The sequence below is a fragment of the Bacillus sp. FJAT-44742 genome (genome assembly GCF_002797315.1).
In the GTDB taxonomy this organism is placed as follows: domain Bacteria; phylum Bacillota; class Bacilli; order Bacillales; family Marinococcaceae; genus Thalassorhabdus; species Thalassorhabdus alkalitolerans.
Genome location: NZ_KZ454937.1, coordinates 200,453 through 315,795 on the forward strand (window position 1 = coordinate 200,453; position 115,343 = coordinate 315,795).

Genomic DNA, 115,343 nt, shown 5'->3' on the forward strand with positions numbered 1-115,343 from the left:
CGGTATTGAGTAACCTTCCCCTACGTAATTGTCCATGCACCTAATTATGTCTTTAGTGACAGGTTGATCTAATTCAAGATAAGTAGATAGCTTTTTTACAAGATTATATATTAATTCTTCTTGTTCCTTTTTTCCTCTGCTAACATTTATACCAGTGATAGGAATATTTGCATTCCTTCCATAAAATCCAGTAAGCAACCCCGCATGGGTTCCTCCACTTCCGCTTGCCGTAACTATATGATCAATGTTTAAACCCATTTGAAAAGTTTGATTTAATAACTCTTGAGCACAAGCCACATAGCCCATAGCTCCTATCTCATTCGATCCCCCTCCAGGAATTACATATCCTTTTCTACCTTCTTCTTCCAAGAGTGAGGACACTTTCATCATTTCCTTATGCATGTCAGTCCCAACGGGTACGACATCTATATTTTCAGCTCCTAGTAATTTAAAAAGAAAATTGTTCCCACTTGCATCAGGATCATAGGTGTTAGGAACACGTTCTTCTAAAACTAACCTACATTTTAATCCTTCTTTAACAGCAGCCGCTAAAGTCAATCGACAATGATTCGATTGAATGGCTCCACAAGTTATTAAGGTATCTGCTCCCTTTTCTAAGGCATCTGCTACTAAAAATTCAAGTTTTCTAGTTTTATTACCTCCCAGCGTTAATCCCAGTAAGTCATCTCTTTTTACAAATATATTGGGTCCGCCTAAAAATTTTGTTACATGAGGAAGATATTCTATTGCTGTCGGGTGCTCGGTATACTTTCTTCGAGCAATCTTGTTAATATTCATTGTGTCCCCCCGCTCTTAAGATTTTTCTTTATAAACCTTACTTATGAATGTGTAATTTATTTCCTGATTGGACTTTAGTATCAAACTTCATGATTATTCTCCAAAGATTTTATACTTCATTATATATAGGCTTATTAGAGTTATATTGTAAGATCAATGCTTGTGCACGCACAAAAACAATCATAAAACAGTTTTGGTTGGACGGTTGGTTAAAATGCTAAATAAAATCCCCTTTTTCTAGACTAGGTATTTCTACGTTGAGTGTATCAGGATATTTTATTCCAGTTCCCGTATTTAAAGCTACTACTGTCTCCTCTTCAGTGATCCATTCACTTTCTCTTAATTCACGAACAGCTGCAAATGTTGCTGCTCCCTCAGGACAAACAAAGGAACCTTCTAAATTTGCGACTTTTACCTGTTCTTCTACCATTTTCTGGTCACTAATTGCAATTGCACACCCATCGGTTTTATAGATGGCGTCTAACACCAAAAAGTCTCCTAAGGCTTTTGGTACGTTAATACCAAAAGCTAAAGTGTCTGAGTTTTCCCAAAAATCAGACACTTTCTGTTTTTCTTCCCATGCTTTTACTATCGGAGAGCAACCTTCTGCCTGAACAGCGACCAATCTAGGCAATTGGCCTTTAACCCATCCTAGGGACCTTAACTCATTAAGAGCTTTATAGATGCCAATGAGCCCTACTCCGCCACCCGTTGGGTATAAAACAACATCAGGCATTTCCCACCCCATCTGTTCGGCTATTTCTAATCCCATTGTTTTTTTACCTTCAATACGATAGGGTTCTTTCAACGTAGAAGCATCAAACAAGTTATAGTCTTTCACAGCCTGCCCTACAATTCTCCCCGCATCACTAATTACACCATTCACTAGGTAAACATCTGCGCCTGATACGGCACATTCATTTCTTGTTATTTTAGGAGCGTCTTGCGGCAGAACGACTGTTGATTTCATGCCAGCTCTTGCTCCGTATAATGCCCAAGCTGCACCAGCGTTCCCATTCGTTGGCATAGAGAAATTGTTTACACCTAGTTCTTTGGCTTTAGAAATTCCAACCGCTGCCCCTCTAGCTTTGAAGGTGCCCGTCGGAAGTAAACCCTCATCTTTCATAAAGAGGTGTTTCACTTCCATGTTTTTACCAAGCTCAGGCATGGAAAGAAAGGGGGTCATTCCTTCTCCTAACGTCACAATATTCTGTTCGTTTTCTACTGGTAATAGTTCATGGTACCTCCATAAGGTAGGTTTTCTTTTTGACAAATCTTCACGGTTCAAAGATTGCTTTATTTGTTCCAAGTCGTACTCTACCAGCAAAGGAGACCCGCATGCACAAACTTGGTGGACTTCTTGTGTGCTATACGTATTCCCACATTTAGGACAGTAGAGATGAGAAACATAACTAAACTTCACAAAGAAATCTCCCTTCTCATAGGTAATAGTTATCTCTAAATAAGCTCAGTAAGATAAAAAACAGTCGCTAAATGGCCCTATAATAACTAACGATTTCCTTTTTCAATTAGTAAACATCCTCTTTCTATGGGATCTCCATTAGAAACATAAACATTCTTTACCTCTCCATATATAGGATAGTAGTTTTCACCTTAGTGATTAGATTTTTAATAACCCTTCCAGGCATGCAAGCCCCTATTTGTGTCAATTTGCTATTTTCTACTTTAGGGTGAAAAGTATTGCTGGCATTTATACTTTATCTTTTATTACAATTTCACGAGTTTGACCGTTCAAAATTAATAGTGATAGGCGTCAATTGGTTTTTTACCTTCTCCGACAAGGTAGATTTCGTCTGCTTTGTAACGATGCAGGGCCCCACTATTTTCTTTTGAGTAAATAGCTAGAGTTTCAATTTTACTCTGTAGAGGCCCAAAATATTCTAATTTCAACCTCTCCGCGGTTTGCTATTAACACTCTCTTTATTTTTAGTTTTTTTTTACTTCTCTCATTAATTATTCCTCAGTTTTTCTATTATCTAAATATACTGTAAATTTATTATGCACTTCTAAAATAAAACTCCATCTGGGATAGGGACGTTTAGAAAGACATCAAATGCCGCATATATCACCAAGGTGGTGCAAAACGCCATGACAATAGGAACAAAAAATGCACTAATTTTTTTTCTAGCCCCTCCTAAATACCAGCTAAAAAGAATTAAAAACACTAAGCTGGTCACATAAAACCCTAACACAGGAATCAGGTATACCAACACAAATAGCGTGATAACTCCTAACCATTTTCGGCCTCCGCCTATAACTTTTTCAGGATGACCTTCTTCTTCTCTTTCTTTCTGGTAGGCCTTCTTAATGAATAGCGATTTAAGGAACAGTAATACCCCTAAAAAAATCAAAATGGTAATCACCAATCTTGGAAAAATGTCAGAAGGGGGGCTCAAATCTAAAGTTAATATATAAAAAACCACCCCTAAACCTATGACTATTAAGGAAACAAACACATCACGCAGTTGCTCTCTTAATACCATTTTTTTCTCTCCCCTCATGCATTAATGTTTTTGTCGTTCGATCCTGTAGTCCCCTTAGCTTTGTTTTGTTGATAGGCCACCCATAACGGGGTAAACAGGGACAGGACAGTCATGATAATCAAAATGATAGTAATGGGGCGGGTAAAAAACAATTCAAAAAGGTTTTGACCAGAATTAGCTTGAATCACGGATGAGACAAAACCTTGTTCAGCAATCACTCCTAAAATCAACCCCAAGACAATCGGACCAACGTGAATGCCTACTTTGATGGCAAAATAGCCTATTACCCCACAGGCAAGCATAATATACACATCTAAAAAACTGTTTCGGATAGCATAAGCTCCCATAATTGCAAGTACAGTAATAATAGGAACCAAGTAGTTAATAGGGACATTCAATGCTTTAACAAAAAACTTAGTTCCGAGGAGACCAATGATTAAAAGCAGTATATTAGCTACAATTAATCCAATCATAAAGGTATAGGCTATGTGACCAGAGCCGGTAAATAGTTCTGCACCTGGTCTCAGTCCATGAATGAGTAATCCCCCTAATAGAACAGCTGCAACCGGGCTTCCAGGAATTCCAAGAGTTAAAAGAGGAATTAATGAAGAACTTACCGTAGCATTGTTGGCGGATTCACTCGTTACAACGCCGTCTATGCTTCCTTTCCCATATTCTTTCGGGGTTTTAGAAAAACGTTTTGATTCGTTGTAAGCTACGAAGGAGGCAACATTTCCTCCCGCTCCCGGAAGCATTCCGATAAATGTGCCGATTAAAGAGCTTCTTATTAATGTTACAGGCTTTTTAAATACATTAAAGAAAGCTTCCTTGTATACACCTTTTCTCTTGTCAATCTTGGATACATATTTATCTCTGCTTTCAATTAAATGAATTATTTGAGGGATGGTAAAAAAACCTATCATTGCCGGAATGAGCTCAATGCCTTGATTTAGTTCACCAAAACCAAAAGTGAATCGTGAAGCACCAGAAACTGGATCAATTCCTATTAGAGCAAGTAATAGACCTATCCCTCCACCGATCATTCCTTTTAATACAGACCGCCCTGCTAAACTCCCTATGATGGTTAGACCGAAAACCGCAAGCCAAAAGTTTTCTGGGGGACCGAAGCGTAGCGCAAAGTTGGCAAGAAACTGAGCCAAAAATAATAAAAACAGGGTACCAATTATTCCTCCAATTACTGATGATGTTAAAGCAGTAACCAAAGCCCTGTCAGCCTGTCCCTTTTTAGTTAATGGGTACCCATCAAAAGTAGTGGCTACATTTGCAGGGGTCCCTGGTGTGTTTAATAAAATTGCAGAGTTGGCGCCGCCAAACATGGCAGCTGTATATAATGCTCCTAACATAAGAAGCCCAGTACCGGGGTCCATTCCAAAGGTTAATGGAACTAAAAGCGCCACTCCCATTGTTGCTGATAAGCCGGGAAGCGATCCTATAATAATTCCGCCTACGATAGCAAGGGACATGATCATAAGGTTTCCCGGTGAAACACTTGCCATCAATCCTTGTAAAACGTCAGCTCCCATAATTCTTCCTCCTCCTTTAAAAAGTCGACTATATGGGCGAATGGGTAAGTAGTTTGCTTGACATTTTTTAATTATTTATAAAATTCGTAAGTTAGTTTGATTCCTGTTTATAGCCGGCTTTCAGCTGTTTTTGCTTTTCTCTCACCAGGAATATTAATATCATTAAACCTAGCAGCTTTTGTCAAGCTTTTAATTTTGCTTATCATTAGGCTGATTCGCCTACAATACTCTTGCCTGTCCTCAATCGTCCTCATAAAGTTTTTTACATTGCAACCAATTGCTTAAGTCAGCAGTCCTGCCATTACTTCCAACAAAAAAGAGCTAATGCACTCCCTTCTGCTCCACCCACCAGTTGAATAGCACCCTGAACGGATTGCTGTGCATAGGTGGTTGGCTTCCCTTCTTTATCAATAGCCCAATTCTCTTATATTTCCCCTTTGTTTTTTGTAAGACCATGGCTGTCTATCCATGGATATTCGCATCAACCACTATGTCAGTTACAATGGATGAATCTTCTTTGGAGCACCCAGGTGCTTTAAATATCCGCTCGTTTTTTGCTTCTTTAATGGTTAAGATTATTTGTTAACCTCTTTTCTTTGTTCTTGGAACGCTGTTTTCAAAGTTTGTTCTACACTATTCAAATGATCTATCATAAATTGTTTAGCCTCATTTCCTTTTCTTGTATGCATAGCTTGGGCTATATATTGGTGCTCCTTTAAAGACATTAAGGACCGTCCAGGAATTTGAAGAGTGTGAGTCCTAACTTTCTTTAGTAATAGAATTAAGTTATTCATAATACCTGTATACACACTATTCTTGGCACAATCGGCCACCAGGCTGTGGAAGTCATGGTCAGCTTGTTCAAACATTGAAGCATCTACCTCACTACTCATGACTCTTTCATAAAAACCATTCACATTTTTCAATAATGTTTCCAATTGTTCGTCCGTAGCTCTTACTGCCCCCCAGTAAGCTGCCTCGGGCTCTAATGTTTTTCGAATTTCAAATAGTTCAAAAATTGAACTCTCCGTTTGAAAAAACGTAGTGGCAAACATATCCATTCTCTGCTTAGGGTTTTGCACGTACACCCCCTGTCCATGCTGAATTTTTATAAAACCCAAGGCAGATAATATCTTATATGCTTCTCTAATTGTCGGACGGCTGACATTCATCATTATTGCTAAGTCTCTTTCAGCAGGCAGTTTTGTTTCCGGTTTTAATTCGTTGTTTATAATCAATTGTTGAATATACTCTACGACTTTCGTGGAACTCGTAATTTTTTCGCTAACAAAATTGAACATCTGTGTCCTCCCCTTTTATGCCTGCTTTTACAATTTTTTTATGAAGGAAAGAAGATTGAAGTACAAATAACCACAAAAAGTAAGCGTTTTCAATTTTTAAAATAGCCTCTATCTATACTGTCTATAGGCACTGTGATTGTTTCTCAATTCTCTCCTACATTAAGTTGGACCATTTCTCGGCGCCCATATTTCTGAGTTAATTGCATACACTTTTTTTTGCATACTTTTCCTCCCTTGAATAAATAATTAAAACTTTAAGCGCCAATCAATAAGAGGTAATACCTCTAACCACTTTCTATAAAAATTATTTCATTCGTAAGCGCTTTCGTCAATATAGTTTTCAAAATTTTTACAAGATTCAATAATTTGAAAAAATAATAAATGCTATTTAGGTTTTCAATAACATTCTTTCTATCCCTATATAAACTGACTCACTAAAAAGCATCAACCACTAGTCAGCGGTTGATGCTTTGGGGTCCTCCCTTTTCAACTATTCTTCTTCTATCTCTCCTTCAAACTCGTCTAATAGATCTTCAGCTTCCTGTCTTTCCTGTTCGATTTCTTCTGCCCATTCTTCTCCAGGAAGGAACGCTGAAGGCAAACCGGCATTTTCCATTCTTTCCTCGTATTCCGGTTCACTTGTAATTTGCTCTAAAGCATGTAATAACTGCTCGTACACTTCTTCAGGGGTCCCCTCCGGCAGCCCCAGTCCTCGGTCAATCGCCGCTACAAGATCTACCCCCTGCTCTTGGAAGGTAGGAACATCAGGCAGCCATTCGTGGCGCTCTTCCGTCGCTATCGCCAACACGCGGACCCGGTCTTGCTCGGTAACCACGTCTCCTACGTTCCCCATGATGGCATCAACGTGACCGCCCAGCAGGTTGGACATGGAATCTGCTGCCCCTTGAAACGGACTCTCATTAACTTTTAGACCCGTTTCATCCATGAAGTTAAGAGTTGCTAAGTGATCCCCTGTCAAAGTGCCGACCATCCCAACGGTTAAACTGCCAGGGTTACTCTCTAGTGCCGCCATAAAGTCATCCAGGGTCTCAAACTCGCTGTCTTCTCTAACTACAAGGACCTGGGGATCGGATACAAGTCGGGCCAAATAGTCAAAACTATCTGTGTTGAAGTCTGTTTCTCGTCCCATGGGCTGTAAATAAATATGAGGAACATTTAAATTTCCAACGGTATATCCATCCGGTTCTGCGTTTGCCAGCTGAGAAAATCCTATTTCTCCTCCAGCCCCTTCCCGGTATTCAATCACAAGGTTTTCATCGAAGTGCTCTGACCAGAAACTTTCAACTAAGCGGGCGTTGACATCGGTTGTCCCACCCGCAGAAAAAGGAACAATCATCGTCACATTATCGGTCGGATAATCATCTACGGAAGACTCCGCTGTATTATTGCACGCACTAACAACCGCTAATATCCCAGTAAGTGTAACCGCTTTCAAATATGTTTTCAAAATAATCCCTCCTTAAAATTTTTATGCGGTCTTACCTCTTACCTCATACTATTATTACTACTAATAATAGTCAACAGAATATTTAGACTTTTTAGAAAAGTATCTATTTAATTTTCTTATAACAATTATAGTTTTTTCCTATACATTTAAAAAATTAAAAAAGATCATACACTACCTTTATACTAATTAGAAAAATAGAAAAAGCCGCTGTTCTTTTTAAGACCAATGAAGGAAGACGCTTTCCAATTCTCCCCCCGATCTGAGCTCCTATAACGCCACCAGCTACTAAAGCCACCCCCATTTCTATGGACACCGCTCCTGCCCCAAGTTTTGCCAAGAAGCTGCCAGCAGCTAACAAAAAACATGTTGCCAGGCTTGTACCAATGGCTTTTTTTACACTTAATCGGTATAGATAAATCATAACAGGTACAAAGATAAAGCCGGCACTTAACCCTACCATCCCTCCTATGACACCGATTAGTATCCCCCCTGCGCCGGACAATACATAGGAGATAGCTGTAAACTTAAAAGGTCCCTCTATGTTTGAGCGATTAGGAATAAACATTACCACAGCAGCTGTTGCTGCAAGAATGGCAAATACTACCCTTAAAGCAAAATCGGTTATACTGTGAGCAATCATTACTCCCAAAATGCCTCCAAAAAATGCAGGCACTCCTAAGTATAAAACTATTTCCAAGTCGATCAATTTTTCACGAATGTAATAAAAGGCACCTGATAAAGTAGCAAAGAATGCCTGCATTATTGAAAAAGCTGCTATAGTCTGCATAGGAAAATAAGATTGGAGAAGGATCGGCGGGAGAACGAGCAAAAAGAAAATTAAAATAATGCCTCCTCCAACAGACAAAAGCCCAGTAATAATCCCGCTTATTAGGCCAATAACAAGCATTAAAATGATCAATATTTTCACCCTCTTGGTCCACAGAGGAGAGCTTTATCTCCCCTGCTGTACCCTACTATTCCTTACCAGTCAGCTAGAGGTCCCTGTGGAATGGCACACTTTTGTTGTTTAACACTCTTTATTTGCTGGTTAATTCATTGCATCCCGCCCTACATGATCCTTTTAAACTATAAACAAACCTAAAACACAGGAATCAGAAACGGGATTACCGGGCTCTTCTTCTTGAGCAGAATAAATCTGATCTCCTATTTTTTGATTCTCTGCCTTGGGAATCCACAATTCACCATAGAGAAGATTGCAAAGAATATCGTTTATCAACTATAAAGGGACTTTTCTTTTAAAGCCAAAGAGTTAGAGGTTTTCCAACATCTTATTCAGGTTTTCTTTAGCCTCTTTTTTGATATCTTGATATTTATTATTTCCATGAGAATCAATAGAAACAATTAAAGGACCGAAATCTTTTACTCTAAACTTCCAAATAGCCTCAGGCATAAGATCTTCCCACCAAATATCCTCGATTTCTTCCACTTGGGTGGTTTCTAATGCAGCTGACCCGCCTAATATAGTAAAATAGCAACCCTTTAGATCCACCAAAGCTTGACTTCCTTCTTCTAAAAGACCTCCTTTTCCTATAATTACTTTCATCCCATAATCTTGCATTAGTCCTCGTGTAAAACGATCCATCCGATAGCTTGTCGTAGTCCCAATACTTACCTTTTCATAAGTTCCATCCTCTAACTTTCGGACGCCTGGAGCCGTATGAAGCCCAATGGCACCTTCCAACTGTGGAATAAGATCCGAAGGCAATTCTACTTTTTTATCAAACAGTCGAATTAAATTTGCATCCCGTATTCCAAATATAATGCCGTCTAAAGTAACTGTATCTCCTGCATACAATTGGTTTATATCTTCTTCTGTCAGCGGAGCCTGTAAGCGGTGATGGGCCATGTTGCACCCTCCTTTTTAATAAGTAATCTTTGTTTCTTCGTGTGGACTAAATGTTGCCCTCATTCTTCTAGCCGGCCAGCACATCATGTTAACGGCTACGGGGTTACACGTCATATGAGTGTCAGCCGCCTCAATATGGACAGCCAAAGCTGTTGTACTGCCACCTAATCCATGAGCACCGATTCCCATTTTATTAATAGCCGTATACAATTCTTCTTCAAGTTTCTGTACCTCAGGATCTGGGTTAGGAGAACCTACTTCACGTGCCGCTGCTTTCTTAGCAAGGGAAGCACACTTATCAGCCGATCCTCCAAGCCCGATCCCCACAATAGTAGGAGGACACGGGTTGGCTCCCGATTCGAAAACACATTCTAGAACGTATTTTTTAATACCAGCAATTCCCTCTGCCGGAGTTAGCATTTTTAGATAACTCATATTCTCCGAACCAGATCCTTTGGGTACTATCAATATTTCTATTTGATTGCCTTCTACAAATTCATAGTGAATTATTGGAACCTGATCCCCAGTGGATGTCCCATGATTTTTTCGAGAAAGCGTGTTTACAATACTGCTCCTTAAGGGGTGTTCTAAAGTAGCTCGCTCAGTCCCCTTTCGTATCGCTTGTTCTAACCGGAGTCCATCAAACCTTACTTGGTTTCCAACTTTTATAAAATAAACAGGGATACCAGTATCTTGACAAATCAAAAGCTTTTCGTTATCAGCGGTTGAAACAGTTTTAATAAGCGTAGACAGAATATCTTTGCCGCTTTCCAATTCTTCTTTTTCAAATGCTTTTTCTAAAGCCGTTCGAACATCAGGGGGTAAGTCCTTTAAAGACTCGATATACAATGTTTTACAGGCTTCTTCTACACTTTGGTAAAATTTCTCATCTGTATCCCACACTTGTTTATAAGGGGCAACATAATCCACGTTTGCCATTTTGTTCTCACCTCTTTTTTAGATTCAAGATGATAGACTCACAATTTTATAACCATCAATTTCGTTTAAATCAATGTGTGACTGGTTAACATGTTCTGTGCGATAATTCGGTACGCTACTGTTTCCTTTTGAAATATATATATTTTTTAACCAATCTTTGTCATTGCTTTCTGGATAATCTTCACGATAATGTGATCCTCTACTTTCAGTTCTCATAAGGGCACTTGAAGCAACCATCTTTGCAACCGTCACTAGATTTCGAACATTTAATTGTTCCTGCCAGGTAAGGTTATACTTCTTACCTCCTCTTACAGAGACCTGATTTACTCGCTTTTCTAATGTTATAAGTTGGTCCACCGCTTCTTCTAACGCTTGTTGGTTTCGAACTAGCCCTACCTTTTCCCACATTAAGTTCTTTAGATCATTGCGTATATAGAAAGGGTTTTCCCCTTTTTCTCTCCTAAACGGGGCAGTGACCTCTTCTACTACAGATTGGACCTGAGTTTCAGAAATCTCCTTATAACCACTTAAATTGCTTACAAATATAGCAGCAGCATCTCCTGCTCTGGCTCCAAAAACTGTCGAATCACACACGCCATTTCCGCCTAGACGATTGGCTCCGTGAACTCCACCAGCATCTTCTCCTGCAACAAATAAACCAGGAATATCGGTTTCACAGTTTTCTGTTACTTTTACACCCCCCATCTGAAAATGGGCCGCCGGAGATATTTCAACAGCTTCCGTACTAAGATCTTTTCCAACATCATGACACCGTTCCACCATACCAGGAAACATCTTTAACACATTCTCTCTACCTAGGTGAGAAACATCAATGTATACCCCATCTAAAGAAGTGCCCCGCCCTTCCATAATCTCCATGTATGCAGCCCTAGAAACCCGATCTCTTGTAGAACGTTCCATTCTCTCTGGATCATACTTTTCCATAAACCTTTCCCCCAGCGCATTTGTCAAATACCCACCTGCACCGCGCAGACCTTCTTCTAATACACCACCATTTAGGCGGGAGTTTTCAGCAAGAAGCCCTGTAGGGTGAAACTGCATCATTTCCATATCTAAAAACTCTGTTCCCGCTCGGTAACACATGGCCATTCCGTCTCCGGCCTTTTCTAGACTAGGTGTAGCTATCTTATACATCGTCGCAGCTCCTCCAGTTGCCACGATAACAGCTTTGCAATGAACCACCACAAACTCTCCAGTATTCATATTGAGCATTAGACATCCCGCCACAGAATTGTTCTCATCAACCAGTAATTCAATTGCCCGAACCTCATCCCATGCCAAAACATTTTGTTTCTTATATAGTTGATCCCTCATGCGGGAAATAATTTCAATTCCAGTTAGGTCTCCTTTATGGACAGTACGGTCAAATGATTGACCTGCAAACGGTTTTTGGTGCACAGTACCGTCTTCATTTCTATCAAAGAACACACCCATTTTCGTTTCAAGCTCACGAATTCGTCTTGGTGCATCGTTGACAAGTACCCATGACATTTCCTGATTATTGATTCCGCCTCCTCCTTTAATAGTATCTTTAAAATGTTTTTCTACTGAGTCATCAGGGTGAAGAACTACATTGTATCCACCTTGAACCATTCGAGTGCAACCGCTTTTTCCTATCATTCCTTTAGCTGATACAATAATTTTGAGGGCAGGATCTTTATCGGTTGCATGATGTGCAGCAAAGAGACCCGCTCCTCCGCTCCCCAGTATAAGAATATCTGCCTGAACACGCTCCAAATCTCTCACCTCTTTAACATTTTCTTAGGTAACGATGACAAAAAAAGCAGCAGCAAATAACACAGTGCCTATAATAGTGAAAAGTGTAAAAACACTTCGATTATCTTTTACCAAACCAATATCAATAAGAATGACTCGGAATCCATAAAGAGCATGGAAGATCACTGCAAAAAGAAGCAAAGAGTCAATGGTCGCATTGACATGTAGAGAAGATATAAAAGCTCCTCCAGGCAGTTCTCCTGTCATTGCATACCCGCTGTATATCTTTAAAGGAAGTAAAACTAGTAATATTAATGCCGTGACCCGTTGAATAACCCATGCAATATAACCTACAAACGGCCTTTGTTTTACCGGGATCTCTGGTATTTTTTCAACCGGTTTCTGCAAACCTGGAGTACCCATCTATGTTCAACTCCTTTACTAAATTCGACTTACCATTTCATCCCTATGGTTTTTTTTAATTTTTTTGTTTTTATATTTTGAATAGTTTCAATTGGATTAATACCTTTCGGACATACCTCTACGCACGCTCCGAAGGAGTGACATTCAAACACTCCATCCTCCCCAGTAACTAAGTCCAGTCTTTCAGCTCTGGCACCTTCTCTTTCATCAGCAATTAAGTTATGGGCTCTACTTAAAGCAGCAGGGCCAATAAAACCCTCACCTCTTATCGACACCGCATCGCAAGATTGATAACATAAACCACAGGTAATACAATCAGAGTTTTTATCAATGACCTTCCGTCTACCTGAGGAAGGTGGAATTACACTAAACTCATCTGTCTCCTCCTTAGGAACAAAATAAGGTTTAATTCTTTCCCAACTTTCAAAAAATGGATCCATATTGACTGCTATATCCTTGATTACAGGCATGTTTCTCATCGGTTGCACTAAAATCTCATCACCTAAGTGTTCTATTTTTGTGCGGCATGCTAATCGTCCACGACCGTTGACTAGCATCCCGCACGTACCGCACATTCCAAGTCTACAAGCGCACCGAAATGAAAGTGTTGGATCTTGATCTTCTACGATAAGAAAAAGACTATCTAGGACAGTCATATTTTTTTTGGCTTCAATTGTAAAAGAGTCATAGGAAGGTTCATGGTCTTGAGATGGGTCATAACGCATCACTGTAATTTTTACTTCTTTCACTTTTCTCCCCCCTTTTAGTAATCTTGTGAATGACAATTTAGGGGGCTGGGGCAACCAATTTACCTCTCCCCCCTAAATGCTCTTATATTTGTATAAGGGTAATTACACCCGACCAATAGACATCTGGCCGTTTAATTCTTTTATAATTTCTTCTGTTACCATAGTGGAAGTTCTCTGTTGTAATTGTTCGGTTAACCCGGATATATGAGGAGGTAATTTAATGTAGCGTTTTACTCTCTCATCTGAATTCCTTCCGCCCAGTTCATTTCACTTATCACTACTCTCGTGGCAAACAAACCTTCCTTAAAAAAGACTATCCCTTCTTCATGCACATCTCCCTTTATAGAAAGGACTAGAAATGTATCTGGGATAGTCTTGATTACTTCCAATTTATGTTAAATGCTGACTCCGGTTCGATGAATCGCAAATCCAGTATTCTCTTTTAAGATTTCTGACTTCGTCTGTTTACCATTACAAGTCTCTAATACTTCCTGATAGATTTGATCTCCCGCATCTTCCAGGCTGAGATTCTCATTAAATATGCCGCTTAAATCTAATTCCATCGTATCTTCCATCGCTTCATAGGAATTTACGTTGCTTGTAATTCGAATCGTCGGCATGATTGGGTGATTGATCACATGCCCCCCGCCCGTACTAAAGACCAATACTTGGGCCCCTGCTGCCGCGATGCCGGTAATGGACTCACTTCCGTGTCCCGGCGTATACATCACGTATAAGCCGGAATCTTTCCTCGGCTCTTCACTGTAGCCGATCAATCCATTGATGGTAGCGCTTCCGCTTTTCTGGTACGCTCCAAGCGATTTTTCCTCTATACTGCTCAGTCCTCCCATGATGTTGTCCCCTGTTGGCTGGGAGCCTCGTATATCTTCTCCGCTCGCCAGAGCCCGCTGTTCAAACTCCTCTATGGCATTGACAATGTCATCGCCTACTGCTGGAGTGAGCGCGCGGCGGCGGATGTGTTCTTCCGCTCCCATTAATTCTGTCACTTCTGCCAGGATAGAACGTCCGCCCTGTTCAATAATCCGGTCCGAACAGTGGCCTAATGCCGGGTTGGATCCTAATCCGGAAGTGGTGTCAGATGTCCCGCAATTAAGACCGAATAATAAGTTGGAGACCTCTGCCGGCTCCCGTGTCATCGCTGACAGCTGCCGTTTCATGTTCATCGCTTTTCTCATCGCCTGTGCTGTCGCTTCAATCGCACCGTTGGAATAGCGTATGTTCACCACTTCTACCGGCTTTCCGGTTTTGCTGATCTCATGAGCGATGTCTTCTGCCGTGCACCCTTCCTCCCGGAAGTGGTCAATGACAATTACCCCACCGACGTTAGGATTCTTCCCCGTTCCCACCAAAGTATGGAAAGTAGTTCGCAGGTCCGGCCTTACCTGGCACCGACCTAACGGGTGAGTGATGGCGACCGCCCCTTCAATGCTATTGGCCACTCTCTCAGCGGTGGAGTTTGCGTAAATGGTTCCTGATAAAATAAGCAGTGTGTTTCTAATTCCAACGCTTCCATCCGGTCTTAAGTATCCTTGAAATTTATCCATGACTGATCCCTCCTTTTTGTTCCGCTGCGACACGATCGCCTCGTCCCCGGTTGCTTTCCGTGTTATGCACATGGACGTGGTCCCCTATAGAGATATCTTCAATAGCCGAACCGATGCTTAACCCGTACTTTAAAATGGTGTCTCCCTTTTTGATGTCTCTCACTGCAATTTTGTGGCCATAGGGAATGTCTTTTTGCACCATGATCGTTTCTCCGTTCTCTCCCACTTTAAGTTCCGTGCCTTTTTTTACATTGGCCCGAATCACAGTGCCCGTATTGTCTTCAGGATTAATTACATACACTTCTTTTTGCATGTTCTTCCTCCTTATAAAAATTTTTAGAAGATAACAAAAATAACTTGAACTCTTTTATGTCTTGGTGTTGAATAAGAGGTAATACCTCTAACCACTTTCTGGTAAAATTATTTCATTCGTAAGCGCTTTCGTCAATATAGTTTTCTAAATTTTTTCAATATTTAGTTATTTAAAACTTCAATACTTATTATAAAAATAATAAATAAGGAAGGGCGATAAAATGAACTTAGAGCACTTAAAAACATTTATATCGGTAGCTGATAAAAAAAGCTTTTCGGCCACCGCAAGGGCTCTGCATTTGTCTCAGCCAACAGTAACTCAACAAATTAAGGCTTTGGAAAAACACTTAAATATTAATTTATTTGAGAGATCAACCAAACAGGTAGAATTAACTTCCCCGGCTAAAGTGTTATATCGGTATGCCAAAGAAATTGTAAAATTAAATGACATTGCAGAACACGAAATTATGAAAATGACTACTAATCTAAACGGAAGGCTAGAGGTAGCATGTAGTTTAACTATCGGTGACAATATCCTTCCAAAAGTACTAGGCACCTATAAAAAGCAATTTCCTCATGTTCTTATCAACATTGATATTACGAATACTTCTCACATTGTTGACCGCATAAAAGCAAAAGAAATAGATCTTGGTTTAATTGAAGCACCTGTTCATGAAAGTGAATTAATGGTATCTCCTTTTATGGAGGATGAACTCGTGCTTGTCTCTTCACCAAGTTTTTTTCCCCAGGATAAATCGGAAGTTTCTGTTTCAGAACTCCCTATGTTACCTTTCATCCTTAGAGAAAAAGGGTCAGGAACTCGTATTGTAATGGAAAAGCACTTGTATAATGCGGGGTTAAACCCTGATGACATTAATATAGCCTTTGAACTTGGAAGCACGGAAGCCATTAAAGCTTCGGTAGAAGCGGGGCTTGGTGTTTCCATCCTTTCTGAAACGGCTATTGAGAAGGAGCTGACCATCCAAACTTTAAAAAAACACCCTATCACCGGAATTTCCTTTACTCGTCACTTCTATTTAATCTATCACCGTGACACTTTCTTTAAAGAACCAGTTCAAGCTTTTGTAGATACTCTTCATGACTTTGTCTCCCTTATTACAGCGAAAAGCATCAACCACTAGTCAGCGGTTGATGCTTTTGAATCCTCCCTTTTCAACTATTCTTCTTCTATCTCTCCTTCAAACTCGTCTAATAGATCTTCAGCTTCCTGTCTTTCCTGTTCGATTTCTTCTGCCCATTCTTCTCCAGGAAGGAACGCTGAAGGTAAACCAGCATTCTCCATTCTTTCCTCGTATTCCGGTTCACTTGTAATTTGCTCTAAAGCATGTAATAACTGCTCGTACACTTCTTCAGGGGTCCCTTCCGGCAGCCCCAGTCCTCGGTCAATCGCCGCTACAAGATCTACCCCCTGCTCTTGGAAGGTAGGAACATCAGGCAGCCATTCGTGGCGCTCTTCCGTCGCTATCGCCAACACGCGGACCCGGTCTTGCTCGGTAACCACGTCTCCTACGTTCCCCATGATGGCATCAACGTGACCGCCCAGCAGGTTGGACATGGAATCTGCTGCCCCTTGAAACGGACTCTCATTAACTTTTAGACCCGTTTCATCCATGAAGTTAAGAGTCGCTAAGTGATCCCCTGTCAAAGTGCCGACCATCCCAACGGTTAAACTGCCAGGGTTACTCTCTAGTACCGCCATAAAGTCATCCAGGGTCTCAAACTCGCTGTCTTCTCTAACTACAAGGACCTGGGGATCGGATACAAGTCGGGCCAAATAGTCAAAACTATCTGTGTTGAAGTCTGTTTCTCGTCCCATGGGCTGTAAATAAATATGAGGAACATTTAAATTTCCAACGGTATATCCATCCGGTTCTGCGTTTGCCAGCTGAGAAAATCCTATTTCTCCTCCAGCCCCTTCCCGGTATTCAATCACAAGGTTTTCATCGAAGTGCTCTGACCAGAAACTTTCAACTAAGCGGGCGTTGACATCGGTTGTCCCACCCGCAGAAAAAGGAACAATCATCGTCACATTATCGGTCGGATAATCATCAGCCGAACTCGTTTCCGCACTATTACAGGCCATTAACATAATAAGAGCCCCCATTGAAGAAAGCGCTTGCATTAATATTTTCATTAAAAATCCTCCTGTTTTTTCGTCTTATATCAAATTATGCTTTTCGGTGCCCTCATCGTATAATCTGTCACTTTAATCGTCAACGAATTTTTTAAATATTTGAATTATTTTGTTATTTCTTATTTTTATAAGCTTCATTTGTTTTTTTCATAGCATCATATCCTTGTAAAAAAAAATGAGTTAAACCTTTTATATCTATATTTCCAGATGTTTATATTAAATTTATTATAAACCCTTATGATCCTGTTAAAAAAAGCAAATAACCATAATACACGGTTCTACCTTACACTATTTTTAAAGTCATCTGAAAAAGCAGAGGTGAGGGAAATGAGTGTGGGTCAAAGTAAGTGGATAAGAATATTGCCCGGTGTATTATTATGTCTGGGGATCATGGCACTAAGTTTGATAGCATCTCAGTGGTTAGGCATCTTTATTCTATACATGCAGGGGTTAGACACTTCTGGCTCTAGTCCTATCTCAAGTATTTTAGTAGCTATCGTTATCGGATTAATTATAAGAAATTTATTAGGCTTAAAAGAAATTTTCGCTGAAGGCGTGTCTTTTTCAATTAAAATCTTATTAAAACTTGGTATTATTTTGCTCGGTATTCGATTAAGTATTTTTGATGTATTAACCCTTGGAGCGTGGGGATTGCCAATTATTATTTTAAGTGTCCTGACAGGTTTAAGTGTGACTTTATGGATTACTAACAAAATGAGACAGCCACATCGCTTAGGAACATTAACGGCTGTAGGGACAGGGATATGTGGTGTTACCGCTATTGTAGGAACGTCACCCGGAATAAGAGCAAATGATTCAGAAGTAGCATACTCGATCGCAAATATTACGTTATTTGGAATCATTGCAATGTTTGCTTATCCATATCTTGCCTACTTATTATTTGAGAATGATCCTATTAGAGCGGGGTTGTTTTTAGGGACAGCCATACATGAAACTGCACAAGTAGCAGGAGCTTCTTTAATTTATGACCAAGTATATAACAATCCTACCGTTGTAGATGTTGCTACGATCACAAAACTAACAAGAAATGTCTTGCTGGTGGCAGTTGTACCGATTATGTCCTATTATTACTTAAAAAGCTCTCAACGTCAGGCTTCTTCTCAATCAAAAGTACCTAAGTGGTATAACCTAGTTCCTTTATTTGTATTAGGTTTCCTTGGAATGGCCGTTCTTCGTTCTGTAGGTGATGCGGGTGTTTCCTCCCAAGGAGAAGCATTTGGATTGTTATCTCCTGGGCAATGGGAATCAGTCTGGCAGTCTGTAAATACCTTCGGAGCCAGTTATATATTAGGGATAGCTATGGCTGCCGTTGGATTATCCACAAGCTTCAGTGTGTTTAAAGGATTTGGCATCAAGCCATTTTATATAGGGCTGGTAGCTGCTTTTTCCGTCACCGTAGTCAGCCTTTTGTTAGTCTATTTGTTGGGTGGTTTAATTCAATTTTAATATGCTTCTTCGTGTTTGTTCTCCTTTTTGGAACTACCGGTAATCTCCTCATTGTGATGGTAATAGATTTTATTAACAAACCCGGGTAAAAAAGCTTGATAAGCTTTTTTACCCGGGTTTTCATGCTAAAGTCTATTTAAGTGCAATACATTAATATTGTTTGATATTAGGGGCATCCAAGCTGCTACTTAATAAAGAGAGGAATGACATCTATGGTATGGGAATTGGTTTTAGTGTTTTTTATTGTGCTTCTTGGCGGGTTTATTCAGGGAGCGACCAGTTTTGGTTTAGGCCTTGTAGTTATGGGGTTTTTACCACTTTTCCTCACCATTAAAGAAAGTACGTTACTAGTTCTTTCTCTATTATTTGTAGCCTCTCTGCATATTCTGCTTAAATACCGTAGATATATTGATTTTAAAGGGTTAATCGTTATTCTATCAGCTGCATTTTTAGGACGCATCCTTGCTTTTTTAGTGCTCAGCACCTACGGAGATATGGACTTTTTAAAAAAGTGGCTGGGATTTTTTTTGATCGGTATGGTTGTTTACCTCTTACTAAATAAGAAAATAAGCCCTAAAGCAAAGAGTAATCCTGCTATACCTATATTTCTAGGGATGGTAGGAGGATTTGTAGGGGGAGTCTTTGCAGTCGGAGGTCCTTTTTTCGTTTTTTACTTTTTAATGTTGTACGAGAATAAGTATACTTTTAACGCAAACCTTCAGGCCTGTATAGTATTAACTAGTTTGTTTACTTTGATTTTACACGGGATAAATGGTGACTTTTATCCGGGGTTTTCTTTGTATCTATTAATTGGATTAATCAGCGTCTTTGCTGGGATCACGCTAGGGTTGAAATGTTTTGATAAGCTTCCTATTAACCAAATAAAAAATTGTGCCATCGGGCTTGTTGTCATAGCAGCCTTTAACTTAATCTTTTTCACATAACGACTGACTATAGAAAGAATCTGAGAACATCTGAAGGATATAGACAACCCCATTCTTATAATAAAAAAAGCTTATATGACCCGCCTATATTATATAGTTCACTTCAAAGGAAATTTCCAAAATGTCACCTTCAGTTTTCAACAGTTGACATGTAAAAGGTTTCTAAGTTAACCATAGCTGTCTCTAGAAATCAGGGTTAATTTAATATTTGTTCTTTCAGCGCTTCTAAAAATAAAATTCAAAAAAAGAGTGCAGAAAATTAATACTTTTTCTGACACTCGTTTAAAGAAAGTTAGAATGTGAATTACCTCATAAATCGGGATTTATATTAATTCTTTTTATCTCTCACCAACTTTTTCTTGTTTTTTTGGGGCTATTTTAAGGTCTGATGACTTTCCAGCATTTAAGAGGAAACTTTCTGCATGGTTTGGAAACATCCTTTGTAATTTTTTCGATACCTTAATTAATTTATCTAAGTCAATTCCGGTTTCAACTCCCATTTCCTCAAACCCATGGACCAGATCTTCTGTAGATATATTCCCGCTAGCATTAGGTGCATACGGACAACCACCCAATCCTGCTGCTGAACTATCAAAATCTATTATTCCTTCTTCTAATCCCGTCACTGCATTCGCAAATGCCATTCCTCTCGTATTGTGTAAATGCAAGGAAAAATGAAAATGGGGAAACCTTGATATTAATGCTTTTAGAATCTTACGCACATTCACTGGGTGTCCCATACCCGTTGTATCTGCTAAGGAAATATCTTTGATCCCAATTGAATCATAATACTCACAAATTTCAATATGTCGTTGAATAGGAACCTCCCCTTCATAGGGGCACCCAAATGCAACAGATATCGATCCAGAAACAGTGGTATCAGTTCCTTCTGCCATATTTACGATTGGTTTGAATTTTTCCATGGCAGCAAAAGTCTTAGCATTCGCATTATGAAGACTATGAGAATCCGTAGCTGAAAGCATCAGTTTTACTTTGTCTACCTTTGCCTCTAAAGCTCTTTCCATTCCCTTTTCATTAGGAATTAAAGCTCTTAACTTCACCCCTTCTTTCCTCTTAATGTTTTTTAATACCTCAGTTGCATCTTTTAATTGAGGCACAGCTTTAGGGTGAACAAAGGAGGATACCTCCATTTGCGAGAATCCACACAACATTAATTCGTTAATTATGTTGACCTTTTCTTCTGTTGGTATAAATGGAGCACTTTGGAACCCATCCCTTGGACATACTTCTGTAATGACAGCTTTAGTTGGTAATGACATTAAAATCGTCTCCCGTTATATGATTTCTTTTTCTCGTAATTGTTTTATTTCTTTCTCTTCAAGACCTGCCAGTTCTCTTAAAATACTTTCGCTATCCTCACCTAAATCTGGCCCTGCCTTACGTATTGAGCCAGGGGTTTCAGAAAACTTTGGTACGATTCCTGGCATTTTAACCTTTCCTAGACGAGGATGCTCTACCTCTACAATGTTCTCTCTCTCTTTAAAGTGCTCGTCTTCAAAAATATCTTTTATACTGTTAATTGGACTAATAGGTACTCCATATTCATCTAAGTGTTTTTGAAGGTCATCTCTGTTCTTGGTTTTCACCCAATCAGCTACGATTCCATTTGTTAATTCAAAATGTTCTAAACGAACTGAATTGGTATAAAACCGCTCATCTTCTAACATTTCTTCTTTCCCCATGGCTTTTGCTAAGCGGTTAAACGTGCGGTCGGAACTTGTTACAAGAACAATCCAATGACCATCTTTTGTTTTAAACGTACCTGCCGGGCTGGAATGACCACTTAATCCAGGAGATCTTTCTTTTATTTTTTGATTTTGGTCATAATCTGCTACTAAAAATTCCATCATGCGAAATACGGATTCATATAGACCCATGTCAACGTATTGCCCTTTCCCACCTTGTGCATCTCGATGGTAAAGAGCAGAAGCGGTAGCAAATGCCACATAAACACCTGTAATATAATCCAAAAGAGAAAATGAAGGACTAATAGGAGGTCGATCTTCATAACCATGGAGATAGGTAAAACCACTAAACGCTGTAGCTGGAGTACCAAATCCTGCTTTGGGAGAATAAGGTCCTGTCTGCCCATATCCAGTCACGCGGATCATGATGATATCTTTATTTACTTCTTTTAATTGGTCGTACCCGAGATTCCATTTTTCTAGAGTCCCCGGTCGGAAGTTTTCAATTACTACATCAGACTTCTCGACTAGCTTTTTTAAGATAGTTTGCCCTTCTTCTCCATGCAAATCGAGTGTTAAAGATTTTTTGTTTCGTGCTAATCCCGGCCACCGTAATGGCTCACCTTCTTTAAAGGGACCCATTCTTCGAAGGGAATCTCCCTTCTTAGGCATTTCTATTTTAATGACTTCTGCCCCAAAATCACCCAGCAGTGTTGCTCCATATGGGGCAGCAATCATGGTTGATAAGTCTAATATTCGTAACCCTTTTAACGGTCCTTGATTGTCACTTAAAACTTGATTCATATTATCACTTACCTCCTCGATAAAAATAGGATTCATACTAATAAATAGGTAATTACCGGTATGGTTGTAATAATTGTTACTATACGAAAAAGGTGTATGGTTGCTGTCACCGGTATATCCGCTCCATGTGATTCTGCTATTAGGAGCATCTCACTCATTCCAGCGGGAGCTAAGCTAGAAAAAGCTGTAGCTGCATCATAGTTTAAAAGTTTCATAGATAAAATAGCTAATAAAGTAGAGATTAGTATCGTTGAAACAGATAATATAATAGAAGAGAAAAGTAACTCTCCAAACAGTAAAAATGTATCTTCGGTAAAACTAAGCCCTATGCTTGACCCTATGAAAACTTGGATTAGACGTTTTGTTTTTAACTGTAAAGGATGAAAAGCCCCTGTAATCATATTAAAAGTCGCTATTGCAAAGAGAGTCCCTAAAAGCGCTCCTATAGGAAAACCTGTTACATACCCTACAAGTCCTCCTGCTATCCCAATCCCTATTAACTTGGCATTACCTTTCACTTTTTATCCTTTCCTCCCCCATTTCTTTACACCCCAGGAGATAATATAAGGAAACACCAACATTACAAGAAGCAAGCGAATAAAATGTAAAAATATAACCCCTGGGGCTTCAAGGTTCAAAGCTTCAGCCATAGTAGCCATTTCTACCATTCCCCCAGGTGCAGAGGAAAGTATAGCAATAGCTTTGTCGAGTCCGGTAAAGAAATAGACCATGAATGCCACTGAGCAAGTCATAAAAACAACTGCAATAATGATAAATAACAACCCTTTACCTGCACGCTTTAATTGGCCTTTATTTAACTGGTAAAAACTCAGCCCAATCATTATGCCTAAAGCAAGTTGGACTAAGAAAGTAACAACTTCACTGGGTTCCATTGTAATCCAGCCCATTACACGTCCGGTTCCTACAGCTAGCATAGCTCCAAGAATTGTTCCCATAGGGATTCTTAGAAGATAGCCAATTCCGCCTCCCAGTAAACCAAGTACAATAAAGAACCCAATGTTTATCATTATTGCCGCCCCGCTTCTACATACTGGTATCCTGTTTTACTTCGTTATTTTCTTTACGCTTATTTAAAACTGTTTGAATAGATGGTACTAAAAACAAAATAATCGTAACCACTAACATCCCGGTGAAAATTGGCCGTTGTAATAATGACCAATATTGACCTTCATACATTACCATCGTTCTTGTTAGCTCTCCATCAATGGTGCCTCCTAATATAAGTCCAAGGAGTAACGCGATGATAGGGTAATCTAGTTTCCTCATTATAAGGGCAATTAAAGCAAATCCTAAAGTAAGGATTACATCTAGATAAATACCACGTACAGAAAAGGCACCGAGAAAACAAAATATAGTAACTATAGGGATTAATAGGCGTGTCGGGACTAACACTACTTTACTGAAATACCATATAAACAAGACCCCAATCCCAATAAGTAGAATCCCTTGAAGAAAGTTTCCAATGATTACAGCATAAGTCATATCCATATGATCCCTGACTAAAAACGGTCCTGGTGAAAGGCCGTGAATCATAAAAGCTGCCATAAGCACAGCAGTTGCACTACCTCCGGGAATGCCAAAGGTTAACATGGTTGCCATTCCGCCGCTTTCTGAACCATTATTCGCTGTCTCTGCTGCAACTAACCCTGCTGGTTCTCCCTTGCCAAAATTACTTTTATTCTTAGAGAAAGTTTGAGCTTGAGAATAACTTACTAGAGATGCTACAGTGGAGCCTGCAGCGGGTAACAATCCTATGATCACTCCAATAAACGTTGAACGAATGACATTTAACTTTTGTTTAACGACAAGCTTCATCCCTTTTAATATGGGCGTGAAACTTTTTTGTACATTTCCAGTTCCTTCTCCGGTAATAAACTTACGTTGTATGAGAAAAAACAATTCTGAAATTGCAAGTAATCCCATCAAAGCTGGGACTAGTTGAATTCCTTCATAAAGTGCAGCTTCTCCAAAAGTTCCTCGGGCCCTTCCGAAGGCTGTAGCTCCTATGGAGCCTAAGAGCAATCCCAAAAACCCCACAATTAAAGTTTTACTTACACTTCCCTTAACTGTACTTATTATCGATAAAGCAAATACCGTAAGCATGAGCATTTCAGGTGCTTGGAAAGCTAAAACTAGGTTTCCTAGAGGTTCTAAAAAAATGAAAATTACCATGTACCCGATTAAACAACCTATGACCGATGACATAAGGCCTGCACCTAACGCTTCATTTTGCCTTCCATTTTTTGTCATCGGGTAGCCATCTAGCGTGGTTGCAACAGCCCCAGGAGCCCCAGGGATGTTTAACATGATTGCGGTCACTCCTCCTGAATAAACTGACCCGGTAAAAATAGCCGACAAAAACATAATGGCATCAATTGGCTGCATGTGATAAGTCAAGGGAAGCATTAATGCAATACCTAAAGTGCCAGAGACTCCTGGGATGGCACCTAATATTATTCCCACAAGGAGACCTATAAAAATAAAAAGGAGAACTTGCCATTGAAATAAGAGATCTAGTCCTTGGGACACAGCGGTTAAATCTATCACGAATTTGTCCTCCTTTTCCTTTAAAATAAGATCCCGTGTGGAAGATTAACTCCAAGAAACTCAATAAAAACAACGTAAATAATGAGCATGATACTCCCTGGAAGGATCGTAAATTCCCACCATTTCCGACTGTTTAACAAGAAGTTCAGCCCTATAAAAAACAAGATGGAAGAAACAAAAAATCCTACCTGGGGGATAGCAATGATATAAATAATAAATGATAAAACTAGTAAAGCCTGACGGCTTCTTAACCAATTTTTAATATCCTTAATAAAGGACGTATTGTCTTTGCGTAACACCAAGATTTTAATCAATGAACGTGTAGTTTCAAAGAGCAGTACGACAGCCAACCCCCAACTCACTAGTTCAACCAGTTGGCGTTCTTCCTGTTCGGGAAGCGTTTGAACATCCAAGTAATAATAGAGTCCAAACGCCGCTATAACGACTAAAAATAGGATATTTTTTATCTCTTGAGCCATATTCAGCCCGCCCTTAACCACTTATTGGAATAACTCTTCATATTCGTAAATAACATCAATTGTTTCACTAAGTTGATTACGAGTTTCGTCACTACCTGTCCAACTTAGGTACATATCTTGATCTTGTCCCCATTCTATGAATTCTTCATTAGTCACTGAAGCTTCCAAGGCCTCTTCTAATAATTCGTATCTTTCAGGATACTCTTCTTTAAATTCTGATTTTACTTGGATAAAGCGCATATTGGATACTCCTGGAAGGTCCGTATCGTGTCCCATATCCTCTAATTCTTGATTAATAAGTGGTATATCTTCAGCATGCTCGTACGGTTCATCAGAAAAGATAGCTAGTGGACGTAAATCTTCACCGGCACCTGCTAAAGTACCTTCAACATCTGAAGCAATAAAATCTACTTCTCCTCCCATCAACGCCGTCCGCATGTCTCCGCCACCATCGTAAGGAACGGCACGAACATCCAAACCGAGTTCATCCATAACCATCTTTACTGCAATATCTGACCAGGAGGCAGAAATCATTGCATAACTTAACCCGCCAGGATTATTTTCAACTTCTGTTAACAAATCGTCTAGTGTTTCATACTCTGAACTTTCATCCACCCAAATCGTAATAGGGGATTCATGAGTCAAGCCCAAATAATCAAAATCTTCGAATTCATAATCTGCTTCACGTACAATACTTGCTTCAAAATGCGGGTGAGATTGGTAGATAAAATAAGTGCCATCTGAAGGGTCGGATTGCTTATGAGAAGTTGTTCCAACTGCTCCACCTCCACCTTCTCTATTCTCTACAACTACAGAAGTATCTAGTTCTTCTCCAAGGTAAGTTGCTAATGCACGTGCCTGTCTGTCAGCAGAGCCACCAGCTCCAAAAGGCACAATCATAGTGAGTTCTTCATCGGGCCAACTGCTTGCACTTGTCTCTTCACTGCTTCCTTCTTGAGTTCCTCCACAAGCACTTAGTAAAAGGACTCCTGCTGTTAATAGCCCAGTAACTTTCGCCCAACATTTCCTTTCCATATTAAATGCCCCCTTTTTTTGATAACGCTTTCAAATGAATAGTTACGATGTTATTTGATAAGTTCCATGCTTCCTCAAATATGGTGTTAGTCCTCCTTCTTTTAAAATATTAATCATCACTTCAGGCATGGAAGTCCCATAGTAGGTTTCATTCTTTGAAACATTATGAACCTCTCCCTTGTACAGATTGACAATTATTTTGTCCCCTTGTTCTATACGGTGATCAGGGACTTCCATAACCGGCATTCCAACATTTATAGCATTTCTAAAGAAGATTCGAGCAAAAGATCGAGCAATTACAAGGGAGACTCCTGAAGACTTTATAGCAAGTGGAGCCTGTTCACGCGAGGAACCACAACCAAAATTAGTATCTGCAACCACAATATCTCCTTGTTTGACGTTGTTTTTAAATTGAGGATCTAAATCTTCAAAAACATGCTGAGCTAAATGAGACAAATCCAATGTCTTAGTGTACTTTCCAGGAATAATACGGTCAGTGTCTATGTTTTTTCCATAAGTATGAGTGTCACCTTCAAACCTCAAGTTTCTCACCCCCTTTAATAATTGCCCTTGTAATTCTTCCGTAAAGTGCAGAAGAAGCCACAACAGCAGGAGAACCTAGAAATACATTGGCATTTGGATTGCCCATACGACCTTTAAAGTTTCTATTCGTGGAAGAAATAATAGTTTCTTCATCACCGGGAATTCCCATATGCGTTCCTACGCAAGGCCCGCATCCAGAGGTAAGAAAAGTAGCTCCTGACGCCATAAGAGTTTGTACTGTCCCATCTTCCATCCCTTCTTTCATTACTCGTTTTGAAGCTGGAGCAATTAATAAACGGACGTTAGGATGAATTTTCTTTCCGTTTAGAACCTGTGCGGCTGCCTGTAAATCTTCTAATCGACCGTTTGTACAACTCCCTATAAAAGCCTGTTGGATAGGTGTTCCTTCAACTTCCGATATATTTCTTACATCATCCGGGGAATGAGGAATAGAAATTTGTGGTTCGATATGAGAAACGTCAACTTCATATACTTTAGAGTATGAAGCATCTTTATCTGGTGTTATAGCTTCAAACTCTTCCTCTAAAGTAAGACCTTTTGTGTCCACCAATCCAGCTTTTGCGCCCATTTCGATAGACATGTTTGCAAGGGTCATTCTACTTGCAAGAGTAAAAGATTCTAAGGCGTCTCCCGTATATTCAATTGCAGAATAAGTAGCTCCCTCAATTCCTAAAGTACCTACAAGATGAAGAACTACATCTTTGGCAGTCACTCCTGTTTGTAACTGTCCATTCAAACGAATTTGTATTGTTTCGGGAACTTTAACCCATGTTTTACCTGTTAACCAAACACCAGCCAGGTCTGTTGAACCTACTCCTGTTGAAAAAGCCCCTAGTGCTCCGTAAGTACAAGTGTGAGAATCAGCTCCTAGAACGAGATCTCCGGGTTTCACATGATTGTTTTCTACCATTAACTGATGGCAAATCCCTTCACCGATATCATAAAAGTAAACACCTTGTTTTTCAGAAAATCCCCTCATCATTTTATGAAGATTAGCAATTCTTTCATTAGGTGGGGGAGAAGCATGGTCAATTACAAGTACTACCTTGTCTTTATCCCACACCTTCTCCCCACCCATTTCTTCAAAAGCTTTGATGGTTAGAGGGGCTGTCGTATCTGAAGCCATAGTTGAGTCTACATTGACTATGGCTATATCTCCCGCACGAACCTCTTTATTTCCATGAGAAGAAATGATCTTTTCAATAACTGTTTTTCCCATTCTTTTCACTCCTTTTTAAAAGTTAGAGATTTGCTGAAATCCTAACTTACTTGAAATTTTGTTTGCTCCATCTTTTACTTGTTGAGTTAATTTTTTTTCTAACTCTTCGTTCATTCTTGCTCCTAATCCTGAAATCGAAAGTCCCGCTATCATTTGTCCAGAAGCATTAAAGATTGGCGCGGATATAGAGTAAGCTCCAAATACTCTATCACCTAGGCTTACCGCACAACCGTTTTCTTTAAAAGAAGTCAAGTCCTTGTAATAAGAACCCCTCTCAATTTCTTCTTCATTTTCTCTCTCCCATTCTTGAAGAATATTTTCGGTAAACGTTCTATCAGCAAAGGCTAAAAATATTCTTCCTGACGCCCCTCGAACAAGCGGATAGGGATATCCCAAACGGACAAACTGTCGTATATCTTCTGAACCGTCCACCTTTTCTACACATACACGATGGGTAGATTGTAAAATGTTTAAACTGGTTGTTTCATTTGTTTGGTTAGAAAGTTCTTTAAGTATTGGAAGTGCTTCTTTTCTAACATCCAGAGTCTCACTAACAATTTGACCAAAACCTACAAAAGGAAGGCCCAATCTGTACAAACCGTCGGTTTCATTTCTAATAATTAGCCCTTTTTCCTTCAAAGAAGTTAGTAATCTGAAAACTGTTGGTCTTTTTAAACCTGTTTGCTCTACAAATTCGTTTATTGATAATTCGGGCTTATTTAAGGAAAAGCAATACAAAAGATCAACAGCACGTTCTACTGCCTGAACTGTATCTACTTTTTTTGTCATTTTTACAACCACTCCATTATGTCCGTATTACGGACAACATATCCGTTATACGGTCGATTAAAAGCATTCTATTATGTAAGCACTTTCAAGTCAACAATATTCTGAATTTTTTTTAGTTCTTCTGGTTCTTAATCTTTTATCATCTACTTAAATTTTCAATGTACAATTACTCTTTGTGTTAACTCACTTAAAAAAATATAAAAATATTCGTTTATACGTATAAACGTTTCTTCGTAGGAATAAAAGAATATTTCTTTGTAAAGGTGATTCAAGAAGCTTGTATATATAAGGTTCATTGCATTACATAAAATCCATTAAAAAATTTATGTTGGAAGCAACAAACAATGGATTTGCAAAAAGCATACTTTATCCAGTATACATACGTCCTATTGGTGCTAATTCTAGAACAAACACAGTAAACTTAAAAAAATGTATTCAACAGTACCTTTCTTTGAAATGTTAGTAAAAATAATTCAAGGACTTAGTCGGCAGGGAACAAAAGGCCTCCTTGAACACTATTTACTAACCCCTCCTACTTCCATAGTGGCTCGGAATTTTCCACTCTATAAATTGCGCTATATCTCATCACCACAAAAAAACACCAGCTTAAAATACAACTGGCGTTTAGAGCGTTTTAGACAACGCTAATACCGATTCACTTACAGGGGAATAGATAGTTTATTTCTTTATTCATTAATTTTCAAATAATCTTCCAAAGCGTCTTCAATGATTTCATAAATGTTTCTCTCTTCTTGTATAGCCTGCATTTTCAATTTTTTATGCAATCGTGTGCTTAAGTCAAAAGAGACCCGTTTTCTTTCTATCTTTGTTTCTTCTTTTATTGTTTTCTTCGTATCTTCCTTTTTAGAAATGTTGTTTCCTTCTTGCCTTTGAATTGGTTCGTTTAAAGCTTGTGATGGTGACATTTTATTTTGAGTACGCTTTTTATTTTTAATTTCATCAATTTTGGACACGAGAAATCATCTCCTTATAAAAGGTTTTATATTGCTTTAACGCCTGATTTAATTCAGGGTTCTCTTCAAAGCCATAAAGGGAAAGACGCCCCGTAGGAGCTTTTCGAGTGATGATTGTTTCAAACACTAGCTGCGGATAATCTTCTTCCACTATTTCATTAAATGCCTTAGCATCATTTCTCCGAACATCGTTCATCGTTCGAAGGATCCCTAGAATTTCTAAGTTATGAGGACTGACCTCTTTAGCAACTTCGACCGAGTCAAGAAAGTTTGGAATAGCTGAATAACACCAATTCGAACACTCGTACATGACAACAACATAGTTACTTGCACATAATGCATTTGTTGTCTGCTCACTCAAGGAAGGCGGGGTATCCATTACGATATAATCATACTGTTGATCAATTGAATCCAATATTGTATTTAAGACTAAACTTGGACTTCCGGAGAATGGCAAGTGGTCTCCTTGATATGTGTATCCTGTGTATAACCATCGCGGAAAAGTAGCTAGAAAATTATTTGCTGGAAGCAAATCAAGGTTCTCAGCCACCTTACAGACATACGGAATGGCCTCTTGATGCTGCATTGCTTCAAGAATAGAATGTTCAACAAATTCATTGGCTGGTTGCTGAGATAACATCTCTGTTAAATTCCCTTGTGAGTCTAAGTCGATCGCAAGGACGCGTTTCCCATCTTGAGCCAACAAGTGAGCTAATACTCCTGTAGTTGTACTCTTTCCACACCCACCTTTTTGAATCCCCATCGTAATTCGAACAGCCATAACAACCCTTCTTTCTATGTATCAACGTTTCTTTCTTTTACACATCTCAAAACTTCTTAGAAAAGAAGATGAAAACGTTTCTTCGTTTCTTCTACACTTTTTTATGAAACTCCTGCCAAATATCATTAAAACCAAAAGTGTTGGGAAAAGAAGGAGCTATATAGAAAAGATTGTTACAACTAATCCAATATTTCTTTCTACCAACGTTTCTTCGTTTATTTAAACCTTCTCATAAGAAGCACCTATTATCTCATTATATTTTGTTGGTAATCAATTATATTAGAAAAGGGTTATTTTTCTCTGCCCTTACATTCATCTTTCCATCCTGGATTAAAGAAAAAATCATAAATCTCCCCTCTCCCCCATAAGATTCAATGAATCAAAGATTCAGAGAATCACTTTCAGATATTGAAGGGGGCGAATAATATGAGTCAAAATGGGCGAGGGTTAGGGGGAAAGAGATGTTCTCGACGGAGCATTTCACTCAGCAATTCTTACGATGATAAAGCAAAAAAATTAGCTATCGCTTGTTCAATGCCAACCGCAACACTATTGTCAGAAATTATTGAAGTAGCATTAGACAGCCCTCAATTGGTAAACATGTTCCAAGAACGGTATAACAAAGATCCAAAATATAAGGTTGTTGTTGTACGAGTGGGAGGAAAAATAGAGTATTCTTAGCAAAATAATTTTCTTTTGGCCACTCGTCCTAGATCTCGAGACACCCGCCAACATTTTGGACAATATCCCAATCTATTAGCCTTTTGATCTTTCTTTTTTATTTTGGTCGTACATTTAATACATTTCATTTTTATTTTCACCTCACCCCCTCATCATTGGCCAAGATGCTATATTTTATACCTAATCTCAAGGCATAGGAGGAAAAGGAGATCTATTTAGCTCATTTTAGTTTCATTTAAATAAAGATAAATACATTAATTTAGGCTAAACAGAATTAAATTGTCCGTTAAATTATTTAATTAAATAATCATGCTGTCCCCCAAAGATTGGGCCACATAATTGTGAGTAAAATATAAATAATAAAACGTAAGTATAGTTAAACGAAAGGAAGTACTCACTCCATGTTGAAATCAATTATCAATCATTTTTACTGGATAACAGCTGTGTTTAATTGGGGTAGACGAACACAGCAATTATTTGGGTCTAGACGCCACAATAGCGGCGGAATGGTTTTTTTAGTATTAGGCATAGGAATTGGGGCAATGGCTTACAATCTTATAAGAGATCCTAAAAGGTTGCAACAAGTGACTCAACCTATTACTAATTTCTTTAGAGACACCCAATTAAGTACGATAAAAAGATAAAAACAAGCCGTTTAGCAAGTTTTCAGAAGAATTAACAAGTTCACCAATGTAAAAGGCTAACAATATTGATTATGAAGACCTTTTTTAACTTGAAGTCCTTTTATCTACAATAGTCAGTCATAGAGGGTGAAGGGAGCCATAGAAAACAACCTTTATACCCCAATATCTTCCTTGCCCAGCTGCCCTTTTACCGAAAGGATAACCTGTTCCCTCATAAGAGTGAAATTATTGTAATTAGCGATATGTAACGATAGATAATTAATTTTAACTAACTTTAATTAATTAAACAGACCTAGCCTTTAAAAGGCGGACTACCTTTAAATTAAATAAAATTAAGTTGTTTTCATTTAAAATAAATGCAATTCATTCAATAGTGCACTCCTTTTTTGGTGATTTTCAATAGTTTTCATTTGATTCAAATTGTTTTAATTTTATTTATGCTAGTTCCTTTCAGATTAGCAATAAAGGGGTAATTACTTATATTATTGGTGGAAGGATGTATCTTACAAAAAGAGGTGACTGAAAAAGCTCTAGGGGAATAAAAAGTTATGGAAGAAGGAGTATTTAATGGAGTATTTTCAAGAGACAGACGGAGAAAGATTAGTCGACTATGGATATTATGTACAGACAGTAGTCGCTCAAGAAGCGGTTAACACTATATCCAAATTGATGGTATGAAAGGCCACAATTTATTAACGAAGACCAAACCTATTCACCGTTGTTAACCGTTCACTCAACCTAATTTTCACCCTGCTCAAATTCAGTAAATTAGATATGCATGTGAAGTCACCCCTTTATTAATCTTCCTCATTAATATAATAAGAAAAATCAATATTTTCCCAAAGCCATTCTTTAAATGCTTGGTTTAATGCTTCATCCATTTCGTCTTCATTCAAACCCTCTTCATTATTCTAACCACTCCTTTTTAATCATCTAACGTTATAGTAACTTTCCGAATAGATTTCGGCTTTCGATTGTAGCCATGAAACTTAAATTTCTTAGGTGAAACTAACTCGTTAAAAAACATTTCAGCTTCGTGGTGAGTATAGAAATATCCACAAGTAGGATAAATATAAGCGTGTACTTGAAATGTATTGTATCCATCGTCTTCCAGATAAGCAAACGCACCATCTTCAAATTGAATGATATATCTAGTGTAACTCTTCATAAGCATTACCTCCTGTTAATTATAGGGTTATTCACTAAAACATTTTAGAGCACTTTTGGTATCAATCCATCAACAGCTTAGAAAACAATCAATTCTTTAAGGCATGCAAACATCTTTTTTAAAATTCAGTTAAATTTGTTTGTGTAAATGTATTCGTTCATCTCCTGTTGAGGAGAGAACAACCAAAATATTGGGGTGTGAAATTTTCGAAACTCTAAAAACTTATAAAATCTCATAATTATTTTTCCCCGAAACATATGAGAATTCTTGTCTAGCTAACGTCTTGATGAAAGTGCATCCCCTTCACTAGGTATAATCTGTATTTTCTGAGTAAGGCCCCTGCCACCTTTATTTCCCGAAAGAAATTTTTTCCGAAATGTCACCCAGTGGGGTCGGCAAATATGCAGGAACAGCCGTAACGACGCATTCCATAAAATACATACCTGGTTCGCTCAAACATCTTCAGGTGCTGCACTTTTTGAGTGAGGTAATCATGAACAAGTGGCGTCCACTTCCCATAATTGGGGCGGTAGTGCGCTTTTCGTTCCATCTCAGTGTGAGTATGGAACGAATCCACTGCTTCTGTTAGTATGGAGCCGATTTGATCAGGCATTCTTTCAAGAAGATTCTAGTCAGAACAACCCATTATCATTGCTTTTCCACCACTGTACCTTACGAACCTTTCTCGATTACATAAACTAAAAGAGAAATTATCAGGAAGGGGAAATACAATGGGTGTTAGAAAAGGTAGAAAAAGAAGTAAAGTTAGAAAGCTGACGTCAGGTCCTTTTATTGTACCAGTATCTGTGGACGGTACTTGAAAAGGAGCTGTAGAGTCTCTATTGATTGGTTTTCAAAAATGTTTCTACTCGAAGATCCACAGTGAAAGTATCAGTACTGGTTTGCAGAGAAAGAGTATTATATCCAGAAACTCCTCCAGAGATTAAAATTTTTAAAAGAAAAGTCACGATTCCAGCAGGAGACTGTGCATTTTTAAGAGTAAACTCCGGGCCAAGGACCTTCCGAGGTGACAACATGCTCCGTGTCGTTATTGAAGGAGATACAGCTAAAGATGCGAAAGCTATTGTTGCAACCCTATCAGGCCGTACAGCTGACGGACGTCTTGCACCGTCAATGGTTGTTAAACATAGAGATTTTATCGAAGCAAAATAATAACACATGCAATATTTAATAAGGAGGGGGTGACTAATCCCCGTCCTCTCACACTACCGAACGCAAGGTTCCATTTTCGGCGATTTGATGAAAATCCAACGTGGTTATAAAACTTTAATCCCATACGTCACCAGTATTGTTCATTTAGCGTGTGGGGATATAGAACGACAGTGTTGAAACCCAGGATATAAATAAGCTATACATAGCTTCATATTGTTTGAAGCCACTGTATAGCTTATTTTAGTTAAATATCAATGTTTGCTCTATTTGGAACTTCTTCTTCTACTTCATTTGCCTGCTCCCTTTCTGGTAAAGGGCTGCTTTGTTGGAAGGAAAATTCACTATTGGTCGGAGGTTCAGGAAGAAAGCTTATTCTGCGTATTACTTCTTGAATATCTAATTGCAGACTTTTGGTGACGTTTAATAAGGCAATGAGGTCAGAAGCTGAAAAAGAAGAAGTTCTCATTGTTTTTAAAAGATACTCAATATCCTGGACATCTTCTTCATTTTCGTTGAGAGAAGAGAGGAAAGCGAGTTTTTTAAATGATTCCCCTGTTTCTATGTTTTGGTGTTTTGTCCACTTTGCAAACTGCTCAATTACTCTTCGGGTAGACTCATTAGGATTGTCCTGATTGTCAGCCCATGTTTTAATATCATCTGAAGCTTTTTCACCCAATCGTACTTGTATCACTTTGACTGTAGACATAGAAACCTCCTTCTACGACATCCCAAGTTTACTTACTCGTAATGGTGTCCCCTTGATTCTCCTGGGCCTCTTTCACCAGCTGTTCAAGTTTAATGGTATTAAAAATATGCATCCCTTGCACATTCATCTCTACTGCATATTTTTCTGGCACCCAAAGAACTTCAAATTTTCTCTTCTTTCCTAAATTCACGAGTTTTTCATAAAGACTATCTTTTAAAAGGATAGAAGCACCTCCATAGACTACGAGAACTTCTAAATCAGCATTGATCTCGCGAACTTTATTTTCCACTTCGTCTAACAAGTCTTGCGCTACAACTTGCTTAGACTGATTTAAATAAAGAATAGCTTCCTCATGATAATCACTCAAAGGATTTTTCAGGTGATTAGAAAAGAGTTGTCTGCTAAACTTTAAATCTTCCCCTTCATTGAATAGATCAGTGGCTGTTTGTATAGCTTGTCCAATCCCCAGTGGAACTCCACTGCTTTTAGCAGCGTGTGCCGCATAACCCTGAGTATAAGTTAACTCTGTTGTACCTTCCCCAATATCCAAATGAAGAATTTTTTTATCTGAAAAATGTTTTCCAGTTACCTTTTCATAAGAATATTCTTCTTTAAATTCATCAAAGAGGTCATCATTCCGAAACTTCCCTTCACCATTTTCAATTATACTAAATAAAGCCGGAACCCCCTCTTGTGTTACCTTTACAAACCGGAAAGTAATCTGAACGTTAACAGATATATCTTTTATGTAAAATCTTAGTTCGTGAAGGCTATCTGTAAACATGCTCTCAAATTGATCAGCATTGCTTTTCTTATACACTGAAGCTGGAATCGCAGTTGTCATATCCACAACAACAGGGATGGTTGTTCCATCTGCTATTGTCTCATTTTCTGCAAACTTTCTTTTAATAGCCTGTGCTCCTATCAAACCAAGAGTGTTAATAAGAGGAAGTTTTTCTTCATGTTTTTTGTTTTTTTCAATATTCATGTTCTTCACTCTACCTTTGGAAGTGCTTAAGGCAGAGTTTCCTACTAGGTAGCGAAAAGCCTCTGTCCCTAGTGATTTGCTTTCAATTTTAACGAGAATATTATTATTAAGGTCTTCCACTAACTTTTGAAGTGTCTCATCAGTCTGTGGCTGTTCTCCAGTAAACACCTTATAAACGTTTGGTTGTTTAATTACTTCCCCCTCAATAATCATCTTGTGCTCAGAATTCCCGTTATCGTTTGCCACTTTAAAATTAAACATTTCGCACTCCCCTTCATTAATATTAAATACATTCAAATGACTTTTATTCCATTTTACATAAAATTATTAATGCAACTCAACCAAAACACCACAATAAAATTCTCTTAATTAACTAAAAACAATTAGGTGCCATTTGTTTTTAGTTAATTGTTGCTAATTTGATTTAATGCTAAATAAACCGAACTATTATACACCTCTCTTAAACAGGCCAGCGACTACTTAATCCATTATAACTCAAAATAAATACAATCATTTTAAATTAACTGTGTTTAATTAAAGTTAAGTATATTTTGTAATTTAAATCAATTTAAAATAATCATAGTTAGTTTTAGTTAGTTAAAATTATGTATTTAATCCTATAAAAATTCAACTATTTGCCTCTAATACTTTAATTAAATGTTAGTAATTTCAGTTTGACTCAACCTAATTTAATTTAATGGATATAATTCATTTGAATTTATTAATTGCTTTTAATAAAATTAAAGTATTAGCGGGAATCATTAGTACTGGTAGATTAAGGGAGGTGAACAGATTGTCCAGCCACTACGAAGAGTTAAAGTCCATTTTAAAAAACCATATGGAGGATAATTTTGATCCCTTATACGAATCTCTAAAAGCGAGAGTCGAAATTACTGAGGAAAAACTTTTTCCTGAAGAATTACTCCTGAAGTTATCTTCTTCGATAGATGAAAGATATTCAACCACACAAGTTGCTAAGTGGCTGAAGGTAAATGATTCAACACTTAGAAACTATATAAATGGCCTGAAAGAGTACATACAAACCTATGAAGTGAAGAGGTTCATTAAGTTAGATCTCTTTGGTGTTTACCGCCTTCATATGATTTTTATTTTTGTACAAGATTATGGAGAAAAGCTCCAACACCTTCTCGTTAGGGTGGGGCTTGAAGCAGAATTATCATCTGGAAATACCGTAAGGCTAAACAATACTGGTAAGGATTACACAGAGCATACTGATAAAAAAATAAAAGAAGTTTTAGAGTTTCAACAATTTCTGCTTTTAAAAACGGAATACGAAAATAATTTAAAAGAAATCAATGAATACAAGAAAGCAAATAAGCAACTACAACGAGAAATTGAACACTTGGATCTTCTAAAAGGACTTCACTCTAGTAAAGAAGTAGAGAAAGAAAAAGTGAAAAGGCTCTCCGAAGTCGTTGCTGAAAAAGTTACTGTGATCTCTCGGATGGAAAAAGAACAACATAAGAAGCAGGGTTTTTTTGAGAGGTTATTTGGCAAGAAAGAAAACGTACCTGTGGAACAAGACAATGAATCAAAAGACGAATTACTTTCAACTTTGATTCATGAAGAAGATGATGAGAACCGCGACCTTGTTCAATCGATTGATGAAAAAATAGAACGCTTGTTAGAAGAACAACAAACCAATAACCAGGCGCTAGAACAATTAAAGATAGCAGCGCAAAAAAAGGAAGAGCAAATTAACGATCAGTTCCCGGATAGAAAGATATATTTAGAGAATAAGAACCCAGTGTAAGAATCCTTTTTGTAGTTTCCAAGAAATTGCGGTAAGCATCTAACCCAGTTTCTTGGATTTTTTATACAGGGTTAAGATGAAGAAACTCCATAGACAAACCATCATAGTGAAGAACCTCTTACCTTTTTATTACATAACGAAAGATTCCTCTTCTGATGTGTCCAGGAAAAAAAGAGAAGAACAAGCTTATCCCTTATATTTATAACCCTAATTAGGTAAGGATTATAAATGAACATGACCCTAAATAAGTAAGAGTTAAATAGCAGTCAATACCACTTTATTTTTCATCACCCTAATTAGGTAAGGGTTACTTGTGTTATTTTATAGGTTTTTTTTATTTTCACCCTAATTAGGTAAGGATTAACTCACCAGGCTTCAAACGACAACCCTAAATAAGTAAGGACTCGCTAAATTTCTCCATATTTCATCGTTGTTATGACCCTGAATTGGTAAGGGTTTTGTGCGTGTAAACATGTTTTATTACACCCTAATTAGGTAAGGGTTATTCATTTTACGTCCTAAACAAGTAAGGTTTACATCTAATGGTGTTTTTCACCCTAATCAAGTAAGGGGTAAAGCCTAAACAGGTAATGTCTTATCCTAATTAGGTAAGAGTTAGAGCCTAAACACGTAAGGATTAACCCTAATTTCGTAAGGTTTCACCCTTAAATAGTAACCTTTTACCCTAATTAGGTAAGGATTAAGGGCTTTTTTTCCTAGAGTACCAAGTATCCTAGCTGCCCTAAAACTAGAAAACTATTAAAACAAATAAAACATTAGTAAAAATAGAAAACAGACAAACTGGTTTTGTGTATTCTTACTTATAAAAAAAGAAGTAAGATTTCTTTTAAAAATCATTGTCTTTTTTTATCATGAGTTTCATAATGGACGTAACAAGTAAATTTTTACTCTGCAGGTGATACTATGAAACCTTTTCATCATTCTAATGAAGTAGTAGAACTCAATACAGAAACTAACATTTATAATCACCCTAATAATTTAATTGTTAAGTCAAATGCTTTGATAGAAGCTTCCTATAAGTTGGGAATTAATGAACATAAAATTATTCGATTTGTAGCAAGTAAAATCAAAAAAACAGACGATGATTTTAAAACATATCGAATTAGTGTAAAAGAATTTGCTGAATCTATTGGTGTAAAAGGGAATGGGTATTATAAAGAAATCGAAAAGATGTCCTATGAACTCCTAAAGAAACCTTTAAAAATTAAAATAGATGATGATTACATTATGGCTCCCTGGTTTTCCTACATTAGATATCGTGATAAGGAAGGAATAATAGAACTTCGTTTCGATAAATTTTTCAAGCCTTACTTATTGAATTTAAAAGAAGAATTCACCAAGTATACCTTTGATCAAATCTCTGAGTTAAAAAGCTCTTATTCCATACGAATATACGAGTTGTTAAAACAATTTGAAGGGATAGGAAAACGAGAATTTAGAGTGGAGGACCTAAAAGACAAACTAGGCTGCTCTGACATGTACAAGGAATACTCAAACTTTAAATTAAAGGTTTTAAAAGTAGCTAAGAAAGAGTTAAAAGAAAAAAACGATATTCATTTTGATTTTGAAGAAATAAAAGAAGGCAGAAAAGTCGTCGCCATTCGATTTTTAATTAAACGAAAACCGCCTACGCAGATCACACTTTTTGATCCAGAAGAGCTATCTGACACGGAAAAATTTATGGCAAAAATTAAAGGATACCTTAGCAAATTTGATATTCCTGTTAAAGATGAGACAATAAAAAAATGGGAAAAGTACGGCGAATTACAAGTAATAAATGTTATTAAGCAAGTAGCAAAAAGAAAAGATATCGAAAACTATGACCGTTACATAAGTAAAACCTTAAGAAACATTCAAGATAATACACCCTCACAAACCAAAGAAAAGGGTTCTACTTCTATAGAAAGCTTAATGACTGAGTTTATCACAGATTTTACTAAAAAAAGCGTTGAAGTACCGGCAAATTTTCTATTAAAAGATGCCTTCACTGAATTCCTTACCAAAAAAGGGTACAAGCCGAAAGAGACTGAACAATTGTGCGAAAAAAACTTTGAATCCCTTTCGTATAAAACAATGATAAGAATTAGAGAGAATCGCAAAAATAAATCTTTTTAACCTTACCTGTTTAGGTACGGACGTCCATCCATAGCCACATCAAGCTTTTTAACCCCTCTTATCCTTACCTTCTTAGGGTAGACTCAAAGTTTTCTTCACCTACACCCTAATTAGGTAAGGTAAAAGGTCTAAATACAACCAGAACCGTGACCTTGTTGATTACAATATAATTATTAAATTATCATCTTCCCACTTTCATTAGTTTTTCTACAGAGCGCCCCCACTTTATCTACACTTTCCGTTTTCCCACATTAAAAAAGAAGGACTTAAATCCGTTAATAGTAAGATAAAGGTAAGCCAAAAGTACATCAATTTATAAAAATGAAAGGTCCCAATTTCCTAATTTAAGACAAACTTCCATTTTTTTCTTTAGGTTGTGCTGGTAACTATGGTAAGCTAACAACCAAATTGAAGAGGCAGTTTTTTCTGAAAACTTTTGCTCTAAGGAGGTTTTTTTATAAAAAAATATGCTTAAAGTTATATAAACTCTCGTTGTTGTTTTGAATCTACTGCAACTCTATTAAGAAGGAGGGATTAAAACCTTCTTAACCACTATGTCTTAGCTGGTTCACTTGGATTCAGTAAATATGAGGTGATAAGAGTGGGCAAACGTAGAATAAAGCTTTCACATATTGATTTGTTAGCCAAAGCCAAAAGTGTTCGAACTTTTGACAAGCAAGACTACGACCTGATGGGCACTCTTGCCGTAAATAAACATAATGGAGCCATCTTTGATATTGCTGATATTTATTACCATGTGCGTACTGCTCGCAACGACTACCATGACATAATCGCCAAGCGAAAACATCCTAGCGATGAATTGTGCAGATACAAAAATAATGATTGATCAGAGTGTATATCTCTTTTCAATATAGAGTTGCTGCTAAGTCATTTCACTGTGTGGGGGAGTAGCAAAAGCTCATCGGTTCGGAAGGTACCATACCAAAAACCTTCTCACCATGTTGGTGACACAGTGCTTTTTACTTGGGTTCTTCTTGCAAGGCCAAAATCGATGTGGATTCCAATAAAGGAGAGAGACAACGATTGAAAAGGGCTCATTCACGTTCTTAACTGAAAAGGTTAAGCTCTGGCTAAAAGGTCAGAGAACTACTATTTCGAGAAGTCAAATGACGGGGTAACGCCCTGAAGGGCTTCCTCTGATCCTCCGACATGCGAAAGGCAGTTGATAAGAACTGTAATCGTATGAAGCTCGGTGAAGACGGCTGAAAATTACCGTAAGGTACTCGGGTACCCCGAAAGTCGCCCAGAGGTGGGCGATGTAATCCATAGGCCGGGAGTCTATAAAACACTCAAGGGTAGAATCGGTTCTTAAAACCAACGGGAGGCTGAACCTGACGAACCTCCGAATGTACGGGTCTAGAACGCATAACATCCAGAAATGGGTGTGTCACGGGCGTGGCGCTGATGTGGGTGAGTAAGAATAGTTGTTATGAAAACCCATAGGTCGTTACAGGCGGCCTCAAGTCAGCAGGCTTAAAGGAGGGCTCTAAAAGTGCTATGTATAGATAGAAGTAGTGGAACGTGGAAAGCCGCCAACATGGAGAACTTATCTTTTATGAAATGTTTGAAGGGAAAGTGATCGTGAGATTAGCGTTCGTATAACCTTCATTTATGGCGGGGAGAGTGGTGGCATCGTACTAATGAAACGATGGAAACATCGTGGAGGGATAGCCACTAGTCTGATAAAAGATTGACCAACCGTTTTCTTAGCAAGTAAGTCGCTCAGTTACAATATAAGGTTCTTGTGAGACTAAAAAAGGTTAACTCCGAAAGGGGCACCGACTTATAAAAATAACTGCGAAACTTAGACACGCTGAGTACTATAATATGCAGACTACACTGGATCATTTATATCAGCAGAGTCAAAACGGAGATAATTTTTATAAGCTAATCGAGCTTATGAAGATGGATGAAAATATTAGATTGGCCTACAGAAATATTAAAAAGAATATGGGTAGCACCACAGCTGGCACAGATGGTAAAACAGTCAACGACATAAAAATGCTTCCAATAGAAGAAGTGATAGAGAAGGTTAAGTCAATGTTTGCTTGGTATCAACCACAAGCTGTTAGGCGTGTATTTATACCAAAACCAAATGGTGATCAAAGACCTCTTGGAATACCAACAATTTGGGATAGGTTATTTCAACAATGTATTTTACAAATACTTGAACCTATTTGTGAAGCTAAGTTTCACCCCCATAGTTATGGTTTTCGTCCCAATCGAAGTACGCATCACGCCTTAGCGCGAATGAAGTCATTGGTTAATAGCCAAGGAAAAGGATTTCATTATTGTGTGGACATGGACATTAAGGGTTTCTTTGATAATGTCCATCATGGCAAACTTCTGAAACAAATATGGAGTTTGGGAATTCGAGACAAAAAGCTAATTTCTATCATTTCAAGATTGATAAAAGCAGAAATCGTTAATGAGGGATTTTCTCAAAAAGGAACTCCGCAAGGAGGAATACTAAGCCCTCTTCTCTCCAATATAGTTCTAAATGAATTGGATTGGTGGATTAGTGACCAATGGGAAACTATTGAGACTGCACACCCATATAAAAGCAGAAATGATAAATACAAAGCGTTGAAGAAAAGCAGGCTCAAGGAATGTTTTCTCATTAGATACGCTGACGATTTTAAAATCTTATGTCGTAATTATTCAACAGCACTTAAAGTGTTCGAGGCGACAAAAAAGTTTCTTAGGATACGTCTTCATCTTGATATAAGCACAAAAAAATCCAAAGTGATTAACCTAAGAAAGAAATCTAGCGATTTCTTAGGGTTTACCATTAAAGCACGGAAAAAAAGGAATCGTCATGTCGCCCACAGTAGAATGTGCCGAAAAGCTAGAAATAATGCCTATAACAAATTAAAGAAAGCCATCAAAGACATACGAAAGAAGCAGACACCAGAATCAGTATGGCACTATAATACGGTAGTTATGGGTATCCAAAATTATTATTCAGCTGCTACCCATATTATTAAAGACTTAGACCATATGAGTAACCATCTCATAAGAACCCTCTATAATCGACTGAGACAAGATTGGACCAAAGCCACCAAACACGACATGTCAACTACCTTGAAAAAGAGATATAGAAACTATAATCCAAAACTCTATAAAATTCAGGGCATCGTATTAATTCCTATTCATGCATCTAAACACAAACCAGCAAGAAACTTCACCCAGTCAATCTCTAATTATACAGTAGAAGGCAGGGGAAAAATTCACGATACTCTGAAGGCTATAGATAAGGAAACACTTAGACATGTGCAAAGGTATTACATGAATCATCGAACAATTGAGTACAATGATAATCGTATTTCAAAGTTTATTGCTCAGTTTGGGAAGTGTGCCATCACTAAACAAGAATTAAGTCTAACTGGCTGGCACTGCCACCACAAAATTCCGTTGGAATTTGGAGGACAAGATAACTTTGACAACTTGATAATTGTACTAAAGGACATTCATTTGGCTGTTCATCATGGTGATTCAGTAAAGGCAAAATCCATCTTGAAAAGCTACGAAATAGCTGAAGAGAAAAAAGGGTTATTCGATAAATTGAGAACACTAGCTCAACGATCCCCTATATTCTCTTAACATAAATTATGGTCAATTGAGTCAGATAGAACGCCGTATGAAGGGAAACTTTCACGTACGGTGTGAAGTGGGGGAAAAGATGGCGATAATCTCAAAGTCTTACCTATCACTATTTGGCCACGGGTTTATTGATTATGCGAATGAACACAACAACGGAGAGTATTCCAAGGAGCTGGCCATTGAGTTTTCCAGAGAACAATATCAACGGGTTAAGCATACCGGAAACTATTCGTGTATCCGCCCAGAAAGTGCGGATACCGGAGCATGTTACGGCGATATAGGATACGTTGATGCGGTCATGTCTTACATGCAGCCAACACTTGCTGACGGAGAATTTGAAGAAGTCATTGAAGTGGGCGCACAGTGGATTGGCCACTCAGAATATGTTTTTGGGGGAGGGAGAACCAGAGCAGAACAAGAACAAGGATTGTTTGATTGTTCGTCCTTTGTTCATTGGGCCTATGAACAGGTAGGCATTGAGTTAGGACACTTTACGTCCGTTTCAACTGATACCCTCAAGCATAAAGGACAAGCAGTCCCGGTGAACGAGATACAACCCGGTGACCTTGTCTTTTTTGATACCTATAAACTGGATGGCCATGTCGGCATCTACATTGGGGACGGTCAATATATTGGCGCACAAAGCAGCACCGGTGTGGCAATTGAAAGCATGGAAGATGGATTTTGGGGTGACGTGTTTAATGGACGTGTGAGAAGAATTTAGAAAGGAGAACCTCATTATGGATAGCATCAAAGCATTCAAATATGTCTCAGTGATCACCCTCTCTTTTCTATTAGTTGGAAACGGTGTTCTCTTCTTTGCCAACAAAGGGGAAGAAAAGGAGGCTACCATTTCCGAAGCACAATCAGATGAATTACATGCCCTACGAGAAGAAAATGAACGACTACGATATTTGGAAGAATATGAATCTCCTACAGCCAGAGAACAACTATTTCAGGAGGTAGAAGAACAGGCCAAACGGTTTATTTCTTCTATCTTTGAACAAAACGCTGACACGTATCAAGAACAAAAAGCAGAAGCCGAAAACGTGATGAATGAAGACTTGATGGATCGCTTTTTTGCGGCTGATATGTACGGGGAACAACAAGTGGAAACGTCCATTGATGAAGCCCATTATTATTTTGAGAACCTTGAGAAGAACCGTGGTGAGGTGGATGTTGTGATGGATATTACTCATACCATTCACTACGTTCAAACCAATCAAGAAGATCAGACTCGTGCCTTTATCCGGGTCACATTTGAACGAGAACATGACCAATGGATAGCCACAGACATTCAAGATGTCTCATAACAAAGGAGGGGTTTCATGCTCAATAAAGACCGAATCAATCTACGAAAAAAGGTAAGCTGGGTGTACTATGTCGGACTCAGTTTTGTTATGGCTGGACTGTTCTTTTTTCTCACCTCCGGCTTTTACATGGAAGAAGAGTTGGAGGTGTTAGCTTCCCCGGTGGGAGAAGATATTCGCATTACGTCAGGCACAAACATTGAAATTGTTAAGTGGATTTATGAACCGGAAGCAAACGAAATGGAGGTGATTCTTGATTTAAATGATTACCGATACGAGATGGATTCCATCGAGTACCTGGCGATCCAGCGTTCCGATTTAAACGAAGTAACGGCTCAAACGGTTATTGAATATGAAAGCTACGTGGTCTTAAAACTGGAAGATTTGGACCCAGACTTCAAACAAATTTCTCTTCAATTATGGAGAGAAGGAGAAGATGAGGACGGGGAACAGGACATGTATCGGTTAGTCACCATTTACACCGATCAAAGAGAAGTGAAAACAGGAACCATATCGGTTAGTGAAAGTGATCAAGGGTTACGGTACATTACAGCTCTCTTAATTGAGAGAAGTGAAAAAACAGTGGAACAACTGGAAAGTCACATTGAGGAAATAGAAGATGAAATGGTTTCCTTGGAAGAACAAAAACAGGAGTTGAGGGACCAGCGAAACTATCAGACAGAAGATGAAAAAAGGCAGACAAATCATCATATCAACGCTCTAGAGATTGAACAAAACGAACTGGAAACAGAGGTAGAACAAACCCAAGAACATATCGAAATAGAGGAAGAACGGATGGAAAACTATATCCAAAGAGAACGACATTCTTCTCTCACTTCTTCTTAAATCCGATCAGTTATCGTTTCGGTTTTGGTTCAAAACCTGATCATCATTTCTTCAAGGTCGTGATCAGAAAATAAAACAAGAAAGCAGTCATGTACCTTCGGAATGGCTGTTTTTTCTAGTTCATAGGAGGACTGCTCACCCTGCACAAACTGTGCAATCAAAGAAAATAAGGTATGCACAAACTATGCAATTGAAGAACCTTACATGATATCACCTCAAAATCAGGCTCTGCCTGATATATCACCTTTGGTGATATCATTTTTCCCTTATGCTCTTCTCCCTATATCGGTCCTGTCCTCATATATAGGGGAATTTCAGAAGAAAAGAGGTATGTCGATGGATATTCTTTTAAGAAACCTAAACCCTGTGGTGATCAAAAGCATTGATGAAAGAGCCAAAAAGAGTAAGCAATCCCGACAAGAATTTTTAAAAAGTATGATCGAAAACTATACCATGCTTCACGACTTAAATGATCGAGAGCTTGTACTCAAAACTACACTGGATAAAAGTACAGAAGTGATTGTGTCCATGCAGCACCAGCTAGAAAAAAATAATGAATTGCTTTCTTTACTACTAGATGAAGAGGAAGAAGAATGACGGCAGCCAGTTATAAAGAAGCTGCGGTGATTGTGACCTCCCGTTTTGTTCAACCGGGAAGCTCTAGCTTTAAGGAATACGTCAATTACATTGATCGAAAAGAAGCAATACAATCATCAAAGTATGCATTGTATAACGATTATATGGAAGATGAAGAAAAAGCCACATCCTTATTTACAGAATCACATGATCGGTTAGATCAAGAACACAAAGAAAAGGTAAAAGATGCATTCAAGACTGGCCAAAATCGAGGAAGCATTTTGTATCAGGATGTAGTGTCGTTTGATAACAAATGGCTTGAAGATAACGGTATCTATAACCGGAAAACAAAAACTGTAGATGAACAACGGTTAAAAGATATTACTCGGGTTGCCATGAAAGACATGCACGAAAAAAACAACATGGGAAAGAATCTTGTCTGGTCAGGAGCGATTCATCATAACACCGATAACGTTCATATTCACCTGGCCACCGTTGATTTATCCCCACCAGAAGATCAACGAGGAAAACGAAAACAAAAAACTCTTGATCAGTTTAAGTCGGTCTACATTCATAAGATCAATGACCGGTCAAAAGAATACCAACAGATTAATGAGTTGATTCGAAAAGACATCGTAAACAAGAAAAAAGAGACAAAAACGTTTTCTACCTTTAACCGGAAATTTAAGAAGGATTTCATGACCATCTATAAACAGCTACCGATAAACCGGAAGTATTGGAATTATGGCTACCAAACCATCAATCATGTAAAGCCAGAATTAAATAAACTAACAAAAAAATATGTCCAGACGTACCACAAAAAAGACATGGAAGAGTTAGAAAAAAGATTAGATAAAGAAGTGGAAATGTTAAAGAAGTCGTACGGAAAAGGAGGGAACCACCGGCACAAAGATTTTAAGAAAAACAAATTGGCTGATTTAGAAAAGAGAATGGGAAACGCGTTTCTTGCGGAAATGAGAGAGTACGATAAGAAAGTCAAAAAGGCAGAGCGTGCAAATCATTCAAAAGCCCAAAATAAAACGTTTCAGACCATGAAACGAAACGCTGCCTTTAATCAAATGAGGTATGGGTTAGATCGGGCGATTCATTCAGAAATGAACAGTGGGAAAAATAAAGCTGCGTATGAAGAAATGCAGCGAAACATTGAAAGGGGTTATTCACGGTGAGAGAAGATGTAGTGAAAAGAGTGCGAATTTCAAAAGAAACCGAAGCATTTATGGATGAATTTGCAGAGCAAAAAGGGATTCAGCCTACCCATAAAAACAGAACGATAAATTTGATTGTGGAAGAATACAAAAAAATGAAGGAAGAGGAAAAGTGGAGAGGACAGTTAGAAGAAAATGTGGTTGAAAAAGTGTCTGAAAATCTTCAAAAGGAAGTTAGAAAAGAATTGTCTCGTATTTTACTAGGGGTGAATAACACAGATCGAAATACACAAATCCTTCTTCAACTGATCAACGGAATGATGGTGAACATGAACATCAATAACATCATGACAACAGAGGATTTTGAAACAAATGGACTTAAAACAGCGAAAGAAAAAGTTCAACAAGACATCGTTCACCAGAAACAAAAACGTGATCATTATTACGCCAAAAAAGGAGGTGAACAACATGGAAGCAGTTCAGTATGAACATGCCTTTATTAAAGAGTTTGGAGAAAATGAAGCCATCGTGACGGCCGCTGGAAAGGATTATCACATCCTCTTAACCGATGAACAAACTGAAACTCTTCAAGGATTACTCTTAGAAGAAGAATTGGAATACGTCTTGTTTGATACGAAAGAAGAAGTGATTGTATTGGATGATGTATTACAAATGACTGAAAAAGATAATCCAGCCTTAACCGATTTAGACGACGGACTTGATGATGACGGAATCGTGAGATAAAGGAGGAAGAGAATCATGGCTCGGTATAAACGAAAATCTAATGCGGAAAAGAAAAAAGAAATTGACCGGCTGACGGCAGATCGAAACAAACAAGTGGAATCCTATTTTCGTACCGAAGAGGATATGAAAGAGTATTTACGGTTCATGGCAAAATTCTATGATTACTCTCCCCGTAATTCGGCTTTGATTCAAAGTCAGTTCCGGGGGGCTGAAGCTGTAGGAGGGTATAACTTCTGGAAGAAGGAAGGCTTTCAGGTTCAAAAAGGAGAAAAAGCGATTAAGATTTTGGTTCCTTCTCCGTACAAAACCTTTGCACGCGAACGAGAGGGAAAAACCTATCAGATGAGTGTTCGGAGTGCCACAAAAGAAGAGAAGGCAGCCATAGATCGGGGAGAGATCAAAACAAAAGAACAGATGGGCTATACCTCCGGAAACGTGTTTGATGTGTCGCAAACGGACGCAAAAGCTGAAGAGTTACCGAAAGTGTTTCCAAACAAATGGCTCGATGGAAAGGTAGAAAACTACGAGAACATGTTTCAATCCTTACAACGGCTCGGCAAAAACATGGGCGTAGAAACATTAGAACAGCCCTTAGATGGAAGGGAGTTAGGGGCAGCCAAAGGCGCTTATGTTGAATACCAGCAGCGTAATGCGGAAGGTGTGATGGAAGACAAGAGAGGGATTGAATTAAATCCACGAAATTCAGAGATTCAAAATGTCAAAACCATGATTCATGAATTGGCTCATGCTGACCTCCATAGCACAGAATCGGGGGGAAGGTATAATCGGACTCATGCCGAAAAGGAATTTCAAGCTGAAATGACAGCCTACACGGTGGCTTCCCACTTTAACATTGATACCAGTGAATACAGCTTGCAATATTTGGACAATTATACCCGTGATGAAAGAGACATCGGGGATAAACTAGAGTTGTTAGAGGAAGTCAAAGGAACCTCCTATAAATTTATTACTCATTTGGAAGAAGATATGGTGAAAGCCAAAGACAAAGAGTATGAAACAACAGAGGAAGTACAAGACCGATTTGGTCATCTTCAAGTCATTATGCGAAATGAAGTCAAACCGGTGTCTGAACTGTCACCTGAGGAATTCGAGTCTATGTTTCAGGCTAATGATGGGCGAAACATTCTGCAGGATAAACAATTTGAAAACAAAAGTGAAACAGAAACCATACAGACGTTCAATGCCTTAGACAGCAACTGGAATGGAAGCAAAGATAATGTGAAATTGGTGGACCCTAGCCAGAACGAACCACAATTTTATGTGGTCTGGTCGGAAAAAGAGCTGAAGCAAAACATGATGAATGCCGAAGAAATGAATACGATGTTAGCCAAAGAAAACCTTCACAGTTTAGGTTCCGGTGGATATGATAAGACGAAAATCAACATGGTAGATTCCTCCGGTGTCAAAACGATGGACCGTATTGATTTAGGGGATGGCCATTATCATGATCTCCGAAGTCATGTGCAGCAAACAAACCCTCAAACTGCCAAACAAATCAGTGACCATACCGATGCCTTACAAGGCATTTATACCAAAGAAGCTCTTTCTCAAACGATTGAAAGCAATTACAGAGAACATTTCTATCAAAAAGATCGAAACATCGAGGCCCCCCATGACATCACTTTATCGGACCTGGCTATTCAAACCTCTACAGACTTTGCCCTAGATCATCAATATTTATCTCCAAAGGATATCCAAGCTCTAAAAAAATCAGCTGAGGAAAACGTGTCTTCTCATGTAGATGAAATGAATACAAGAAACAGTATGGTACATCTAAAAGGGCATTACACCACGTACCAAAAAAAATCCCGGGACGAACAAAAAGGAACGCCAACGGAAGAAAAAATCATTGGCCGCATGGCTGCCGAAAATACGTATCACAAGGCAAAAATTAGTGCTTTGCAAGGAAACTATGTAGGGGAAGAGGACATTGCCAACCTGGAAAATCAAAACTCCATACAATCATCTTCAAGTCTGGCTCGTGGATCTTCTACCAAAGATTCCAAACAGCCAGACTTTCCTTTTGCCCAAAAACGTGTGAAGCAAAAAAACTCTGGTATGAGCCTATAAGGGGTGGGAGCATTGACACGGGTGACAACCGATGAAATCAATCAAGCAAAAGAGGTTCGGATTATTGATTTAATGGAAGCCAACGGAATTCAGGCGACACAGGAAGGACAACACTCCGAACCGTATTACCGGCTCACTGACCATGACAGTTTTGTGATCAAAGGGGAAAAGTTCTTCTGGAACAGCCAGCAAGAAGGAGGGTATGGGGCGATTAGTTTTGCTATGATCTATTATGACTTAAAATTTCCTGATGCGGTCAAACGGATTAATGAACATGAATACGCTCCGGTAAAAAGCCGGGGGGCAGCTGTGAAACATGAGCCGTTCAAGTACCCTCATTACTATGAAGTAAAAAAAACCGATAAGGTGCGGGATTACTTGATTCAGGAGCGAAAGATAGATCATAGAGTAGTAGACTGGTGCCTAGAGAAAGATTTGATTGCCCAGGACAAGAAAGACAATGCAGTGTTTAAGTGGAAAAACAACCATGGAACAGTGGTGGGTGCCGATCGGCAAGGTACCCAACCCATGAAAGACAAAGAGAGCTATTTTAAGGGAATGGTGGCCAAGTCTCTAGAAGATGGTGGTTTTACCATTGATGTAGGAAAGAACCCTAACAAGGTGGCCGTGTTTGAATCTCCGATTGATATGCTTTCCTATTGGTCGATGAAAAAAGAAAGAGTCCGAGATACCCGGATGGTAAGCATGGGCGGCTTAAAAATAGAATCGTTAAAACGAGCCATCAAAGATGCAGGAGAAAAGGGTTATAAGATTGAGAAAGTCATATCGGCGGTAGATAACGATAAGGCTGGAAACCAATTTCATGAAAAGCTGGATTCTCTCTTGAAAGAAGAAGTCCTGGTTGATCACCGGCCAACAGCCAAAGACTGGAATGATGAACGGAAAAATTCTCTTTCTAGTAGTAAACGGACGAAGCAAAAAAACGCTCAAATGGGAATGTAAGTGGAAAAGCCTGAAAGATTATGCTCATCCTCATAATGAAAGAATATTTGTTCTTGTTTTGCTCGTAGTCTACTCATAAATAAAAAAAACAACCACCAGACTTATTCTGGTGGTTGTTCAAAGGAGGGTCAAAAACAATGAATAAAAAGAACCCAGCATAAGCAAATGATTCCTCATAGCTTATCATTTACTTAAAACTCATTACCTCCTGTAGGTAGGTGTAAAACCAAATGGCAAGAAGACAGGAAAAAAATCCTAATCATGGTGCCAACGTAGTGGTAACTTGCTTATTCCCTTTTTATTTTTAAGTACATGACTATATTTATTTTTTTGACCTATTATCACCTTACTCCTACCAAAGGATTGAAATCCGGCTCTAACCTGCACAATCCCCCTCCATAAGTCACCGAACAAATTACACATAGCGTATAATTTTTATTAGTTGATTTCTTACTTACACCAAGGTGGGTGGTAACGTGAGTTGAAAAAATTGTAGAAATAACAAAGGGAAATGGAAAAACAAAACATCCTTCTTTAAGTGATAAAGAAGGATGTATGAAGAGTGAGTATGCAACTAGGAAAACACTGTTTACTCATATGTTCCTGTTTGGTCTCTCGTTTAAACATGGAATGTAAGATTCTCGAAAGGTAAAAATACAAAAAAACCAACGACTTATGAGCAAGCGAGCAATTGTATTCATTGCTTCCTCTTGAAGATTTTCAAAGGGGAAACGTTTGTTTTTATTTTGAGGTCTTCACCCAATAGGCTGCTTCTCGGCTGGATGGGGATGGTGGGAAGTTCTCTCCTTTTTCCACCTTAATTTCTGTGTCGTCGTTTTTGTTATTCCCATTTACTAAACTATCGACTTTATAGGTTCCACTTTCCGGCGCTTGTTCTCCTGTCTTGTACTTATCTTGGGCCATTAAAACTCACCTCCAAAAAGTTTAAGAACTATTCCCCCGTTTCTTCATTACCCTTTTTCCTTTCTTTTAAACGGTTTTATAAAAAATGTTCGAAGAGAGAAAAAAGAAAAATGGAGTACAACTGGAAAGGAAAAGGGTACATAAACATTCTATAAAAGAATCGTATAAATGTGGGAATTTGTTTTTTAATAGACAAAAGGGACAAGGGGTAGGAAGAAAGCAAGGGAAGAGTCAAGAGATCACTTGGGTTGGGAATGAATAAAAAAAATCCTTTATTCATTGTTAACAGGTATGGTCTCCGTAGGAGTATTAGGCGCTTGTAATGATGCCGAAGGTGATGAGGGGTAACAGATGGTTTTGAGGAAGAGAGTGATATGGAAGAGGACGGACTTTAAAATCTGTCGTAAGACCGGGTACCGATAAGGGGGTACGAACGGGCCGTATGGGACCCAAATGGTTTGTGGAATCGTAAAGAGTTCCTTGCTTACGTACAACGTGTTTATGGAAAGAAGGGAACCAACAGAGAGTGGGAAACTCCTCTAAAAGTACTTCAAAGATAAAAGAAGCACACCCCTTTTGGTGAGCTTCTTTTTGTATGGCTGCTTTATTTCTTTTCTCTCTCCACTTCATCTTTTAGAAGAACCATTCGGTGAAAAGGAAACTCTTCTTCTTTTCCTTTCAGGGGAAATTCCACCACTTCCGCGCAAATGGTTCTCTCATATTCTGCAATAACTTTCATTTCTTCTCCCTTAAAATATACCTTTTCTTCTAAGGTGAAATCCGTAAAAACCTTTCCGATAAAAGGATTTGCATTACGTTTTGGTGGAGATTGATGATTTTCCATATAGACACCCTCTTTCTTTAGAATCAGGATCATTCAGCAGAACGAAGAAGTTTAAAAAAGTAATAGATGGTTTAGGAAGGAATGGTAATAAGTATGAGGGACAGACGGAAAGAAAGAAAACAATAACCGCTATGGTTACAAAAATGCAAAAAAAAGACCTATATTGCTCATACACATGGATTTGATTTGTCTATTTATGCCTGTTTTCTCCTTCGATTTTCCCTGCCTGATACGGCGAAGAAGCTACCTGGGCTAGAACACATAGGAGAAGTAGAAGAAGATAAGAAATTTTGAGAGGGGAGATGGGATGTTATCTTCCCTCACTTTTTTCCATTTTCACAAACCCTTTCTCTAAGGTCTTTTTTATAAAGTGACATTTGTTTCTCGCTGATAGTTTTTTTAAGAGACGGGAGACATGTCCGTTTACTGTAGGTACCGATAAGTACACATCTTTTGCAATTTGTTGATTCGACTTACCTTGGACCATTTCATGCATAATCACTACTTCTGACTCGGTAAAGTAGGAAGGTAACTCTTCTTCCTTGAGGCGTAAGTTATAAAAGGGATCTTTTTTTATAAAACTATTCTCTTCGTTATGTGAACTAATGAGAGAAACGAGATGTGTATGAAACGGCACATCTATAAAACTGGGAGAAGAAGAGTGCTCATGCCAGACTTGAAGCACTGACTGACCAGACCGTAAGTTACTGAAGATATGAGTAACGTTTTGCTCCAGTAGTTTCTCTAAAAGATAAGCTTTGTTGACAGGTAACATGACGCTTATATGGGGATTAGTTGCTCCTTTTGTTTGTAATTCGTTCACCAGATTAATAAGGTTGAGCGTTTGAAATTTCCATATAACTTGAAGAGTTCCTTTTTTATCTTTCATTTTTATATAGTCGTTGCTGGTTTCTTCTATTGCAAAGGGTTGTGCCAGGTCTGGTACATACCACTTATAGTCTGTTTCTTCCAGTAACAAATAATAAACGTCAAACAATGCAGACCATTCCTTTCCTATCTGTACCACTTTTTTATCCCAGGGGTAATTGTTTTATTTTGTTTATAATAAGCTCCTCCCAAAAATGGAGCTTTCTTTCCTCCTTTTCAGTTTGTCTCATAAAAGGTTTTTCTTATTGTAGCCATAAGGTATCAAAAGGTACAGGAGGACAAAGGAGGCAATGTGGAAAATGAATGGTTGGTAAAACCGTTTTATCACTCAATATCAAGTAAAGTCTTAGGAAAAAAATTATACTTTTTTAATATATTTTTTGTCTTTGTCGAAACTAGGCGTTCAAATGACTCTCTTTTATAAAAATACAAAATAGTCCTTTATTACTGCCTGTAACAGCAAGAAATTAAAATAATGATATGGAAATGATAGCCTATAATAATATTATATTAAAATAGTTATGTGTAATATTGTTGTAAATTTCTGTTTTCGAAATAGTAGGTTGTAAGAGAGGGTAAACCCCCTGATATAAAAGGAAAATCACTCGATGAATAACGCAGATCGGGTTTCCAGAAAAATAGTAAGAATATTAAAAAGGCATTAAAAAGTTTGATTTTTATTTCCCTTCGCACACCTTCCTCTTATAATTGACGGTGTTTCGACATACTTTTCAACATTCTAAGGAGGAAGGTAGTTATGAACAAAAAAATTATGTGGTTAGCTGCACCAAGTTTAGCGTTAGGGTTAGCAGCTACAGCTGGAACATCTGATGCTGACGCACAAAATCCGAATGCTCAAGCTCAAGGAAATCAGGCAGCTCAAGCACAAGCACAAGCAAATGGACAAGGACCCCTAGGGAGCGTAGAAAACAAGGTTGCTTCTGTTGAGAATGAATTAAACAACCTATCTACTGTTTTAAATGATGAGGCGGAATTAACAGAAGGTGAAATCAACTCCCATAGTGGGAAACTTAATTCTTTACTAAATAGACTAAATGCCGCTTCGAATCAGTTGTCTGGATTAACCAATAATAGGCTGGATGCAGACAGTCCAGAAGTGTTAGAGGTTCAAGAACTGATTGCTGAGGCGGAAGAAGACGTAATTGAATTGCAAAATGTTCTTGGTACCCTTCCTGTAGATGAAGATGTAGTAGAAGAAGAGGACGGCCTTGAAGAAGACGAAGATGCCGTAGAAGAAGAGGACGGCCTTGAAGAAGACGAAGATGCCGTAGAAGAAGAGGACGGTCTTGAGGAAGATGAAGATGCCGTAGAAGAAGAGGACGGTCTTGAAGAAGACGAAGATGCCGTAGAAGAAGAGGACGGCCTTGAAGAAGACGAAGATGCCGTAGAAGAAGAGGACGGCCTTGAAGAAGATGAAGATGCCGTAGAAGAAGAGGACGGTCTTGAGGAAGATGAAGATGCCGTAGAAGAAGAGGACGGCCTTGAAGAAGATGAAGATGCCGTAGAAGAAGAGGACGGCCTTGAAGAAGATGAAGATGCCGTAGAAGAAGAGGACGGCCTTGAGGAAGATGAAGATGCCGTAGAAGAAGAGGACGGCCTTGAAGAAGACGAAGATGCCGTAGAAGAAGAGGACGGCCTTGAAGAAGATGAAGATGCCGTAGAAGAAGAGGACGGCCTTGAGGAAGATGAAGATGCAGTAGAAGAAGAGGACGGTCTTGAGGAAGATGAAGATACTCAGGCAGAAGTAGAAACTGATATTGAAGCCGATCAAGCCATCCAAATCAATGATTCAGATGAAGTAAATGTTACGTATGAAGCTTCAGCTGAGGCAAATGGTGAACTGACAGAGTAATACATGAATAACAACAGGAAGCTCTTTGAAACAAAAGAGCTTCCCTTTTATTCTCATACAATAGGATGATCCCCATGAAAATACATATATTGAGCCTTCCTTTATAAAAACACGGAAAGGACCGGTTATACATGAAAAAAAGAATAATGTACACAATTGCTTGTTTACTAGGTATCCTTCTTCTGTTTATCGGGACGCTATGGACAGAAGATACGACCTACGGACACACGGTGGGCGTGCAAGAAGGCATAGTTAGTGGAGCCGAGAATGGATTGTATGTTCGTTCAGGTCCTTCCCTCTCTTCTTCAGTGATAGGAGGGCTGAAAAACGGTGCAAAAGTAACCATTCAGGAAACCACAGAAGATTGGGCTCAAATCGAATACGTTAATGGTAGTGGATATGTCAGTCTCTCTTATGTGACGGTCGGTGAAGTAGCCTCCTCTCAAACCTCCCCTGTAAATAATGAAATCATTGCCATTGATCCGGGCCATGGCGGAAAGGATCCAGGTGCAGAAGCCTATGGGCTGCAAGAAAAGGAAATTGCGTTAGATGTTGGTCTTAGAGTACAAGAGAACCTAGATAATCTTGGCGCAGAAGTCGTCATGACCCGCACCAGTGATGTCTTTGTCGGGTTGTCAGAGAGAGCACGTATTGCCAATGAAGCCGACGCTAGTTCCTTTGTCAGTATTCACGCGAATTCGTTTAACGGAGAAGTGGAGGGGACAGAAACCTTTCATTCACCCGGGAGCGAAAAAGGGAAAGAATTAGCAGCTTATATTCAAGAAGAGCTACTAAAGGAGTTAGGAACTCATGACCGGGGAGTCAAAGAAGCTCACTTTGCCGTCTTATCTGAAACAACTATGCCGGCCGTACTCGCTGAGATTGCCTTTATGGATCATCCCTCAGATGCAGAAAAACTTCAATCCGGGGAACACAGAGAACGAATTGCAACGGCAATCACTCAGGGAATTAAGAAGTATTACTCTCATAACTAAGAAAAATTTAAACCATTGTATAGGAAAAGTAATTTTCTCTTTTTTCTGTCTCACCCCAAGGATCACGATAAAATCAAAGAAGAGTAGAAGGGAGTTCGTATGAAGAAGGTTGGATTTATAATCATTTTAAGTAGTGGTATCTTTCTAGCTGCTTGCGGTCAAGGAACAACCCCGCAAGATGCAGAGTATGAGGAAGAAGTAACAGGCGACGAAGAAACAGTAGAGAGGTCAGAAGAAGAATCGGTGAACAATGACGAAGGCACAGAGGATGAAGGGGGAGAAAACGGTCTGGAGGAAGAAACAACCGAAGAAGATATGGATGGAAATCAACAGAGCATGGAAGAGGAACAGGTGACAGACACTGTGCTTCTTTACTTTTCTGATCAAGAGGTAATGGAAATTTACTATGAAGAACATACCCTGGAAGTCGATTCAGAGGATCAACTTCCCGTGGCAGCCTTACAGCAATGGATTGAAGGACCAGAGCACGAGAGATTAACCTCAATAGTCAACGAGGATACAGATGTGCAATGGGTGGAAGAAGAGGGGAATACTGCCGTCATCTCCTTTAATCCGGCTCTTCTAGAATCCAACCTTGGATCGACTGCCGAAAAGCATTTGACTGAACAAATGGCATCTATCATGGAGCAATTTGGGTTTAGTCAGATCAAAATCTTGATTGATGGAGAGGAACAAGACACGTTATTTGGCCACTTCGAGGGGGGAGAGACATTCTCTTCCTCAGAAGAACATCATCCGATCACGGAATAAAAAGACGTCTCCTACCTCTTAGTAAAAAAATGGTGAAACGTAAAGGGTGGGGAGACAGTCGTTACAAAGGGAGGAAAAATGATCCTCCCTTTTCTTTGGACAACACGCACAACACGTGTTACATTGCATGCCCAACTTCCACTATTCGAAATATATTCTAGCGTCTATCAAACGTCTTTTTATTCTTAGGTCATTCCAACGCACTCAACACGCGGATTGTGGGTACAAAAAAGGAGTGAGAATGGTGTTTTCCAACAAGAAAGAAGGCAATGTGAAAGAGTACTTGAAACCGATAAGGAGCAGAGAAGAGAAGGAAAAAAAGCTCTTACAAAAGGCTGCACGTCTAGAAGAAAAGGGGAAGCTAAACGAAGCAATTGAATATGTCGATCAGGCTATCGAAGCTTATGTGGAACATGGACATTTAAGCAAGGCCTTTGCGGCTTATCAGAAAAAAGGGTCCTACCTCTATCAAGCAGGCAGAAAGGAAGAATCCTGGAATCTTTATCAGGAATTAGAGGAGATTTATCAAGAAGATGATCTTATTCTTCCTCAAGTATACGATGAGATGAGAAAACAATGTGAAGATGAAAATAGATTTACCAAAGCGTTTGAAATGGAACTTCTAGCGACTCTTTTTACTCATCGAAGTCAACTCTTACAAAATCAAAGGTTCCACGAGGACACGTTTAAGATAGATCGAAACTGGGAAGAAAATGAACGTTGCATGCATTTAGCAGAGCAAGCAGGAATAGATTGGCAACCCATTCAAACGTATTTAAGAGAAGCGTACAAAGGAATAGACGCACATTCCGACTTTGCAGGTATATACAAAGACGTGAAAAAACAGTTCCTTACGTAGGAAGTGCTAGATGTTTCTTTTGTTTGTGTTTTAATTATTCTCACCATGGGTAAAACGAAAACTCAAATAGAAATACCCCTCAGTCCCTTCAAACGCCACAATTTAAGTGATATAGTAAGGATTATCATCTTCATTTCTTTTTAAGCCCCCTGCTTTGTTAGCAGGGGATTTTTTCTATAACGCTATACTTAGCTTTGGTCTTTAAGAACTAAATTACAGGTGGGGAGAGTTTGCCGAATTATACTTACAAAGGGGGAAGGAAAATGAAAAACATTAATTTAGACGGAAAGACTAAAAAAGCAGTACATGGTTTGTTGGAAGTATACATAAACAGTGTGTACAAAAACCAACAGCTTAATAAAATTGGGATAGATGGCAATAGTTTTATAAATGATATAATAACGATTAAGGGTATAGACATTGGATCCTTTCTCTCGGGTCTTTTAGAGTTACCTGAGGACGATCAGGGAGGATTTTTCTATGAGGCAACTTCCCATCTTATTAGTGAAGATTCAAAACCAACTCCTGAAGAGGTGTTAAAGGAAATCGACAATAATATAACGGCCCTTTTAGAAGGGAAGACGATTTGTTATAGTGCGGAAGGACAAAGAATCATAAAATAGTAGGAGAGAAAAGGTAGTCAGGAGTAGATTGTTTTATTTTAAACTGTGCGAAAATTCTAACTATATATGGTAACAAATGTATGTTAGAATCAAATTGATAGACGGGCTTTTGTTAGCCTTGATATCCATCCCACTACATGAGACTTGACTATTTTCCATCTGATGTGCTGCCCAAAAACATCATAAGTGGTTACTTGACTTTATCGTCAGGTCTCATAAGAAAGCGCTTCCTCAGCATGGAGGGAGTGCTTTTTTGTTTAGTCAATTCAACAAAGGGCTACGGGGGCGAAGTCCCAATGATTTTTAGAGTTGTCATCTAAACGATAGAATGATGGGGATGGATAAGCTCAGTAACAACGGCAGTAGGGGGATTTCTCAGTGCAGCTTCCTTTCCTCCAATCAATGCCTGGATCTTTGAAACCTGGGATTACCCCTCACCATACAAGAACCTATGTTCCTGGGTTACCACAATACAGGAAGCTTTATTCCTTTTCTTATAAATTCCCCAACAAATGGGACGGTTTGAGATTGAATAGGCTTTGCACCTATTACTGTTTGTTTCTAAATCGTAAGTTTTATAGGGGTGCCCAAAAACTTAGGTTTTTTAGGTTATTATTTAGGTTACTAGGGTGGGTGATAACATGAGTAAAAACGAAAACCTAGGTGAGAGTAACGTGGGTGAAAACATAGATAATATTGAACTGATCGTGAAAGAGGTTTCGAATATCATTGAAGAAACACCTAATGTCATCCGAAATTGGATGAAAGAGTTAAAGCCATACATTCCTCTTACGAAAAATGCTTCTGGCTATAATGTGTTTGCTCGGGAGGCTTTAGAAAAAATAAAGCTAATTAAGCAGCTTCATCGGGAGCAAACTATTCCATTCGCCAAATTGAACATTACTTTGCAACAGGTGGAGAAGCTTATAAGCCCACGCCAGAAAAAGGGACGGATGAAATACTGGCTGAGGATTTAAAAAAGATTAAGGAAGAGTTGTCTCTTAGAGAAGAACAGCATAATCAAAAAGATTTTAACCAAGAGCTTTTAAAGCGATTAGATCATCAGCAAGAATACATAGATCGAAGACTAGAAGCACGCCATCAGAAGTTAGACCAGTTCATTACAGAATTTCGTGAAGTGAAACGTTTGGAGGCTGCTGCAAGTGAAGAGAAGAAATGGTGGAAGTTTTGGAAGTATCGACTTTGAGCTCAACGAAAAACGCCTGTGTACCTATCTAGGTAGTAAGGCGTTTGATCTTAACTATGTAATCTGCCTGGTTTCGTGCTCTCGTGATTCTTGAACTATGTTGTTTATATATCCTTCGGCAGCAAGCGTATAGTGTTTGATAGTGTCTTCTCGGTCTTTCATAAATTGGTCTACGCCAACACTAAGCATCGGACCATACCGCATGGTGGTTTTGTGTGGATCCTCTAAGCCAAATTGTATCTCTTCTTCGACGTAAGCCAGCCCTTTTGTATGGTGCGGAATCTTTTTAAAAGTCACGAAGATTGAAATGTTATGAGTGTTCATATTTCCTCCTTTAAAGTAAAAACATCATTTAATTCTATAAAAACCTACTTCTCTTTTGTTCTTTGTATCGTTAATCGTTTCTCAGTAGTAAAATAATAACATTTATTACCTTTTATTAGGAGTGTTATATTGATCCAATTATAACGACAAAAAGTCTAAGGTAGCCAATCCGGGTAGAAAACTTGGATTCAATATATTAAGGTTTTTAACAAAGTTAGTAGGGTTGGTAAAAACCTGAGTAAAAGAAAAACCTTAGGTAAGCACAAGAAAGGTTGAATGGTGGAAACCCTGTGAGGAGAGGACAATCGGCAAGGAAAAGCACAAAAACTATAAAAAACTGTGTAATAGTCTCTTTTTGTTCCTAGAAACTGGTGGACGGGGTATAAAATATCGGTGTGAAGAGTCAAAAGAATCCCCGTTTCAGTTGATAAAAGAGGGGGTAGGGATAGTAAACATAGGATCTCTAGACTTTTCACGGTGATATTTAACAAAGGAGGGGTAGATAAATGGTAAAAGTGTTTTGGATGATTGCTCTATTTTTACTTATTCCAACTACGGCTCTTGGTCAAGAAGAAAATACGTATACAGTAGAACCCGGAGATACCATGTGGAGCATCTCTCAACAACACGATCTGACGGTCGATGAACTCCTACAGGCTAACCCAGACATCCTAGATGTAAATACAATCTATGCCAATCAAGTGATTCAACTTCCTAGCCAAGGAGACGGACAAAGTACACCTTCTCAAGCCGAACAATCTGAAGAGGGCCTTGTACAAGAAGTGATTCGCTTGACCAATGAAGAACGTGCTCAGCATGGTTTGGATCCTTTAGAACCATATGGAGATCTTGCTGAAGTGGCAGAAATGAAATCTGTGGATATGAGAGATCAAGACTATTTTTCTCATTATAGCCCAACTTATGGAGATCCTTTCGAGATGATGACCTCTCAAGGGATTGAGTTTCAAGGGGCAGGTGAAAACTTGGCTGCAGGTCAAACCTCTCCTGAGCAAGTAGTAAGGGAATGGATGGAGTCTCCTAGTCACCGGGATAATATATTAAGACCTGACTTTACCCATATTGGGGTGGGGCACATCGAAGGTGGTTCTTCTGGGACGTACTGGACCCAAATGTTTGTAGTAAAGTAAGGGTCCATCAAGCAAAAGTGTTTACCTAACGGAATGAAGCAAAAGGGGATCACGTATTTTCTTCACCTTCTAAAAGGTTAGTAGGTGGGTGATAACATGAGTAAAAAGAAAAACCTAGGTGGAATATTACCGATGTTTTCTTATGATTCAAACGAGAGGCTTTAAGGTGAACTGATAGGCCGTAACTTGGGTGAAAAAGAACCTAGGTGAACAACTAGATTCAGGCACTGCTGAATGATCATTTCATTTACCGTATTATCAATGTTTTAACAAGATAGCAAGAAATCATAACTAGCTAGTAAGTGTAAAAAGGTCCTAGTATGTATCAGTGGAAATTTGTATACACTGATGTTGGGACTCTTTAAGGCGATTCCGTACATCAAGTTAACCTCCAGAGTCCTATCCTCGCTAGTAAGGGAGCCTTCGGGCTCCTTTTTACTTTCTATTGAAGATGTTTCTGCCCTGGGGAAATCAGTGGTATAAAAACACCTGATAAATCTTCTTCAGAAATCGAGTAAATTTTCCATCCTTGTTTTCCTCTTTCTAGTATCATTTTTCCAGTACATATTTTGGTTTCGTGTTTGTTTTGATAAAGCAATTTATAATAGACCACTGAATAGTAGGGTTTGATTGTCACCACTTTGGTTTCCAACAAATGTATTTGTCCAAAGTGTTTCATATTCCTTCGAATGTTTTTTTCTTCTCCGTAGGTAACCTGTATAAAATAGCATTAAGAAGGCCAATAAAATCATCCGCATTTTTTTCATTTATCGCAGTGATCATGGATGTAACCGTAGAAATAATTTCACGCTCTTCTAATTTATCAAGTCCAATTGAAAACAGCCCACTGAGTAAAACGATCACGGTAAAAAGTTTTTTCACAACCTTGCCCCTCTGTATACATTATGTTAAATTTTTAATTCTGAAATGGAAGCCCACAGCTCGATTAGTATGTACGTACGGAACTCCATATATGTTTTGTTAATGAAAGCAAAAGATACTCTCCTGTAGGATTGGCAAAAACCTAGGTGAAAAAAGAAAACCTAGGTGATAAATGATGAACCTTTGTGAGGAAAAAAGAAATGCAAAGTGGCGTTACTCAAAGAATCTATGACGGAGTTTCCGGTATTTTTATTATATAAACACGTTTAACTTCCTGGTATTAAAGCGGAGGAGGGGTCATTACGATGAAAAGATACGGGTTGTCAATTGTTACTTTAAGTGTTGTTGGACTATTCGTTGCATGCGGGGAGAAATCGGTAGAGACGGGAACAGAAGAAATAAGAGCCGAAGAAACAGAGAACATAGAAGGAGAGGAGACCGCAACCAATCCAACAGAAGGTGTGGTTGCCGTTGAAGAGGTTGAGGAAGTAGAGCCAGGGGTCGAAGAGCAGACGGAAGAAACTCCACAATACGAGCAATTCGTTTCTGATTATAATTCGTTCATTTCTATGTATTTTGACAGTGAGGCACTTCTTAACGTAGAAGACATTGTGCCTCATTCAGATTATGATCTACAGATGAATGGGTACGTGACTCATTCGATTAAGGTATCTGAAAAGGGGAACGTTATCGAAGTGACACTTCTTGGTAAGACGAACGATAGCCAAGAAGGGAGCCGAGAACTGCCTGTGGCTTTGGCTGGTACCATGCACGCAATGGATCAGGATCATTTCGAGAGTGTCGAAGAGATAGACGCGTTTTTAACAAACGAAACCGAGTTTGATAAATATACTTCTGAAGGGGAGAAGAGGATCAAGGCTGAAACAGACTCGGTTGAATACTCATTTATTGACTTGAATGACAGCATGCTAATTACGGTGAAGCCAAAATAAAGACCCTTCAAGGAGGGCTTTCCCGTTGCCTATTTTTTCGCTAGTACACTTTTAAGGCAGCGTGTATTTTTAGCAAGTATAAAGGCTCTCTCTCGTCTCTAATCATCAACAATGAGAACATATTGACAAAACGCCTCGGGGTAGGAACAAGTTATGATGTAGTGATTCGAAAATTGGATGTTTTGGGGAAAGAAATGTGTATGACTTATCAGATACTCCTTTTGTTATTGGAATGTTGAGAGAGTTAATGCTGCTCTGTTATTCATTTTTCTTGCTAGTATTAGGGCTTTTAATAAGCCATATTTGTGGTCCTTCCTGCCTTTTAATATGTAAAACAATTAACAAGATACTAATTTCATTTAAACAAGGTGATATATTGAATTTCCTCCTTTTGTTTTATGATTACGTGAATAATATTTCTTAAGAAAGAGAGGTATAACGGAACCTCTCTTTCTGTGTAAAAAGAATGCAGTAATTTTACTTAGAGTGTTGTTCGTTTAAGATCCCAAAAATAAAGAAGCAGCATGAGCGAAATATGGCTCAAACTGCTCCTTTATTTTGCATTGACTATTGGAATAGGTAGAGTTTTCTTTTAGATACATTTTCACCAGACAATTAACCACTTGCCGACTAAATATTGACTTACTCGTACAATAGGAGGTTAAATGAATGGATGTTTCTATTTTACATAGTTACAGATCCTCCCGATTTTTTCCACTTCGACAGCTACAATATCTCCCGACTCCATTGGACAGCTTCCGGAAGGGGAACCAGTAGACAAAACATCTCCAGGCTCTAGTGTCATAACTTGAGAAATCCAACTAATAAGGAAAGGGATGGAAAGGGACATTTGATTTGTATTGCCTTCTTGTACTACCTTACCATTTAATGTTGTGACTATCTGTAAATTAGTTGGATCTAGCCCTTTCACAATACACGGACCCAACGGACCAAAAGTATCGAAACCCTTGCCACGTGAAAATTGTGGATCAGTTCTTGTAAGGTCTCTTGCAGTTACATCGTTAAATATAGTACAGCCGAAAACATAATCTAACGCCTCTTCTTCCTTTACGTCTTTGCATTGTTTCCCAATGACAAGTGCCACTTCCCCTTCCATCTCTACCTGTTTGGATAAAGTACTTGGAGGGAGAACTATTTCTGCCTGATCAGGAATTAGAGAAGAAGGTGGTTTTAAAAATAAGAAAGGTTCTTTCTGGTTAGCTATACAACCCGTCTCTGTTGCATGTTCGGCATATGTCCAACCGAAATTAACAATTTTTGAAGGCACTACCGGTTCTAATATTCTTACATCATTGTATTTTACTCTTGACCCAGAGTATTCTAATTTATTGTTCAAAATTTGTGTGAAATTACTAGACAATTGTAAAATCTCTTCACCTTCAACTATTCCGTAATGGATATTTCCACTACGTTGCTGAAATCTTACTAGTGTTTGCGTGGTCTGTAGTACCTTCATTTTTGGACCAACTCCATCATATTACTTTATAAATTTAACCTGCTCACTTATTAACGCGTACTGTTCTTCTTTCTTTTTATTGAACTCTACTTTGTTTTCTTCATAGAGGTTATTTCCCTCAGCGTCAATAGAAACAATGAGTGGTCCAAATTCTTTTACTTCACATACCCAAAGAGATTCAGGCATACCAAGGTCCTTCCAGTGTACTTCTTTGATCTTTTCAACTTTCTGTGCTGCATAAACCGCATTCCCAGCTGGAAAAACAAGGTGAAGTGCTTTATGGGTCTTGCATCCCTCTTCGGTGTTCTTTCCCATTCCACCCTTTCCAACGATCAGTTTCACACCTGTTTCTTCAATAAACTCTTTTTCAAACTTTTCCATTCTCATACTAGTGGTGGGACCAACCGAAACAATCTCATATTTTTCATCACCATGGTCTCTCACAATAGGCCCTGCATGAAAAATAGCTTTCCCCTTAAGATCTACCGGTAGGGGCACTTTTTTTTCAATTAGTCTCCTATGAGCAACATCTCTGCACGTAACTATGGTTCCAGTTAAATAAATAATATCTCCTACTTGTATATCTTTAAGATCCTCATCTTTTATAGGTGTGGTCAATACCTTTTCACTCATAGTTCTACCCCCTTGTGAGTACTGATTTCGTAGTTTAAGTTGCTGTCAAAAGTTATCTTTCCTCTTCTGTGGGACCAGCATCCGGTATTAATGGCAACTCCAATAGTGGAAGGGTGCCTTGCTGTATTCACCACGTTCACACCCATGACAGATTTAGATCCCTTAAGCCCCTGAGGTCCGAGGCCAATTTCGTTGATTCCATCTTCTAAAAGTGTTTCCATTTTAGCAGCGTTTTCATTTTCATTATGACTACCGACAGGTCTCATAAGAGCTTTTTTTGAGTTCATAGCTGCTGTTTCAACAGACGTACCGACACCGACACCCACAAGAAGAGGAGGACAGGCGTTAACACCGTAACTTGTCATTCGATCAAGTACAAATTTGACCACGCCTTCGTAGCCTTCCCCTGGCATTAAAACGGTTGCCATTCCTGGAAGAGTACATCCCCCTCCAGCCAAGTAGGTATAGATTTCCACTTTGTCACTATTCTCTTCAATTTCCCAAAAAATACTGGGTGTCCCATCTCCGATATTTTTTCCTGTGTTGTATTCATCAAAGGTCTCTACAGAATTATGCCGTAAAGGCATTTCCTTCGTTGACTTAAACACACTCTCCCTTAAAATACTATCCAATTGTCCAATTAAAGGAAAATCCTCTCCACACTTAACAAAAAACTGAATAACACCTGTGTCCTGACAGGAAGGCCTCTTTAATTCACCAGCTAACTTCTGATTTTCTTGCATCGTTTTGTAAATAATTTTTGCAAGACGGTTATCTTCTTCCTCGCTTAACTCTTTTAATTTATTTTCAACATCATCCGGAAGTTTATAGCTGACAAGAGATGTAAACTTAGACATTAGATCGATCATTTTTTCTACTTCTTTTTTAGTATCTACTTGTGCTTTCTCCATAACAATTTCCCTCCTGTTTATTCTTTTAATTTGTTAGAAACCCATTAGCTAACTCTACCTGCTTACAGGAAACTCATAGTTACTTTGCAGTGAAGTGAGAGTTAATTTCTCTGACTTCATCATAATTAACGTATGCGTTATTGTCAAATTAATTATTCGAAATCATCTTTTTAATTTTAAAAATGTTGTTATATAAAGGATTTTTAACTCAATTTTAAAATTTTCTGAAAAATATATTGACTTTAACGTATTAATTAATATAACATTCAGAGTGTATTCCGATCTAAAGTCCGTTTTTACTACATTTTTGTAAACGGTACCATCTTTAACGGGAGAACTTTAAGGGGAGGAGACTTTATTATGATTAACACAAAGGGGTTTTGGAACCAGTCTTGGAGGTGGAGTGACCAAATTAAACAATCATTAAAAAGTTTAGTAGGTATCCATACAATGGCAAGTATTTCAAGCAGCACCGAAAAGGAGGTTCACACACCTGATCACAATACTACTAATAGAGAAATTAGACCTGATCCTGAAAAAAGAGAATATAGTAAGCCTCAACTTATTGGTCTTTTAACTGGACCGTCCTTATTTTTTTTAATTAATTTACTAGTTTCACCGCAAGGCATGTCTGACGAAGCCATTAGTGTTCTAGCGATTGTAGCGTGGGTTGCAACTTGGTGGGTGACTGAGGCCATACCGATTCCATTGACATCCTTATTGCCACTAGTCTTGTTTCCTTTAATGGGGATAATGAGTACGGGAGAAGTTTCATCATCATATGGGGATCCTCTAATCTTTCTCTTTGCCGGGAGCTTTATGATAGCGCTTACAATGGAAAAGTGGAACTTACACAGGCGAATTGCGCTCGGTATTATTGCATTAATTGGGACAAATCCTAATACGATTATCCTCGGGTTTATGAGTGCTACTGCCTTCTTATCTATGTGGATTTCCAATACGGCCACAACAATGATGATGGTGCCCATGGCAATTGCAGTAACAAAACATGTGGCAGATTCAATGAAAAAGAATGATTCCACAGACACTATAAATCCAACCGACTTTAAGTTTGGAACTGCTTTACTGCTAGGTACAGCATATGCAGCAACCATAGGTGGTTTTGGTACATTAATCGGAGCACCAGCCAACACAATTTTGGCTGCTACTGTCAACAACTTGTATGACGTTCAGATCTCATTTGCTCATTGGATGCTTTTTGGAGTTCCCTTAGTCTTTTTACTTATTCCATTTACTTGGTTTTATCTAGTGAAGTTTTCATTTCCTATGAAGTCAAAAAGTATTTCCGGGGGTCGAAGTATTATCCAAAAGGAACAAAAAGAATTGGGTCAGATTAGTTATGAGGAGAAAATTGTACTGGCTGTTTTTTCCTTAGTAGCTATTGCATGGATGACGCGTAGTTTCCTGCTGGAAGGTTTCTTGCCTGGAATAGATGATACAATCATCGCCTTAATTGGGGCTCTTTTATTATTTTTGATTCCTTCCAAAAACCAAGACGGGAAACTTTTAGATTGGGAAACAGTAAAAAAACTCCCTTGGGGTATTTTATGGCTTTTTGGAGGAGGTTTAGCTATTGCCTCTGGTATCTCAAACTCAGAACTCGATCAATGGATTGGGGGACAACTAATAAACTTTACTGAAGTTCCTCTCTGGTTGACTCTTTTAATAATTATCGGAGTTATCACTATTCTTACTGAATTTACATCTAATACAGCCACTTCCACAATGGTTTATCCAATTGTGGCAGCGGGTGCCGTTGCGATAGGCATAGATCCTATCATCTTAATGATAGCTGCTTGCATGGGAGCAACTTTTGCGTTCATGCTTCCGGTTGCAGCCCCACCAAATGCCATCGCATTCGCTTCAGGTTACATTAAAATGAGCACAATGGCCAAAACAGGGATATGGTTGAACTTGTTAGCCATTCTCTTCTCTGTGATTATTGTATCCTTGTTAGTTCCCCTTATTTTTGGCGGTTTGTTGTAAATCACATAACAACAGAAAAGCCAGTAAACACGTAATACTGTTACTGGCTTTTAAACTTCCTTTAATTTGTTTTACGTATTGTGGCACTTTGTGAAATGAACATTAGATAAAATCGAGGAGGAGTGATAGTGTGGAACATAAACACTTTAAATTAGCAGTAATACCTGGGGATGGCATTGGAAATGAGGTCATTAATGAAGGATTAAGAGTTATAGACCATTTAGCTAGAATTTCTGACAATAGCTTTTCATTTGAAAAGGATTATTTTCCTTGGGGATGCGAGTATTACTTAAAACATGGGAAGATGATGGATGAAGATGGACTAGACCAGATTAAAAACCATGATGCCATTTATTTTGGGGCTGTTGGATTTCCAACAGTTCCCGATCACATTAGTCTCTGGGGACTTCGTATAGCGATTTGTCAAGGATTTGACCAGTGGGCGAATATTAGGCCAGTTGAATTTTTACCTGGGGTAGAAAGCAAGCTCAATCACCCCGGAAAAGAAGATTTGAACTGGGTACTAGTTAGAGAAAATACAGAAGGTGAATACTCAGGTATAGGGGGAAGGAATTTTACTGGAAGAGGAAAAGGGAAAGAAGTAGCCGTGCAATCATCTCTTTTCACAGAAGAAGGATGCGAAAGAGTAATCCGTTACGCATTTCAATTAGCTTTAAAGAGGAAAAGAAAAAAAGTAACAAGTGTTACGAAGAGTAACGCTCAACAGTATGGAATGGTTTTGTGGGATGAAGTATTTGCAAGGGTAAGCAAAGACTTTCCAGAAGTAGAGACAGACCAATGGTTAGTTGATGCGATGGCTGCTCAGTTTGTCCTGCACCCGGAAGAATTAGAGGTGGTTGTTGCGTCTAACCTAATAGCTGATATTTTATCGGATTTAGGAAGTGCACTAGCCGGAAGTCTTGGGATTGCCTCCAGTGCAAATCTAAATCCAGAGGGGCGTTACCCTAGTATGTTTGAGTCTGTACATGGTTCAGCACCAGATATTTCTGGAAAGGGTATAGCAAATCCAATCGGAGCTATAGGTAGCGCAGCTTTAATGTTAGAGAATCTTGGGTTGGCTGACGAGGCTAGTTTGATAAACAAAGCAATTCGAGAGACGACTCAGGAGGGGGTATTAACTGCCGATATTGGAGGGAATAATTCCACAAAAGAAGTTACTGATACCATCATTTCTCACCTTTCAAAACTATACAGAAGCATCTAAGAAAAAGAGACATCTAATATAAAAAACCAGCATTTAAGCATATTATTGCTTTTTTTGATAAAACATAATAATTTTATAATTAACATCAGTTTTTTATAAATTACTAAAGTGGTGAGAAAATGAACCAACAATTATCTAACAGTGAGGGTACTTCTATTAATATTACAAAGGTGAGGGGAGACCTTGAAAATATTATTACCAATATCGAGGAGACAAGGCTTCCAGAAAGGGCTTACCAAATCTTACGTTTAGCTATTAGAGATTTAAAGCTTATGCCGGGAAAAACAATACTAGAGCGAGAAATGGCAGAAGTTCTAGAAATGAGCCGAACCCCTGTAAGAGAAGCATTGGTTCGCCTTCAAACTGAAGGGGTTGTAAAGCTTATACCAAGAAAAGGTTTCACTGTTGAACCAATAGAGAGAGATGATTTACGAGAAACTTATGAGATTGTAGAAGTTTTAGAGGGATTGGCTGCAAGTATAGCAACATCCAAAGTAGAGAACATTGATTTAGAGGAGCTTGAATCATTAGTCGTTTCCCAAGAGGAGGCTTTGAAAGAAAACGATTTAGAATCATGGGCTAAACTTGACGACCTTTTTCACTTAAAAATTATAAAACACGCTAATAACAAAAGATTAAGCAGCGTCATTGAAATACACGCCGATCAACTGTATAGGGCTCGAATGTTTACCATTAGTGAACGTCCTCTCCCTTGGCAATCGATTGTTGAACATAGAGCTATACTCGCTTGTATGAGGGCTAAAGACAATAAGGCTGCAGAATTGTCTATGCAATCTCATCGAAAACGAGCTCGAAATGAAATTTTAAAAGCTCTGTAGAACCGAGTAAAAACAGATAAAAGATCTGAAATATATTCTTTTAAAAAATCAAAATTTAATAAGGAACTATTCTTCGAACGTTGTTATGCTTGGTTCTTTGTACATTTCTACAGCGAAGGATACGACAACACCCACACCCTAATTTTTAATGGTGAACAAAGAAAATAAACATTTTATTTTAAAATCTATTATTAGCAAAGAAGCTGGCGAGCGTCAGCTTCTTTTCTAAATCTATGATCAACACTGTGAAGTGACCAGTTCACTCGTGAAAAATAGTCAGCCAACAACAAATAGCAGGGAGAATGGCGGGGATAGATTGTTTGCTTTCTTTAAAGAAGCCTATCAAGTTTTAAAAATTGGTAGCTGTTACACTTTAAGTTTTCCATCATATTGTTTCGTTGATTGTGACGGTTAATCCCTTGATAAGCAAGCATAGTTAGGTCTTTTTAAGGTTATAATCATGTGAAAATAGGGGTGGGTGTGAAAAGTATTAATTAATCCTTTTATAACAAGAATTATGAAGCCTTTATCATATGATAATCACCTGAATATAAGGGGGAGAAAGATGTTAGATAGCGGTGAGAATCGAATCGGAGAAATGGCAAAAAGACATAATTTAAAAGATTACTCTATACAAAAATGGTGTGATGATGGATTAGTTAATTTTAGATGGGATGAAGAGTTTGGTCGAGTCATCAAAAGTGAAGAGGATAAGAAGATACAAAGAATTAAGGAAATTAAAAAAGAAAAGGGACAAAAAACTTCTTCAGAAACCATTCGTAGAATGCTTATTCAAGAAGGGTTGATAAAAGAACAAACAAATTTATCTGAAATTAAATCTTCAGGGATGCAAAAATCCATGGAAAATGCACTTGAAGAAATAGGAGTAAAAGATATTTTACTGACGCTGGCTGAACACATACATACGATTCCTACAAAAGAAGATATCTTAAAATTAGGTGATAATCAAGCTGAGTTTGCTAGGATTCAATCAGATTTGGAAAAAGAAAAAGAAAAGGCTGACCAATTAAAGCAAATTGAGGTTGAAAATCGAGAACTGAGAAAAGAAAATGCAGAATTAAAAAGTAGGCTTGAAACCCTTTCAAATGAATTAGAATCTTTGAAGGAAGACTATAAAGAGGTTGCCTTAAAGAAAAAGCCTATGTTTGCCTGGGGATCCAAAAAATAAAGAAGCATCCTAGAACGACGTATGGTCCAGGCTGCTTCTTTATTTACAAATTATTCAGGAGGGTGATCTTAGTTGTTCCTTTATTATTAGGCTATAAGTTAAATGAAAAGAAGATGAGCAGTACCTTTGCAAGTCATCGATAAAAAGAGAATACAACGTATCCTCTCTTTTTTAGCAAGTTCAATGCCTTTCTGTTGTTTTTCCTTTAAGATGCTCCTATTAATACGCTGTTTTTTTAAACCCGTTCCATCTCCATAAGGTTCAGTTCAATAGACCTTTTATAGATATGGTTCCTATTCATGGCAGATAGTTTCTTTAAAATGCGCGCGACTCTGTTATTAACAGTCGTCACAGACAGATGGACATCTTTTGCTATTTGAACATTTGTTTTTCCATGAACTATTTCGTGTAGAATCATTAACTCTGAATCAGACAAATATCTTTTAAACATTTCATCTTTTATTTTTAAACAATACATATTTTGATCTAACGGTACTATAACATCATTTTTTTTATTGGGGGAACGTACCTTTTTTAATAACTCAATAAAAGATTTATGTAAAGGGATATCAATAAAACCTTGCCAGGTACATGTTTCTTTCCATAATTGAAAAAGAGCATCACTCGAATGGACATTGCTGTAAAGGTAATTCACCTCGCATCTTATTACTAGTTCCATGATTTCAGTGTCCACTGCAGAAATAATGACACTAATCTTTTCGCTATGTTCTTTCGAAAGTGTTAATAGCGTAGGTAACGTATGCAAGTAATAAGAATGGAGAAGAACGAAAGACCCGTTATCATCTTTCATTTTTACATGATTTGTATTTTCTTCAATAGTTTTCAAGGGCCTTATAAAAGCAGACTTGTATAACTTAAAATCCTTTTCTTCCACGAATACATAATATGATTGTTCCACTATGGTGCCACCTCTCTATTTTCCCTCCATATTTTTCTCGTTAAAGATTTAATACAGAAAAACCACTTGATTGATGTGTAGAAGAAATCTTTAGTGTAAACAAAGGAAAACAGCATTCGTTACTTTTATGGTAATAGTTTTATCTTAAATGTATAGACATAAAATATGGAATATGGGACAATATTAAAAGTTGCTTAAGGTAAACATATTTTATCAAAGGTAAATTTATTATCCAAGACTAATATTTTTACCTCTTGTAAACTATCATATGAAACAGACTAATTTTATAGCAGAGGAGAGGAAAAGAAATGAAAAAATGGTTAGTTTTAATGGGGATATCTACAGTAGTAGTAACCGGCTGTGGCGAGATGGATGAAGAAGCAGGAGTTGATGAAACGGCAGAAGAAGAAACCGTTGAAGAAGAACAGGACACAGACACTGAGGATAATAACGAGGAAGCTGATGGGGACGAGGACGAGATTCATGTAACAACCAGTTTTTCTGTGATCGGAGATTTTGCTGACAACATTGTTGGGGATCGGGGAACAGTAGAATACATAGTTCCAATTGGAGAAGAACCACATGAATATGAGCCTGTGCCAAGTGATTTCCAAAAGGTCAGCGATTCAGAAGTTTTTTATGTCAATGGTCTAGATCTTGAAGAGTGGCTGGAAGGCTTGGTTGAAAATGTTGGGGATGTGCCCATTGTAGAACTATCAGAAGGGGTAGATCCTATAGCTCTTGAAGGAGATGACGGGCATGACCCTCATGTTTGGCTATCTCCAAGCGCTGCCTCTGTGTATGTTGAAAATCTTGTGAAAGACTTGGTTGAACGCGACCCTGAGGGTGAAGAAGAATATAGAGAAAATGCAAAGGCCTACCTAGAAGAGTTACAAGACCTCCATGAATGGACAGAAGAAAAAGTAGAAGAAGTACCAGAAGATAATCGCATCATTGTTTTATCGGAAGATGCATTCAAATATTTTGGCAGAGATTATGGATTTGAAACGGATGGTATCTGGTCCATTAATTCCCACGAGGAAGGAACCCCAGGCCAAATTAACCGAATTGTTGATCTAGCAAGAGATGAAGACCTGCCAGCCTTGTTTCTCGAATCAACCATTAACCCGCAGTACATGGAAACTGTAGCTGAAAACTCTGGAGTAGAAATTTACGAGGAGTTTGTTTATACAGATGCCGTGGGACAAGAAGGCAGTGGAGCAGAAACTTATATCGATATGATGGAACACAATGTAGAAACCATTGTAAACGGGTTAAGTCAATAACACGGGAAAAAACCTCAAAGAAAAAGCAAAAGATGACTGGTTCTTCCCAGTCATCTTTTGCTGTATTTATTAAAAAGAATATACAAAAGAAGGAGTGATCCGATGGGTTTCAGACCGTTCTTTCCCTCACATCTTAAGATTTATATTATAATCATTCTTATTCTTTTCCTCTTTTTTATCAGCCAACGGTTTTAACATTCTCTCACCAATTAGACTCTTTTTTGGGGCTCGTTTCTCTTTTCTCTTTGTCTGTCTCGTTTTTACCATTCCCTCCTGTGTCTTCTGGGGGTTTTTTTCTATATAACGATTTCGCATAAATAACAAAAGCAAGGATAATCAGGGCAAATAACACCCCAATAAGGCAGAAAATAAGAAGTGTAGTGAGCGTAACGGTGATTATGCCATCAAAAAGAACAACATTTCCCCTCCTTTTTAGAGTGAGACATAGCTTGTTAATAATAAGAAAACAAAGTTCCAATAGCGGAAAACCTATTCAGTAAAAGATCCAGCTTCTTCTGGCTGTTCAACTGCTTCTTGGACATTTTCTTCCTGCCCATTTTCTCTATTCATTCGGTCGATAACATGAGAATGATCAATCTCAAATACTAGCCTTTCATCATTTTCTACTATGCTTTCTGTATTCATTGTATCTTTTGTCAACTGTCTGAAGATGCGCATTTTATGAAGTTCGCCGGTGGTTCCTGTTAAAGGACGAGGCTGCGCTTCAAATATCCGAAAGGGTAACAATTCTAATGTCGCATATCCATCGTGATGCAATTGGTAATTAGCAACGACAGTGTCTCTTGTCCGAGTCCATCCTTGGTCAAAAATAAAGTTTCCAGTTGAATACATAATAAAGCTATCATTGTACGTATCTACAGATTGTAAAACGTGCGGGTGGTGACCAACGACGATGTCCGCCCCCATATCAGCAATAAAGCGAATTAACTCCTTTTGTCGCGAGGTGGGTGCACTGTCATACTCCGTGCCGGCATGAAAATGTGCAATGACAAGATCAGGATCGTATTGGTCATAAAGATTTCTCATCGTAAGAGCAATATGGTCTGGATCTGTTGTCAGTACCCCCGAATCATCCTCACTCACCGTTTCTAAATCAGAATAGTGAACATCGTTGAATCCGACTACACCAACGGTCAGCCCATTGATTTCTTCTACATAGGGTACAATCGCTTCATCTAGATCCAATCCCGCGCCCACCACATCTACCGTTGACTGACCAAACGTTTCTAGTGTAGTGACAAGGCCTTCTTCTTTGTAATCCATCATATGGTTATTGGCCAGACTAACCACATCAAAATGAGCATCTTCAATCGCTTGAACAGCCTCAGGCTGTGAATAGAGGTGAATGACCTTATCGGCCGCATCATATTCCTCCTCATCAGCTGAGAGTACAGGGTGTTCGTAATTTCCTGTCGTTAAGTCAGATTGTTCAAAAATGGGTTTTACGTATTTGAAAATATATTCAAATCCATGCTGATCTGCTACCTCTTCCACATGCCTTCCCAGCATTAAATCCCCGACCATGGAAGAAGAAAATAGGATATCATTTTCATCAATTGTAAACTCCACCTCTGGAGGCGTTGAAGCGAATACCCTGGCAGATGCTAACAAGATAACACAAACCCCAATAGCTACAATCGAATGCAATGTGGCCTTTTTCTTATGTTTCTTCCCCGTGGCGAGAATTTTTTCTTTTAACGTTAGTTTATTTTTTTTCATTTAGAAAGCTCCTTGGAAAGGGTATATTTAATCTTATTTCAATTTCATTGATTTTCCTTTATAAGTATATTTTATATCAATAGTTTCCCTAAGGAAATACTTTTCACTTAATGAAAACCGAAAACTTTACCTAGGTAAAAAATAGTGCGAACTGAAAAGAGAGAGGTATATCGAAACCTCTCTCTTTTTTATAGTAAAAAAAGATTGTTATCGTGTGGGAGTCCAAAAATTAAAGAAAAAGCGTTTGTTTGGCTGGGGATCCAATAAATAAAAAGAAGCATCCTAGATTTAAGTATGGTCCAGGCTGCTTCTGTATTTACAAGGTTATTCAGGAGGGTGATCTTAGTTGTGCCTTTATTATTAGGCTATAATCACCTTATTAGACGTGGACACATTGAAGAAAAAGGGTACAATAAACCCTTCTTGAATTCAAGAAGGGTTTATTGTCTTAGAGGGTGTAAACAAAACAATGAAAAAATTACTTTAGCAGGACATCGATGAAGAGAGAATATAAAGTATTCTCTCCTCATAGTATAATACACTTCATTTATAAATAGGAATGGTTCTTATTTATCATTTTGCTTTGTAGGTATTTCCATTATGGTCAACTTATTATCCATTCATTATTACCTAATTTTTATTGGAAGACTGCTCTAACTTGTACATTCTCCACTTTCTGCGTGGCCCTGGCGATCCCATCGGAAGATGGGCTATTCGTGGAGCTGGTAATATCCTAAAGACTCTCCGGGTGTGGGGATAAAACGGGTATGCGTTTAAGGTCTCATACACAAAGACAGAGAAGTTGCAGAGATTAATAGGTGGGTAAAAACATGGGTAAAAACAAAAACCTAGGTAAGAATAACATTAGTAAGAACCTGGATACAATTTATTGAACGTAAGTAACATAGGTTTTTGAGGCGCACTGCAAAAAAAGATGGGGGGTTGATTTTTTTCTTTATACCAAGGAATCTTCCTCTTACATACTTTGGACCTGAAGATAGTTCTTTCTCTTCAGTAACTCTCTGTACCTCCCTATGCTTCATATACCACCAACTTGGCACAAGAAGCATGTCTAGTTAAAACCATTAATTCCTATACGGGTTAATACGGGTTGCATTTATGACATGGACTATAGAGAAGGACCGATTGATTCCCTTTTCGGTTTACCCCTTTATAGGGAGAGTAGCAAAAGAATACCTCTCCGCTTACCCTGGCGATCATAAGAAAACGTCCAAGACAATGGGGGTGCTCATGATTAGAAAATTCTCTCTTCTTCTACTTTGTATACTATTGCTTTTGACGGGTTGCTGGAATGCAAGGGAGTTAGATGAATTATCTATCGCTTCAATGATAAGTATTGATAAATCAGATGAAAACAAGTATGAAGTTACCGCGCAAATTATTAATCCTGCCCAATATGTGGAGGAGGAACGCACCGACCGTGCTCCGGTGGCAACACATAACGTCTCAGGAGCATCTGTTTTTGAAGGGATACGTAGACTAACGATTCACATTCCCCGAAAACTTTATTTAGCACATATCAGAGTCGTCGTTATTAGTGAGGAGATCGCTGAAGAGGACTTTACCGAAGTATTAGACTTCTTTTTCCGTGATCATGAAGTAAGGACTGATTTCTTTATAGTGATCAGCAAAGATCAACCTGCAAAAAATGTCTTGAAGGTATTATCGCGGATAGAGGAACTACCTGCAGAAAAGGTTTTTTCCTCCATCACTTTTTCTGAAGAAAATTGGGCACCAACCAAAGGAATGCAAATAGATGACATTATTGAGCAGTTTATCCTAGATGGACAAAACCCCGTAGTCACGGGAATTAAGGTTGTTGGCGATCAGGAAGTAGGGGGAAGAAGAGAACACGTGGAAACCATTGAAACCGAGGCGGTTTTGAAGCTGCACAATCTTGCTGCCTTTCGGGAGGGGAAACTGGTAGGATGGATGACAGAGGATCAAAGCATAGGATATAACTATATCCGTGGCAATGTGCAAAGCACCTTAGGTGTAATTCCTTGTATTAACGACAATATCACATATGAAGTGATCCGTTCAGAAAGCTCCATTGATGCAAAGCTTGTAAATGGGGAACCAATGGTTAATGTCACTATCTCAACTGAAGGAAATATCGCAGAAGTGACTTGTGACCTTGAAACGTCACCTCAAACCATTAAAAAACTTGAAAAACAAATAGCAAACAACATTGAAACCTTGGCAATTTCTTCAATCAACCGAGCCCAAACTGATTTTAAAAGCGACATCTTTGGATTTGGAGAACAAATTCGCAGAAGTGATCCCACCTACTGGAAAAGTGTAAAAAATGGTTGGAACACTCATTTTGAAGATCTCGAGGTAAATGTGGATGTTGATTTCTCTATTCATCATACAGGCACATTGACTGAGTCCTTCATTAATGACAAGAAAAATTAATTTTTCAGGTAGCGATTAAAAGAGAAGGGCCTATTTTAGAAAAGCTAGGTGAAAGTAACAAAGGGGAATGGAGAAACAAAAACATCCTTCTTTAAATGATAAAGAAGGATGTGTGAAGAGTGAGTATGCAACTAGGAAAAACACTGTTCACTCCTATGTTCCTGTTTGGTCTCTCGTTCAAACATGGAATTATCGAAAGGTAAAAAGTACAAAAAACCCATGACATATGAGCATCGAGCAAGTGTTCATTGCCTCCTCTTGAAGGTTTTCAAGGGGAAAACATTTGTTTTATTTTGAGGTTTTCACCCAATAGGCTGCTTCTCGGCTGGATGGTGAAGGTGGGAAGTTCTTTCCTTGTTCCACTTTAATTTCTGTGTTGTCGTTTTTGTTATTCCCATTCACTAAACTATCGACTTTGTAGGTTCCACTTTCCAGCGCTTGTTCTCCTGTCTTGTACTTATCTTGGGCCATCAAAATTCACCTCCAAAAAGTATAAGAACTATTTCCCTTTTTCCTTTCTTTTAAACGGTTCGAAGAAAAAAGGGAGGCACAACTGAGAAGGAAAAGGGTACATAAACATTCTATAAAAGAATCGTATAAATGTGGGAAATTGTTTTTTTATAACTAGACAAAAGGGAAAAGGGGTAGGAAGAAAGCAAGGGAAGAGTCAAGAGATCCCTTCCCCAGTTTTTGGAAAGGAGGGTTGGGAATGAATAAAAAAATTCTTTATTCATTGTTAACAGGTATGGTCGCCGTAGGGTTATTAGGCGCTTGTAATGATGCCGAAGGTGATGAGGGGTATGAAACAGATGGTTTTGAGGAAGAGAGTGATATGGAAGAGGACGGACTTTAAAATCTGTTCGTAAGACCGGGTACCAATAAGGGGGTACGAACGGGCCGTATGGGACCCAAATGGTTTGTGGAACCGTAAAAGAGTTCCTTGCTTACGTACAACGTGTTTATTGAAAGAAGGGAACCAACAGAGAAGGGGAAACATCCTCTAAAAGTACTTCAAAGATAAAAGAAGCACACCCCTTTTGGTGAGCTTCTTTTTGTATGGCTGCCTTATTTTTTTTCTCTCTCCACTTCATCTTTTAGAAGAACCATTCGGTGGAAAGGGAACTCTTCCTCTTTTCCTTCTAGGGGAAACTCCACCACTTCCGCGCAAATGGTTCTCTCATATTCTGCAATAACTTTCATTTCTTCTCCCTTAAAATATACCTTTTCTTCTATGGCGAAATCCGTAAACATCTTTCCGATAAAGGGATTCGCATTGCGTTTTGGTGGAGGTTGATGGTTTTTCATACAAACACCCTCTTTCATTAGAATCAGGATTATTCAGTGGAACGAAGGAGTTGAAATAGATGATAGATGATTTTGTCGAAAAAAGCAAAATGATTTAGGGAGTGATAGTGGTAAGTATGAAGGTCAAAAGGAAAGAAAACAATAACCGTTGTGGTGACAAAAATGCCAAGCAAAGACCTATGTTGCTCAAACACAAGGATTTAATTTGCTATTTATGACTGTTTCCTCCGTCGATTTTCCCGTGTGAAGACGCTTGATGAAAGCATTGCGTCCGACTTCAGTCGCTACCCATTTCTTCAAGAAGGCAACAAATAGTGTGTGAACCTTACTACTATTCGTTCTTTTTCTTGGAATCTTTCTCAGCTTTTTTTATACTTATCTTATCCTCTAGCTTCAAAAAATGGCAGGTTATGGTTTGAGGGAGTGACTGAAAGATTGATGGGGAAAGAGGGAAAGAGACACATGATACCAGCCAACTATATGTTCGTGGAAGAAAAGGACTTTGCCGTGTATCATCAGGTATTGATAAACAAAAGAGAAACGATCCAAAATGACGAGAGGTTCACAACTGAAAAAGAGCTAAAGATCCATCTGATCCCCTACTATCCTCGCAAGTTGCCTCGTTTAGTAGCGCAATTGAAAGAAGATAATAAGCAGGCCCATATGAGTGTGGTTTTATCGGCGCCAGACTTCCCTTTTATCAAGAAACTTATTAAAATGGACGTTTTTCATTTTTATAGTAACGTTCATTCAGGGGATGCTCTCTTCCAGTTATGGAAAGAGACCCACGCCTGGCTCAGTTTTGTAGATGTCCCTTTTCAAAAGTGTTTGAAAGACATCGCAAAAGAATTGGTTCAGTGGAATAACTTCAGCCAAAGATATGATCCTGTCATGGACCCAAATGAGGGAATGTATCAATTGATTGTTGAGGAAGAGTCAGTCAAAAGCTACTTGACCTATTCTGAAACCCTTGTGGTACAGAAAGTGGTGAAAGGGAAAACCAATATCCAAATAGCCGAAGACCTGTATGTGTCAGTATCCACAGTCAATAACCATGTGTCACACATTTTACATAAATTATCTGTCAGAAATAAGGCTCAGTTGTTGAAACGGTTGATTGAAATGAAACTCGTTACCTTGGTGGAAACACCCAAACCACAAAGAAGCTAGCCGGTATACTGGTCCAGGTAGCTTCTTTGTGGTATAGATGAGAAGAAAGTCTATGAAGATAGAGTTTTCTTTTACTACGGGTGTAAAATTAGAAAAAACAAACGTTTTATTTCTTTATCTTCATAAAAAAAGAGAATGCCATTCAATAGAGTTTAAGGGAGTAACTTTTTTAAGAAAAAAAGGATTTTATCTCTTTTTTGAAATGTATGAAATTGTCCGTGGTTTGTTACATAGGAGAAATAGAAGAAGATAAAAAGCAAGAGGAGTCCACCAAAAAATGAACATGTACGTAGAACCAGTGGTGTACTTTTGTATCATTGTGATGAAAAGAGATGATAGCCTGAGTATGATTTGGTGGGAGACGTACGCGGCTTTTTTTAAGAGAGACTATGGAAAGAGACACAAATCACCTGATGTGGTGAAAGGAGGACAAAACAAACCACCCTTCTTTATTAAAGAAGGGTGGTTTGTCTTTGGGGTTTAGACGAAAAATGAAAAGTACCTTTGCAAATCAGCAAGGGAGAATATTATGTACTCTCACTTGTAGTATAATACACTTTAGTTATAAATGGGAATGGTTCTCATTTATCATTTTACTTTGTAGGTATTTCCATTATGGTCAACTTATTATCCATTCATTATTACCTAATTTTTATTGGAAGACGGCTCTAACTTGTACATTCTCCACTTTTTTTGCGTGGGATGCCTCCACCATCTGCTAAGGACCTTTCATGACTAGCCCAATTTACAGTATGAGTATGCCAGCTAGGCTACGGATCTTTAAGAATTGTAGCTCTTCCTATGGTATTCAACCCTGCTTTACAAAGAAATAGTTTCCCGTTCTTGAGAGTAGTCCTACGGCTTCAGGTACAGAAACTAAGGATAGCATGTCGGTCCTTGTTTTGTTCAACATTCTTCCTGGTTCATTGTAAACTGTATATTTCTTATCCTTTCTTGTAAAATGTTTTGTGGTAATATCTTTTATTACCCCCTTTAACAAAAACCCTCTTTATAAGGAGGGCTTTTTTGTTTGCATGATTGGTTGTTGGAGTACCACTATATTTCATACCATGTATACTTTTATTGGAGGTTTTATTTTATGCGTAAGTGGATAGGAGCTCTTTCGATATCCTTGGCAGCTGGAATTTTTAGTGCAAATCAAATGGAGGCATCAAGTACTCATACCGTACAAAGTGGAGATACCCTCTGGTCTATCGCAAACCAAAATGATGTAAGTGTGGAGGAACTAAAGAATACAAATAACCGAGGCGGAACGAAAATTTATATTGGGGAATCCTTACAACTTCCATCGTCCGAAAATGAGCACAGTACATCCGATAAGCCATATGAAGGGGACGTTACAGAGGAAGAAAAACGGTTGTTATCCCAGATCGTTACAGCTGAAGCTGCGGGAGAGCCATATGAAGGTCAAGTAGCTGTAGCAGAAGTCGTTCTAAATAGAGTGGACAGCTCTAAGTTTCCTGATACCATTCAAGACGTTGTCTATGAGCCAGGACAATTTTCACCAGTGTTGGACGGATCTATAAACCAACCGCCGGTAGAATCGGCTGATCACGCTGTAGAAGAGGCGTTAGAAACAGGTGGTTCAGGAAACGATTCTTTGTTTTTCTATAACCCTGAAATAGCAACAACCCATTGGAATGCCACAAGAGAAGAGACGATGACGATAGGAAATCATGTCTTTTCTAAATAAGGAAAAAATAAAAGATTAGTAAACATAAACGCTAGTTTTCTACTTAAAATTGTTCATTTTATTGAATAGGAAAAAGTAGGTTTTGAAGGGATAATATTCAACATAGTACTTACATACCTTGGAGGTCCCTTTTAGCAATCAGTACTAGAGAGAGAAAGGACCAATGTAGCTATGAAGACAAAAAGGCACTACTTCGTTATTATGTTTGCCGCAACCATACTTTTTGTGTATGCAGGAATTCTTTGGGAGAGAGACATCGCAGAATCACATGCTGCCGATCCTTCAGAAGGAATAGTCAGTGAAGCGGAAAATGGGTTATTGGTTAGATCATCTCCTGATCCTTCTTCTTCTGTGATCGGAGGACTACCTAATGGAACAGAAGTCACAATTCAGGATATACACGGAGATTGGGGCGAGATTCAAGTCGATGGAAGCGTGGGATATATCAGTCTTTCTTATGTGACATTACGAGCTTCTGCTTCCGATTCTTCCTCTGTTATCGAAGAGGAAGTGATAGCGATTGATCCAGGCCACGGCGGAAAGGATGCTGGCGCAGAAGCCTTTGGTCTACAAGAGAAAGAAGTAGCCTTGGACATCGGTCAGCGGGTACAAGAGAAGTTAGAAGGGCGTGGGGCTGAGGTAGTGATGACACGTACAAGTGATGTGTTTGTCGAGTTGTCAGAGCGAGCCCGTATCGCCAATGAGGCGAATGCCAGCTCCTTTATCAGTATTCATGCGAATGCTGCCCCTGGAGAGGCTCAAGGAACCGAAACCTTTCATTACCCTGAAAGTGAAAGCAGTGAAGAATTAGCATCCTATATTCAAGAAGAATTGCTGAAAGAATTAGGAACAACGGACCGAGGAGTCAAAAGTGAGAATTTTTCTGTGCTATCCCAAACAGACATGCCCGCCGTGTTAGCTGAAGTTGCTTTTATCGATCACGAGTCAGACGCTTAGAAGCTTCAATCGAATGAGTATAGAGAAAAGGCGGCAGAGGCCATTATCAGAGGAATAGAGAAGTACTACCACAATCAGTAAAGAGAAGGGGGAATTTCTCCTTTTCACCCGTGTTGTTCAGTTAAGAAGAAAGTCTATGGGAAATCCCTTTCTTGTTTTTATTATGAAAAAAAGTCAGAAAAATCAAATATTCCCTTAACCCCATTTTTATACAAAAGACCTATATGATGGTATATAAGACTCCAACCTTCCCCCATGTGCCAGGCAGAGAAGTTATTTTTTCTCTTATCGCCACCTATGTTTATGGTTAATTTAGTTATGTCCGGTTATTGATCAAACTAAGAAGCTATTGGATGCTGGGTATAAGTGAGTGGGTGGGGTATCATCTAATAATTAGTAATGGGTTTATTTTCTTCGTGGTTATTTCCTTCTAGCTTGACAAAAGAAAAATATACCCAGTATAATTAAAGAAATATTTTTGCATTAAGGAAACAATTTGTCTTTAAGGGAAATTCTTTCCTCCCAGAAATGTTTGCTCGTAATGAATAAAGAAGATACTCTTCATTTCTCTTTAAGAATGATAAAGTGGGAAATAGATTATCGGTAAAAACGTTTATTGTTTAGTCTCAGGTATGAAGAAGTAACGGACTGTGTTTAGCCGTTACTTCTTTTAATGACATAAAAAATACCAACAATGATGAGGAGGAAGCTTCATGCGATTTTGCAGTCGAAAGGTCGGGTTACCCGTTTTTATAATGTTCGTAATTCTTCTGACTGGGTGTTTACATTCTCAGGAAGAAGTCAACAGGGATGAAACAGAACAAAAAAACGAAGAAGAGCAGCTTCAGGAAAAAAAGAGTGTATCTATGGACATTCACATTCCAAGATGGTTGGAAGCTGATCATACCCCCGTTTTTGATAACCAGGGGTTAAGATATAGAGATTACAGTAATGTCATGCATGCCATTTCCATAGCAGGAGGAATCAGTCGTGACAGTGAGATGGGTCATGATCATTACCGTCCAGAATTAGCACAAGAAGTGATGGCTCAACAGGCAAGATTATGGTTAGACTTACTGGGCGAGGTTAAGGAGTCCTTTTTGTTGGAAGGGTCTCTGATTCCTTATGTGATGGAAACGAAAGAAGGCTGGAAAGTACAAGGAGAGCCAGATCTAGCAGACTATTCGCACGGTGTTTACGCATACCATATGCATCATCGGGCGGAACGCTGGGAGGAACACGGTCTCTTTGAATCTATCATTCATGAACCGACGGATTACATAACCTCATTCGGCCGTTTTTTATTGGATTCCAGATATGAGGATGGGAAGTTTTATCACGATTCCCGACTTCAATCTTTTGATACTGAGAGCATGAGTCACGGTCTTGCAGGTATTCACGGTCATGCCTATGCGTGGGTGCGTTGGGCCAAGCCTGGTGGAGCGGATGACATGGGAAGATTGGATAAATCTCAGTTAGCTGGCTGGTTAGGTTATGACCCTAAGGATCTGGTTCAAGTGGCAAGGGAGGTTAAGGAGGTTCTTGATGAATCCTGGGATGAGGATCTAGCGATCTATGATTTTGGAGATGGAACGGAATACAGTCTGGACACGTTAGGTTCATTAATACGAGGGCAAAAAGCCCTTTATGAAATTTTATATGTCTACGGTGATGAACAAGGAAAGGAAGAAGGAAGGGTACTTTTTGAACGTACCGCCAGCATTCTGGATGGTGTATTGGAAAGTGGTGAAGTCATGAAGCCTTGGGGGATTCCCTCCCACATTGACTTTACGGAAGAGGGGGTAAAAGTGGCATCCGATACGGTGGATACGGAACAGTTGTGGGAGTTTGTGAACCATGTATCTGGAGGTTTTGCTTTTACCCGGGAAAGAGAAGGAACATCCATGTTCCTCAATGAACACCGACCTGACCTGCAAACCTCTTTGGGATCATTGACAGATCAAATGCTGAAAGGGGCTTTACATTATCAACTTGAGGATGACTATTTAGCAAGTGAGTTGGATTTTGAGACAGGGGACATCACTGACTCTCGTCGTTCAGCTTCTGCTATCGGGCTATTTGTGACTGCGGCCGGCAACGCTTACCAGTTGGGCGATGCTTTTGAACAGGCTAGTGACTGGGAAGAACATGACTCAGAGGTCGTGGAGAGAAGCCGACAGCTATATGATGTAATCGTACAACATGCTGAACTGCTTGAAAACGAGTTTGTCATCAGAGAATGATAGGAAATTCTGAAACAAAAGATAATAATAGGATACTTTTTCTTATTCAGCCCTTGATATTTCAAGGGCTTTTCTGAATTTGCAGGGGCAAAACAAGTTCAGGTATGATAAACATATAATGTCAAAGATCAACTGAAATCTTTGCAATTTTTTTAATGAAGCACTAAATTTTCCGGAAATCGTTTCTAGGGGAATTTACTAATTAGAAGGACTTAAAGCCAAGGTCGGAAGATCAAGACAAAAAGACCCCGGAAAGTCAATCATTGACTCTGGGGCCTTTTGCAAAATAAAAATCAACAAGACATGAGCAAGCGAGCAATTATTCATTGCTTTTTTTTAGTATAAAGGAAACAGTTCTTCTTATATATGGTTCCAAGGTGTGGATTTTCATTACTCTCTTTTACACAAAAAACCATCCCTGAGGATGGTTTTTTGTCATCGCATAAAATGGTGGAGTGATCCTATTTTTCCATAAAAAAAGAGAGTAGAAACTACATTTGTATTATAATACACTCCCTTCACAATTAGGAATAGTTCTTATTTATTATTTTTACAAATATTATTGTTAGTAGTTATTCACTTATCATTATTCTCTAACTTAATAGAATACGGCTCTAATATGGACAGTTTAGACAGGGTAGTTACTTATACTTTTTGCATAGAGATATTTATCCAGATTCTAAAATGTCACGCATTAAATTTACTTTAATACAAAAATTGTATTTGATAATAAAGTGAGGAAGGATTTTCAACCCTATTTGTTTTAACTTTATTAGTAGGGGGGAGTTTTAGCGAATCTGTCATCGGGGAAGGAAAACTATAAGGAAGTTGCTTTAGAGTATTGAAAGGGGTGAAAAAATTTTTTTAAGGATTTTTCTTATAAAAAGATTCAATTACCGTATGTTTTTTTAATTAAGATTAATAAGGGATACCGCCAACATTTTGACATAAAACCCACGTTAAGAAAATAAATGGAAAATAAAAGCTGATCTCTCCAACGCTAAGGAAAGATCAGTTAGATTTGAGCGTGTTAATTTGATACATAGGCATCCATAGTAAAACAAGGGTGACCAAGTCACCCTTGCAATGAGTTGATTATTGACCCAATCCTGCTGCTTTTAAAGATTCAATGTCAATTCCGTTATTTTTGCAACAATCCACTAATTCACCATTAATTGCAACGGCTGGAACAGATTTTACACCATATTGTTTTGCTTTTGTTTCACATTCGTTCTTGTCGCAACCTTTATTTAAATCGTAAACGACAACCTCACAATTATCACAAGCTAAATCTTTCACTTGCTTGACGACATCCTCACATAAATAGCAACCAGATGTAAATACCTCTACTAATCGTTTAGCCATTTCTAATTCACTCCTTCAAAATTTTTAATAATTGGACATCCATTTTTTGGAATTCCAGAACCAGGACACTTTTCTGCTAAGTCCTCAAGTAATGTTTTCATTTGGTGTAAATCATGAATTTTCGTTTCGATCTCTTTAATTTTACTTGTTGCAAAATGGTGCATTTCCTCTGAACGAAACTTTTCATCATTTGAAGCAGATAAAAGGCTTTTAATTTCTTCGAGAGTAAACCCTAAATCTTGTGTTCGTTTGATGAATTTAATATCTTTCACGACTTCTTGAGGAAATTTTCTATATCCCGATTCCGTTCGAGGAGGCTCCGAAATCAACCCACGCCTTTCATAATATCGAATGGTTTCAATATTGACGTTTGCTTCTTTTGCTACCTGGCTTATTGTTAATCCTTCCATTCCATCCCCTCCTCAGTTATTAGTATGTACTCTGTACTTTGGTACAGGGTCAATAGTAATTTTATCAAAAATTTAATTATTTGTATTTTGCCCGTTTATTCAAGAAGAATCTTTCCCATAAACGTTCGTTTTTGATATAAGTTGCATGATCATTTGAAACCCTTAAAATTCCCCGTAATTTTGGGTGAATTCAATTTTCAAAAATCATACCAAAAACAAAGTTACAATATGTACTTAATTTATCCTTTTTGATAGAAAGAAGTTATACAAAATTAAAAGGTATTTTTATGGTGGCGTCTCTAAAAAACATATGCTATCGGTATCTACTCAGACTATAATTTATAATTAAATAAAAACCTCGTGATACGAGGTTTCAAACGTTGGTTAAATTCGGATATACTTCCCAAGTACGATTATCCAAAGTGCCTCCATTCCTCTTCAATAAAAAGAGGGTTTTATTAAACAAAAACCATGAAAGCAAGCAAAACTTTTATAAGATGCCTAAAGGGTGAGAGCCTTTTTCTCTTCCACTCAAATAACCCCAAAATTGGTAAATATGTTACTTCATTTGGGGCGGGAGAAAAGAAATCTAGGTTGAATATAGGGCGTGGAAGGAGAAAATAGCTTACATAACCTCAGTCAGCAAGACCAAAGGGTCCGGCGATATAAAAGTCAGAAAAATAAAACTATTTTAACCTTTACCTCTCATTTTTAAACAAAAGACCTATGTGTCAAGTAGAAAAGTCCATGTTTTCCCCATATCCTGGCATACATCCATTACTTTCTATATCAAAAGTGGAAGCCATCACCCCGGTGAATGAGGTAAGAGAAACAGCTAGGATGAAGATTATAGCGTATTTTTTAGCGACACCATGTTAAAAAGGAAAATTTGCTGATCAGTATAGTAAATGCTGTTGTGTTTTATTTAGTTTAAATCTGTTTATGGCATGCTGCAGTGAAAATTTCGGAGTGGCTACATAGGAGGAGAAAAAATAGAAACGTATAGTCTCTTGTTTCTTGGTACCTCTCCTTTTTTCCATTTTCACCAACCCCTTCTCTATGGCTTTTTTAAGAAAGTGACATTTGTTTCTCGCTGATTGTTTTTTTTAGAGACGAGAGACATGACCGTTTAGTGTAGGTACAGCCCCAAACTGGATGCGGGGAAATCAGGATGGGGAAAATGAGCGGTTAAATAATTTGTTTTATTTACAACGAGAATAAATCAGGTGGAGTCTTCCACATGATTTTTAACTTTCAAAAAGGCATTTTTTAAGCTTGGGGTGAACCAACAAAGGTTTTCATTGGGTGGTAACTTTTAACATTTTCTTATTGATTTGATTAAGTAATGATATTGCTGAGGGGTATCGACATCGATGAATTGTATTTCTTCATTTTCTTTAACGATAATTCCTTGATTATTATTTCGAATAATATGGCGAGCCCCAGTATCTCCTTCTAACTTCCAAAGTTCAGGATATAATATTGAATTAATAATAATTGGTGGTCTGTAAATTCCATTGAAAGACGAGGCAATAAAGTCAGGTCTTTTTATTTTGTAGATAGAGATTAATCGATCAAGAAGTTTTTGTGAGATGAAAGGTTGGTCTGCGAGTAAAACCATGACAGCATCTGCTTGAAGGTCTTGAGCGATTTTTAGGCCAGCTTTAAGAGATACAGCTTGACCTTCATTAGATAACTTAGACCTTTTAACAATGCAGTTGGATTGGGCAACAAGGAACTTTGATGGAAGCCATGTAAGGGGGTCTTCTTGATTTACCACTACAATAACTTTATCTAATTGAGAGTTTAGGGATGTTTCTAAGCTAATACTACCTAAGCTTTTTCCGTTGATAGGAATATCTAACTTAGGATACCCCATTCTTTGGCTTTGACCTGCGGCTAAATAGATTCCACAAATCAAGTTGGCACCCCTTCTTTCGGTTAGTTTTAATGACATCGGCAATAATACTTATTGCAATTTCATCTGGACCTTCAGCACCAATTGCTATCCCAACTGGTGAATGAAGTTGTTCTGGTATTTTCTCTTTATTTAGTAATTGTTGGGTTCTTTTTCTGGGTCCTAAAATGCCTAGATATTTTAATTTTTCTTGAATGAGAGACTGTAAGATTTCTTGGTCTTTTTGAAAATGGTGAGTCATAATGATAACTGAATCTTTGCTCGTTAATGGATAGGACTTTAACAACCTACTTGGCCACTCTAGAATCACTTCATGAGCACTTGGGAAGTGTATAGGAGTACAATAATCTGGTCTCCAATCCGTTACAACCGTATAAAATCCCGTTTTTACAGCTATTTCAGCTAGTGGTCTTACATCAGGACCAGCACCAAAAATAATTAGCCGCGGTTTAGGGTGAAAAACTTGAACAAAGTAGTGGTTTAAGTTCTTTTTAAACAATTTATGATTGATGTTGTTCTCGAAAATTGAGCTTGAAACACTTTTTAGTTCATCATTGTTAAAATCTCCGAATTGAGGATGGTGTACTGGTATGAAAATATAACTTAATACTGAATTGGAATGAGATAATTTCTTGATATGAAGAACGGGTACTCCTTTGTTTATATATTTATCTACAAGCTCTAAGTGTTTCTTGAGTTTAGCATCTACATATTCTAATAAAATTGATATCTTTCCATTACACCCATTACTGATTCCCCAACTAGTGTCATCATCTGTTTTCAAATCATAAAAAAGTATACGAGATTGTTGATCCTTAAAGACTTCTGCCGCTCTTAATACAATATCATTTTCTAAACAACCACCACTTAATACACCAATTTGTACATTGTCTTCAAAAACAAGCATCATTGTCCCTTCTTTACGATATGCAGAACCTTCAACGTTAATTATCGTAGCCAACACCATCTTTTGTTCGGATGTTCGAACGGATTGTAAAATGTTGAATCGTTCAATCATGTGGGCCTCCCTTAAAGTTCTATTAACATAGCTGATTTTATGATGAATAGCCCCATTGTAAATTTTTAATATGTAAAATAACTATGAAAGAAATAAAAGGATAGAACTTAATAAAAGGGTGATTTTTTGAAGTGGGTTAAAGAAAAAACGACCACTTCTTAAGTGATCGTTGGTAGTAGTTAAAATGTTATTTTTTAATGATGATATGATCCCCGCTTTTAAGTTCTAAGATATCTGCTAAAAATACTTCAGCAAGGTTATTTGAAATATCGATTAATTCTTCCTGGTCTTTTGCTAATAAAGAAAGAGGAGCCCCGCCTAAATAACGATTTTTGTCCGTTGTCACCATGGCAAGTATTCCTTTGATTTGTTCACCGTTATTACCCATTAGCTTTGACCCCCTTTATGGGTATTTAATAATTCAGGGTTCTTTTTTACTGTCTCTAATAGAGGAGTAAGTAAAATCGTTTCTTTTAACAGTTCAAAATTTTTGATGATAGGTACTATAACAATGATAATGACTCCAGCACCAGGGTTTTCTACGCTGTATAACTTTTTCTGTCCAATCCTTCTTGTTGCTTCAAATAGCATCGCTTGACGCTGTCCGCCATTAAAAAGAGGAATTTGAAAATGATCTTTGTTTGGACGAATAACTGCTGCGATTCCGTCATCTAAAAACCATTCTTTGGCTTCCTCTCTACCCGCTAGATTGTACACAAACATATCATTCACATATAAATCAGAACCTTTTATTTCAATTTTTCCTTTTTCTACAGTTGCAATATCTCTTACTTTTTGCCGTGCCGTAAATCGTTTTAGTAAATAAAAAACGATAAGTCCAACAAGTGAGCCCAAGACAACTTCCATCCAAGTAGCCACCTCTAGAAATTCTTGAAAAAGCTGAATGGTTAGTGCGGTAGAAAAGGAAACGAGTAAAGTAATGTAATTTCTTGCTTCAAAGATCTTAGCAATTCCATCAATGTAAGCATCGCCACGTCTTGAAAATTCATCCCCTTCGAGATCTAATAGACTTTCCCTTTCGATTTTACGGACATCTCGAAAATGTTGTGCTGCTAAAGCAAGAAACGTAACTGCTGTAAAGTTCTTGGTCATTAATGTCGGAATGATGAAAGCACCTATTGCTGCAGCAAGTGCACCAGTAACTACGTGAATTAAGTAACCGCTTGGATAGTTAGGGTATTGCCTATAATCAAGTTTAATGGAAATGAAGCGGACCAATGTTCCAATAATCGTTGCTGTAATAATTAAGACTAACATTTCAGGTGAAATTACATCGTTGTTATTAGGCATGTACGGGACTCCCTTGTAAAAAAATTTACAATAGTAGATTTTGTTAAATAAGAAATTTTATACAGTGAGTCACAATATTGGATTTTAGGTGAGGTCTCTATGTTGCATATGCTGTTTACTTGAATTAAAGGACCTTCTTTCTAAATTTGAATGAGTGTTGGCTTATGGACGAATGAAATTGTATATGTAAACCAATAATAGGAAATATCTTTTTTATTTTAATGGCTATTTAATTTTGGTTTGTAAGTTTCCAAAGAAATTATTAGGAGATAGTTCTGAAAATATAGTTAAGGTGGCTTGATTTCATGAGTTGGAGTATTGGGAAAAGCATTTATCGAAAAGAAGCGGTAGAGAAAGTGACTGGAGCATCTAAATATACGGATGATTATTCTAAGAAAGAAATGTTACATATAAAATTAGTCGTGAGTTCTCATGCTCATGCGAAAATTATAGCTATTGATACAACAAAAGCAAGACAAATCCCTGGTGTTCGAGCGGTTTTACTTGGACAACCTTTTCCGCTCACTGGAGAAGAAATAAATGATCGTCCTCCGGTTGCATTTGATAAGGTACGATATCATGGTGAACCTGTTGCCGCAGTCATAGCCGATCATCCCGTTCAAGCAAAAAAAGCAGCTGAATTAGTAGAAGTGACATATGAAGTGCTACCTGTAGTGAACTCTGTTAAGGAAGCGCTTCTTCCTAATGCCCCACTCGTCCATGAAAACTTAGGAAGTTATGAGCGAATCGAACATGTATACCCTGAACCGAATACGAATATTGCTGATCGGACAAAAATTCGGAAGGGAAACATGGAAAAAGGGTGGAAGGAGAGCGATGTCACAGTTGAAGCTAACTTTTCATTTGGTCCTTCTGATCACATTGCTATGGAAACCCGTTGTGTAACTGCAGAAATAAGACCAGATGGTGTCGTTGTATTTTCTTCAGCAACACAGTCACCATATATGATCAAAAAGTTATTAAGCAGTTACTTCGGCTTAGAAGAAGGAGAGGTGATCGTCAATACACCGTTGGTTGGTGGCGGTTATGGTGGAAAAGTAGCGGTGCAGTTAGAGTTGATTGCTTATATGGCAACTCTTGCTGTTGGTGGGCGACCAGTGAAAATTTTAAATTCGAGAGAAGAAGATATGATTACCTCACCAGTCCATATTGGTCTAGATGCTACAGTCAAGCTTGGGGCAACAAAAGAGGGGTACTTAACAGCATCTGAAATCATGTATAGGTTTGATAGCGGAGCCTATTCAGATAAAGGAGCGACAATTAGTCGAGCAGCTGCTGTTACTTGTACAGGACCATACCATATTGAAAATATATGGTGTGATTCAATTTGTGTTTATACGAATCATCCATATGCGACTGCTTATCGAGGGTTTAGTCATTCAGAGCTTTTATTTGCTTTTGAACGTGCGATGGACATGCTCGCTAAAAAACTCAAAATAGATCCATTTGAATTACGAAAGAAAAATGCATTTTTACCAGGACATACGACACCAACGCAAATTCGCTTGAATGAAAGTACGGTTGGTAATTTACCTAAATGCATTGATCAATTAAAGCAACTAATGAATTGGAAAGAAGGCCAACTTATCCAAGTGAATGATCGAAAAGTAAGAGCAAAAGGGATCAGTTGTATTTGGAAGACATCGACGATTGATTCTGAAGCGAGCTCTGGAGTGATACTAACCTTTAATGCTGATGGAAGTATTAACATTCTTTCTGGTGTTGTTGAAATTGGAACTGGTACAAAAACAATTCTCGCTCAACTATTAGCCGAAAAACTCCAAATGGATATCAATAAAATTCATGTCAAAATGGAAATTGATACACAAACAACACCGGAACATTGGAAAACCGTTGCCAGCCGAGGAACGTTAATGGCAGGGAGAGCTTTGTTAAAAGCTGCCGCTGATGCCATTTTTCAATTAAAGGATATTGCTTCACGTGTTCTAATGTGTTCACCAGATGACTTAGAAGTTGGAAATGAAATGGTCTATGTCCGTGATGAACCTGACACATTTGTTCATGTCAAAGATGTATGTCTTGGCTATAAGTATCCAAATGGTTATTCAATCGGTGGCCAAGTTATTGGTAGAGGTAATTATACATTACGACATTTAACACACCTTGACCATGAAAATGGGGTAGGGAAACCAGGACCAGAATACTCAGTTGGTGCTCAAGGAGTTGAAGTAGAATTTGATACAAGAGATTTTACATATAAAATTATAAAGGCTTATTCTGTATTAGATATTGGAAAGGTATTGAACAATAAAGGGGCCGAAGGCCAGGTGATGGGTGCAATGAGTATGGGGTTAAACTTTGGGAGTAGTGAGACATTTTCTTTTAGTAATGATGGAAAAGTCCTTAATCCTAGATTACGTACATATGTACCATTTCGTTATGGCGATCATCCTAATTATATCGTGCATTTTCTCGAAACCCCTTATGTGGATGGGCCCTATGGAGCACGTGGCGTGGGTGAACAAGGTTTAATTGGTATGCCAGCTGCATTAGCGAACAGTTTATCAGTCGCTGCAAGTGTCGACTTGAACCAATTGCCCATTACTCCCGAGTTGATTTGGAAGGAAAAGAAGGGAGTGGAATAAATGATCTCTTTTGATTTTGAATACTACAAACCAACATCCATTAATGAAGCTATTCAATTGTTTCAGTCGTTGGTTGAGCAAGGGAAGGATCCGATCTATTTTTCTGGCGGGACAGAAGTGATCACCTTAGGCAGAGTAAATCTAATCCAAACGGATGCAGTAATTGATATCAAAGGAATTCCAGAATGTCTCGTTTTAAAAAAAGATGATCAAAAAGTAACTTTAGGAGCAGCACAATCTTTAACTAAAATACGCGAAATGCAGCTTTTTCCTTTTCTAAATAAGGCAATTGTCGAAATTGCAGATCATACAGCACGTAACAAAATTACGTTAGGCGGAAATATTTGTGCAAATATTATCTATCGAGAAACCGTTTTACCGTTGTTGTTAACTAATAGTGAAGTTGCCATAGCTAGCCCTAATGGGTTAAAACAGGTTCCTCTTCAAGAAGTGTTTAATCAAAAATTAAATTTAGGAAAAGGAGAATTTCTTGTTCAAGTGACAACTGAACAAAGTGAAATCGATTGTCCTTTTGTTTGTGTAAAAAAGCGCAGGCAATGGGATGTCGGCTATCCTTTAATAACAACGGCTGCATTAAAGAAAGAAGGTTACATTAAAGTAGCATTTAGTGGACTAAGTGATTATCCTTTTTACGATCCAATGATTGAAAAAAGCTTAAATAACAAGCAATTATCAAAAGAAGAAAGAGTCGATCAAGCTCTTCAACAGATTTCCGTACCAATATTAGATGATGTCAATGGTTCAGCGGAATATCGATTGTTCGTATTGAAAAATACAATGCTGGATGTATTGGATGAGCTGGAAGGGGTAGGAAATGTATAAAACAGAAATAACATTACATATCAATAGTGAAGATCGTGACGTTTATGTTCGAAATGCTGATACATTATTGTACGTTTTACGTGAAGAGTTTGGCTTAACAGGAGCAAAGCCTGGTTGTTTAAATGGGGATTGCGGTGCCTGTACTGTTGATGTAGATGGCGATTCGATGAAAGCATGTTTGATGCTGGCAGTAGAAGCTTCTGGTAAAAGTGTAACGACAGTTGAAGGACTAAAAAATGCCGCTATTCAGACGGAGTTTATCGAGGAGTTTGCCTTTCAGTGTGGTTATTGTACACCTGGGTTTATTATGAATTGTAACTCTTTAATTCAAAAGTATCCTGATGCAGACGATACGGTAATTAAAGACCATTTAGAGTCAAATATTTGTCGCTGCACAGGCTATCAAGAAATCGAACAAGCAATAAAATCAGCATACAAGCGACCAACAGGTAAATCCTAAAGCGATACAACAAGCTCAACAACAAAAATGTAGCAAGCGCAAAATAGTGCTCAACCAGCACAACAACAGCAAAATTAACAACAACGATTTAAATTTTATTTTACTATGTAAAGAGGCTGTCGCAAGGATAACTGGTTCCGTTACCTAACGAAAACATTAAAAATGTAACTTAAAATGACTATTAAATTGTACGTCAATTTTTAGTCATTTTTTATTGATATAAAGGCATTTATAATCAAAATTGTTATATATACTGTATCCTAATTTGCAAGCATATAATGTCTGGTGTATGCCTGCAAATTGGCATACAAATCAGTAATATTGAAGTTAGTTCTGTCATTTACAAGGCATAAACTACTCAATTTAAGGATAGTTTAGGAACCTTCATCGCGGATCTTGTCCTATAAATTCTTTCTTGGATGGCAGAAGAAGAGAGAGTGAATCCGAAAACGATAACGAGAAGGGATTGATGTGGCTCTGCAAAGGGGAGTTGCTTTTGGCCGACCTAAAGCTATGGTTACAGAAGAGTTTAAGAATGCTTATAACCGGTGGAAATCAGGGGAGATAACCGCCTGTAAGTGCTATGCAGGAAATTGGAGTAAAAAAGACGACGTTTTATAAGCTGGTTAGGGAGTATGAAGAAGCGTTAGAGAAATAACTATGATATATAGAAGAAACACGATGAGCGTAAGAGCCGTTTAGGAGAGGTGGGGCGAGATCATCGAAAATTAGACGCCTGTATTTTGCCTCGAATGAGGGGTTATTCGTTAAAATGATTTTTAATTTTGTCCCAAAACGTTTCTCAAGATATTTAAAAGAGGCAGTATTTTTTCGTTGGGTTAATAAAGAGGGACCAACTTTTTTCGTCTCAACCATCCTATTAATGTTAGATTCGCGGGGGACTTGAGCCAATGATGTGCTGCTATAAATAAGATAAGGACTAACCTAGAATCGGTGATTTTGATTATTCAGGAGGAATATTTAAATCCTAAGCTAGGTAAAAGAAATAATTATAATCAGTGTATATAAAAGCCCTCATTACCATCAGGTGAGGGCTTCTTGTACATGGCTAGATTGTTCGGGTGTCTAGCATGTAATACAATAATAACCAGTAAATCTAAAAGGTATTGAATAGCAGGGGTAACCTTGCTATTTTGATTTGTATTGAATTATAATCGTTATAACGGTTATAAAAATATAGTGATTTGAAATAGCATAGCATGTGGGAAAAAGAATGGCGGTGAAAAACATGGAACGCAAAGTAACGAAAATCGGAAATAGTTTAGGCGTGACGTTTCCAGCAGAATTATTAAAACGTCTTGGTGTAGTGCACGGTGATGATGTTTTTATTGAGGAACAGGATGGCGCCATTGTGATTCGCAAAAGTCAAAAAGTACAGTTGCCAAAAGGTGTTAGCGACGATTTCTTTGATATTCTAGACAAGAACATGAAACAGTATGATGAAACCATTAAAGGGCTGGTTGACCGTTAATGCGTTATTTAACTGAACAAGAAGTGATTGCTATTAATTTACTGGTCATTGAGCGATATAGCCCCAAGGAACATAAAGGTGTGAAATTGCCAGATCTTCTTAATTCTGCCATTAATCGACCCAAACAATCCGCTTTTGGTGAAGAGGCTTACCCGACCATTTTCGGAAAAGCGGGAGCTTTGTTTGAGTCATTAGCCAAAAATCATACCTTTCATAACGCAAACAAACGAACGGCCTTTTTGGCACTGATTCAATTCCTGGCCTACAACGGTTTTCAATGTAACATGAGTCAAAAACAAGCTGAGGATTTTGTTGTTGATGTTGTTAATCAAAAATATGAATTTGATGAAATCGTAGCGATGATTAAAGAATATAGCGTGAAAATGTAGCCTTGTATTCGTGATGCAGGGCTTTTAATTATGACTGTCTTTCGGTCATTCTAAAAAGCAATACGTTATTACAGGACTAACTATTAAGGTAATAAAAAAAGCACCCTGTTGGGGCGTAGAGAAGAGAATTAAAGTAAAAAAGATAAAGAAATGATTACAATTGAGATATAAAAAAGAATTTCAAACCAAGGTTTATTGTGACTGTTAAATAAATTAATAGCCTTGTAACCACATCTAGCTAAAGCTAATATCCAGGCAATCTGAATAAGTACTGCAGGAATCTTCAAAATAAAATTAATTCTACGTATGTTTATGTCGGAGGGCTACGTATTATACACTCGAATCCACTGATTTTATAGGATTCCGTTTTGTTTGGACAGGGTGTATTCTGAATGTATACACATCAAAAAACTCAGGATTAATGCAAAAGTAAAGAAGCATCCTAGACCAAAGTATAGTCCAGGATGCTTCTTTATTTACAAAATCATTTAGGGGGGTAATACCATTATTATTAGGCTATAATCTCCTTGTTATACGTGAAAACATTGAATAAAAGGGTTATTGTCTAAGAGGGTGTAAACAAAACAATGAAAAAATTACTTAGCAGTACATCGATAAAGAAAGAATATAAAAAGTATTCTCTCTTGTAGTATACTACAATTCATTTGTAAATAGGAATGGTTCTCTTTTGCCATTTTGCTTTGTAGGTATTTCTATTATGATCAACTTATTATGCATTTATTTTTACCTAGTTTTATTGGAAGACGGCTCTAACTTGTACATTCTCCACTTTTTTGCGTGGGATGCCTCCACCATCTGCTAAGGGATCAAGTTGGTAACTCCAAGAATAAGTCACAAACCATCCTTGAATATTCATCCTTTGAGCGTGCAAATACATTTCATGACTAGCCCAATTCACCGCACTTACGCTCCAACTAGCAACAGCTCCTGGGATGGTAGCTCTACCTATGGTTTTTAATCCTGCATTAATGGCTGTGTGACTCAGGCCAATTCCAGAAATGTAATGATCTGATGTTGTCGACGCAAGGCGTTCGATAGAAACATAGGTACTATCTGTGTGTGTTACGCATGGATTATACTTTTCAAGAGCTCCACTATAAGGATTTTCACATGATGCTTCTGCTGTAGATGGACTTACTATAAATTGCGTTGCTATTAATACTGCAGCTAATAGGAAAAAGCTAGTTTTCTGTAAAAGTTTCATTTCTAAATTCTCCTTAAAATGGTTTGATGTATAAATGAAATGTTACCATAATTATTTTTAGCACAGTTGAATAAGAGGTAGTTTTAAGGTTTTTGTTTGGTTCCTACTAGGAAAAAATTACTCTATTTTAAGGACGTTTTCACTCCAGGTAAATAGAGGTGGAATTTATGAAAGTCATTTATAAAATTACTTACCAATGGAAAGAGAGGTAAAGATCTAACAGATAGCATCACTTATTTTGGAAGCGCAAACAGCAAATTAATTGAAAAAGATTTTACAAGAGAAGAACGAAGAGATTTTGTCTTTCGAAAAGAGATACTGTGGGAAACGGAAACTACTAGTAATAAAGAAGTTAATTCTAAGGGAATAGAGTATATAAAAAACAGATCTAATGACCGAAGTGTCGGTTACAATCAATTTCCAAAGTCTAAAAAAAGTATTCAAATGTCATAAGATTTGTCTTGCACTATAATACATAAAATAAAACAATAGGGAAGTGGTTGGCGCTGAACGGCAAGGCACACAGCCGATGAAAGACAAAGGCGGCTACTTTAAAGGGATGGCAGTTCAAGAAGGTGGAGGCTTTATAATTGATGTAGGAAAGAATCCTAACAAAGTGGCGGTGTTTGAATCTCCAATTGATATGTTATCCTATTGGTCGATGAAAAAAGAAAGAGTCCGAGATACCCGGATGGTCAGCACGAATGGCTTAAAACTTGTACCAAAACGGAATATGAAAAAGAGGATATGATAGCTATTTTAGAAGAAGAAATTAAAAAAGATGATGTATTTTGGAAAAATTTATTGGGAGAAAGCAGTACATGTATCTTAAAAAAAAGTAGTGGTAATGGAGCTAAATGCACGGGAATACATGTACTCGAAGTGGAAATTGAGGTACGAATACAAGCACTCTGTCCTGGTACAAAACACAGCGAAAGGGATGAAGCGCAGGAACAAGGAAATAAAGATTTTTATATACAACAGGCTGAGGTGCTTGGAGTATCTCCGAAAGAATACTTTAAGTTTTGGAGGAGAAAAGACACGCGACTCAAGCTTACATTGAAAAATACATCCCTCAAACATTGATGAGCCAACAAATGAAGTAGAGGCCGATAGTTGGGGGGGCAAGTTGCTTATCATATACGTAGTTTCCTTGAAAGGTATATCGAAACAAGTGAGTTAACTATGTATGGACTTCCCCATTATTTCATACTGTATATTAAAAATAAGTTAGTCCTACTAAGTATTATCTATTTAAACTTTATTCCATTAACCTTTATACTGAGAGTAGCAATCTTTTATTGCTACCCCTTTTTTACAGAACTTCCTTCGAGGATTTGTTCGGCAAAGAAAAGCCCATCAAAAAGATGGGCTTTTCTTGGTTAAAAAGGAAACAAAATAGCTTTTATATGCGGAACATAAAGAGGTAAGGCTAATAAGACGTAAAATGATTGGGTACCTGTTAGAAGAGGTGCCCTCTTCAGTTTTAAGGTTATGTTAAGAAAGGTTTTTTGTAGCAATTTCCACCCCTGTTAATGATAAGGCTTCAGGCAGGCTGCGTACGATAGAAGTCTTTTGGAATGATATACCTAAGGTGACCATCGTTTGCGCTAGTTCTGGCCTTACTCCAGCCATAATGGCAGTGATGCCAAGAAGTTGTAGAGCTTCCCGGAGCTGAAAAAGGTTTTGAGCCACAGCCGTATCAATCATGTGGACACCTGATACATCGATCACCAGGTACGTTAACCCAAGATCGGATCCGCTTTTTAACGTTTTATCCATTAACTCCTGGGTACGGTATGTATCTAATGTTCCCACTAACGGTAAAATAGCCACGTCTTTTGTGATGGGAACAATAGGTACGGAAAGTTCGATCAGTTCTTCTTTCGCTTCCTTAAATATCTTTTCGTGATACTCCATATAGGATTGAGTAAAACCATAAATAATTTTATCAATGGTTGGGTTAATTCGTTCCGCAAGGGAAGCACAGTCTAAAAAAGTTAAGTTTTCGTGTTGGAAGTTCTTATTTATAAAGGAAAAAATAAAACTTCGGTAATGGGGTATGACTGCTAGTGCTTCATCCAACGGAACATCTAGCCCGGACGTATGCTCTCCTAACTGTTTTCCCCATTTATAGGCTTTGGCTAAAACATGGTCTATATTGGCTTTCGTTAAAGATTCGCCAATAAACCCCACAAACTCAGCTCTTATTTGAAGGAGTTCTTCACTATTTAATCCTCCAAGCCCCTGGTTTTTATTTATTTCTTCTTCTACTTCCCTGGTTATGGCTTCTTTTTGCTTTATAATTTCGTTCCCTATAAGATTCGTTTGTTCTTCATTTAACATCGACGTACCTCCAATCATCCTCTAATATATGTGTCTGGTGTAAGCCTAGCTTACAGCCATCGTAACAAAACCAACTGTAGGAAACCACAAGGAAAATTGTATAATGAGACATGTTTTCCATAATCCTAGGCTGTAATAAATAGAACAGAGAAGTTTTCTTACAGACGAGCTTTTCAGAGACACGTTAGATTCGGTATCAAGGTATCAAGGTAGGGGAGGAAGGGAAAAGTAAGAAGAAACAGGCAATTGCCAATGGGGAAAAATACAAAGTAAAAAGGGAAAGACACTCCACTCACCCTATAGATACTGAGCAAACGTTTATTAGTGAACACTTGGCAAACGAACGTACATACCTCGCTTGGATTAGAACGGCTGGGGCAATTATCGGCATAGGAGTTGTTTCGATTGGATATTATGCTGAAAATCAAGACAACATGGGATTATTCAGTTCCCAAATGACCCTTTATAGTGGTGTTGTTTCTCTTACACTAGGGATGTTTTCTTTAGTATTTTCATTACGTAGCTATTTGGCAAAGAGAAAAGGGATAAATAACCAATCTTTTCGCTCTTCGAAACATATGATGGTCTTTATGAGTCTCGCAATGATGGTTATCACAATCTTTTATGTCGTTTACTTAGTAGTCATCTATTTATATTAATGAAAAGATGTCTTCACTATTCCGTTATCCTTTTTAGTATGGAGAAAAGGATACTACTTTCCAGACTACCGTGGGAGGTATAAGAAAATGGCTAAGACACTGGAGGATACATGACTAAAAAATTCCTGCTTCTGCTTTGTTGTATGCTGTTGGTGGTTATGTCAGGATGCTGGAATGCACGTGAGCTATCTGACCTATCAATCGCATCCATGATTGCGATTGATAAAGCAGATGAAAACAAGTATGAAGTCACCGCGCAAATTATTAATCCAGCGCAATTTGTAGAGGAGGAACGCACCGACCGTGCTCCGGTGGCAACCCATAACGTCTCAGGAGCCTCTGTTTTTGAAGGGATACGTAGACTAACGACTCACATTCCCCGAAAACTATACTTAGCACATCTTAGGGTAGTCGTTATTAGTGAGGAGATCGCTGAAGAGGATTTTACTGAAGTATTAGACTTTTTTTTCCGTGACCACGAAGTAAGGACTGATTTCTTTATAGTGATCAGCAAAGATCAGCCTGCAAAAGATATTTTGAAAATATTATCGCAGGTTGAAGAGCTCCCCGGAGAAAAAATATTTTCCTCTATCACTTTTTCGGAAGAAAATTGGGCACCAACCAAAGGAATGCAAATGGACGATATTATTGAGCAGTTTGTATTAGATGGAGAAAACCCTGTTGTCACCGGCATACAGGTTATGGGAGATCAGGAAGCTGGGGAAATCAGGGAACATGTGGAAACCATTGAAACTCAGGCGGTGTTAAAGTTGCAAAACCTTGCTGCTTTTCGGGAAGGAAAACTGGTAGGATGGATGACCGAAGATCAAAGCAAAGGCTATAACTACATTCGGAACAATGTACAAAGCACCTTGGGTGTCATCCCATGTAATAACGGCACCCTTACGTTTGAAGTGATTCGATCAGAAAGCTCCATAGAGGCAAATCTTGAAAACGGGGAACCAGTAGTTCATGTTACTATATCAACCGAAGGGAATATCGCTGAAGTGACTTGCGATGATGAAATATTGAATCTGCAGACCATTAAAAACATTGAAAAAGAAATAGCTGAAGACATTAAAATAATAGCCATGGATTCAATTCACCATGCTCAAACTGATTTTCAAAGCGACATTTTCGGATTTGGCGAACAAATCCGAAGAACGGCTCCTACCTACTGGAAAGGGGTAAAAAATGATTGGAACACTCACTTTAAAGATCTTGAGGTAAATGTGGATGTTGATTTCTCTATTCACCATACAGGCACATTGACTGAGTCCTTCATTAATAACAAGAAAAATTAATTTTTCAGGCAGCGATTAAAAGAGAAGGGCCTATTTTAGTATTCTTTATACTAAACAGGCCCTTTTCCCTTTAATTAATATCTATTCGGCGTGGAGTCGGGGGGGGGGAAGATTCATCTTTTTTGACGTCCACCATGAGTACGCCATCCTTAAACGTTGCACTGATTTCTTCCTCATTTACCCCTTGAAGGTATAACATTCTCACAAACTCTCCATATTGCCGTTCCTAATGGACATATTTATCCTTCGGTTTCTTCTCGTTCTTCTCTTACTGCTTTAATTGTTAAACAGTTGTCGCTGTACTCAATGTCAATGTCCTCTTTTTTACATCCAGGTAAGTCGGCTTCTGCACCATTTTTAGTACCTTCTTCGGAACGAAGAAGGTGAAAAGGATGATCAAAGATTTTGCCGAAAAAAGCAAATGTTTAGGGAGTGATAGTAGTATGTAGGAAGGATAGACAGAAAGAAAACAATAACCGTTGTTTAACAAAAATTCCAAGAAAGGACCTATGTTGTTCATACACCAGAATTGGATTTGTCTATTTATGTCTGTTTCCTCCGTCGATTTTCCCGTGAAAAGCCGTTTGGTGAAGGATGTGCGTCCGACTTCAGTCGCTACCCATTTTTCAAGAAAAAAACACACAGAGTGTGAATAATTAAAGTATTCGTTCTTTTATTGGAAACTTTTTTAGCTTTTTTTTATACTAACCTTATCCACTACCTTCATTGAAACAGAGTTTTTCTGTGTGGAAAATGGCAGGTTATGGTGATGAAAGGTGGGAAGACCAAAACGTACCGAAAGAACGGACGGGGAAAGAGGGAAAGAGCCATATGAAATCAACTAACTATATATTCGTGGAGGAAAAGGATTTCACCGTATTTCATCAAGTATGGATAAACGAAAGAGATGCGAGTCAAAACAACGAGACGGTCACAACTAGAAAAGAGCAAGGGGTTCTCCTGATTCCCTACCATCCCTGCAAGTTGCTTTCCTTAGTAGCACAAGTGAAAGAAAAAAAGCAAATGGCCCATATGAGTGTGGTTTTATCGGCGCCAGACTTTCCCCTTATCGAGGAGCTTATTAAAATGGACGTTTTTCACTTTTATAGTAACGTTCATTCAGGGGATGCTCTCTTCCAGTTATGGAAAGAGACCCATACCATGCCCAGCTTTGTAGACATCCCATTTCACAAGTATTTGAGAACGATCGCATTGGGATTGGATCATTGGAAGACCTTCCGTCCAAACCATGATCTTGTTATGGATCCAGATAAAGAATGGTATCAACTGACGTTGGAGGAAGAACCAATTAAAAATTACTTGTCCCATGCTGAAATCCACGTGGTCCAGGAAATGATGAAAGGAAAATCTAATAAACAGATAGCCGAAGATCTGTATTTGGCAAGAGCTACAGTCAATAATCATGTATCACGCATTTCACATAAATTATCTGCTAAAAATAAGGCCCACTTGTTGAAACGGTTGATTGAAATGAAACTCGTTACCTTGGAGGAAATCAATCAATAACAAATGAAATGACCGTGAAAAAAATAGATCTCTCCTGCCCGAACCCACAAAGAAGCTATCTAGGCCAGCATACTAGATAGCTTCTTTGTGGTTAATATGATGAGAAGACAGTCTATGGAAGTAGATCCTTCTTGTTTTTATTATGAGTAAAAAGTAAGAAAACTCAAATTTTTTATCCTATACCTCCGATTTTTATACAAAAGACCTACATATCGATGGAGAAGACTCTATTTTTCTCCCATGTTTTAGGCATGCAATTTCCGTTCACTTTCACTCATGCATTTTAAATCATTGTTTTAGGTCCGCAAAGAGAATAATAACAGCCTCTGGCTGAATTTAGAATAGTTTCTTCCTTAAGGAGAGCTGTAAAGGGAAGATACGATGCATTGGTGTATTTAACCTCCAATCCTTCTTTTCATTGTTTAGGACGACTTTTTTAGTGAAAAGCTATATAGAAAGGAAAAAGACATGTCTAAAAAGTTGGAGTGAAATGGGTTGACTAAGGAAAATAAGATTGCAGCTTACGTAGGTAAGATGATAAGAGACCATTTTGGAAAGGGACCAAGATCAGTATATGTGACAATTGCGCCCCCCTACATTACGATGCACCTCGATGACTTCCTCGGCCCCATGGAAAGTGTTTTACTTGGGAAAAACGAGCAGATGACCGTTTTTCACATCCGGGAAAAATTGATGGCAAAGTTGTTGCCCGAAATTAAGACCTATATATTCGCGGTTACCGATATAGAAGTGAAAGATTTTTACTATGATTGGAACCTGGCAAATAAAACAGGCATGTTCATGGGCACAGTGGCAACAAATGAAGAATCAAAAAACGTCGATCAAGACTTTAGTAAAAAAGATGTACTAGAACAAGAAACCATTGCTGTAAGTGAAGAGGTACAAAAGGCTCCGGACAACATATATTCTGCGCAAGTAAACGATCGTGGATTCCTAGTGGTGAGAGAAGGCATATTAGTGCCGATTGAAAAAGAAATGATTAGTTTGGGGTTTGTCGAAGACTTAAAAGTGGCAAAACGAAAACTAGAAAAAAGAAAGCTTCACGAAGCCCGCCGTTTTGAAAAAATATTTAACAAAAAAATTAAAGATATATTTGTTGACTGGGAGACAAACCTTGATAAAAGCATTACTACTTTTCTCATTGATCCTAAATAATAAAGGTCATATGAAATTAGCGCGAGAAAATGCCTTTTTGGAGCTGTTTCTTGATACTCATATTATCTATTAATGGTTACCTCACACGAATCCTAATTTAGCCAACACCTGCTAAGTCTATTTCAATGACAGGGCCTCGGCAGTAACATATAACGTACCAGGAGTCTCTGTTTTTGAAAGCTTGCATCGCTTGACGATTGAAATTACTCGAAATTTATATCTTTGCTCATATGAGAGTTATAGTCATTAGTGAGGGAGACTGTGGTGGAGGATTTTACCAAAGTGTTTGGTTTCTGATCTCGTGATCACGAAGTAAGGGTTGGTTTTTTTAGTATCGTATAAAAGCGTATAGGAGTGATAGGTTTTGATTAGTTATCGGAACTTTTTGCCCAGGGGAAAACCAAATCATGACAATGGAAGAAACACCAGGATAAACTTTGCGCGAAAATATACGTGTTAGCACAGAAAAGGTGGGTAAAGATTTCTCTTACATCTATTAGAAGAAATGAGATGAGGAGGAGGATTTCCTCGCTTTTTATGGAAAGAAACAAAACCTGTAAAAAGTTAAAAAGAGTGTATGGGTTTTGAAGGTTTTATAGCGGTGAGTTTTATTTTCCGTTTTTTTCTCTTTCTACAAATACACCCCCCTTCGTTTAGCCACGATAGCTATCAATTCTAATTCATGATTCATATTATCAGATAAAATCCCTCGCTTTATGTTTCTTTGTATTTCATAATACAAACCCGAAAGCAAAACATTTGAGGCTTTTTCATAGGCAGACAATAAAATTCTCCTTTCTTTTATAAACATATAGAAATACTTTTGTTAATACAATTTATCATAAAATTAAAAATATTTTAATGTCTTTTCTGAAAAAATACCTTGTCAATTAATCAGAAAATACTCTAGAGTGTCTTTATTTTCTTTTGTACCTTCCTTTTTAAGAGAGTGCTTACGGCTGCATTGAGTGTGATCCCCGCAGTTATTCCTATCCATCTGAAGTGTTTCACCATAAAAAATCATACAAAAGTTGCGTTTAAAAATATCCTACCCTTCTAAAAGCTTTTACAGGTTAATCATTCCTAAAGGGTGCTTCAATTCACAAATAAAATGTAGATCTAAATGAATCATTCAGTTAAATCTATCACTGATTGTGGAGGTCTCTTTTCGAATGGTCTGCTTATGCACCGAACATTCAGTATTGTAGGCAACAGCTAACCGATTATTTTACTGTTTAGGGTTTGCAATAAAAAATATTAAGTTTAAGACGAGAGAAATGTTTTGATAAGCTGTGTTTAATAGAGGACAAAGGATGTGATCAAAACCATCCTGTATCACTCTCTTTAAATTACCCTTCTCTTAGTAAACGATAATGTATATATAACCATTTGATTTTCCATTATTTTCAACTATTATAAACTTACGCTATATAAGAGAGGGGTGGTGGAAGTGAAAAAATTCGGATGGTCAATCGTACCTTTAAGCCTTGTCACAACATTAGTTGCATGCGGAGAGGAATCTAAAGAAACTGTGGCAGACGAAATAAACTCAAAAGAAACAGCAGAAACGGAAGGTGAGGTGAGTGAAGGATATTCGGAAGAAGAAGTAGAAAATGCTTTTGCAGGTGAAAAGGTCGAAGTGGTAGAGGCAGGGGAGATGACTAGATTGGAAGCAGAAAGGGGCGAAGTGGGGAAAAGTGAGGTGGGCCATGTCGACCCAGATAAGGAAGACCAAGCAGCGCCGGCACAGGTAGAGAAAGAGACAGCTGCCACTCCGCAATACGAGCAATTTGTTTCAGACTATAACTCATTCATTTCAAAGTACTTCGATAGCGAGTCTCTCCTTAATGTAGAAGAGTTTCAGCCTGGATCTGATTACCACCAACAGATGAGTACCTACGTTACTCATTCTATTAAGGTATCGGAAAGGGGGAAGGTTACCGAAGTGACAATCCTTGGAAAGATAGACAATAGCGATGAAGGTAGCCGAGAATTGCCTGCTGCTTTGGCAGGTTCAATGTTCGCGTTAGATCGAGACATTTTTGAAAGCATCGAAGACATAGACGATTTTTTAGTCAATAAATCCGAGTTTGCCACTTATGTAAATGAAGATGGTTGGGAGACGATCAAGGCTGAAACCGATTTAGTTGAATACTTACTTATTGATAGGGACGACGGAATGATCATAACCATGAAACGAAAATAAGGCGTCCTGTTCGGGGCGCTTTTACTTTGTTTATTTTCACCATTCTTATTGCTGATTCGGTGGCTGACTTGATCTGTTGGATCCTATTATTATCTTGAACATCCACTTTCCCCGGTTAGGAGGGGATCGTATTAGCTAGTAGCATTGTTCCAGTAGTACAGAAAATGCATACTAGAGTTCTCTATTGCGGTCCCATAAACAAGTCAGTAATAAGAGATAACTCCTATATACACAAACATTTCTTCGAATATTCCTTCCTTTGAATATTCCTTTCTTCGGGTATGTAGTTATAGTAGGCGGCTGTTTTTCCAGAGGGAGAGTCCTCCCTTTTTTTACCCTAATTTCCGTATGTGATTTTTACATTCACTGAGGAAGGGAGGGGGGAACCGGAAATAATCTCAGGCTTTCTGGTTGGTAAAATAAATGTTTTATATAATAATGAATCTTCAATGATTAAAACACTCTGCTCTCGGAGGACCAGGGGCAGATCCTTTAACATGAATGATTTTATTCAACAAAGAGCTTATTCTTTGTTAAACATCATGCGCTTTGTATCTCACAGATATGTTCAGGCCTTGGTGAAAATATTGATATTCATTAAGGAGGTCGTCTAACTCTTGGCTGGTCACGATAGTTCTACTGTCAGTCACACCATATTGATTGGCAGTTTTGTACATTTCTTTTCTTTTACTTTGTATTTTGTATAGTAAATCTTTGTTGTCACTATCCTTCATGGCACGTAGGTCCTCCTTTGGTTTTTTACAAATACAATAAAAAATACGTCTTTGATCTTACCAGAAATAGTGGAGAAAGTATGTTGAAACTTGTTTTAACAACCAAGTTTTTAACGCGATTTTATTGCAAATTATGTTGCTCATAGAGGTAACTTAATAATATAAAAACGTTTATAACTGAGGAGAGTATGTGTGTCCAGTTTTCCTTAGTGAAATTAAAAAGAATGTTAGGGAAATAGGGGAGCATCAGATAAAAGAAGTTCTTTTTACTTTGTATTTATCCTCATAAGAAGACCTTTCTCAGGACGGTATTACTCGGAGACAGGATAAGGCTTCAAACTAACTGTTACAATGAACCTCAATATATAGACCGTTTGAAGAGGTGATTATTTGTATGTATTTCTTTTTAAAGGTGCTCGCTAACACGGGCGTTCATTTTCACCTATAAGTTTAGAAAACAATAAAAGTGGTAATAGGCTATTACCATCATTCTTTTAAATTAAGGAGGAAGATACTCATGGCACAAAATGATAAGAACCGAAAAATGAGTCGTGAAGAAGCAGGTCAAAAAGGTGGAGAAACGACAAGCCGCGAACATGGGCAAGAATTTTATGAAGAAATAGGAGAAAAAGGCGGAGAAAAAACCAGCGAAAAGTACAGCAAGAAACATTTCCAGGACATTGGAAAAAAAGGCGGAGAGAACTCTCAAGGTCGACGCTAATCGAGAAAGTAAGGACAAGGCTCTATTATGAGTCTTGTCTCTTTTTTGTTTTAACTCTTCGCTACTTTACGTTTGGACCAAACTTTCCGCGATTAGCAGCTTCCCTAAATTATTCCTAGTAACAAGAAGTAAGTGTGAGACCAAAAGAATGACATCACGTTGTTTCAACTTAATCAGTAAAGAGATCGGGTATAAACGAGAAGCTTATAGCAAAAAATGAAAATGGGACTCGGGTTATCCATAGGATACACATCTTTCACATCTGGAGTCCCATCCACTCAAAATAGCAGGAGTCATTGTACTTCTGTAGTGTAAAATGAAAAAGAAATTAGGGAGAAGAACATGGTTCAGTCCAGATTGAGAGAGATCAAAGAAAAAGTAAAACAGGCACAACTCAGAGGCGTCGAAACTCTATTGACACCTAATGAAGTGACATGGTTAATTGAGCAAGCTGAAAAAGCAGATGAACTTGAAGTGCAACTAGGCCTTCATTTTAATCAGTGGTTCAATGCCTGTCTGCTGGTTGTAGGTAGAGAGAAAGCCCACGAGATCCTTACGTATTTACCAGTCTTTGGGGAGGGAAAAAAAGAGGATTAGGTAAACAAGCCTTTAGCGGGAGCTAATATCACAATGGTGAGAATGAGGATATTGTCAGCATACAGGACCACGACCCGGCACAACCTCTTTAAGCTACCGTATAAAAAATCGATCAGCTGTCCCCTTGCCTACTCGATGCGTTCTTTGAGGCGGTTAAATAACACTACAAAGTCGTGAAAAGCCATGTGAACAGCGGCAGTGCGAAAGAGTCATACTGTACTTTTTAACCGCTGACGGTCTTGGTAGAAGGGAAAGAAAATAGGTACTCTCCATTTGAAATACCAAGATATAAAGAAAGAATAAACTGCTGGTCCGCAGTGCAAAAAGAGTGGGAGCACCCGAGAGAAGCCAACCTTACTAAAAAGCAGGATTATTAATAATCCGTTTTTAACTGGCCGTGCGCTTTTTTTATAAAGAGAATTAATAGCTTTAACGCACTTTCTAAATCAACCAGTTTTTTATAAAAGCGTTGTCTTTTATTTGCGTCATTTTGAATCAGTTTATCGTTTTTTAATAAATTAAGATTTCTGACTAATGCCTCCAGAATATCTTCCTCTAAAGGAATAGGTAAAGGAAATAAATCCTCAACATCAGATTTAATATCTTCTTTTTCTATACTTTGGTTTAACAATATTTTCTTAACTGCAATCGTAGGAGACCGAGTGGGATCTTCTTTCCAATCTTCAAAAAACTTTTGTAATGAAGGATCATTATTATTTTCTTTTATAATTGTAACGATCTTTTTACTGACCCAGCATCCTAATTCAGACCTTGCCGTTTGCCATTCTTCCATTCTTTTTAGGAGCTCGTCATACCCATGAACTTTAAGAAACCTTGGTATTTCTATACTCATAGCCCCGCTAGTTATTGTATCCCATTTATCGAAATCAAAGATAAGAAAGAGAGATTCTTTATTTCTTTTAACTTGAGTTTGTATTTCTTCAAATAAAGGTGAATAAATGTCTTTTTCTCTTCTAACAGCTCCTGCACTTTTCAATTGCTTGTTGTGAACATATAAACTCCCGTAAAAAGTTAGCGCGCCCCCTAACACAGCGCCTATTAAACCTGCTAGGCCTGGATCGGAAACAGGAACACCAAAGAAGTTGTTTATTATAAACAGCAAGACAGATATAAAAGAAATGATGATCAATCCTAATAAAAAAGGTGTTACATAATGTTTAATTTTAATCCACCTGACAATGATCCTCAGCCTATAATTATCTAAAAAATTTAACATCTATCCATGTCCTTTATCCATTTTTTAACACACGGCCTAAAGGTAAGTTTCTGTTTGAGGTTTCTGATATTCCTACCAATTTTTGTTTTTCCTCAAATTCTATTGTGGTCAGAATGAAACGAGTATATTAATAGGAATATACAAGGTTTTCATAAATATTCCTTTCTTTAAAAAAGGATGGTGACGAAAGGAATTAGGCAATGAAGGAGAGGGGGAAGACACTGGGAAGCAGATGCTTCCTTTGAAAGCGGAAGAGTTTGGCAAATATCGATGGTTAGGGCAGGGGAAGCGTCTAGTGGGGAGATCAACTGGAACGGTCATTGCGACTCTGTTGGCAAGTGGGTATAAAAGCTGGCAAGTGACAGAACAACCAGCAGGTCCAGGCATAGCAAGAAACATCACTAATTGAGTCCCCCTTGATAGGGAATCGGGCTCAACTCAGTAACTTTGAGTAATGGTTGGATACGCTTCTTCTTGAAAAAGGTATAGAAACCTGTGCGGATTTACTTCGGATGAAAATTTGCTTTGTGATGTTCAAATGACCAGGTGCTTATTTTATCTTGTGATTTGCCAGTATAACAACATAGAAGCTGTTTTCTAAAAGTGTTGGTCAACTAGACTTAACAAAATACAGACAGCAGCCATTCCTAATCACTTTAGGGATGTACAAATTAGGTTTTTATGTACAAAAAAATGGAGGGATGTGGTTGTTGGTTCCCTCACTTAGAGGTTCCTTCTTATTGTTTGGTGTGGGCTAATGGCAATTTTCTTTTACGCATTTCTTTCTCCAGGAAGTCTATTAATTCTTTTTCCATTTTCTTTTCTTGTGCGAGTAAATAAATTTGAGTCAAAGTATGAGATGAGTCTCCTTTCTTTTCCAAAACCCTTCACCTCCCACAATATTCTTTAAATCTATCATTCTAGCCAAGAGGACTCCATCCTCAAAAATTCGATAGAATTTTAGGTGGGAGGTGAATTGGCGGTTTTAAGTTTTCGTACTAGGATTTTTATTACAATTTTGGTAATACACCCTTATACGAACTTATGTTTGGAGGTGGGGTCAAATGGCAAACTACAAAACGATGCAAGTTTGGGTGAAAAAAAGTCATCGTATGTACGGATATTTTGAAGAAATGTGCTCAAGTTCAAAAAATTTATTTAACACAACAAATTTTTATACCCGCCAAGTTTTCACTGGCTTAACTCAAGAAAAGCCACTGCAACCCCTTCAACAAGAAGTCCTAGAAAATATCCAAAAACATGTGCCAAAAATCAATGATAATCAACAGGCAGCATATCAGAGGAAACTGGAGAAAGAGAAAGCGAAACCAGTTGAAAAACGAAAAGAAATTAAATGCAACTTGTTCGATGAACCATCAAAAGAGAATCCGTTTGTTGATTACAACTTTATGGATGCTCTTTTTAAGTCGATGATTCAGCAGGATTATCGTTCGTTGCCAACCCAATCTAGTCAAGGAATTATGAAAGCTGTATTCCACAACTGGAAATCTTTTTATTCCAGCTTGCGGGAATATAAGGCGAATCCTAAGAAGTTTAAAGCTAGACCGAAAATCCCTGGATACAGTCGCAATAAAGAAAAAGAAGTTTCTTTTTCAAACCAAGATTGTGTTATAAAGGAAAGCAAATTCTTAAAGTTTCCCAAAACAAAAGAACGCTTGAATATCGGTAAATTAGGTTTCACCGAAGGGAAGCTCAAACAAGTGCGTGTTCTTCCGAAATACGGTCATTACGTTGTAGAGATGATATTTCAAGTTCCTTCGGAACAAGGGATAAAAGAACCTAAGAAACGATACATGTCTGTTGATTTAGGAAATGATAACATTGCAACCATCATCACCAACACAGGTCGAAGACCTGTATTAGTGAAGGGCAAAAATATCAAATCCGTTAATCAACGTTATAATCAATTAAAGGCTCATTACATGGGTATCCTTCGACATGGAAAAAATCATAAAGAAGGGCAATTTACTTCAAAGTGTTTAGAGAAAATAAGCCATAAACGTTTTAATCAAATTAAGGACTTGTTTCATAAAGCGAGTTTCCAAATTGAGAAAATTGCTTTAGAAGAAGATGTGGATACCATTATCATCGGTCAAAACAAAGATTGGAAACAAAACTCGAACATGGGTAAAAGAAACAACCAATCGTTTGTTTCAATTCCACACAGTCTTTTAATTCAAATGATTACCTATAAGGCTGAACGTCATGGAATTAAAGTTGAAGTAACCGAAGAATCGTATACATCGAAAGCGAGTTTTCTAGATAACGACAACCTCCCTGTTTACGGTGAAGATGATTCAAAAAAATCATTTTCAGGTAAGCGTATTAAGCGAGGGCTTTATCGTTCGAAAAACGGAACACTCCTTAATGCTGATGTGAATGGCGCTGGTAACATCATGAGAAAACTGTTTCCTAACGCACTCGAAGAAGCCTTTTCGTGCATGGAAACCTTGATGAACCCCATGTCGGTTGTAATAAAATAAAAGTAATCCCGAAGGCAGGACACAACGGGATAGCGGGGTTGGGTGTTTTTAGCACACCGAAGTGTCAACTCCACTGGTGGTTAATCGTCATTTTGAAAGTCGATACCCCAGAAACCCCCACTTCAAATTTCGTTAGAAATTAAGTGGCGGGAGTATTCATTCCCTCTTTACCTGAAACCCTTTGAGATTTTTATTTATACATATTGTTCCTTTTCCTTGTAGCAAGCAGGAAAGACCTATATTGGCAGAAATCTTTAGATTAACTTTTAAAATTTTCAGAATTTGGTATAATACCTATGGTTCAGTGCTTTTGAAACTATTTCCTTAGGGGGGAATGTTGGTGTCTACACAAGACATATACGATAAATTGAATATCCCTATTGTAATTTCAGGGTTAGATGGGACAGTAACGTTTGCTAACCATAAACATAAGCAGACTGTAGGAAACGAATTAGTAGGCACGAATATTTTTCAATATATATGTGAACATCAACAAACTGGGATAAAAGATTATATTGGAAGGCTTACAAATGAGAAGGATAACAAGCGGGACGATGGGTACGTTGTAGACTATGTGTTCAATGGAAGAAAACAAACAGGAGAAATGAAGCTATTGAATCAAGCGCAGCTTTTATTCCAGTTCTCTACTACCGAGCACCCCTTGACTGACCCCCATGAAATCTATAAAGAGATCACACGAATGATTCTTATGGAAAAGCCCCTTATTGAAATCCTTTTTGAGCTACAAAGTAAACTTGAAAAGTACCTTTGTCAAGCCGGTTCATGCTCAGTCTTTTTCATTGATTATGCAGGGAAGATAGACTACCGCTTAGAATCATATGAGCACATCTCTTTTCCCTTGCAAATTGTCACGCAAAAAGAAAAAAAATTGGGGCAAAACGGTAAAGTCAAAGATCTCTCTGCTGGAAAAGCTAATAAATCAGTGAGGCAGAATTTCTTTGACACCTTCTATGCGTCACAGAATTCGATTGAGGCTGCCCCTATTCTACTGGAGAAACAAAAGGTTGGAGAATTGGTGTTTTCAATTTCTCCAGATGTTTCCCTTAGTAAAGAGAAATTGGATGTCCTTTCGGTGTGTGGCTTTTTAGTGAGCATGGCCCTCGAAAAAAAGAGCCTTGGAAAAGGCCATCCAACTGATGGGATAGAAGCCAAGTTAATTGCTGAATATGCTGGTGACTCCATTGTCGTACTCGACCGAGAGGGCATTGTCCACTATGCATCGCCTTCCAATGCTTCGATCTTGGGATATCCTATTCATGAATACATAGGGAAAAATGCTCTTCATTATATTCACCCTGAGGACTTGCCACTTGCGGAAAAAAAGTTGGAAGAAGGGCTAAGAAGAAAAAAAGAATTTTCATTAGAAGTTAGGTATCTTCGGGAAGATCACAGCTATATTGATATCTCTCTAAAGGCTAAGCCCGTATTATCCCAAGACAATCAGGTACACCGCATTGTGGTTATCGGACGTGATATAACGGAAAAAAAGGAAGCAAAAAGAAGGCTAGAAGAGAGTAAACAACGCTATCAATCCCTGTTTGACCATAATCCTTATCCAGTGTTAACCCTGAGTTTAACCGGAGAGGTTTTAACGGTGAATCAATCCTTAGAAAGCTTTCTTGGTTA

The 115,343-nt window shown here is 38.1% G+C and carries 114 protein-coding genes and 3 pseudogenes (2 of these 117 running past the window's edge); 58 read left to right on the forward strand and 59 right to left on the reverse strand.

The window, feature by feature from the left end; genetic code table 11:
• The 15 genes and pseudogenes from CEF17_RS19185 to CEF17_RS19255 all read right to left on the reverse strand — a co-directional run.
• On the reverse strand, window positions 1-798 hold the 5' portion of the coding sequence (locus CEF17_RS19185) for a D-cysteate sulfo-lyase (RefSeq protein ID WP_100401122.1). 213 nt of this gene lie to the left of the window's left edge; the window shows 798 of its 1,011 coding nt (coding positions 1-798); it begins with the start codon at window positions 796-798; its stop codon lies off the left edge, out of view.
• A 217-nt stretch (window positions 799-1,015) separates the two neighbouring features.
• Entirely contained in the window at window positions 1,016-2,221 is a 1,206-nt protein-coding gene (locus CEF17_RS19190; protein WP_100401123.1) for a threonine synthase, read from the reverse strand.
• 344 nt (window positions 2,222-2,565) lie between these two features.
• A pseudogene (locus tag CEF17_RS20515) lies at window positions 2,566-2,743 on the reverse strand (biotin carboxylase N-terminal domain-containing protein); the annotation flags it as partial.
• 82 nt (window positions 2,744-2,825) lie between these two features.
• On the reverse strand, window positions 2,826-3,302 hold the full coding sequence (locus tag CEF17_RS19200) for a tripartite tricarboxylate transporter TctB family protein (protein ID WP_157843105.1): 477 nt from the start codon (window positions 3,300-3,302) through the stop codon (window positions 2,826-2,828).
• A 14-nt stretch (window positions 3,303-3,316) separates the two neighbouring features.
• On the reverse strand, window positions 3,317-4,846 hold the full coding sequence (locus tag CEF17_RS19205) for a tripartite tricarboxylate transporter permease (RefSeq protein WP_100401125.1): 1,530 nt from the start codon (window positions 4,844-4,846) through the stop codon (window positions 3,317-3,319).
• A 575-nt stretch (window positions 4,847-5,421) separates the two neighbouring features.
• The gene (locus tag CEF17_RS19210; protein ID WP_100401126.1) at window positions 5,422-6,147 is read right to left on the reverse strand and encodes a FadR/GntR family transcriptional regulator; all 726 of its coding nucleotides are present in this window, start codon (window positions 6,145-6,147) and stop codon (window positions 5,422-5,424) included.
• Between the two features lie 490 nt (window positions 6,148-6,637).
• The gene (locus CEF17_RS19215; RefSeq protein ID WP_100401127.1) at window positions 6,638-7,615 is read right to left on the reverse strand and encodes a tripartite tricarboxylate transporter substrate binding protein; all 978 of its coding nucleotides are present in this window, start codon (window positions 7,613-7,615) and stop codon (window positions 6,638-6,640) included.
• Window positions 7,616-7,769: 154 nt separating this feature from the next.
• Window positions 7,770-8,534 (reverse strand): sulfite exporter TauE/SafE family protein, encoded by a 765-nt coding sequence (locus tag CEF17_RS19220; protein WP_100401128.1) that lies wholly within the window; start codon window positions 8,532-8,534, stop codon window positions 7,770-7,772.
• A 351-nt stretch (window positions 8,535-8,885) separates the two neighbouring features.
• On the reverse strand, window positions 8,886-9,482 hold the full coding sequence (locus CEF17_RS19225) for a fumarate hydratase C-terminal domain-containing protein (protein ID WP_100401129.1): 597 nt from the start codon (window positions 9,480-9,482) through the stop codon (window positions 8,886-8,888).
• A gap of 15 nt (window positions 9,483-9,497) precedes the next feature.
• Entirely contained in the window at window positions 9,498-10,421 is a 924-nt protein-coding gene (locus CEF17_RS19230; protein WP_100401130.1) for a fumarate hydratase, read from the reverse strand.
• 24 nt (window positions 10,422-10,445) lie between these two features.
• Window positions 10,446-12,179, reverse strand: a complete 1,734-nt coding sequence (locus CEF17_RS19235) for an FAD-binding protein (RefSeq protein ID WP_100401131.1) — start codon at window positions 12,177-12,179, stop codon at window positions 10,446-10,448.
• 24 nt (window positions 12,180-12,203) lie between these two features.
• Complete coding sequence (locus tag CEF17_RS19240) at window positions 12,204-12,581, reverse strand: hypothetical protein (RefSeq protein ID WP_100401132.1); 378 nt, start codon at window positions 12,579-12,581, stop codon at window positions 12,204-12,206.
• Window positions 12,582-12,610: 29 nt separating this feature from the next.
• Window positions 12,611-13,330 (reverse strand): succinate dehydrogenase/fumarate reductase iron-sulfur subunit, encoded by a 720-nt coding sequence (locus tag CEF17_RS19245; RefSeq protein ID WP_100401133.1) that lies wholly within the window; start codon window positions 13,328-13,330, stop codon window positions 12,611-12,613.
• Between the two features lie 395 nt (window positions 13,331-13,725).
• Window positions 13,726-14,895 (reverse strand): UxaA family hydrolase, encoded by a 1,170-nt coding sequence (locus CEF17_RS19250; protein WP_100401134.1) that lies wholly within the window; start codon window positions 14,893-14,895, stop codon window positions 13,726-13,728.
• Window positions 14,888-15,208 (reverse strand): UxaA family hydrolase, encoded by a 321-nt coding sequence (locus CEF17_RS19255; protein WP_100401135.1) that lies wholly within the window; start codon window positions 15,206-15,208, stop codon window positions 14,888-14,890. Before CEF17_RS19255 ends, CEF17_RS19250 begins: the two co-directional genes overlap by 8 nt.
• 220 nt (window positions 15,209-15,428) lie before the next feature.
• On the opposite strand from CEF17_RS19255, the gene CEF17_RS19260 reads away from it, so the two are divergent.
• Window positions 15,429-16,349 (forward strand): selenium metabolism-associated LysR family transcriptional regulator, encoded by a 921-nt coding sequence (locus tag CEF17_RS19260; protein WP_100401136.1) that lies wholly within the window; start codon window positions 15,429-15,431, stop codon window positions 16,347-16,349.
• A 35-nt stretch (window positions 16,350-16,384) separates the two neighbouring features.
• Here CEF17_RS19260 and CEF17_RS19265 read toward each other — a convergent pair whose 3' ends face one another.
• On the reverse strand, window positions 16,385-17,362 hold the full coding sequence (locus tag CEF17_RS19265; RefSeq protein WP_100401137.1) for a tripartite tricarboxylate transporter substrate binding protein: 978 nt from the start codon (window positions 17,360-17,362) through the stop codon (window positions 16,385-16,387).
• Window positions 17,363-17,689: 327 nt separating this feature from the next.
• Between CEF17_RS19265 and CEF17_RS19270 the strand changes: the two genes are divergently transcribed.
• On the forward strand, window positions 17,690-18,829 hold the full coding sequence (locus tag CEF17_RS19270) for a YeiH family protein (RefSeq protein ID WP_100401138.1): 1,140 nt from the start codon (window positions 17,690-17,692) through the stop codon (window positions 18,827-18,829).
• Window positions 18,830-19,041: 212 nt separating this feature from the next.
• Complete coding sequence (locus CEF17_RS19275) at window positions 19,042-19,773, forward strand: sulfite exporter TauE/SafE family protein (RefSeq protein ID WP_100401139.1); 732 nt, start codon at window positions 19,042-19,044, stop codon at window positions 19,771-19,773.
• A 338-nt stretch (window positions 19,774-20,111) separates the two neighbouring features.
• Here CEF17_RS19275 and CEF17_RS19280 read toward each other — a convergent pair whose 3' ends face one another.
• The 12 genes from CEF17_RS19280 to CEF17_RS19335 all read right to left on the reverse strand — a co-directional run bounded on the left by CEF17_RS19280 (window position 20,112) and on the right by CEF17_RS19335 (window position 30,692).
• On the reverse strand, window positions 20,112-21,053 hold the full coding sequence (locus tag CEF17_RS19280) for a hydroxymethylglutaryl-CoA lyase (protein ID WP_100401140.1): 942 nt from the start codon (window positions 21,051-21,053) through the stop codon (window positions 20,112-20,114).
• A 15-nt stretch (window positions 21,054-21,068) separates the two neighbouring features.
• The gene (locus tag CEF17_RS19285) at window positions 21,069-22,283 is read right to left on the reverse strand and encodes a CaiB/BaiF CoA transferase family protein (RefSeq protein WP_100401141.1); all 1,215 of its coding nucleotides are present in this window, start codon (window positions 22,281-22,283) and stop codon (window positions 21,069-21,071) included.
• 32 nt (window positions 22,284-22,315) lie between these two features.
• Window positions 22,316-22,801 carry an AbrB family transcriptional regulator gene (locus tag CEF17_RS19290; protein WP_100401142.1) on the reverse strand — a complete coding sequence of 162 codons (486 nt, stop codon included), beginning with the start codon at window positions 22,799-22,801 and terminating at the stop codon, window positions 22,316-22,318.
• Between the two features lie 3 nt (window positions 22,802-22,804).
• Window positions 22,805-23,311 carry an AbrB family transcriptional regulator gene (locus CEF17_RS19295; protein ID WP_100401143.1) on the reverse strand — a complete coding sequence of 169 codons (507 nt, stop codon included), beginning with the start codon at window positions 23,309-23,311 and terminating at the stop codon, window positions 22,805-22,807.
• Window positions 23,312-23,327: 16 nt separating this feature from the next.
• Window positions 23,328-24,851 carry a tripartite tricarboxylate transporter permease gene (locus CEF17_RS19300; protein ID WP_157843106.1) on the reverse strand — a complete coding sequence of 508 codons (1,524 nt, stop codon included), beginning with the start codon at window positions 24,849-24,851 and terminating at the stop codon, window positions 23,328-23,330.
• Window positions 24,852-24,871: 20 nt separating this feature from the next.
• Window positions 24,872-25,330 carry a tripartite tricarboxylate transporter TctB family protein gene (locus tag CEF17_RS19305; RefSeq protein WP_157843107.1) on the reverse strand — a complete coding sequence of 153 codons (459 nt, stop codon included), beginning with the start codon at window positions 25,328-25,330 and terminating at the stop codon, window positions 24,872-24,874.
• Between the two features lie 21 nt (window positions 25,331-25,351).
• Window positions 25,352-26,365 (reverse strand): Bug family tripartite tricarboxylate transporter substrate binding protein, encoded by a 1,014-nt coding sequence (locus tag CEF17_RS19310; RefSeq protein WP_100401146.1) that lies wholly within the window; start codon window positions 26,363-26,365, stop codon window positions 25,352-25,354.
• A 42-nt stretch (window positions 26,366-26,407) separates the two neighbouring features.
• Window positions 26,408-26,908 carry a 3-isopropylmalate dehydratase small subunit gene (locus CEF17_RS19315; RefSeq protein ID WP_100401147.1) on the reverse strand — a complete coding sequence of 167 codons (501 nt, stop codon included), beginning with the start codon at window positions 26,906-26,908 and terminating at the stop codon, window positions 26,408-26,410.
• Window positions 26,898-28,148 (reverse strand): 3-isopropylmalate dehydratase large subunit, encoded by a 1,251-nt coding sequence (locus CEF17_RS19320; protein ID WP_100401148.1) that lies wholly within the window; start codon window positions 28,146-28,148, stop codon window positions 26,898-26,900. The genes CEF17_RS19315 and CEF17_RS19320 overlap by 11 nt, the downstream gene beginning before the upstream one ends.
• Before the next feature lie 15 nt (window positions 28,149-28,163).
• Window positions 28,164-28,937 carry an IclR family transcriptional regulator gene (locus CEF17_RS19325; protein ID WP_100401149.1) on the reverse strand — a complete coding sequence of 258 codons (774 nt, stop codon included), beginning with the start codon at window positions 28,935-28,937 and terminating at the stop codon, window positions 28,164-28,166.
• A gap of 686 nt (window positions 28,938-29,623) precedes the next feature.
• A complete protein-coding gene (locus CEF17_RS19330) occupies window positions 29,624-29,911 on the reverse strand; it encodes a hypothetical protein (protein WP_100401150.1) in 288 nt (95 codons plus the stop codon).
• The gene (locus tag CEF17_RS19335; RefSeq protein WP_100401151.1) at window positions 29,898-30,692 is read right to left on the reverse strand and encodes a ParA family protein; all 795 of its coding nucleotides are present in this window, start codon (window positions 30,690-30,692) and stop codon (window positions 29,898-29,900) included. The genes CEF17_RS19330 and CEF17_RS19335 overlap by 14 nt, the downstream gene beginning before the upstream one ends.
• 426 nt (window positions 30,693-31,118) lie before the next feature.
• Here CEF17_RS19335 and CEF17_RS19340 point away from each other — a divergent pair, with 426 nt between their 5' ends.
• The gene (locus CEF17_RS19340) at window positions 31,119-31,373 is read left to right on the forward strand and encodes a hypothetical protein (protein ID WP_100401152.1); all 255 of its coding nucleotides are present in this window, start codon (window positions 31,119-31,121) and stop codon (window positions 31,371-31,373) included.
• Between the two features lie 401 nt (window positions 31,374-31,774).
• Window positions 31,775-32,017, forward strand: a complete 243-nt coding sequence (locus tag CEF17_RS19345; RefSeq protein WP_100401153.1) for a hypothetical protein — start codon at window positions 31,775-31,777, stop codon at window positions 32,015-32,017.
• Window positions 32,018-32,814: 797 nt separating this feature from the next.
• Here the strand turns inward: CEF17_RS19345 and CEF17_RS21150 are convergent.
• Both CEF17_RS21150 and CEF17_RS19350 read right to left on the reverse strand, forming a co-directional pair.
• Window positions 32,815-32,913 (reverse strand): DUF7167 family protein, encoded by a 99-nt coding sequence (locus CEF17_RS21150; RefSeq protein WP_442857467.1) that lies wholly within the window; start codon window positions 32,911-32,913, stop codon window positions 32,815-32,817.
• Window positions 32,914-32,942: 29 nt separating this feature from the next.
• A complete protein-coding gene (locus CEF17_RS19350) occupies window positions 32,943-33,185 on the reverse strand; it encodes a hypothetical protein (RefSeq protein ID WP_100401154.1) in 243 nt (80 codons plus the stop codon).
• Window positions 33,186-34,067: 882 nt separating this feature from the next.
• Here CEF17_RS19350 and CEF17_RS19355 point away from each other — a divergent pair.
• On the forward strand, window positions 34,068-34,358 hold the full coding sequence (locus CEF17_RS19355; protein WP_157843108.1) for a hypothetical protein: 291 nt from the start codon (window positions 34,068-34,070) through the stop codon (window positions 34,356-34,358).
• Window positions 34,359-34,602: 244 nt separating this feature from the next.
• Here the strand turns inward: CEF17_RS19355 and CEF17_RS19360 are convergent, their stop codons facing one another.
• Together CEF17_RS19360 and CEF17_RS19365 are read right to left on the reverse strand one after the other, a co-directional pair.
• Window positions 34,603-35,064: a hypothetical protein gene (locus tag CEF17_RS19360; protein ID WP_100401156.1), complete on the reverse strand. Its 462-nt coding sequence runs from the start codon at window positions 35,062-35,064 to the stop codon at window positions 34,603-34,605.
• Between the two features lie 28 nt (window positions 35,065-35,092).
• Window positions 35,093-36,313 carry a ParM/StbA family protein gene (locus tag CEF17_RS19365; protein WP_100401157.1) on the reverse strand — a complete coding sequence of 407 codons (1,221 nt, stop codon included), beginning with the start codon at window positions 36,311-36,313 and terminating at the stop codon, window positions 35,093-35,095.
• A gap of 532 nt (window positions 36,314-36,845) precedes the next feature.
• On the opposite strand from CEF17_RS19365, the gene CEF17_RS19370 reads away from it, so the two are divergent.
• The 13 genes from CEF17_RS19370 to CEF17_RS19430 all read left to right on the forward strand — a co-directional run bounded on the left by CEF17_RS19370 (window position 36,846) and on the right by CEF17_RS19430 (window position 51,282).
• Window positions 36,846-37,826 (forward strand): hypothetical protein, encoded by a 981-nt coding sequence (locus CEF17_RS19370; RefSeq protein WP_100401158.1) that lies wholly within the window; start codon window positions 36,846-36,848, stop codon window positions 37,824-37,826.
• Between the two features lie 924 nt (window positions 37,827-38,750).
• Window positions 38,751-39,962, forward strand: a complete 1,212-nt coding sequence (locus tag CEF17_RS19375) for a replication initiation protein (protein WP_100401159.1) — start codon at window positions 38,751-38,753, stop codon at window positions 39,960-39,962.
• A 601-nt stretch (window positions 39,963-40,563) separates the two neighbouring features.
• Window positions 40,564-40,809, forward strand: coding sequence for a hypothetical protein (locus CEF17_RS19380; RefSeq protein WP_232725673.1), 246 nt, complete (start codon window positions 40,564-40,566; stop codon window positions 40,807-40,809).
• Window positions 40,810-41,810: 1,001 nt separating this feature from the next.
• Complete coding sequence (gene ltrA / locus CEF17_RS19385; protein WP_100401073.1) at window positions 41,811-43,586, forward strand: group II intron reverse transcriptase/maturase; 1,776 nt, start codon at window positions 41,811-41,813, stop codon at window positions 43,584-43,586.
• A 79-nt stretch (window positions 43,587-43,665) separates the two neighbouring features.
• Window positions 43,666-44,310 carry a C40 family peptidase gene (locus CEF17_RS19390; protein ID WP_232725675.1) on the forward strand — a complete coding sequence of 215 codons (645 nt, stop codon included), beginning with the start codon at window positions 43,666-43,668 and terminating at the stop codon, window positions 44,308-44,310.
• Window positions 44,311-44,326: 16 nt separating this feature from the next.
• Complete coding sequence (locus tag CEF17_RS19395) at window positions 44,327-44,899, forward strand: hypothetical protein (protein WP_100401161.1); 573 nt, start codon at window positions 44,327-44,329, stop codon at window positions 44,897-44,899.
• 15 nt (window positions 44,900-44,914) lie between these two features.
• Window positions 44,915-45,742: a coiled-coil domain-containing protein gene (locus CEF17_RS19400; protein ID WP_100401162.1), complete on the forward strand. Its 828-nt coding sequence runs from the start codon at window positions 44,915-44,917 to the stop codon at window positions 45,740-45,742.
• Between the two features lie 336 nt (window positions 45,743-46,078).
• The gene (locus CEF17_RS19405; RefSeq protein WP_100401163.1) at window positions 46,079-46,339 is read left to right on the forward strand and encodes a hypothetical protein; all 261 of its coding nucleotides are present in this window, start codon (window positions 46,079-46,081) and stop codon (window positions 46,337-46,339) included.
• The gene (gene mobP2, locus CEF17_RS19410) at window positions 46,336-47,505 is read left to right on the forward strand and encodes a MobP2 family relaxase (RefSeq protein ID WP_100401164.1); all 1,170 of its coding nucleotides are present in this window, start codon (window positions 46,336-46,338) and stop codon (window positions 47,503-47,505) included. The genes CEF17_RS19405 and mobP2 overlap by 4 nt, the downstream gene beginning before the upstream one ends.
• The gene (locus CEF17_RS19415; RefSeq protein WP_100401165.1) at window positions 47,502-47,972 is read left to right on the forward strand and encodes a hypothetical protein; all 471 of its coding nucleotides are present in this window, start codon (window positions 47,502-47,504) and stop codon (window positions 47,970-47,972) included. Before mobP2 ends, CEF17_RS19415 begins: the two co-directional genes overlap by 4 nt.
• Window positions 47,953-48,228: a hypothetical protein gene (locus tag CEF17_RS19420; protein ID WP_100401166.1), complete on the forward strand. Its 276-nt coding sequence runs from the start codon at window positions 47,953-47,955 to the stop codon at window positions 48,226-48,228. Before CEF17_RS19415 ends, CEF17_RS19420 begins: the two co-directional genes overlap by 20 nt.
• Window positions 48,229-48,243: 15 nt before the next feature.
• Window positions 48,244-50,319, forward strand: a complete 2,076-nt coding sequence (locus CEF17_RS19425; protein WP_100401167.1) for an ArdC-like ssDNA-binding domain-containing protein — start codon at window positions 48,244-48,246, stop codon at window positions 50,317-50,319.
• 21 nt (window positions 50,320-50,340) lie between these two features.
• On the forward strand, window positions 50,341-51,282 hold the full coding sequence (locus tag CEF17_RS19430; RefSeq protein ID WP_232725703.1) for a toprim domain-containing protein: 942 nt from the start codon (window positions 50,341-50,343) through the stop codon (window positions 51,280-51,282).
• 741 nt (window positions 51,283-52,023) lie between these two features.
• Here CEF17_RS19430 and CEF17_RS19435 read toward each other — a convergent pair.
• The 3 genes from CEF17_RS19435 to CEF17_RS19445 all read right to left on the reverse strand — a co-directional run bounded on the left by CEF17_RS19435 (window position 52,024) and on the right by CEF17_RS19445 (window position 54,077).
• Complete coding sequence (locus CEF17_RS19435) at window positions 52,024-52,206, reverse strand: YjzC family protein (protein WP_100401169.1); 183 nt, start codon at window positions 52,204-52,206, stop codon at window positions 52,024-52,026.
• Window positions 52,207-52,810: 604 nt separating this feature from the next.
• Window positions 52,811-53,050 (reverse strand): hypothetical protein, encoded by a 240-nt coding sequence (locus tag CEF17_RS19440; RefSeq protein WP_100401170.1) that lies wholly within the window; start codon window positions 53,048-53,050, stop codon window positions 52,811-52,813.
• A gap of 310 nt (window positions 53,051-53,360) precedes the next feature.
• Window positions 53,361-54,077, reverse strand: coding sequence for a LuxR C-terminal-related transcriptional regulator (locus CEF17_RS19445; protein WP_157843109.1), 717 nt, complete (start codon window positions 54,075-54,077; stop codon window positions 53,361-53,363).
• Window positions 54,078-54,695: 618 nt separating this feature from the next.
• Here CEF17_RS19445 and CEF17_RS19450 point away from each other — a divergent pair.
• From CEF17_RS19450 to CEF17_RS20775, 7 genes are all read left to right on the forward strand, one after another.
• Window positions 54,696-55,811, forward strand: a complete 1,116-nt coding sequence (locus CEF17_RS19450; protein ID WP_100401172.1) for a hypothetical protein — start codon at window positions 54,696-54,698, stop codon at window positions 55,809-55,811.
• A gap of 131 nt (window positions 55,812-55,942) precedes the next feature.
• Window positions 55,943-56,806 carry an N-acetylmuramoyl-L-alanine amidase gene (locus CEF17_RS19455; protein WP_100401173.1) on the forward strand — a complete coding sequence of 288 codons (864 nt, stop codon included), beginning with the start codon at window positions 55,943-55,945 and terminating at the stop codon, window positions 56,804-56,806.
• 99 nt (window positions 56,807-56,905) lie between these two features.
• On the forward strand, window positions 56,906-57,577 hold the full coding sequence (locus tag CEF17_RS19460) for a GerMN domain-containing protein (RefSeq protein WP_100401174.1): 672 nt from the start codon (window positions 56,906-56,908) through the stop codon (window positions 57,575-57,577).
• Window positions 57,578-57,821: 244 nt separating this feature from the next.
• Window positions 57,822-58,436 carry a hypothetical protein gene (locus CEF17_RS19465; RefSeq protein WP_100401175.1) on the forward strand — a complete coding sequence of 205 codons (615 nt, stop codon included), beginning with the start codon at window positions 57,822-57,824 and terminating at the stop codon, window positions 58,434-58,436.
• Between the two features lie 263 nt (window positions 58,437-58,699).
• Complete coding sequence (locus CEF17_RS19470; RefSeq protein ID WP_100401176.1) at window positions 58,700-59,059, forward strand: hypothetical protein; 360 nt, start codon at window positions 58,700-58,702, stop codon at window positions 59,057-59,059.
• Between the two features lie 641 nt (window positions 59,060-59,700).
• On the forward strand, window positions 59,701-60,036 hold the full coding sequence (locus tag CEF17_RS20770; RefSeq protein WP_232725677.1) for a MerR family transcriptional regulator: 336 nt from the start codon (window positions 59,701-59,703) through the stop codon (window positions 60,034-60,036).
• Between the two features lie 17 nt (window positions 60,037-60,053).
• Window positions 60,054-60,266, forward strand: a complete 213-nt coding sequence (locus tag CEF17_RS20775; RefSeq protein WP_232725678.1) for a DUF3967 domain-containing protein — start codon at window positions 60,054-60,056, stop codon at window positions 60,264-60,266.
• A gap of 54 nt (window positions 60,267-60,320) precedes the next feature.
• On the opposite strand, the gene CEF17_RS19480 is transcribed toward CEF17_RS20775, so the two are convergent.
• On the reverse strand, window positions 60,321-60,563 hold the full coding sequence (locus CEF17_RS19480; protein WP_232725680.1) for a hypothetical protein: 243 nt from the start codon (window positions 60,561-60,563) through the stop codon (window positions 60,321-60,323).
• 533 nt (window positions 60,564-61,096) lie between these two features.
• Here CEF17_RS19480 and CEF17_RS19485 point away from each other — a divergent pair.
• Window positions 61,097-61,738 (forward strand): CAP domain-containing protein, encoded by a 642-nt coding sequence (locus CEF17_RS19485; protein WP_100401178.1) that lies wholly within the window; start codon window positions 61,097-61,099, stop codon window positions 61,736-61,738.
• Between the two features lie 442 nt (window positions 61,739-62,180).
• On the opposite strand, the gene CEF17_RS20520 is transcribed toward CEF17_RS19485, so the two are convergent.
• Window positions 62,181-62,417 carry a hypothetical protein gene (locus CEF17_RS20520; RefSeq protein WP_100401179.1) on the reverse strand — a complete coding sequence of 79 codons (237 nt, stop codon included), beginning with the start codon at window positions 62,415-62,417 and terminating at the stop codon, window positions 62,181-62,183.
• Window positions 62,414-62,620 carry a hypothetical protein gene (locus CEF17_RS19495; RefSeq protein ID WP_100401180.1) on the reverse strand — a complete coding sequence of 69 codons (207 nt, stop codon included), beginning with the start codon at window positions 62,618-62,620 and terminating at the stop codon, window positions 62,414-62,416. Before CEF17_RS19495 ends, CEF17_RS20520 begins: the two co-directional genes overlap by 4 nt.
• A 305-nt stretch (window positions 62,621-62,925) precedes the next feature.
• Between CEF17_RS19495 and CEF17_RS19500 the strand changes: the two genes are divergently transcribed.
• The gene (locus tag CEF17_RS19500; protein ID WP_100401181.1) at window positions 62,926-63,573 is read left to right on the forward strand and encodes a hypothetical protein; all 648 of its coding nucleotides are present in this window, start codon (window positions 62,926-62,928) and stop codon (window positions 63,571-63,573) included.
• A gap of 679 nt (window positions 63,574-64,252) precedes the next feature.
• Here the strand turns inward: CEF17_RS19500 and CEF17_RS19505 are convergent.
• From CEF17_RS19505 to ttdA, 3 genes are read right to left on the reverse strand one after another with little or no spacing between them, the layout of a single operon-like run.
• Window positions 64,253-65,050, reverse strand: a complete 798-nt coding sequence (locus tag CEF17_RS19505) for a fumarylacetoacetate hydrolase family protein (protein WP_100401182.1) — start codon at window positions 65,048-65,050, stop codon at window positions 64,253-64,255.
• Window positions 65,051-65,071: 21 nt separating this feature from the next.
• Window positions 65,072-65,683, reverse strand: a complete 612-nt coding sequence (ttdB, locus tag CEF17_RS19510; protein ID WP_100401183.1) for a L(+)-tartrate dehydratase subunit beta — start codon at window positions 65,681-65,683, stop codon at window positions 65,072-65,074.
• Window positions 65,680-66,594: a L(+)-tartrate dehydratase subunit alpha gene (gene ttdA / locus CEF17_RS19515; RefSeq protein WP_100401184.1), complete on the reverse strand. Its 915-nt coding sequence runs from the start codon at window positions 66,592-66,594 to the stop codon at window positions 65,680-65,682. Before ttdA ends, ttdB begins: the two co-directional genes overlap by 4 nt.
• A gap of 360 nt (window positions 66,595-66,954) precedes the next feature.
• Here ttdA and CEF17_RS19520 point away from each other — a divergent pair, with 360 nt between their 5' ends.
• The 4 genes from CEF17_RS19520 (at window position 66,955) to CEF17_RS19535 (ending at window position 71,854) form a co-directional block, all read left to right on the forward strand.
• Window positions 66,955-68,601 (forward strand): SLC13 family permease, encoded by a 1,647-nt coding sequence (locus tag CEF17_RS19520; protein WP_100401185.1) that lies wholly within the window; start codon window positions 66,955-66,957, stop codon window positions 68,599-68,601.
• A gap of 130 nt (window positions 68,602-68,731) precedes the next feature.
• Window positions 68,732-69,826: a tartrate dehydrogenase gene (locus CEF17_RS19525; RefSeq protein WP_100401186.1), complete on the forward strand. Its 1,095-nt coding sequence runs from the start codon at window positions 68,732-68,734 to the stop codon at window positions 69,824-69,826.
• Window positions 69,827-69,945: 119 nt separating this feature from the next.
• The gene (locus CEF17_RS19530; RefSeq protein ID WP_100401187.1) at window positions 69,946-70,665 is read left to right on the forward strand and encodes a GntR family transcriptional regulator; all 720 of its coding nucleotides are present in this window, start codon (window positions 69,946-69,948) and stop codon (window positions 70,663-70,665) included.
• Window positions 70,666-71,230: 565 nt separating this feature from the next.
• Window positions 71,231-71,854 carry a hypothetical protein gene (locus CEF17_RS19535; protein ID WP_100401188.1) on the forward strand — a complete coding sequence of 208 codons (624 nt, stop codon included), beginning with the start codon at window positions 71,231-71,233 and terminating at the stop codon, window positions 71,852-71,854.
• A gap of 235 nt (window positions 71,855-72,089) precedes the next feature.
• Here the strand turns inward: CEF17_RS19535 and CEF17_RS19540 are convergent, their stop codons facing one another.
• Complete coding sequence (locus CEF17_RS19540; protein WP_100401189.1) at window positions 72,090-72,773, reverse strand: response regulator transcription factor; 684 nt, start codon at window positions 72,771-72,773, stop codon at window positions 72,090-72,092.
• A gap of 308 nt (window positions 72,774-73,081) precedes the next feature.
• On the opposite strand from CEF17_RS19540, the gene CEF17_RS19545 reads away from it, so the two are divergent.
• The gene (locus CEF17_RS19545) at window positions 73,082-74,059 is read left to right on the forward strand and encodes a metal ABC transporter substrate-binding protein (RefSeq protein WP_232725682.1); all 978 of its coding nucleotides are present in this window, start codon (window positions 73,082-73,084) and stop codon (window positions 74,057-74,059) included.
• A 489-nt stretch (window positions 74,060-74,548) separates the two neighbouring features.
• On the opposite strand, the gene CEF17_RS19550 is transcribed toward CEF17_RS19545, so the two are convergent.
• Window positions 74,549-75,799 (reverse strand): CapA family protein, encoded by a 1,251-nt coding sequence (locus CEF17_RS19550; protein WP_100401190.1) that lies wholly within the window; start codon window positions 75,797-75,799, stop codon window positions 74,549-74,551.
• Between the two features lie 1,119 nt (window positions 75,800-76,918).
• On the opposite strand from CEF17_RS19550, the gene CEF17_RS19555 reads away from it, so the two are divergent.
• Window positions 76,919-78,238, forward strand: a complete 1,320-nt coding sequence (locus CEF17_RS19555) for a Ger(x)C family spore germination protein (protein ID WP_100401191.1) — start codon at window positions 76,919-76,921, stop codon at window positions 78,236-78,238.
• 288 nt (window positions 78,239-78,526) lie between these two features.
• Here CEF17_RS19555 and CEF17_RS19560 read toward each other — a convergent pair whose 3' ends face one another.
• On the reverse strand, window positions 78,527-78,709 hold the full coding sequence (locus CEF17_RS19560; RefSeq protein WP_100401192.1) for a YjzC family protein: 183 nt from the start codon (window positions 78,707-78,709) through the stop codon (window positions 78,527-78,529).
• 238 nt (window positions 78,710-78,947) lie between these two features.
• On the opposite strand from CEF17_RS19560, the gene CEF17_RS20530 reads away from it, so the two are divergent.
• Window positions 78,948-79,091, forward strand: coding sequence for a hypothetical protein (locus CEF17_RS20530; protein WP_198509050.1), 144 nt, complete (start codon window positions 78,948-78,950; stop codon window positions 79,089-79,091).
• Window positions 79,092-79,303: 212 nt separating this feature from the next.
• On the opposite strand, the gene CEF17_RS19565 is transcribed toward CEF17_RS20530, so the two are convergent.
• The gene (locus CEF17_RS19565; protein ID WP_100401193.1) at window positions 79,304-79,543 is read right to left on the reverse strand and encodes a hypothetical protein; all 240 of its coding nucleotides are present in this window, start codon (window positions 79,541-79,543) and stop codon (window positions 79,304-79,306) included.
• A 29-nt stretch (window positions 79,544-79,572) separates the two neighbouring features.
• Entirely contained in the window at window positions 79,573-79,737 is a 165-nt protein-coding gene (locus tag CEF17_RS20780) for a hypothetical protein (protein ID WP_232725684.1), read from the reverse strand.
• Window positions 79,738-79,966: 229 nt separating this feature from the next.
• Here CEF17_RS20780 and CEF17_RS19570 point away from each other — a divergent pair, with 229 nt between their 5' ends.
• The 5 genes from CEF17_RS19570 (at window position 79,967) to CEF17_RS19600 (ending at window position 85,627) form a co-directional block, all read left to right on the forward strand.
• Entirely contained in the window at window positions 79,967-80,713 is a 747-nt protein-coding gene (locus tag CEF17_RS19570; RefSeq protein ID WP_198509051.1) for a response regulator transcription factor, read from the forward strand.
• A gap of 277 nt (window positions 80,714-80,990) precedes the next feature.
• Window positions 80,991-81,197 carry a hypothetical protein gene (locus tag CEF17_RS19580; protein WP_100401196.1) on the forward strand — a complete coding sequence of 69 codons (207 nt, stop codon included), beginning with the start codon at window positions 80,991-80,993 and terminating at the stop codon, window positions 81,195-81,197.
• Window positions 81,198-81,812: 615 nt separating this feature from the next.
• Complete coding sequence (locus CEF17_RS19590; RefSeq protein WP_100401198.1) at window positions 81,813-82,427, forward strand: cell wall hydrolase; 615 nt, start codon at window positions 81,813-81,815, stop codon at window positions 82,425-82,427.
• Between the two features lie 171 nt (window positions 82,428-82,598).
• Entirely contained in the window at window positions 82,599-83,384 is a 786-nt protein-coding gene (locus CEF17_RS19595; RefSeq protein WP_100401199.1) for an N-acetylmuramoyl-L-alanine amidase, read from the forward strand.
• A 713-nt stretch (window positions 83,385-84,097) separates the two neighbouring features.
• The gene (locus CEF17_RS19600) at window positions 84,098-85,627 is read left to right on the forward strand and encodes a hypothetical protein (protein WP_100401200.1); all 1,530 of its coding nucleotides are present in this window, start codon (window positions 84,098-84,100) and stop codon (window positions 85,625-85,627) included.
• 1,095 nt (window positions 85,628-86,722) lie between these two features.
• On the opposite strand, the gene CEF17_RS19605 is transcribed toward CEF17_RS19600, so the two are convergent.
• The 6 genes from CEF17_RS19605 to CEF17_RS19630 all read right to left on the reverse strand — a co-directional run bounded on the left by CEF17_RS19605 (window position 86,723) and on the right by CEF17_RS19630 (window position 91,649).
• Window positions 86,723-86,992: a thioredoxin family protein gene (locus tag CEF17_RS19605; protein ID WP_100401201.1), complete on the reverse strand. Its 270-nt coding sequence runs from the start codon at window positions 86,990-86,992 to the stop codon at window positions 86,723-86,725.
• Window positions 86,993-86,994: 2 nt separating this feature from the next.
• The gene (locus tag CEF17_RS19610; protein ID WP_100401202.1) at window positions 86,995-87,402 is read right to left on the reverse strand and encodes a MerR family transcriptional regulator; all 408 of its coding nucleotides are present in this window, start codon (window positions 87,400-87,402) and stop codon (window positions 86,995-86,997) included.
• Between the two features lie 1,315 nt (window positions 87,403-88,717).
• The gene (locus CEF17_RS19615) at window positions 88,718-89,323 is read right to left on the reverse strand and encodes an NTP transferase domain-containing protein (protein WP_157843112.1); all 606 of its coding nucleotides are present in this window, start codon (window positions 89,321-89,323) and stop codon (window positions 88,718-88,720) included.
• On the reverse strand, window positions 89,268-90,338 hold the full coding sequence (locus tag CEF17_RS19620; protein ID WP_100401204.1) for an XdhC family protein: 1,071 nt from the start codon (window positions 90,336-90,338) through the stop codon (window positions 89,268-89,270). The genes CEF17_RS19615 and CEF17_RS19620 overlap by 56 nt, the downstream gene beginning before the upstream one ends.
• Before the next feature lie 187 nt (window positions 90,339-90,525).
• Entirely contained in the window at window positions 90,526-90,726 is a 201-nt protein-coding gene (locus CEF17_RS19625; protein ID WP_100401205.1) for a capping complex subunit for YIEGIA, read from the reverse strand.
• Entirely contained in the window at window positions 90,726-91,649 is a 924-nt protein-coding gene (locus CEF17_RS19630) for a YIEGIA domain-containing protein (protein WP_100401206.1), read from the reverse strand. The genes CEF17_RS19625 and CEF17_RS19630 overlap by 1 nt, the downstream gene beginning before the upstream one ends.
• Window positions 91,650-91,954: 305 nt before the next feature.
• Between CEF17_RS19630 and CEF17_RS19635 the strand changes: the two genes are divergently transcribed.
• The 6 genes and pseudogenes from CEF17_RS19635 to CEF17_RS19660 all read left to right on the forward strand — a co-directional run bounded on the left by CEF17_RS19635 (window position 91,955) and on the right by CEF17_RS19660 (window position 97,460).
• The gene (locus tag CEF17_RS19635) at window positions 91,955-94,276 is read left to right on the forward strand and encodes a xanthine dehydrogenase family protein molybdopterin-binding subunit (protein ID WP_100401207.1); all 2,322 of its coding nucleotides are present in this window, start codon (window positions 91,955-91,957) and stop codon (window positions 94,274-94,276) included.
• A complete protein-coding gene (locus CEF17_RS19640) occupies window positions 94,277-95,119 on the forward strand; it encodes an FAD binding domain-containing protein (protein ID WP_100401208.1) in 843 nt (280 codons plus the stop codon).
• On the forward strand, window positions 95,112-95,579 hold the full coding sequence (locus CEF17_RS19645) for a (2Fe-2S)-binding protein (protein ID WP_100401209.1): 468 nt from the start codon (window positions 95,112-95,114) through the stop codon (window positions 95,577-95,579). Before CEF17_RS19640 ends, CEF17_RS19645 begins: the two co-directional genes overlap by 8 nt.
• Before the next feature lie 353 nt (window positions 95,580-95,932).
• A pseudogene (locus CEF17_RS20540) lies at window positions 95,933-96,237 on the forward strand (recombinase family protein); the annotation flags it as partial.
• A 591-nt stretch (window positions 96,238-96,828) separates the two neighbouring features.
• Window positions 96,829-97,071 (forward strand): AbrB/MazE/SpoVT family DNA-binding domain-containing protein, encoded by a 243-nt coding sequence (locus CEF17_RS19655; RefSeq protein WP_232725685.1) that lies wholly within the window; start codon window positions 96,829-96,831, stop codon window positions 97,069-97,071.
• Window positions 97,071-97,460, forward strand: coding sequence for a type II toxin-antitoxin system death-on-curing family toxin (locus CEF17_RS19660; RefSeq protein ID WP_100401211.1), 390 nt, complete (start codon window positions 97,071-97,073; stop codon window positions 97,458-97,460). The genes CEF17_RS19655 and CEF17_RS19660 overlap by 1 nt, the downstream gene beginning before the upstream one ends.
• A gap of 754 nt (window positions 97,461-98,214) precedes the next feature.
• Here the strand turns inward: CEF17_RS19660 and CEF17_RS19665 are convergent.
• A complete protein-coding gene (locus CEF17_RS19665) occupies window positions 98,215-98,685 on the reverse strand; it encodes a hypothetical protein (RefSeq protein ID WP_100401212.1) in 471 nt (156 codons plus the stop codon).
• A gap of 496 nt (window positions 98,686-99,181) precedes the next feature.
• On the opposite strand from CEF17_RS19665, the gene CEF17_RS19675 reads away from it, so the two are divergent.
• The gene (locus CEF17_RS19675; protein ID WP_232725687.1) at window positions 99,182-99,436 is read left to right on the forward strand and encodes a toprim domain-containing protein; all 255 of its coding nucleotides are present in this window, start codon (window positions 99,182-99,184) and stop codon (window positions 99,434-99,436) included.
• Window positions 99,433-99,771: a hypothetical protein gene (locus CEF17_RS19680; protein ID WP_100401213.1), complete on the forward strand. Its 339-nt coding sequence runs from the start codon at window positions 99,433-99,435 to the stop codon at window positions 99,769-99,771. The genes CEF17_RS19675 and CEF17_RS19680 overlap by 4 nt, the downstream gene beginning before the upstream one ends.
• Before the next feature lie 411 nt (window positions 99,772-100,182).
• Here the strand turns inward: CEF17_RS19680 and CEF17_RS19685 are convergent, their stop codons facing one another.
• On the reverse strand, window positions 100,183-101,031 hold the full coding sequence (locus CEF17_RS19685) for an STAS domain-containing protein (RefSeq protein ID WP_157843113.1): 849 nt from the start codon (window positions 101,029-101,031) through the stop codon (window positions 100,183-100,185).
• Between the two features lie 332 nt (window positions 101,032-101,363).
• Between CEF17_RS19685 and CEF17_RS19690 the strand changes: the two genes are divergently transcribed.
• Together CEF17_RS19690 and CEF17_RS19695 are read left to right on the forward strand one after the other, a co-directional pair.
• On the forward strand, window positions 101,364-101,690 hold the full coding sequence (locus tag CEF17_RS19690) for a YidH family protein (RefSeq protein ID WP_157843114.1): 327 nt from the start codon (window positions 101,364-101,366) through the stop codon (window positions 101,688-101,690).
• A 110-nt stretch (window positions 101,691-101,800) separates the two neighbouring features.
• A complete protein-coding gene (locus CEF17_RS19695) occupies window positions 101,801-102,994 on the forward strand; it encodes a Ger(x)C family spore germination protein (RefSeq protein ID WP_100401216.1) in 1,194 nt (397 codons plus the stop codon).
• Between the two features lie 70 nt (window positions 102,995-103,064).
• On the opposite strand, the pseudogene CEF17_RS20925 reads toward CEF17_RS19695, so the two are convergent.
• A pseudogene (locus tag CEF17_RS20925) lies at window positions 103,065-103,208 on the reverse strand (Hsp20 family protein); the annotation flags it as partial.
• A 25-nt stretch (window positions 103,209-103,233) separates the two neighbouring features.
• On the reverse strand, window positions 103,234-103,398 hold the full coding sequence (locus tag CEF17_RS21155) for an Hsp20 family protein (protein WP_100401239.1): 165 nt from the start codon (window positions 103,396-103,398) through the stop codon (window positions 103,234-103,236).
• 349 nt (window positions 103,399-103,747) lie between these two features.
• Here CEF17_RS21155 and CEF17_RS19710 point away from each other — a divergent pair, with 349 nt between their 5' ends.
• The 3 genes from CEF17_RS19710 to CEF17_RS19725 all read left to right on the forward strand — a co-directional run bounded on the left by CEF17_RS19710 (window position 103,748) and on the right by CEF17_RS19725 (window position 107,903).
• Entirely contained in the window at window positions 103,748-104,521 is a 774-nt protein-coding gene (locus tag CEF17_RS19710) for a LuxR C-terminal-related transcriptional regulator (protein ID WP_198509052.1), read from the forward strand.
• Between the two features lie 495 nt (window positions 104,522-105,016).
• Window positions 105,017-105,697, forward strand: a complete 681-nt coding sequence (locus tag CEF17_RS19715) for a Na-translocating system protein MpsC family protein (protein ID WP_100401219.1) — start codon at window positions 105,017-105,019, stop codon at window positions 105,695-105,697.
• A gap of 1,450 nt (window positions 105,698-107,147) precedes the next feature.
• Entirely contained in the window at window positions 107,148-107,903 is a 756-nt protein-coding gene (locus CEF17_RS19725; RefSeq protein WP_100401221.1) for a hypothetical protein, read from the forward strand.
• A gap of 533 nt (window positions 107,904-108,436) precedes the next feature.
• On the opposite strand, the gene CEF17_RS19730 is transcribed toward CEF17_RS19725, so the two are convergent.
• Entirely contained in the window at window positions 108,437-108,637 is a 201-nt protein-coding gene (locus tag CEF17_RS19730) for an aspartyl-phosphate phosphatase Spo0E family protein (protein ID WP_100401222.1), read from the reverse strand.
• A 517-nt stretch (window positions 108,638-109,154) separates the two neighbouring features.
• Here CEF17_RS19730 and CEF17_RS19735 point away from each other — a divergent pair.
• Together CEF17_RS19735 and CEF17_RS19740 are read left to right on the forward strand one after the other, a co-directional pair.
• Window positions 109,155-109,358: a stress-induced protein, KGG, repeat-containing protein gene (locus CEF17_RS19735; RefSeq protein WP_100401223.1), complete on the forward strand. Its 204-nt coding sequence runs from the start codon at window positions 109,155-109,157 to the stop codon at window positions 109,356-109,358.
• Window positions 109,359-109,715: 357 nt separating this feature from the next.
• Window positions 109,716-109,955, forward strand: a complete 240-nt coding sequence (locus tag CEF17_RS19740; protein ID WP_198509053.1) for a hypothetical protein — start codon at window positions 109,716-109,718, stop codon at window positions 109,953-109,955.
• Between the two features lie 373 nt (window positions 109,956-110,328).
• Here CEF17_RS19740 and CEF17_RS19745 read toward each other — a convergent pair whose 3' ends face one another.
• Window positions 110,329-111,192, reverse strand: coding sequence for a hypothetical protein (locus tag CEF17_RS19745; protein ID WP_100401225.1), 864 nt, complete (start codon window positions 111,190-111,192; stop codon window positions 110,329-110,331).
• Between the two features lie 232 nt (window positions 111,193-111,424).
• Between CEF17_RS19745 and CEF17_RS20545 the strand changes: the two genes are divergently transcribed.
• On the forward strand, window positions 111,425-111,601 hold the full coding sequence (locus tag CEF17_RS20545) for a hypothetical protein (protein ID WP_198509054.1): 177 nt from the start codon (window positions 111,425-111,427) through the stop codon (window positions 111,599-111,601).
• Window positions 111,602-111,929: 328 nt separating this feature from the next.
• On the opposite strand, the gene CEF17_RS20205 is transcribed toward CEF17_RS20545, so the two are convergent.
• The gene (locus tag CEF17_RS20205; protein ID WP_157843115.1) at window positions 111,930-112,073 is read right to left on the reverse strand and encodes a sporulation histidine kinase inhibitor Sda; all 144 of its coding nucleotides are present in this window, start codon (window positions 112,071-112,073) and stop codon (window positions 111,930-111,932) included.
• A gap of 183 nt (window positions 112,074-112,256) precedes the next feature.
• Between CEF17_RS20205 and CEF17_RS19750 the strand changes: the two genes are divergently transcribed.
• Window positions 112,257-113,696 (forward strand): RNA-guided endonuclease InsQ/TnpB family protein, encoded by a 1,440-nt coding sequence (locus CEF17_RS19750; protein WP_100401226.1) that lies wholly within the window; start codon window positions 112,257-112,259, stop codon window positions 113,694-113,696.
• 340 nt (window positions 113,697-114,036) lie between these two features.
• Window positions 114,037-115,343 carry the start of a PAS domain-containing sensor histidine kinase gene (locus tag CEF17_RS19755; protein ID WP_198509055.1) on the forward strand. 1,669 nt of this gene lie beyond the right edge of the window, so the window shows 1,307 of its 2,976 coding nt (coding positions 1-1,307); it begins with the start codon at window positions 114,037-114,039; its stop codon lies beyond the right edge, outside the window.

Excerpts from the sequence above, each read along its gene's own strand:
- CEF17_RS19200 (WP_157843105.1), bottom strand. The coding sequence starts at position 3,302 with ATGGTATTAAGAGAGCAACTGCGTGATGTGTTTGTTTCCTTAATAGTC.
- CEF17_RS19205 (WP_100401125.1), bottom strand. The coding sequence starts at position 4,846 with ATGGGAGCTGACGTTTTACAAGGATTGATGGCAAGTGTTTCACCGGGA.
- CEF17_RS19210 (WP_100401126.1), bottom strand. The coding sequence starts at position 6,147 with ATGTTCAATTTTGTTAGCGAAAAAATTACGAGTTCCACGAAAGTCGTA.
- CEF17_RS19225 (WP_100401129.1), bottom strand. The coding sequence starts at position 9,482 with ATGGCCCATCACCGCTTACAGGCTCCGCTGACAGAAGAAGATATAAAC.
- CEF17_RS19230 (WP_100401130.1), bottom strand. The coding sequence starts at position 10,421 with ATGGCAAACGTGGATTATGTTGCCCCTTATAAACAAGTGTGGGATACA.
- CEF17_RS19240 (WP_100401132.1), bottom strand. The coding sequence starts at position 12,581 with ATGGGTACTCCAGGTTTGCAGAAACCGGTTGAAAAAATACCAGAGATC.
- CEF17_RS19250 (WP_100401134.1), bottom strand. The coding sequence starts at position 14,895 with ATGGATAAATTTCAAGGATACTTAAGACCGGATGGAAGCGTTGGAATT.
- CEF17_RS19255 (WP_100401135.1), bottom strand. The coding sequence starts at position 15,208 with ATGCAAAAAGAAGTGTATGTAATTAATCCTGAAGACAATACGGGCACT.
- CEF17_RS19260 (WP_100401136.1), top strand. The coding sequence starts at position 15,429 with ATGAACTTAGAGCACTTAAAAACATTTATATCGGTAGCTGATAAAAAA.
- CEF17_RS19265 (WP_100401137.1), bottom strand. The coding sequence starts at position 17,362 with ATGAAAATATTAATGCAAGCGCTTTCTTCAATGGGGGCTCTTATTATG.
- CEF17_RS19270 (WP_100401138.1), top strand. The coding sequence starts at position 17,690 with ATGAGTGTGGGTCAAAGTAAGTGGATAAGAATATTGCCCGGTGTATTA.
- CEF17_RS19275 (WP_100401139.1), top strand. The coding sequence starts at position 19,042 with ATGGTATGGGAATTGGTTTTAGTGTTTTTTATTGTGCTTCTTGGCGGG.
- CEF17_RS19280 (WP_100401140.1), bottom strand. The coding sequence starts at position 21,053 with ATGTCATTACCAACTAAAGCTGTCATTACAGAAGTATGTCCAAGGGAT.
- CEF17_RS19285 (WP_100401141.1), bottom strand. The coding sequence starts at position 22,283 with ATGAATCAAGTTTTAAGTGACAATCAAGGACCGTTAAAAGGGTTACGA.
- CEF17_RS19295 (WP_100401143.1), bottom strand. The coding sequence starts at position 23,311 with ATGATAAACATTGGGTTCTTTATTGTACTTGGTTTACTGGGAGGCGGA.
- CEF17_RS19305 (WP_157843107.1), bottom strand. The coding sequence starts at position 25,330 with ATGGCTCAAGAGATAAAAAATATCCTATTTTTAGTCGTTATAGCGGCG.
- CEF17_RS19310 (WP_100401146.1), bottom strand. The coding sequence starts at position 26,365 with ATGGAAAGGAAATGTTGGGCGAAAGTTACTGGGCTATTAACAGCAGGA.
- CEF17_RS19320 (WP_100401148.1), bottom strand. The coding sequence starts at position 28,148 with ATGGGAAAAACAGTTATTGAAAAGATCATTTCTTCTCATGGAAATAAA.
- CEF17_RS19325 (WP_100401149.1), bottom strand. The coding sequence starts at position 28,937 with ATGACAAAAAAAGTAGATACAGTTCAGGCAGTAGAACGTGCTGTTGAT.
- CEF17_RS19335 (WP_100401151.1), bottom strand. The coding sequence starts at position 30,692 with ATGGCTGTTCGAATTACGATGGGGATTCAAAAAGGTGGGTGTGGAAAG.
- CEF17_RS19340 (WP_100401152.1), top strand. The coding sequence starts at position 31,119 with ATGAGTCAAAATGGGCGAGGGTTAGGGGGAAAGAGATGTTCTCGACGG.
- CEF17_RS19345 (WP_100401153.1), top strand. The coding sequence starts at position 31,775 with ATGTTGAAATCAATTATCAATCATTTTTACTGGATAACAGCTGTGTTT.
- CEF17_RS19350 (WP_100401154.1), bottom strand. The coding sequence starts at position 33,185 with ATGAAGAGTTACACTAGATATATCATTCAATTTGAAGATGGTGCGTTT.
- CEF17_RS19360 (WP_100401156.1), bottom strand. The coding sequence starts at position 35,064 with ATGTCTACAGTCAAAGTGATACAAGTACGATTGGGTGAAAAAGCTTCA.
- CEF17_RS19365 (WP_100401157.1), bottom strand. The coding sequence starts at position 36,313 with ATGTTTAATTTTAAAGTGGCAAACGATAACGGGAATTCTGAGCACAAG.
- CEF17_RS19375 (WP_100401159.1), top strand. The coding sequence starts at position 38,751 with ATGAAACCTTTTCATCATTCTAATGAAGTAGTAGAACTCAATACAGAA.
- ltrA (WP_100401073.1), top strand. The coding sequence starts at position 41,811 with ATGCAGACTACACTGGATCATTTATATCAGCAGAGTCAAAACGGAGAT.
- CEF17_RS19390 (WP_232725675.1), top strand. The coding sequence starts at position 43,666 with ATGGCGATAATCTCAAAGTCTTACCTATCACTATTTGGCCACGGGTTT.
- CEF17_RS19395 (WP_100401161.1), top strand. The coding sequence starts at position 44,327 with ATGGATAGCATCAAAGCATTCAAATATGTCTCAGTGATCACCCTCTCT.
- CEF17_RS19400 (WP_100401162.1), top strand. The coding sequence starts at position 44,915 with ATGCTCAATAAAGACCGAATCAATCTACGAAAAAAGGTAAGCTGGGTG.
- CEF17_RS19405 (WP_100401163.1), top strand. The coding sequence starts at position 46,079 with ATGGATATTCTTTTAAGAAACCTAAACCCTGTGGTGATCAAAAGCATT.
- mobP2 (WP_100401164.1), top strand. The coding sequence starts at position 46,336 with ATGACGGCAGCCAGTTATAAAGAAGCTGCGGTGATTGTGACCTCCCGT.
- CEF17_RS19420 (WP_100401166.1), top strand. The coding sequence starts at position 47,953 with ATGGAAGCAGTTCAGTATGAACATGCCTTTATTAAAGAGTTTGGAGAA.
- CEF17_RS19425 (WP_100401167.1), top strand. The coding sequence starts at position 48,244 with ATGGCTCGGTATAAACGAAAATCTAATGCGGAAAAGAAAAAAGAAATT.
- CEF17_RS19435 (WP_100401169.1), bottom strand. The coding sequence starts at position 52,206 with ATGGCCCAAGATAAGTACAAGACAGGAGAACAAGCGCCGGAAAGTGGA.
- CEF17_RS19440 (WP_100401170.1), bottom strand. The coding sequence starts at position 53,050 with ATGGAAAATCATCAATCTCCACCAAAACGTAATGCAAATCCTTTTATC.
- CEF17_RS19450 (WP_100401172.1), top strand. The coding sequence starts at position 54,696 with ATGAACAAAAAAATTATGTGGTTAGCTGCACCAAGTTTAGCGTTAGGG.
- CEF17_RS19455 (WP_100401173.1), top strand. The coding sequence starts at position 55,943 with ATGAAAAAAAGAATAATGTACACAATTGCTTGTTTACTAGGTATCCTT.
- CEF17_RS19460 (WP_100401174.1), top strand. The coding sequence starts at position 56,906 with ATGAAGAAGGTTGGATTTATAATCATTTTAAGTAGTGGTATCTTTCTA.
- CEF17_RS19470 (WP_100401176.1), top strand. The coding sequence starts at position 58,700 with ATGAAAAACATTAATTTAGACGGAAAGACTAAAAAAGCAGTACATGGT.
- CEF17_RS20770 (WP_232725677.1), top strand. The coding sequence starts at position 59,701 with ATGAGTAAAAACGAAAACCTAGGTGAGAGTAACGTGGGTGAAAACATA.
- CEF17_RS19485 (WP_100401178.1), top strand. The coding sequence starts at position 61,097 with ATGGTAAAAGTGTTTTGGATGATTGCTCTATTTTTACTTATTCCAACT.
- CEF17_RS20520 (WP_100401179.1), bottom strand. The coding sequence starts at position 62,417 with ATGAAACACTTTGGACAAATACATTTGTTGGAAACCAAAGTGGTGACA.
- CEF17_RS19500 (WP_100401181.1), top strand. The coding sequence starts at position 62,926 with ATGAAAAGATACGGGTTGTCAATTGTTACTTTAAGTGTTGTTGGACTA.
- CEF17_RS19505 (WP_100401182.1), bottom strand. The coding sequence starts at position 65,050 with ATGAAGGTACTACAGACCACGCAAACACTAGTAAGATTTCAGCAACGT.
- ttdB (WP_100401183.1), bottom strand. The coding sequence starts at position 65,683 with ATGAGTGAAAAGGTATTGACCACACCTATAAAAGATGAGGATCTTAAA.
- ttdA (WP_100401184.1), bottom strand. The coding sequence starts at position 66,594 with ATGGAGAAAGCACAAGTAGATACTAAAAAAGAAGTAGAAAAAATGATC.
- CEF17_RS19520 (WP_100401185.1), top strand. The coding sequence starts at position 66,955 with ATGATTAACACAAAGGGGTTTTGGAACCAGTCTTGGAGGTGGAGTGAC.
- CEF17_RS19530 (WP_100401187.1), top strand. The coding sequence starts at position 69,946 with ATGAACCAACAATTATCTAACAGTGAGGGTACTTCTATTAATATTACA.
- CEF17_RS19535 (WP_100401188.1), top strand. The coding sequence starts at position 71,231 with ATGTTAGATAGCGGTGAGAATCGAATCGGAGAAATGGCAAAAAGACAT.
- CEF17_RS19545 (WP_232725682.1), top strand. The coding sequence starts at position 73,082 with ATGAAAAAATGGTTAGTTTTAATGGGGATATCTACAGTAGTAGTAACC.
- CEF17_RS19550 (WP_100401190.1), bottom strand. The coding sequence starts at position 75,799 with ATGAAAAAAAATAAACTAACGTTAAAAGAAAAAATTCTCGCCACGGGG.
- CEF17_RS19555 (WP_100401191.1), top strand. The coding sequence starts at position 76,919 with ATGACATGGACTATAGAGAAGGACCGATTGATTCCCTTTTCGGTTTAC.
- CEF17_RS19560 (WP_100401192.1), bottom strand. The coding sequence starts at position 78,709 with ATGGCCCAAGATAAGTACAAGACAGGAGAACAAGCGCTGGAAAGTGGA.
- CEF17_RS20530 (WP_198509050.1), top strand. The coding sequence starts at position 78,948 with ATGAATAAAAAAATTCTTTATTCATTGTTAACAGGTATGGTCGCCGTA.
- CEF17_RS19565 (WP_100401193.1), bottom strand. The coding sequence starts at position 79,543 with ATGAAAAACCATCAACCTCCACCAAAACGCAATGCGAATCCCTTTATC.
- CEF17_RS19580 (WP_100401196.1), top strand. The coding sequence starts at position 80,991 with ATGAACATGTACGTAGAACCAGTGGTGTACTTTTGTATCATTGTGATG.
- CEF17_RS19590 (WP_100401198.1), top strand. The coding sequence starts at position 81,813 with ATGCGTAAGTGGATAGGAGCTCTTTCGATATCCTTGGCAGCTGGAATT.
- CEF17_RS19595 (WP_100401199.1), top strand. The coding sequence starts at position 82,599 with ATGAAGACAAAAAGGCACTACTTCGTTATTATGTTTGCCGCAACCATA.
- CEF17_RS19600 (WP_100401200.1), top strand. The coding sequence starts at position 84,098 with ATGCGATTTTGCAGTCGAAAGGTCGGGTTACCCGTTTTTATAATGTTC.
- CEF17_RS19605 (WP_100401201.1), bottom strand. The coding sequence starts at position 86,992 with ATGGCTAAACGATTAGTAGAGGTATTTACATCTGGTTGCTATTTATGT.
- CEF17_RS19610 (WP_100401202.1), bottom strand. The coding sequence starts at position 87,402 with ATGGAAGGATTAACAATAAGCCAGGTAGCAAAAGAAGCAAACGTCAAT.
- CEF17_RS19620 (WP_100401204.1), bottom strand. The coding sequence starts at position 90,338 with ATGATTGAACGATTCAACATTTTACAATCCGTTCGAACATCCGAACAA.
- CEF17_RS19625 (WP_100401205.1), bottom strand. The coding sequence starts at position 90,726 with ATGGGTAATAACGGTGAACAAATCAAAGGAATACTTGCCATGGTGACA.
- CEF17_RS19630 (WP_100401206.1), bottom strand. The coding sequence starts at position 91,649 with ATGCCTAATAACAACGATGTAATTTCACCTGAAATGTTAGTCTTAATT.
- CEF17_RS19635 (WP_100401207.1), top strand. The coding sequence starts at position 91,955 with ATGAGTTGGAGTATTGGGAAAAGCATTTATCGAAAAGAAGCGGTAGAG.
- CEF17_RS19640 (WP_100401208.1), top strand. The coding sequence starts at position 94,277 with ATGATCTCTTTTGATTTTGAATACTACAAACCAACATCCATTAATGAA.
- CEF17_RS19645 (WP_100401209.1), top strand. The coding sequence starts at position 95,112 with ATGTATAAAACAGAAATAACATTACATATCAATAGTGAAGATCGTGAC.
- CEF17_RS19655 (WP_232725685.1), top strand. The coding sequence starts at position 96,829 with ATGGAACGCAAAGTAACGAAAATCGGAAATAGTTTAGGCGTGACGTTT.
- CEF17_RS19660 (WP_100401211.1), top strand. The coding sequence starts at position 97,071 with ATGCGTTATTTAACTGAACAAGAAGTGATTGCTATTAATTTACTGGTC.
- CEF17_RS19665 (WP_100401212.1), bottom strand. The coding sequence starts at position 98,685 with ATGAAACTTTTACAGAAAACTAGCTTTTTCCTATTAGCTGCAGTATTA.
- CEF17_RS19680 (WP_100401213.1), top strand. The coding sequence starts at position 99,433 with ATGATAGCTATTTTAGAAGAAGAAATTAAAAAAGATGATGTATTTTGG.
- CEF17_RS19685 (WP_157843113.1), bottom strand. The coding sequence starts at position 101,031 with ATGTTAAATGAAGAACAAACGAATCTTATAGGGAACGAAATTATAAAG.
- CEF17_RS19695 (WP_100401216.1), top strand. The coding sequence starts at position 101,801 with ATGACTAAAAAATTCCTGCTTCTGCTTTGTTGTATGCTGTTGGTGGTT.
- CEF17_RS19710 (WP_198509052.1), top strand. The coding sequence starts at position 103,748 with ATGGCAGGTTATGGTGATGAAAGGTGGGAAGACCAAAACGTACCGAAA.
- CEF17_RS19730 (WP_100401222.1), bottom strand. The coding sequence starts at position 108,637 with ATGAAGGATAGTGACAACAAAGATTTACTATACAAAATACAAAGTAAA.
- CEF17_RS19735 (WP_100401223.1), top strand. The coding sequence starts at position 109,155 with ATGGCACAAAATGATAAGAACCGAAAAATGAGTCGTGAAGAAGCAGGT.
- CEF17_RS19745 (WP_100401225.1), bottom strand. The coding sequence starts at position 111,192 with ATGTTAAATTTTTTAGATAATTATAGGCTGAGGATCATTGTCAGGTGG.
- CEF17_RS20545 (WP_198509054.1), top strand. The coding sequence starts at position 111,425 with ATGCTTCCTTTGAAAGCGGAAGAGTTTGGCAAATATCGATGGTTAGGG.
- CEF17_RS19750 (WP_100401226.1), top strand. The coding sequence starts at position 112,257 with ATGGCAAACTACAAAACGATGCAAGTTTGGGTGAAAAAAAGTCATCGT.